The organism is Streptomyces sp. NPDC019531 (genome assembly GCF_044903305.1).
In the GTDB taxonomy this organism is placed as follows: Bacteria; Actinomycetota; Actinomycetes; order Streptomycetales; family Streptomycetaceae; genus Streptomyces.
Genome location: NZ_JBJDQL010000011.1, coordinates 54,800 through 167,195, shown reverse-complemented (window position 1 = coordinate 167,195; position 112,396 = coordinate 54,800). Strand labels below are relative to the sequence as shown.

Annotated in this window: 108 protein-coding genes, 1 tRNA gene, 1 pseudogene and 1 riboswitch (1 of these 111 only partly in view); of the genes and pseudogenes, 81 read left to right on the top strand and 29 right to left on the bottom strand. The window is 70.3% G+C overall.

The window, feature by feature from the left end; all coding sequences use genetic code 11:
* A protein-coding gene (locus ACI2L1_RS16525) for an aminotransferase class I/II-fold pyridoxal phosphate-dependent enzyme (RefSeq protein WP_404740017.1) crosses the window boundary here: on the top strand, window positions 1-985 show its 3' portion. It extends 347 nt beyond the left edge of the window; only the last 985 of its 1,332 coding nucleotides appear in the window; its start codon lies off the left edge, out of view; it ends in the stop codon at window positions 983-985.
* A 114-nt stretch (window positions 986-1,099) separates the two neighbouring features.
* On the opposite strand, the gene ACI2L1_RS16520 is transcribed toward ACI2L1_RS16525, so the two are convergent.
* Window positions 1,100-2,023, bottom strand: a complete 924-nt coding sequence (locus ACI2L1_RS16520; RefSeq protein WP_404740016.1) for a DMT family transporter — start codon at window positions 2,021-2,023, stop codon at window positions 1,100-1,102.
* A gap of 74 nt (window positions 2,024-2,097) precedes the next feature.
* On the opposite strand from ACI2L1_RS16520, the gene ACI2L1_RS16515 reads away from it, so the two are divergent.
* Window positions 2,098-3,000 (top strand): LysR family transcriptional regulator, encoded by a 903-nt coding sequence (locus ACI2L1_RS16515; protein ID WP_404740015.1) that lies wholly within the window; start codon window positions 2,098-2,100, stop codon window positions 2,998-3,000.
* A 1-nt stretch (window position 3,001) separates the two neighbouring features.
* Here ACI2L1_RS16515 and ACI2L1_RS16510 read toward each other — a convergent pair whose 3' ends face one another.
* Window positions 3,002-3,469: a pyridoxamine 5'-phosphate oxidase family protein gene (locus tag ACI2L1_RS16510; RefSeq protein ID WP_404740014.1), complete on the bottom strand. Its 468-nt coding sequence runs from the start codon at window positions 3,467-3,469 to the stop codon at window positions 3,002-3,004.
* Between the two features lie 136 nt (window positions 3,470-3,605).
* Between ACI2L1_RS16510 and ACI2L1_RS16505 the strand changes: the two genes are divergently transcribed.
* Window positions 3,606-4,262, top strand: a complete 657-nt coding sequence (locus tag ACI2L1_RS16505; protein WP_404740013.1) for a cysteine hydrolase — start codon at window positions 3,606-3,608, stop codon at window positions 4,260-4,262.
* Here ACI2L1_RS16505 and ACI2L1_RS16500 read toward each other — a convergent pair.
* A complete protein-coding gene (locus ACI2L1_RS16500; RefSeq protein ID WP_404740012.1) occupies window positions 4,249-4,734 on the bottom strand; it encodes a Rieske (2Fe-2S) protein in 486 nt (161 codons plus the stop codon). The two genes, ACI2L1_RS16505 and ACI2L1_RS16500, sit on opposite strands and share 14 nt — an antisense overlap.
* Before the next feature lie 168 nt (window positions 4,735-4,902).
* Here ACI2L1_RS16500 and ACI2L1_RS16495 point away from each other — a divergent pair, with 168 nt between their 5' ends.
* The 7 genes from ACI2L1_RS16495 to ACI2L1_RS16465 all read left to right on the top strand — a co-directional run bounded on the left by ACI2L1_RS16495 (window position 4,903) and on the right by ACI2L1_RS16465 (window position 10,961).
* Window positions 4,903-5,658, top strand: coding sequence for a HipA family kinase (locus ACI2L1_RS16495; RefSeq protein WP_404740011.1), 756 nt, complete (start codon window positions 4,903-4,905; stop codon window positions 5,656-5,658).
* Window positions 5,655-6,071 carry a DUF3037 domain-containing protein gene (locus tag ACI2L1_RS16490; protein WP_404740010.1) on the top strand — a complete coding sequence of 139 codons (417 nt, stop codon included), beginning with the start codon at window positions 5,655-5,657 and terminating at the stop codon, window positions 6,069-6,071. Before ACI2L1_RS16495 ends, ACI2L1_RS16490 begins: the two co-directional genes overlap by 4 nt.
* Before the next feature lie 166 nt (window positions 6,072-6,237).
* Window positions 6,238-6,999, top strand: coding sequence for a 3-oxoacyl-ACP reductase FabG (fabG, locus tag ACI2L1_RS16485; RefSeq protein WP_404740009.1), 762 nt, complete (start codon window positions 6,238-6,240; stop codon window positions 6,997-6,999).
* 21 nt (window positions 7,000-7,020) lie between these two features.
* Window positions 7,021-7,773 carry an SDR family oxidoreductase gene (locus ACI2L1_RS16480; RefSeq protein WP_362657952.1) on the top strand — a complete coding sequence of 251 codons (753 nt, stop codon included), beginning with the start codon at window positions 7,021-7,023 and terminating at the stop codon, window positions 7,771-7,773.
* A 190-nt stretch (window positions 7,774-7,963) separates the two neighbouring features.
* Complete coding sequence (locus ACI2L1_RS16475; RefSeq protein WP_404740008.1) at window positions 7,964-9,544, top strand: ABC transporter substrate-binding protein; 1,581 nt, start codon at window positions 7,964-7,966, stop codon at window positions 9,542-9,544.
* Between the two features lie 90 nt (window positions 9,545-9,634).
* Window positions 9,635-10,318, top strand: a complete 684-nt coding sequence (locus tag ACI2L1_RS16470; RefSeq protein WP_404740007.1) for a uracil-DNA glycosylase — start codon at window positions 9,635-9,637, stop codon at window positions 10,316-10,318.
* A 121-nt stretch (window positions 10,319-10,439) separates the two neighbouring features.
* Window positions 10,440-10,961 (top strand): hypothetical protein, encoded by a 522-nt coding sequence (locus tag ACI2L1_RS16465; protein WP_404740006.1) that lies wholly within the window; start codon window positions 10,440-10,442, stop codon window positions 10,959-10,961.
* Window positions 10,962-10,973: 12 nt separating this feature from the next.
* Here ACI2L1_RS16465 and ACI2L1_RS16460 read toward each other — a convergent pair whose 3' ends face one another.
* The gene (locus ACI2L1_RS16460; RefSeq protein ID WP_404740005.1) at window positions 10,974-11,477 is read right to left on the bottom strand and encodes a hypothetical protein; all 504 of its coding nucleotides are present in this window, start codon (window positions 11,475-11,477) and stop codon (window positions 10,974-10,976) included.
* Between the two features lie 173 nt (window positions 11,478-11,650).
* On the bottom strand, window positions 11,651-12,163 hold the full coding sequence (locus ACI2L1_RS16455) for a DinB family protein (protein ID WP_404740004.1): 513 nt from the start codon (window positions 12,161-12,163) through the stop codon (window positions 11,651-11,653).
* 133 nt (window positions 12,164-12,296) lie between these two features.
* On the opposite strand from ACI2L1_RS16455, the gene ACI2L1_RS16450 reads away from it, so the two are divergent.
* Window positions 12,297-13,202 (top strand): Gfo/Idh/MocA family protein, encoded by a 906-nt coding sequence (locus ACI2L1_RS16450; protein ID WP_404740003.1) that lies wholly within the window; start codon window positions 12,297-12,299, stop codon window positions 13,200-13,202.
* Here ACI2L1_RS16450 and lnt read toward each other — a convergent pair.
* From lnt to ACI2L1_RS16420, 6 genes are all read right to left on the bottom strand, one after another.
* Window positions 13,126-14,691, bottom strand: a complete 1,566-nt coding sequence (gene lnt, locus ACI2L1_RS16445; RefSeq protein ID WP_404740002.1) for an apolipoprotein N-acyltransferase — start codon at window positions 14,689-14,691, stop codon at window positions 13,126-13,128. The two genes, ACI2L1_RS16450 and lnt, sit on opposite strands and share 77 nt — an antisense overlap.
* Before the next feature lie 65 nt (window positions 14,692-14,756).
* A complete protein-coding gene (locus ACI2L1_RS16440) occupies window positions 14,757-15,239 on the bottom strand; it encodes a nuclear transport factor 2 family protein (protein ID WP_404740001.1) in 483 nt (160 codons plus the stop codon).
* An 87-nt stretch (window positions 15,240-15,326) separates the two neighbouring features.
* Window positions 15,327-16,499, bottom strand: coding sequence for an FAD-dependent monooxygenase (locus tag ACI2L1_RS16435; RefSeq protein WP_404740000.1), 1,173 nt, complete (start codon window positions 16,497-16,499; stop codon window positions 15,327-15,329).
* Window positions 16,500-16,599: 100 nt separating this feature from the next.
* Window positions 16,600-16,779, bottom strand: coding sequence for a hypothetical protein (locus tag ACI2L1_RS16430; protein WP_362657980.1), 180 nt, complete (start codon window positions 16,777-16,779; stop codon window positions 16,600-16,602).
* Between the two features lie 183 nt (window positions 16,780-16,962).
* Window positions 16,963-17,838 (bottom strand): undecaprenyl-diphosphate phosphatase, encoded by an 876-nt coding sequence (locus ACI2L1_RS16425; RefSeq protein ID WP_404739999.1) that lies wholly within the window; start codon window positions 17,836-17,838, stop codon window positions 16,963-16,965.
* Window positions 17,839-17,962: 124 nt separating this feature from the next.
* Window positions 17,963-18,433, bottom strand: coding sequence for a winged helix-turn-helix transcriptional regulator (locus tag ACI2L1_RS16420; protein WP_404739998.1), 471 nt, complete (start codon window positions 18,431-18,433; stop codon window positions 17,963-17,965).
* Window positions 18,434-18,536: 103 nt separating this feature from the next.
* Between ACI2L1_RS16420 and ACI2L1_RS16415 the strand changes: the two genes are divergently transcribed.
* Complete coding sequence (locus ACI2L1_RS16415) at window positions 18,537-19,706, top strand: thiolase family protein (RefSeq protein ID WP_404739997.1); 1,170 nt, start codon at window positions 18,537-18,539, stop codon at window positions 19,704-19,706.
* A gap of 81 nt (window positions 19,707-19,787) precedes the next feature.
* On the opposite strand, the gene ACI2L1_RS16410 is transcribed toward ACI2L1_RS16415, so the two are convergent.
* Complete coding sequence (locus ACI2L1_RS16410) at window positions 19,788-20,552, bottom strand: TVP38/TMEM64 family protein (protein WP_404739996.1); 765 nt, start codon at window positions 20,550-20,552, stop codon at window positions 19,788-19,790.
* A gap of 318 nt (window positions 20,553-20,870) precedes the next feature.
* On the opposite strand from ACI2L1_RS16410, the gene tuf reads away from it, so the two are divergent.
* Together tuf and ACI2L1_RS16400 are read left to right on the top strand one after the other, a co-directional pair.
* Window positions 20,871-22,040, top strand: coding sequence for an elongation factor Tu (gene tuf, locus ACI2L1_RS16405; RefSeq protein ID WP_404739995.1), 1,170 nt, complete (start codon window positions 20,871-20,873; stop codon window positions 22,038-22,040).
* A 96-nt stretch (window positions 22,041-22,136) separates the two neighbouring features.
* Entirely contained in the window at window positions 22,137-22,982 is an 846-nt protein-coding gene (locus tag ACI2L1_RS16400) for a spermidine synthase (protein ID WP_404739994.1), read from the top strand.
* On the opposite strand, the gene ACI2L1_RS16395 is transcribed toward ACI2L1_RS16400, so the two are convergent.
* Window positions 22,944-24,245 carry an MFS transporter gene (locus ACI2L1_RS16395; RefSeq protein ID WP_404739993.1) on the bottom strand — a complete coding sequence of 434 codons (1,302 nt, stop codon included), beginning with the start codon at window positions 24,243-24,245 and terminating at the stop codon, window positions 22,944-22,946. The genes ACI2L1_RS16400 and ACI2L1_RS16395 overlap by 39 nt on opposite strands.
* A 399-nt stretch (window positions 24,246-24,644) precedes the next feature.
* On the opposite strand from ACI2L1_RS16395, the gene ACI2L1_RS16390 reads away from it, so the two are divergent.
* Entirely contained in the window at window positions 24,645-25,082 is a 438-nt protein-coding gene (locus tag ACI2L1_RS16390) for a DUF4442 domain-containing protein (RefSeq protein ID WP_404740066.1), read from the top strand.
* A 768-nt stretch (window positions 25,083-25,850) separates the two neighbouring features.
* On the opposite strand, the gene galU is transcribed toward ACI2L1_RS16390, so the two are convergent.
* Window positions 25,851-26,801: a UTP--glucose-1-phosphate uridylyltransferase GalU gene (gene galU, locus ACI2L1_RS16385; RefSeq protein WP_404739992.1), complete on the bottom strand. Its 951-nt coding sequence runs from the start codon at window positions 26,799-26,801 to the stop codon at window positions 25,851-25,853.
* Between the two features lie 463 nt (window positions 26,802-27,264).
* Between galU and ACI2L1_RS16380 the strand changes: the two genes are divergently transcribed.
* Both ACI2L1_RS16380 and ACI2L1_RS16375 read left to right on the top strand, forming a co-directional pair.
* Entirely contained in the window at window positions 27,265-29,058 is a 1,794-nt protein-coding gene (locus ACI2L1_RS16380; RefSeq protein WP_404739991.1) for an RICIN domain-containing protein, read from the top strand.
* Window positions 29,059-29,261: 203 nt separating this feature from the next.
* Window positions 29,262-29,912 (top strand): DedA family protein, encoded by a 651-nt coding sequence (locus ACI2L1_RS16375; protein WP_404740065.1) that lies wholly within the window; start codon window positions 29,262-29,264, stop codon window positions 29,910-29,912.
* 3 nt (window positions 29,913-29,915) lie between these two features.
* On the opposite strand, the gene ACI2L1_RS16370 is transcribed toward ACI2L1_RS16375, so the two are convergent.
* Window positions 29,916-30,449: a gamma carbonic anhydrase family protein gene (locus tag ACI2L1_RS16370; RefSeq protein WP_404739990.1), complete on the bottom strand. Its 534-nt coding sequence runs from the start codon at window positions 30,447-30,449 to the stop codon at window positions 29,916-29,918.
* A gap of 105 nt (window positions 30,450-30,554) precedes the next feature.
* Between ACI2L1_RS16370 and ACI2L1_RS16365 the strand changes: the two genes are divergently transcribed.
* Window positions 30,555-31,310, top strand: a complete 756-nt coding sequence (locus tag ACI2L1_RS16365) for an acyltransferase (RefSeq protein ID WP_404739989.1) — start codon at window positions 30,555-30,557, stop codon at window positions 31,308-31,310.
* 95 nt (window positions 31,311-31,405) lie between these two features.
* Here the strand turns inward: ACI2L1_RS16365 and ACI2L1_RS16360 are convergent.
* A pseudogene (locus ACI2L1_RS16360) lies at window positions 31,406-32,276 on the bottom strand (M1 family aminopeptidase); the annotation flags it as partial.
* Between the two features lie 209 nt (window positions 32,277-32,485).
* Between ACI2L1_RS16360 and ACI2L1_RS16355 the strand changes: the two are divergent.
* From ACI2L1_RS16355 to ACI2L1_RS16335, 5 genes are all read left to right on the top strand, one after another.
* Entirely contained in the window at window positions 32,486-34,459 is a 1,974-nt protein-coding gene (locus ACI2L1_RS16355; protein WP_404739988.1) for a Xaa-Pro dipeptidyl-peptidase, read from the top strand.
* 157 nt (window positions 34,460-34,616) lie between these two features.
* Window positions 34,617-36,317, top strand: coding sequence for a BCCT family transporter (locus tag ACI2L1_RS16350; protein WP_404739987.1), 1,701 nt, complete (start codon window positions 34,617-34,619; stop codon window positions 36,315-36,317).
* Between the two features lie 9 nt (window positions 36,318-36,326).
* A complete protein-coding gene (locus tag ACI2L1_RS16345) occupies window positions 36,327-36,485 on the top strand; it encodes a hypothetical protein (RefSeq protein WP_404739986.1) in 159 nt (52 codons plus the stop codon).
* A 45-nt stretch (window positions 36,486-36,530) separates the two neighbouring features.
* Window positions 36,531-37,559: an oxidoreductase gene (locus ACI2L1_RS16340; RefSeq protein WP_404739985.1), complete on the top strand. Its 1,029-nt coding sequence runs from the start codon at window positions 36,531-36,533 to the stop codon at window positions 37,557-37,559.
* A 48-nt stretch (window positions 37,560-37,607) separates the two neighbouring features.
* Window positions 37,608-39,251, top strand: a complete 1,644-nt coding sequence (locus tag ACI2L1_RS16335; RefSeq protein WP_404739984.1) for an ABC-F family ATP-binding cassette domain-containing protein — start codon at window positions 37,608-37,610, stop codon at window positions 39,249-39,251.
* Window positions 39,252-39,307: 56 nt separating this feature from the next.
* Here the strand turns inward: ACI2L1_RS16335 and ACI2L1_RS16330 are convergent, their stop codons facing one another.
* The 3 genes from ACI2L1_RS16330 to ACI2L1_RS16320 form a co-directional block, all read right to left on the bottom strand.
* Entirely contained in the window at window positions 39,308-41,689 is a 2,382-nt protein-coding gene (locus ACI2L1_RS16330; RefSeq protein WP_404739983.1) for a Tex family protein, read from the bottom strand.
* Between the two features lie 80 nt (window positions 41,690-41,769).
* Window positions 41,770-41,901 (bottom strand): LPFR motif small protein, encoded by a 132-nt coding sequence (locus ACI2L1_RS16325; RefSeq protein WP_252100478.1) that lies wholly within the window; start codon window positions 41,899-41,901, stop codon window positions 41,770-41,772.
* Between the two features lie 93 nt (window positions 41,902-41,994).
* On the bottom strand, window positions 41,995-42,864 hold the full coding sequence (locus ACI2L1_RS16320; protein WP_404739982.1) for a hypothetical protein: 870 nt from the start codon (window positions 42,862-42,864) through the stop codon (window positions 41,995-41,997).
* A 113-nt stretch (window positions 42,865-42,977) separates the two neighbouring features.
* Between ACI2L1_RS16320 and ACI2L1_RS16315 the strand changes: the two genes are divergently transcribed.
* Both ACI2L1_RS16315 and ACI2L1_RS16310 read left to right on the top strand, forming a co-directional pair.
* Window positions 42,978-43,937, top strand: a complete 960-nt coding sequence (locus tag ACI2L1_RS16315) for a GlxA family transcriptional regulator (RefSeq protein WP_404739981.1) — start codon at window positions 42,978-42,980, stop codon at window positions 43,935-43,937.
* 28 nt (window positions 43,938-43,965) lie between these two features.
* Complete coding sequence (locus ACI2L1_RS16310; RefSeq protein WP_404739980.1) at window positions 43,966-44,616, top strand: DJ-1/PfpI family protein; 651 nt, start codon at window positions 43,966-43,968, stop codon at window positions 44,614-44,616.
* Here the strand turns inward: ACI2L1_RS16310 and ACI2L1_RS16305 are convergent.
* Window positions 44,588-45,352 (bottom strand): enoyl-CoA hydratase/isomerase family protein, encoded by a 765-nt coding sequence (locus ACI2L1_RS16305; RefSeq protein ID WP_404739979.1) that lies wholly within the window; start codon window positions 45,350-45,352, stop codon window positions 44,588-44,590. The two genes, ACI2L1_RS16310 and ACI2L1_RS16305, sit on opposite strands and share 29 nt — an antisense overlap.
* A 69-nt stretch (window positions 45,353-45,421) precedes the next feature.
* Here ACI2L1_RS16305 and ACI2L1_RS16300 point away from each other — a divergent pair, with 69 nt between their 5' ends.
* Window positions 45,422-46,030, top strand: a complete 609-nt coding sequence (locus tag ACI2L1_RS16300) for an HdeD family acid-resistance protein (RefSeq protein WP_404739978.1) — start codon at window positions 45,422-45,424, stop codon at window positions 46,028-46,030.
* Window positions 46,031-46,166: 136 nt separating this feature from the next.
* Window positions 46,167-46,781 carry an ATP-binding protein gene (locus ACI2L1_RS16295; RefSeq protein WP_404739977.1) on the top strand — a complete coding sequence of 205 codons (615 nt, stop codon included), beginning with the start codon at window positions 46,167-46,169 and terminating at the stop codon, window positions 46,779-46,781.
* A 6-nt stretch (window positions 46,782-46,787) separates the two neighbouring features.
* Here ACI2L1_RS16295 and idi read toward each other — a convergent pair whose 3' ends face one another.
* The 3 genes from idi to galE all read right to left on the bottom strand — a co-directional run bounded on the left by idi (window position 46,788) and on the right by galE (window position 49,623).
* Complete coding sequence (gene idi, locus ACI2L1_RS16290) at window positions 46,788-47,381, bottom strand: isopentenyl-diphosphate Delta-isomerase (protein WP_404739976.1); 594 nt, start codon at window positions 47,379-47,381, stop codon at window positions 46,788-46,790.
* 188 nt (window positions 47,382-47,569) lie between these two features.
* On the bottom strand, window positions 47,570-48,511 hold the full coding sequence (locus tag ACI2L1_RS16285) for a cation diffusion facilitator family transporter (protein ID WP_404739975.1): 942 nt from the start codon (window positions 48,509-48,511) through the stop codon (window positions 47,570-47,572).
* A gap of 143 nt (window positions 48,512-48,654) precedes the next feature.
* Complete coding sequence (galE, locus tag ACI2L1_RS16280) at window positions 48,655-49,623, bottom strand: UDP-glucose 4-epimerase GalE (protein ID WP_404739974.1); 969 nt, start codon at window positions 49,621-49,623, stop codon at window positions 48,655-48,657.
* Window positions 49,624-49,901: 278 nt separating this feature from the next.
* Here galE and ACI2L1_RS16275 point away from each other — a divergent pair, with 278 nt between their 5' ends.
* The 20 genes from ACI2L1_RS16275 to ACI2L1_RS16180 all read left to right on the top strand — a co-directional run bounded on the left by ACI2L1_RS16275 (window position 49,902) and on the right by ACI2L1_RS16180 (window position 70,911).
* The gene (locus tag ACI2L1_RS16275; RefSeq protein ID WP_404739973.1) at window positions 49,902-51,689 is read left to right on the top strand and encodes a DUF5941 domain-containing protein; all 1,788 of its coding nucleotides are present in this window, start codon (window positions 49,902-49,904) and stop codon (window positions 51,687-51,689) included.
* Window positions 51,686-52,438 carry a sugar phosphate nucleotidyltransferase gene (locus ACI2L1_RS16270; protein WP_404739972.1) on the top strand — a complete coding sequence of 251 codons (753 nt, stop codon included), beginning with the start codon at window positions 51,686-51,688 and terminating at the stop codon, window positions 52,436-52,438. Before ACI2L1_RS16275 ends, ACI2L1_RS16270 begins: the two co-directional genes overlap by 4 nt.
* On the top strand, window positions 52,426-53,487 hold the full coding sequence (locus ACI2L1_RS16265) for an iron-containing alcohol dehydrogenase family protein (RefSeq protein WP_404739971.1): 1,062 nt from the start codon (window positions 52,426-52,428) through the stop codon (window positions 53,485-53,487). Before ACI2L1_RS16270 ends, ACI2L1_RS16265 begins: the two co-directional genes overlap by 13 nt.
* The gene (locus ACI2L1_RS16260; protein WP_404739970.1) at window positions 53,465-54,244 is read left to right on the top strand and encodes a CDP-alcohol phosphatidyltransferase family protein; all 780 of its coding nucleotides are present in this window, start codon (window positions 53,465-53,467) and stop codon (window positions 54,242-54,244) included. The genes ACI2L1_RS16265 and ACI2L1_RS16260 overlap by 23 nt, the downstream gene beginning before the upstream one ends.
* 8 nt (window positions 54,245-54,252) lie before the next feature.
* Complete coding sequence (locus ACI2L1_RS16255) at window positions 54,253-55,125, top strand: glycosyltransferase family 2 protein (protein ID WP_404740064.1); 873 nt, start codon at window positions 54,253-54,255, stop codon at window positions 55,123-55,125.
* A 97-nt stretch (window positions 55,126-55,222) separates the two neighbouring features.
* Window positions 55,223-56,152 carry an ABC transporter permease gene (locus ACI2L1_RS16250; protein ID WP_404739969.1) on the top strand — a complete coding sequence of 310 codons (930 nt, stop codon included), beginning with the start codon at window positions 55,223-55,225 and terminating at the stop codon, window positions 56,150-56,152.
* Window positions 56,145-56,924 carry an ABC transporter ATP-binding protein gene (locus tag ACI2L1_RS16245; RefSeq protein ID WP_404739968.1) on the top strand — a complete coding sequence of 260 codons (780 nt, stop codon included), beginning with the start codon at window positions 56,145-56,147 and terminating at the stop codon, window positions 56,922-56,924. Before ACI2L1_RS16250 ends, ACI2L1_RS16245 begins: the two co-directional genes overlap by 8 nt.
* 386 nt (window positions 56,925-57,310) lie before the next feature.
* Entirely contained in the window at window positions 57,311-58,213 is a 903-nt protein-coding gene (hpnC, locus tag ACI2L1_RS16240) for a squalene synthase HpnC (protein ID WP_404739967.1), read from the top strand.
* Entirely contained in the window at window positions 58,210-59,160 is a 951-nt protein-coding gene (hpnD, locus tag ACI2L1_RS16235; RefSeq protein ID WP_404739966.1) for a presqualene diphosphate synthase HpnD, read from the top strand. The genes hpnC and hpnD overlap by 4 nt, the downstream gene beginning before the upstream one ends.
* Window positions 59,160-59,309, top strand: a complete 150-nt coding sequence (locus ACI2L1_RS16230) for a DUF6380 family protein (protein ID WP_404739965.1) — start codon at window positions 59,160-59,162, stop codon at window positions 59,307-59,309. The genes hpnD and ACI2L1_RS16230 overlap by 1 nt, the downstream gene beginning before the upstream one ends.
* Entirely contained in the window at window positions 59,306-60,700 is a 1,395-nt protein-coding gene (gene hpnE, locus ACI2L1_RS16225) for a hydroxysqualene dehydroxylase HpnE (protein ID WP_404739964.1), read from the top strand. The genes ACI2L1_RS16230 and hpnE overlap by 4 nt, the downstream gene beginning before the upstream one ends.
* A gap of 71 nt (window positions 60,701-60,771) precedes the next feature.
* The gene (locus ACI2L1_RS16220) at window positions 60,772-61,836 is read left to right on the top strand and encodes a polyprenyl synthetase family protein (protein WP_404740063.1); all 1,065 of its coding nucleotides are present in this window, start codon (window positions 60,772-60,774) and stop codon (window positions 61,834-61,836) included.
* A gap of 121 nt (window positions 61,837-61,957) precedes the next feature.
* Window positions 61,958-63,949 carry a squalene--hopene cyclase gene (shc, locus tag ACI2L1_RS16215; RefSeq protein WP_404739963.1) on the top strand — a complete coding sequence of 664 codons (1,992 nt, stop codon included), beginning with the start codon at window positions 61,958-61,960 and terminating at the stop codon, window positions 63,947-63,949.
* Window positions 63,949-64,590, top strand: coding sequence for a 1-hydroxy-2-methyl-2-butenyl 4-diphosphate reductase (locus ACI2L1_RS16210; protein WP_404739962.1), 642 nt, complete (start codon window positions 63,949-63,951; stop codon window positions 64,588-64,590). Before shc ends, ACI2L1_RS16210 begins: the two co-directional genes overlap by 1 nt.
* A gap of 5 nt (window positions 64,591-64,595) precedes the next feature.
* Window positions 64,596-65,618 carry an adenosyl-hopene transferase HpnH gene (gene hpnH, locus ACI2L1_RS16205; RefSeq protein ID WP_404739961.1) on the top strand — a complete coding sequence of 341 codons (1,023 nt, stop codon included), beginning with the start codon at window positions 64,596-64,598 and terminating at the stop codon, window positions 65,616-65,618.
* Between the two features lie 4 nt (window positions 65,619-65,622).
* Window positions 65,623-66,780, top strand: coding sequence for a flavodoxin-dependent (E)-4-hydroxy-3-methylbut-2-enyl-diphosphate synthase (ispG, locus tag ACI2L1_RS16200; RefSeq protein WP_404739960.1), 1,158 nt, complete (start codon window positions 65,623-65,625; stop codon window positions 66,778-66,780).
* A 27-nt stretch (window positions 66,781-66,807) separates the two neighbouring features.
* Window positions 66,808-68,706: a 1-deoxy-D-xylulose-5-phosphate synthase gene (gene dxs, locus ACI2L1_RS16195; RefSeq protein ID WP_404739959.1), complete on the top strand. Its 1,899-nt coding sequence runs from the start codon at window positions 66,808-66,810 to the stop codon at window positions 68,704-68,706.
* Window positions 68,703-70,088, top strand: coding sequence for an aspartate aminotransferase family protein (locus tag ACI2L1_RS16190; protein ID WP_404739958.1), 1,386 nt, complete (start codon window positions 68,703-68,705; stop codon window positions 70,086-70,088). The genes dxs and ACI2L1_RS16190 overlap by 4 nt, the downstream gene beginning before the upstream one ends.
* A gap of 98 nt (window positions 70,089-70,186) precedes the next feature.
* Window positions 70,187-70,792 (top strand): helix-turn-helix domain-containing protein, encoded by a 606-nt coding sequence (locus tag ACI2L1_RS16185; RefSeq protein ID WP_404739957.1) that lies wholly within the window; start codon window positions 70,187-70,189, stop codon window positions 70,790-70,792.
* Window positions 70,789-70,911, top strand: a complete 123-nt coding sequence (locus tag ACI2L1_RS16180) for a DUF6126 family protein (RefSeq protein ID WP_404739956.1) — start codon at window positions 70,789-70,791, stop codon at window positions 70,909-70,911. The genes ACI2L1_RS16185 and ACI2L1_RS16180 overlap by 4 nt, the downstream gene beginning before the upstream one ends.
* A gap of 12 nt (window positions 70,912-70,923) precedes the next feature.
* Here ACI2L1_RS16180 and ACI2L1_RS16175 read toward each other — a convergent pair whose 3' ends face one another.
* Complete coding sequence (locus tag ACI2L1_RS16175) at window positions 70,924-71,724, bottom strand: tyrosine-protein phosphatase (protein ID WP_404739955.1); 801 nt, start codon at window positions 71,722-71,724, stop codon at window positions 70,924-70,926.
* Between the two features lie 215 nt (window positions 71,725-71,939).
* Here ACI2L1_RS16175 and ACI2L1_RS16170 point away from each other — a divergent pair, with 215 nt between their 5' ends.
* From ACI2L1_RS16170 to ACI2L1_RS16160, 3 genes are all read left to right on the top strand, one after another.
* Window positions 71,940-74,015: an alpha-galactosidase gene (locus ACI2L1_RS16170; protein ID WP_404740062.1), complete on the top strand. Its 2,076-nt coding sequence runs from the start codon at window positions 71,940-71,942 to the stop codon at window positions 74,013-74,015.
* 303 nt (window positions 74,016-74,318) lie between these two features.
* A riboswitch (cyclic di-AMP (ydaO/yuaA leader) is annotated at window positions 74,319-74,480 on the top strand.
* 4 nt (window positions 74,481-74,484) lie between these two features.
* Window positions 74,485-75,405 (top strand): peptidoglycan DD-metalloendopeptidase family protein, encoded by a 921-nt coding sequence (locus ACI2L1_RS16165; protein WP_404739954.1) that lies wholly within the window; start codon window positions 74,485-74,487, stop codon window positions 75,403-75,405.
* 250 nt (window positions 75,406-75,655) lie between these two features.
* Window positions 75,656-76,441, top strand: a complete 786-nt coding sequence (locus tag ACI2L1_RS16160; protein WP_404739953.1) for an SGNH/GDSL hydrolase family protein — start codon at window positions 75,656-75,658, stop codon at window positions 76,439-76,441.
* Between the two features lie 39 nt (window positions 76,442-76,480).
* Here ACI2L1_RS16160 and ACI2L1_RS16155 read toward each other — a convergent pair whose 3' ends face one another.
* Entirely contained in the window at window positions 76,481-77,092 is a 612-nt protein-coding gene (locus ACI2L1_RS16155; protein WP_404739952.1) for a TetR/AcrR family transcriptional regulator, read from the bottom strand.
* Window positions 77,093-77,147: 55 nt separating this feature from the next.
* Window positions 77,148-78,326 (bottom strand): Glu/Leu/Phe/Val dehydrogenase dimerization domain-containing protein, encoded by a 1,179-nt coding sequence (locus ACI2L1_RS16150; protein ID WP_404739951.1) that lies wholly within the window; start codon window positions 78,324-78,326, stop codon window positions 77,148-77,150.
* Between the two features lie 176 nt (window positions 78,327-78,502).
* Here ACI2L1_RS16150 and ACI2L1_RS16145 point away from each other — a divergent pair, with 176 nt between their 5' ends.
* From ACI2L1_RS16145 to ACI2L1_RS16115, 7 genes are all read left to right on the top strand, one after another.
* Window positions 78,503-79,681 (top strand): MBL fold metallo-hydrolase, encoded by a 1,179-nt coding sequence (locus ACI2L1_RS16145; RefSeq protein WP_404739950.1) that lies wholly within the window; start codon window positions 78,503-78,505, stop codon window positions 79,679-79,681.
* A 902-nt stretch (window positions 79,682-80,583) separates the two neighbouring features.
* Window positions 80,584-83,310 (top strand): sensor histidine kinase, encoded by a 2,727-nt coding sequence (locus tag ACI2L1_RS16140; protein WP_404739949.1) that lies wholly within the window; start codon window positions 80,584-80,586, stop codon window positions 83,308-83,310.
* Between the two features lie 68 nt (window positions 83,311-83,378).
* A complete protein-coding gene (locus ACI2L1_RS16135) occupies window positions 83,379-83,813 on the top strand; it encodes a roadblock/LC7 domain-containing protein (RefSeq protein ID WP_404739948.1) in 435 nt (144 codons plus the stop codon).
* A 2-nt stretch (window positions 83,814-83,815) separates the two neighbouring features.
* Window positions 83,816-84,187, top strand: coding sequence for a DUF742 domain-containing protein (locus tag ACI2L1_RS16130; protein ID WP_404739947.1), 372 nt, complete (start codon window positions 83,816-83,818; stop codon window positions 84,185-84,187).
* Entirely contained in the window at window positions 84,165-84,764 is a 600-nt protein-coding gene (locus tag ACI2L1_RS16125) for a GTP-binding protein (protein WP_404739946.1), read from the top strand. Before ACI2L1_RS16130 ends, ACI2L1_RS16125 begins: the two co-directional genes overlap by 23 nt.
* A gap of 60 nt (window positions 84,765-84,824) precedes the next feature.
* A complete protein-coding gene (locus ACI2L1_RS16120; protein WP_404739945.1) occupies window positions 84,825-85,409 on the top strand; it encodes a GAF domain-containing protein in 585 nt (194 codons plus the stop codon).
* 216 nt (window positions 85,410-85,625) lie between these two features.
* Window positions 85,626-85,766, top strand: a complete 141-nt coding sequence (locus ACI2L1_RS16115) for a hypothetical protein (protein WP_404739944.1) — start codon at window positions 85,626-85,628, stop codon at window positions 85,764-85,766.
* Between the two features lie 82 nt (window positions 85,767-85,848).
* Here the strand turns inward: ACI2L1_RS16115 and ACI2L1_RS16110 are convergent, their stop codons facing one another.
* A complete protein-coding gene (locus ACI2L1_RS16110) occupies window positions 85,849-86,442 on the bottom strand; it encodes a GPP34 family phosphoprotein (RefSeq protein ID WP_404739943.1) in 594 nt (197 codons plus the stop codon).
* 25 nt (window positions 86,443-86,467) lie between these two features.
* On the opposite strand from ACI2L1_RS16110, the gene ACI2L1_RS16105 reads away from it, so the two are divergent.
* The 8 genes from ACI2L1_RS16105 to ACI2L1_RS16070 all read left to right on the top strand — a co-directional run bounded on the left by ACI2L1_RS16105 (window position 86,468) and on the right by ACI2L1_RS16070 (window position 92,070).
* Window positions 86,468-86,701, top strand: a complete 234-nt coding sequence (locus ACI2L1_RS16105; RefSeq protein ID WP_404739942.1) for a hypothetical protein — start codon at window positions 86,468-86,470, stop codon at window positions 86,699-86,701.
* A gap of 161 nt (window positions 86,702-86,862) precedes the next feature.
* Complete coding sequence (gene tdh / locus ACI2L1_RS16100; RefSeq protein WP_404739941.1) at window positions 86,863-87,891, top strand: L-threonine 3-dehydrogenase; 1,029 nt, start codon at window positions 86,863-86,865, stop codon at window positions 87,889-87,891.
* Window positions 87,892-87,906: 15 nt separating this feature from the next.
* Window positions 87,907-89,100 carry a glycine C-acetyltransferase gene (locus ACI2L1_RS16095; RefSeq protein ID WP_404739940.1) on the top strand — a complete coding sequence of 398 codons (1,194 nt, stop codon included), beginning with the start codon at window positions 87,907-87,909 and terminating at the stop codon, window positions 89,098-89,100.
* Between the two features lie 27 nt (window positions 89,101-89,127).
* Window positions 89,128-90,030, top strand: a complete 903-nt coding sequence (locus ACI2L1_RS16090) for a LysR substrate-binding domain-containing protein (RefSeq protein WP_404739939.1) — start codon at window positions 89,128-89,130, stop codon at window positions 90,028-90,030.
* Window positions 90,031-90,095: 65 nt separating this feature from the next.
* Window positions 90,096-90,674 (top strand): helix-turn-helix domain-containing protein, encoded by a 579-nt coding sequence (locus tag ACI2L1_RS16085; RefSeq protein WP_404739938.1) that lies wholly within the window; start codon window positions 90,096-90,098, stop codon window positions 90,672-90,674.
* Window positions 90,671-91,210 carry a GNAT family N-acetyltransferase gene (locus ACI2L1_RS16080; protein ID WP_404739937.1) on the top strand — a complete coding sequence of 180 codons (540 nt, stop codon included), beginning with the start codon at window positions 90,671-90,673 and terminating at the stop codon, window positions 91,208-91,210. Before ACI2L1_RS16085 ends, ACI2L1_RS16080 begins: the two co-directional genes overlap by 4 nt.
* A 30-nt stretch (window positions 91,211-91,240) precedes the next feature.
* Window positions 91,241-91,609 (top strand): MmcQ/YjbR family DNA-binding protein, encoded by a 369-nt coding sequence (locus tag ACI2L1_RS16075; RefSeq protein ID WP_404739936.1) that lies wholly within the window; start codon window positions 91,241-91,243, stop codon window positions 91,607-91,609.
* A gap of 387 nt (window positions 91,610-91,996) precedes the next feature.
* Window positions 91,997-92,070 (top strand) — tRNA-Pro (locus tag ACI2L1_RS16070).
* A 63-nt stretch (window positions 92,071-92,133) separates the two neighbouring features.
* Here the strand turns inward: ACI2L1_RS16070 and ACI2L1_RS16065 are convergent.
* Together ACI2L1_RS16065 and ACI2L1_RS16060 are read right to left on the bottom strand one after the other, a co-directional pair.
* Window positions 92,134-93,876: a carboxylesterase/lipase family protein gene (locus tag ACI2L1_RS16065; RefSeq protein WP_404739935.1), complete on the bottom strand. Its 1,743-nt coding sequence runs from the start codon at window positions 93,874-93,876 to the stop codon at window positions 92,134-92,136.
* A gap of 66 nt (window positions 93,877-93,942) precedes the next feature.
* Window positions 93,943-95,307: an alpha/beta hydrolase-fold protein gene (locus ACI2L1_RS16060; RefSeq protein WP_404739934.1), complete on the bottom strand. Its 1,365-nt coding sequence runs from the start codon at window positions 95,305-95,307 to the stop codon at window positions 93,943-93,945.
* A gap of 680 nt (window positions 95,308-95,987) precedes the next feature.
* On the opposite strand from ACI2L1_RS16060, the gene ACI2L1_RS16055 reads away from it, so the two are divergent.
* The 16 genes from ACI2L1_RS16055 (at window position 95,988) to ACI2L1_RS15980 (ending at window position 112,272) form a co-directional block, all read left to right on the top strand.
* The gene (locus tag ACI2L1_RS16055; protein WP_404739933.1) at window positions 95,988-96,797 is read left to right on the top strand and encodes an ABC transporter ATP-binding protein; all 810 of its coding nucleotides are present in this window, start codon (window positions 95,988-95,990) and stop codon (window positions 96,795-96,797) included.
* On the top strand, window positions 96,787-97,494 hold the full coding sequence (locus ACI2L1_RS16050) for an SRPBCC family protein (RefSeq protein ID WP_404739932.1): 708 nt from the start codon (window positions 96,787-96,789) through the stop codon (window positions 97,492-97,494). Before ACI2L1_RS16055 ends, ACI2L1_RS16050 begins: the two co-directional genes overlap by 11 nt.
* A complete protein-coding gene (locus ACI2L1_RS16045) occupies window positions 97,472-98,332 on the top strand; it encodes an HpcH/HpaI aldolase/citrate lyase family protein (RefSeq protein WP_404739931.1) in 861 nt (286 codons plus the stop codon). The genes ACI2L1_RS16050 and ACI2L1_RS16045 overlap by 23 nt, the downstream gene beginning before the upstream one ends.
* Before the next feature lie 29 nt (window positions 98,333-98,361).
* Window positions 98,362-99,402, top strand: coding sequence for an amidohydrolase family protein (locus ACI2L1_RS16040; protein ID WP_404739930.1), 1,041 nt, complete (start codon window positions 98,362-98,364; stop codon window positions 99,400-99,402).
* Window positions 99,399-101,060, top strand: a complete 1,662-nt coding sequence (locus ACI2L1_RS16035) for a thiamine pyrophosphate-binding protein (RefSeq protein WP_404739929.1) — start codon at window positions 99,399-99,401, stop codon at window positions 101,058-101,060. Before ACI2L1_RS16040 ends, ACI2L1_RS16035 begins: the two co-directional genes overlap by 4 nt.
* Before the next feature lie 13 nt (window positions 101,061-101,073).
* On the top strand, window positions 101,074-101,967 hold the full coding sequence (locus tag ACI2L1_RS16030) for a hypothetical protein (protein ID WP_404739928.1): 894 nt from the start codon (window positions 101,074-101,076) through the stop codon (window positions 101,965-101,967).
* A gap of 28 nt (window positions 101,968-101,995) precedes the next feature.
* The gene (locus tag ACI2L1_RS16025) at window positions 101,996-103,147 is read left to right on the top strand and encodes a DUF3500 domain-containing protein (RefSeq protein WP_404739927.1); all 1,152 of its coding nucleotides are present in this window, start codon (window positions 101,996-101,998) and stop codon (window positions 103,145-103,147) included.
* The gene (locus tag ACI2L1_RS16020) at window positions 103,144-104,004 is read left to right on the top strand and encodes a hypothetical protein (protein ID WP_404739926.1); all 861 of its coding nucleotides are present in this window, start codon (window positions 103,144-103,146) and stop codon (window positions 104,002-104,004) included. Before ACI2L1_RS16025 ends, ACI2L1_RS16020 begins: the two co-directional genes overlap by 4 nt.
* Before the next feature lie 43 nt (window positions 104,005-104,047).
* Entirely contained in the window at window positions 104,048-105,037 is a 990-nt protein-coding gene (locus tag ACI2L1_RS16015) for a 4,5-dihydroxyphthalate decarboxylase (RefSeq protein ID WP_404739925.1), read from the top strand.
* A 14-nt stretch (window positions 105,038-105,051) separates the two neighbouring features.
* Window positions 105,052-105,903, top strand: coding sequence for an amidohydrolase family protein (locus ACI2L1_RS16010; protein WP_404739924.1), 852 nt, complete (start codon window positions 105,052-105,054; stop codon window positions 105,901-105,903).
* A 62-nt stretch (window positions 105,904-105,965) separates the two neighbouring features.
* Window positions 105,966-106,670, top strand: coding sequence for a GntR family transcriptional regulator (locus tag ACI2L1_RS16005; RefSeq protein WP_404739923.1), 705 nt, complete (start codon window positions 105,966-105,968; stop codon window positions 106,668-106,670).
* Window positions 106,671-106,698: 28 nt separating this feature from the next.
* Entirely contained in the window at window positions 106,699-108,315 is a 1,617-nt protein-coding gene (locus ACI2L1_RS16000; protein ID WP_404739922.1) for a carboxylesterase/lipase family protein, read from the top strand.
* Between the two features lie 14 nt (window positions 108,316-108,329).
* Window positions 108,330-109,358, top strand: a complete 1,029-nt coding sequence (locus ACI2L1_RS15995; RefSeq protein WP_404739921.1) for an ABC transporter substrate-binding protein — start codon at window positions 108,330-108,332, stop codon at window positions 109,356-109,358.
* A 27-nt stretch (window positions 109,359-109,385) separates the two neighbouring features.
* Window positions 109,386-110,255: an ABC transporter permease gene (locus ACI2L1_RS15990; RefSeq protein ID WP_404739920.1), complete on the top strand. Its 870-nt coding sequence runs from the start codon at window positions 109,386-109,388 to the stop codon at window positions 110,253-110,255.
* Between the two features lie 29 nt (window positions 110,256-110,284).
* A complete protein-coding gene (locus ACI2L1_RS15985) occupies window positions 110,285-111,466 on the top strand; it encodes a lactonase family protein (protein WP_404739919.1) in 1,182 nt (393 codons plus the stop codon).
* Window positions 111,467-111,690: 224 nt separating this feature from the next.
* Window positions 111,691-112,272 carry a carboxymuconolactone decarboxylase family protein gene (locus tag ACI2L1_RS15980; protein ID WP_404739918.1) on the top strand — a complete coding sequence of 194 codons (582 nt, stop codon included), beginning with the start codon at window positions 111,691-111,693 and terminating at the stop codon, window positions 112,270-112,272.
* The last annotated feature ends 124 nt before the right edge of the window (window positions 112,273-112,396 follow it).

The following is a 112,396-nucleotide window of genomic DNA, read 5'->3' as shown; positions in this document are numbered from 1 at the left end:
GGCCGCCGAGCGCGGCGACCGGGAACCCGTGCTGTACGGAGAGGCGACGGTGGACCCGGAGCTCGCGCGTCTCGCGCGACAGGCCCTGGCCGCGGGCGGCGTTCCGGACGGCCCTCTCGCCGTCGCCTCCGGTTCGCTCGACGTGATAGAGCGGGTACTGGCGGCCCACCTCAAGCCGGGCGACACGGTCGCCGTGGAGGACCCCGGCTGGGGCAGCCTCCTCGACCTGGTCCCGGCGCTGGGTCTGCGCACGGCTCCGGTGGGCGTGGACGACGAGGGCCCGCGCGCCGAAGACGTACGTCGCGCGCTGGAATCGGGCGCCCGAGCCCTGATCGTCACCGACCGGGCCCAGAACCCGACCGGCGCCTCGGTGACCGCCACGCGCGCGCGTGCCCTGCGCGCAGTCCTCAAGGGTCACCCGGACACCCTCCTGATCGAGGACGACCACGGCCACGGCATCGTGGACCTTCCCCTGCATCCCCTGGCCGGAGTCACCCGTCACTGGGCCTTCGTCCGCTCCGTGGCCAAGGCCTACGGCCCCGATCTGCGCCTGGCCGTCCTGACCGGCGACGAGACGACGGTCGACCGCGTCCACGGCCGCCACCGTCTGGGCCCCGGCTGGGTCAGCCGGATCACGCAGCGGGCGGTGGCGCAGCTATGGGCGGACGGCGTGCTGAACACAGCGGAAGTGGCCGCGGCGTACCGCGCGCGCCGGGACCGGCTGATCGACGCGCTGGCGGAGAGAGGAGTGGAGGCCCATGGCCGCAGCGGCCTCAACGTTTGGATCCCGGTCCCGGACGAGACGGCCGCCGTGTCCCGCCTGCTCCATGCGGGTTGGGCGGTGGCCCCGGGTGCCCGCTTCAGGATGAGCGCCCCGCAGGGGATCAGGGTGACCGTGGCGACCTTGGCGGCCGACGAGGTCGCACCCTTGGCGGACGCGATCTCCGGAGCCCTCGGGTCGGCGCCAACCAGGAATTATGTATAGGGGCGAGGCGAGTTGCTTTGGGGGCGCGGGACTGTACCGATCTGCGGCTTCGCCGCGGGGCGCGACCAGCCACGTTCCACCCGCAGCCGCCCACAATGCGCGCAACCCACCCGACTAGGCACCCCGCCGCACCTGAGTGAGCGCAGCCCCCGCAAGAACGACCACCGCCCCTACCGGCGTCGACCAACTCAACGACTCGCCCAGCACCACAACCCCCGCCCCCATGGCAATGACCGGAATGAAGTACGTGACCATCTGCGCGGTCGTCGGCCCCACCTCGGCGACCAGCCCGTACTGAAGGAGAACGGCCACCCCGGTACCGAGCGCACCCAGCGTCGCGACGGCAAGCAGGGGCAGCGCGGAGACATGCGTCGGCACCCCGCTGAACAGCAAGGTGGCGACCGTCAGTTGCACCGTGGCCAACAGCAACTGCGCTCCCGTCAGGGATATGTGCGAGTACCCCACGCCCGCCAGCGTCCGACGAACATAGATCCATCCGATCGGATAGCTGAGCGAGGCCAAGAGGGCCATCGTGGTGCCGGTGAAGTCCAGCCTGCTGAACCCCTGCCATGCACCGAGAACCGTCAGTACCCCCAGAAAGCCGAGCCCGAGACCGGCGACACGCACACGCGTGGGCCGGTCCTCGGACAGCGCGACCATGGACAGCGCCATCCCCCACAGGGGCGAGGTCGCGTTGCAGATCCCTGCCAGCGTGGACGGAATCGTCAGCTCCGAGTAGGCGAAGAGCGAGAACGGCAGCGCGTTCAACAAGAACGCGGCGACCGCCAGATGCCCCCACGTGCGCAGCCCGCGAGGGAGCCGCTCCCGCTTCACCGCCATCGCCGCCGCCAGCACGAGCGTCCCGAAGAGCAGCCGCCCGAGCGTGACCTGGAAGGGTGCGTAGCCCTCGGTGCCCACCTTGATGAGCAGAAAGCTGAACCCCCAGATCAGCGAGAGCACGCCGAAGCGCAGACGCCAGTCGAGGGCGGGGCGGCGGGAGGCCCGAACCGGGGCTTCGGATGCGGTCGCGGTGGTCATGCCGACCACGATCCGACACATGACGTCGTAGCGCAAGCGAGTTTTTCCGCGAGATATCTCGTAGTATTGCTTACATGTTGAACCTGGAGCGCCTGCGCACCCTCGACGCCCTCGCCCGGCACGGCTCGGTCAGCGCCGCCGCCGAGGGCCTGCACATCACGACCTCGGCCGTCTCGCAGCAGATGTCCAAGCTGGAGCGCGAGGTGGGCCAGCAACTGCTCGCCAAGAACGGCCGGGGTGTCCGCCTCACCGACGCCGGCCGTCTGCTGGCCGACCACGCGGCCCGCATCCTGTCCCAGGTCGAGCTCGCCCAGTCCGACCTGGAGGCCCAACGCGGGCAGGTGGTGGGCGAGTTGCGGCTGGCCGCCTTCCCGACGGCCGCGCGCGGACTGTTCCCGGCCGCGCTCGCCGGACTGCGCTCGGCGCACCCGGAGCTGCGGATGACCTCGGAGGAGCTGGCGCCCGAGCCGGCCGTCCTCGCCGTGGTCCGTGGTGACTTCGACCTCGCGGTCGTCCTGGACTGGTACAACAAGCCGCTGCCGGTACCCGATGGGCTGACCAAGGCGCCGATCGTCGACGACACGGCCGACGTGGTGATGCCGGCCGGCCACCGGCACGCCCACCGCACCGAGGTCGACCTGGAGGACTTCGCCGACGACGACTGGGTCAGCTGGGGGGAGAGCGAGTTCTGCCACGAGTGGCTGCTGCACACACTGCGCCCCAAGGGCATCGAGCCGCGCGTGACCCACCGGGCGGCGGAGCACCCCACCCAACTCGCCCTGGTCGCCGCGGGACTCGGAGTGTGCGTGGCACCGCGACTGGGACGCGGACCGCTCCCGGACGGAGTGCGGGCCGTGCCCGTACGGCAGTCGGTCCGCCGCCACATCTACGCCGTGTGGCGGGCGGACGCGGACCGCCGCCCGTCGATCCGGGCGGCCGTCGAGGCGCTGAAGTCCGCGGCGGAGCAAGCGGTTTGAGCTACGCGGACCCCAGCTTGCGGAAGTCCCACGAGACGATCTTCTCCGGTGTCAGTCGTATCCAGGCGTGCCTCCCGTCGTGCGGCATCTCCTCCAGATGGAAGTTCTTGCGCGCGAACAGCGTCTCCGGCACGTCGAGTTCGGCGCGCAGCTCGCCGGTGCGCGGCGCCTCGCCCACGAACTCCACGGCCCCGGACAGCTCGACGCCGCGCAGTTCGTCGTACTCCTCGCCCGTGTCGACCACGATCGCGACCCGCGGATCGCGCCGCAGGTCCGTCCAGCGCTTGCTGCGCACGACGGAGTACAGCCACATCGAGGCGCCGTCCCAGGCGAACCAGAGCGTGCTGACGTGCGGGGCGCCGTCGGTGGACACGGTGGCGACCCGGCAGGTGCGCTGGCTGGTGAGGAACTCGTCCAGCTCGCCCGGCGTCATCATGATCTTCCGGCCCCGACGCTGAGTGACGGTCATACGTCCCCCTCTTTCTCTCGCGTCGTGTCAGAGGAGATCCTCTGACATCACGTCAGAAAAGGATGGGTCGTCTTCCGTCCCCACACAATGGTGGCTACTGTCACCGGCTCCGGGCCACCGGCGAGGAGGGGGAACAGTGCCGTCGTACGAACGACTCCGCGAACTGCTCGATCCCGAGACCACCGTCCTGCTCACCGTCGAGTGTCAGCAGGGCGTGGTCGGGCCGGACAGCGCGCTGCCCGAACTCGCCCGCGAGGCAAGGACCTCGGGCGCCCTCGCCAACGTCGCCCGGCTGGTCGCGGCCGCCCACGAGAGCGGAGTCCAGGTGATCCACGCGATCGCCGAACGCCGCCCGGACGGCCGCGGCGCCAGCCGCAACGCCCGGCTCTTCCGGGCCGCCGAGCGGCTGCCCGTCCAGCAGCTGGCCGGTACGGCGGCGGTTCGGGTGGCCGCCCCGATCGAGGTCGCCGAGCAGGACTTCGTCGTACGACGGCTCCACGGTCTGTCCCCGATCCAGGGCACCGAAGTCGACGCGCTGCTGCGCAACCTCGGCTGCCGCACGCTGGTCGTGACCGGGGTCTCGGCCAACGTGGCGATCCCGAACGCCGTCTTCGACGCCGTGAACCGCGGCCACACCGTCGTCGTGCCGAGCGACGCCATCGCGGGGGTGCCCTCCGACTACACCCCCGCGATGATCCGCCACACCCTCGCATTGGTCGCCACGGTCGCGACCACGGACGAGGTGCTGGGCGGCCTCGCACGGCCCCGGCGGGCACGGGTCACGCCAACGTGATCGAGTCCCCGCTCACGGTGATCTGCTGGGCCGGCAGCGCCTGGGTCGCGGGACCCTTCTTGACGCTGCCGTCCTCGACCGAGAACTCGCTGTTGTGGCACGGACAGAGGATCACGCCGTTGGCGACGCTGCCCACCGCGCAGCCCGCGTGCGTGCACTTCGACGAGAAGGCCTTGTAGGTGCCCGCCGTCGGCTGGGTGACCACCACGCCCTGGTCCTTGAAGATCGTGCCGCCGCCCTCCGGGATGTCGGAGGTCTTCGCCAGGGCGGTGCCGCCGGAGCCGCTGTCGGAGCTGGAGCTCGAACCTCCGCCGCTCGCGTTGGCGTCCGCCTGGGTGCTGGAGGAGGAGTCGGACGAGTCGTCGCCCGATCCGCACGCGGTCAGCGCGACGGCGAGTCCGGCCGCGCCCACCGCCGCCACGACGGTACGACGGGCAGGAGCCGGAACGGGATGGGGCAGTTCGCTGGTCATGCTGACATTCCTTCCAACGCGGAACTAGATGGAGCTGCTCAGGGGTACGGTCGTCCGACACCGGTTGTTCAGACGATGTCGAGATCTAAACGTGTTCGAGATCAGAGTCGGGTAAAGCAGAGCTGTCGCTTCGCTGTCGACCTCCAAGTCGGCCAGTAACCTGGGGCGATGCTCAAGGAAGCCATCGCGACCCGCTACATCACGCCCCTGCGTGAGGGCGGCTCGCTGCCGGGGCTCGTCGAGGCCGACGACCACGGGACGTACGTCCTCAAGTTCACCGGCGCGGGGCAGGGCCGTAAGACGCTGGTCGCCGAGGTGGTGGCCGGGGAGCTCGCCCGCAGGCTCGGCTTCCGGGTGCCGCGGCTCGTGACGCTGGACCTCGACCCGGACCTGGGGCTCGGCGAGCCCGACGAGCGGGTGCAGGAGCTGCTGAAGTCCAGCGGCGGCACCAACCTCGGCATGGACTTCCTCTCCGGAGCGCTCGGCTTCGACCCGCTCGCCTTCGCGGTCGGCCCCGAGGAGGCCGGCCGGATCGTCTGGTTCGACGCGCTGGTCAACAACGTCGACCGTTCCTGGCGCAATCCCAACCTGCTGTGGTGGCAGGGCGAGGTGTGGCTCATCGACCACGGCGCGACCATGATCTGGCAGCACAACTGGCCCGGCGCCGAGAAGTCCGCCGCCCGTCCCTACGACGCCTCGGACCACGTCCTGAAGCCCTTCGCGCCGGATGTCGCCGCGGCCGCCGCCGACCTGGCCCCCCGGGTCACCGAGGACCTGCTCGCCGAGGTCACCGCCGCGATCCCGGACGTCTGGCTGGCCGAGGAACCCGGCTTCGAGTCGTCGGACGAACTCCGGCGCACCTACGCACGACCGCTGCTCGCGCGTGCGGCCGTCGTCCACGAGCGGATCGAGGGCATCAAGTGAACGAACGCCACATCATCAGGGGCGGCCGCACCGACGACCGCGAGGTCTTCGAGTACGCCCTGCTGCGGATCGTGCCCCGGATCGAGCGCGGCGAGTGCATCAACGCCGGAGTGCTCGTCTACTGCCGCGCCAAGGCCTACGTCGGTGTGCGCACCCACCTCGACGAGGCCCGGCTGCGCGCGCTCGACCCGGACGCGGACGTCGCCGGTGTCCGGGCCGCGCTGGAGGCCGTCGAAGGGGTCTGCGCCGGTGGCGAGGCGGCCGGACAGGCGGCCCGCGACGAGGCGGGCCGGCGCTTCCGCTGGCTGATCGCACCCCGCTCGACCGTCGTCCAGCCGGGACCTGTGCACACCGGGCTCACCACCGATCCGGCCGCCGAGCCCGAGCGCCTGCTCGACCTGCTGGTGAGGTAATGGATCACACCCGGCTCGTGTGACGTTGACACCGCGTGCCAGGGCTTCTAGCGTCACCTCTACCGAAGGTACTAAGCGGTCGCTCACCGAAGGGGCCGCACCTTCGCAGGGCGATTCCCAGCAGGGTGATTCCCAGGGTGAACTCTCAAGGGCGAGGAGAACCAGAATGTCCAGCACAGAGCAGCGCGTAGCCGTCGTCACCGGTGCCGCGCGCGGCATCGGCGCCGCCACCGCCGTACGACTGGCGACCGAGGGCCGCGCGGTCGCCGTGATCGACCTCGACGAGGCCGCCTGCAAGGACACCGTGGAGAAGATCACCGGGGTCGGCGGCCGGGCGATCGCGGTCGGCGCGGACGTCTCCGACGAGGCCCAGGTGCAGGCCGCCATCGCGCGCGTGGTCGAGGAGCTCGGGGCCCCGACGATCCTCGTCAACAACGCGGGCGTGCTCCGCGACAACCTGCTGTTCAAGATGAGCGTCTCCGACTGGGACACCGTCCTGAACGTGCACCTCAAGGGTTCGTTCCTGGTCACCAAGGCCATCCAGAAGCACATGGTGGACGCGGGCTTCGGCCGGATCGTCAACCTGTCCTCCTCCTCCGCGCTGGGCAACCGCGGCCAGGCCAACTACTCCGCCGCCAAGGCCGGTCTGCAGGGCTTCACCAAGACCCTCGCCATCGAACTCGGCAAGTTCGGCATCACCGCCAACGCCGTCGCCCCCGGCTTCATCGCCACCGACATGACCGCCGCGACCGCCGAGCGCGTCGGCATGGGCTTCGAGGAGTTCAAGGCCGCGGCCGCCACCCAGATCCCGGTCGCGCGCGTGGGCGACCCCGACGACATCGCCAACGCGATCGCCTTCTTCACGGGCGAGGCGGCCGGATTCGTCTCCGGCCAGGTGCTGTACGTCGCCGGCGGACCGCTCGACTAGGGAACACGGAGAACCACGAACATGACTGAACTCTCCGGCAAGGTCGCGCTCATCACGGGCGCCAGCCGCGGTATCGGCTACGGAGTCGCCGAGGCGCTCGTCGCGCGCGGCGACCGGGTGGTCATCACCGGCCGCAACGAGGACGCCCTCAAGGAGGCCGTCGAGCAGCTCGGCGCCGACCGGGCCATCGGTGTAGCCGGCAAGGCGCACGACGAGGCCCACCAGGCCGTCGCCGTCGAGCGCGCCATGGAGGCCTTCGGCCGCGTCGACTACCTGGTCAACAACGCCGGTACCAACCCCGTGTTCGGGCCGATCGCCGACCTCGACCTGAACGTGGCCCGCAAGGTCTTCGAGACCAACGTGATCTCCGCGCTCGGCTTCGCGCAGAAGACCTGGCACGCCTGGCAGAAGGACAACGGCGGCGCGATCGTCAACATCGCCTCCGTCGCGGGCATCGCGCCCTCGCCCTTCATCGCCGCGTACGGCGTCAGCAAGGCCGCGCTGATCAACCTCACCCAGCAGCTGGCGCACGAGTTCGCGCCGGGAGTGCGGGTCAACGCGATCGCCCCGGCCGTCGTGAAGACCAAGTTCGCCTCCGCCCTGTACGAGGGGCGCGAGGCCGAGGCCGCCGCGTCCTACCCGCTGGCCCGGCTCGGCGTGCCCTCCGACATCGGCGGCGCCGCGGCCTTCCTGACCTCGGCGCAGTCCGACTGGGTCACCGGCCAGACGCTCGTCGTCGACGGCGGCATCTTCCTCAACGCCGGCGTGGGCTGATCCTCTGCGCATCGGCACGGGCACCGTTGACACCGACGGCGCCCGTGTCCACGCACAAAAGCCGCACAGCGGCATTACAGGGTCATCACCATCGCGGTGATCAAGGCGCCCGTGACCGAAGCGGTTGAGCATGCGTGGTGCTGCGGTATGTTTTGCCGACCCTTGGTACGGCATTTCGAGGAGCAAGCGCGTGTTCAAGCGGAACCGATACCTGCCGCCACTCGCGGCCCTCGTGTCCATATCCACCGTGGCCGGATGCGGCGTGTTCTCCTCGGACTCCTCCGACGGCGGCAAGGCGATCGTCGTGGGAACCACCAGTGCCCCCGCCACGCTGGACCCCGCGGCCTCCTGGGACAACTCCTGGGAGCTGTTCCGCAACGTCTACCAGACGCTCCTCAACTACAGCCCCGGTGGCTCCGACCCCGAACCCGACGCCGCCGAGAGCTGCGAGTTCACGGACACGTCGAGCACCGTGTACAGCTGCACGCTGCGCGAGGGCCTGAAGTTCTCCGACGGGGACCCGCTGGACGCCAACGCCGTCAAGCACTCGTTCGACCGGATCAAGAAGATCAACGTCAACGGCGGCCCCGCCGGCCTGCTGGGAACTCTCTCCCGGGTGCAGGTGAAGGGCGACCGCGAGGTCGTCTTCCATCTGACCCAGCCCGACGCCACCTTCCCCCTGGTGCTCACCACGCCCGCCATGTCGATCGTGGACCCCAAGGAGTACCCCGCGAACGCGCTCCGCAAGGACGGGAAGGTCACCGGCTCGGGGCCCTACAGTCTCGACTCCTACGAGGAGGGCGAGAAGGCCGAGCTCGTCCGCAACGACAACTACAAGGGCATAGCGGACCTCAAGAACAACGCCGTCACCATCCGCTACTTCCAGCAGTCGGACGACATGGTCAAGGCCCTCAAGAACAAGGAGATCTCGGTCGTCTACCGCGGCCTCGGTGCCTCCGACACCGTGGACATCGAGGTCAACCAGCAGAAGGAGGGGCTCCAGCTCGTGGAGAACCCCACCACCGAGATCAGTTACCTCGTGTTCAACCCCAGCGACCCGTGGGCCGCCAAGCCCGCGGTCCGCAAGGCGATCGCCCAGATCGTCGACCGACCGGCGCTCGTGCACTACGTCTACAAGGACACCGTCGAGCCGCTGTACTCGATGGTCCCGGCCGGACTCACCGGCCACACCACGGGCTTCTTCGACGACTTCGGAGATCCCAGTGTGTCCAAGGCCAAGCAGTATCTCAGGGCGGCGGGGATCACCGAACGCGTCCCGCTGACCCTCTGGTACACCAGCGACCGCTACGGCTCGACGACCAAGCCCGCCTTCGAGGAGCTGAAGAAGCAGCTGGAGGACTCCGGCCTCTTCACGATCACCCTGAAGAGCCGCCCGTGGAAGACCTACGTCGAGGGCTATCAGAAAGGCGAGTACCCGGTGTTCGGGCGCGGTTGGTTCCCCGACTTCCACGACGCCGACAACTTCATCGCGCCCTTCGTCGGCGAGCAGAACGCGCTCGGCACCCCGTACGACGCCCCCGAGATCACCGGCAAGCTGCTGCCGGAGTCACGCGCGGAGAGCGACCGCGGGGCCGTGGGCCCGCAGATCGAGGACGCCCAGCAGGTCTTCGTGGACGACGCACGGCTGCTGCCGCTGTGGCAGGGCAAGCAGTACGTGGCCGCGAACGAGGAGATCGCCGGTCTTGAGAAGGTCATCGATCCGGCGACCATGATGACGATGTGGGAGCTGTACTGGAAGACCAGCTGGTAGGTCCCGTGCCCGGCCCTTCCGGCACGCGTTGTCAGTGGTCGCCTGTAGGTTCAGAAGCCTGAAGTGACCGCACATCGTGAGGACGTTGACGTGACCGACATCGCCATGCTGCCCGAGTCCTGGCGCGGGGTTCTGGGCGACGAACTCCAGCAGCCCTACTTCAAGGAGCTGACGGAGTTCGTGGAGGACGAGCGGGCGAAGGGTCCCGTCTACCCGCCGCGCGAGGAGGTCTTCGCCGCGCTCGACGCGACGCCCTACGACCAGGTGAAGGTCCTGATCCTCGGTCAGGACCCGTACCACGGCGAGGGCCAGGGGCACGGCCTGTGCTTCTCGGTCCGCCCCGGCGTCAAGACCCCACCCTCCCTCCGGAACATCTACAAGGAGATGAAGGAGGAGCTGGACACCCGGATCCCCGACAACGGCTACCTCATGCCGTGGGCCCAGCAGGGCGTCCTGCTGCTCAACGCGGTGCTCACGGTCCGCTCCGGCGAGGCCAACTCGCACAAGGGCAAGGGCTGGGAGAAGTTCACCGACGCGGTGATCCGCGCGGTGGCCGAGCGGCCCGACCCGGCGGTCTTCGTGCTGTGGGGCAACTACGCGCAGAAGAAGCTCCCCCTGATCGACGAGACCCGCCATGTGGTGGTCAAGGGCGCGCACCCGTCCCCGCTTTCGGCGAAGAAGTTCTTCGGCTCCCGCCCCTTCACGCAGATCAACGAGGCGGTCGCCCAGCAGGGCCACGAGCCGATCGACTGGACGATCCCGAACCTCGGCTGACGCCTCCCTCGGGCCTGGGCCGCGGGGACCCGGCCCGGTGCGGCCTGACCGGGATTGTCAGTGGCTGCGGCTAGCGTCGGGAGGGACAGCGACGACAGCCGACGAAGGCTCGGAGGACGCTTTGACGGAGCGACAGGAGCAGGCGGTGCCGGATGCCGTGATGACGCGCATCGGGCAGGTCGTCATGCTGTGTCACGCGGGGGACCGCGAGGAGGCCCGGCACCGCTTCCTGGACCTGTGGGCGGAGATCGGCGAGGACGGCGACCCACTGCACCGGTGCACCCTCGCGCACTACATGGCCGACGCCCAGGACGATCCCTGCGACGAACTCGCCTGGGACCTCAGGGCGTTGACGGCCGCCGAGGAACTCACCGACGACCGGCTGGGCCGGCACGAGGGCGCGCTCGCCGTACGCGCCCTGTACCCCTCCCTGCATCTGAATCTGGCCGCCGACTATGTGCGGCTCGGCCGCACGGACGCCGCCCGCACCCATGTGCGCCGGGCCCGCAGAGCGTCGGACGCCCTCGGGGAGGACCCTTACAGCGACGGAGTGCGGGCCGCGATCAGCAGGCTGGAACTGCGGCTCGGCCAAGGGGGAACCGGCGGCGACGCCGGGTGGGGGCCGCCGCGGCAGCGGCCCTGACACCCCGGTGTCTCAACGGCCGTATGCCTGGTCGCAGATGACCGCCTCCGGGCTGTCCGCCCGCCAGCGACCGTACTTCTTGCCCAGCGCGCACACGTCCCGCGCGTCCTTGGGCACCGACTTGGGGACCGACTTGGCCACGTCCGGAATCTCGACGCGTGGCTGCCGGGGGTGGCGTACGTCCGGGTGCCGCTGCTCGGGAGGCGCCGGGTGCGCGGGGTGTTCCGGGTGCGCTGGACGCGTGTGTGCCGGTTGTCCGTTCTGCTGTTGCCCCGGGGCCGCCGAGGCTCCGGAGCCCGTACCGCGCGGCGCCGTGCCGCTCGGCTTCGAGGACCTGGACGGGTCGATCATGGACAGCGCCTCCTGGGCCGGGGCCTGCACGATCTCGGGCTCCGCCTGACCGTCCGGACGGGCGTCCCGCGGTCCCGGCAGCTGGGAAGGCGCCGTCGACGGCGGTGGCCCGGACAGAGGTGGACGCTGGATCGTCACACAGCCGGAGAGGGCCGAGACAGCCACGGTGACCAGGAGCGTTGCGGTAGTCGTGGTTCGATGCACCCGCGTCACTCTGCTGGGTCGGCCGCCCCGGGCGACAGTGGACAGGCGGACGTTGCCCCGCATGGGTGATCTCCGCCCCATACGGAGTGCTCATGCCTCCCTGTGCTGACGTCACCCGTCTCGGGGCGTCGGCGTCACTCCCCGGTGGCGCCGTCGATGCGCTCGCGGATCAGGTCGGCGTGACCGTTGTGGCGGGCGTACTCCTCGATCATGTGGGTGTAGATCCAGCGGAGGTTGAACCGCTCGCCGGTCCTGCGGTGCTTGCCCACGCTGATGTCGTCCAGGGCGAAGCGGGCCGCGTGGCTCCGGGCCGTCTCGATCTCGGCCTGCCAGGTGGCGTAGGCCTCCTCCCAGGAGTCGGCCTCGGTGAGGTGGAACTCGCCGTCCGGGTCGGCCTCGCTGTAGTAGATCGGCCCCGCGTCGTCGTTGGCCATGACCCTGCGGAACCAGCTCCGCTCCACTTCCGCCATATGCCGGACCAGGCCCATCAGAGACAGCGGCGACGGTTCCACCGAGGCGGTCCTGAGCTGGGCGTCGGTGAGGCCCTCGCACTTCCTGGCGAGGGTCTGCCGGTGGTAGTCCAGCCAGCCGTCCAGCATGGTGCGTTCGTCGGCGGTGGTCGCGGGTTCGGTGCGTTCGGTCGTCATGTCCGCATCCTTTCCCGGATCACCTGCGGCCACCATCGATTTCGCAGGCGCTCCCGGCGCCCTTACCGACGGCCGCGGACCCCGCCGTATGCTTCCGGCAAGGCCCTGGCAGACAACCGTTGGAGGAGTCCACGTGAAGGTCGGCTGCATCGGACTCGGTGACATCGCGCAGAAGGCATATCTGCCGGTGCTCGGCGGTCGGCCCGGGGTCGAACTGCATCTGCAGACGCGAACCCCTGCGACGCTGGCCCGGGTCGCCGACAGCCTGCGCCTTCCCGACGCGCAGCGCCATGCCGACCTGGACGACCTGCTGGCCCAGGACCTCGACGCGGCCTTCGTGCACGCGCCGACGAACGTACACCCCGACATAGTCGCGCGGCTCCTGGAGGCGGGCGTACCGACCTACGTCGACAAGCCGCTCGCCTACGAACTCGCCGACTCCGCACGGCTGGTGGCGCTCGCCGAGGAGCGGAACGTGAGTCTCGCCGTCGGCTTCAACCGGCGTTTCGCGCCCGGGTACACGCAGTGCGCCGAGCATCCGCGCGAGCTGATCCTCATGCAGAAGAACCGGATCGGGCTCCCGGAGGAGCCGCGCACGATGATCCTCGACGACTTCATCCACGTCGTCGACACCCTCCGGTTCCTGGTGCCGGGCCCGGTCGACGACGTGACCGTGCGGGCCCGTGTCGAGGACGGTCTGCTGCACCACGTCGTGCTGCAGCTCGCCGGAGACGGCTTCACCGCGCTCGGGGTGATGAACCGGCTCAGCGGCTCGGCCGAGGAGATCCTGGAGGTGTCCGGGCAGGACACCAAGCGCCAGGTGCTCAATCTCGCCGAGGTGATCGACCACAAAGGCCAGCCGACCGTGCGGCGGCGCGGCGACTGGGTGCCGGTGGCCCGGCAGCGCGGCATCGAGCAGGCGGTCCTCGCCTTCCTCGACGCCGTGCGTGCGGGAAAGGTGCTCAGCGCCCGGGACGCGCTGGCGACCCATGAGCTGTGCGAGCGGGTGGTACACGCGGTTGTGGAGCGGTCCGCCTGAGCCGGAGCGCGCGCAGGCCGTCGGTGGCGCACCACGCCAGCAGGACCAGCAGCGCCGCCTGCACGGTCCAGTCGCCGAAGCGGACGTACACCGTCGTGCCGGTCGCCAGCGGTACGTCGTACACGCGCGCGGTGCTGGCATCGGTGCCGACCCACTGCCCGACCCGCTGTCCGCTCGCGTCGTAGATTGCTGAGACGCCGGTCAGGGTCGCGTGGACCATCGGCCGGCCGGTCTCGGCGGCGCGCAGGGCGGCGAGCGAGGCGTGCTGCTCGGGGGCCCAGCTCTGCTGGAACGTGGAGGTCGCCGACTGGGCGATCAGCAGCTGGGCGCCGTCCTCGGCGAGATGACGGCTCATGTCGGGGAACGCCGACTCGAAGCACACCATCGGGCCGACCTTCAGCCCGTGCCCGACGTCCATCACGACCTGCTCGGAACCGTGCCTGCGGTTCTCGCCGGCCGCCTTGCCGACCGAGGTGACCCAGCCGAGCAGGGAGCGGGCCGGGATGTACTCGCCGAACGGAACGAGCCGCATCTTGTCGTAGCGGTCGCCGGTGAGACCGTCGGGGCCGACGAGCACCGAGCTCTTGTAGATGCCGGGCTTGTCGGAGCGACGGGCGTCCACGTTGACCAGGACGTCGGCGCCGGTCTCCGCCGACAGCGCCGCGATCCGCTTCGCCAGGTCGGGCCGGTCACCGAGGTCGAAACCGACACTGCTCTCGCCCCAGACGATCAGGTCGACGTCCTGCCCGGCGAGGTCACGGGTCAGCTGCTCCTCGCGCGCGAAGCGCTTGTCGGGGCCGTCGACGACACCAGGCTGGACGACCGCGATCCGAGTCGTGCCCCTGGTGTCGGGGCGCGGCGACCACATCCAGGCCGCGGAGGTCACGGCTGCCGTGGCGACCAGGCCCGCCACCGCGGGGACGCGGGACGCTCGGACTGTCACCAGCACGGCGATCGCGACGTTGACGGCCACGATCAGGAAGCTGATCAGCCACACCCCGCCGACCGAGGCCAGCCGCAGCGCCGGCTCCACATCCCACTGGCTGGAGCCGAGCACACCCCACGGGCCGCCGAGCCCCTGCCAGGAGCGGACGAGTTCGATGCCGAGCCAGCCCGACGGGAGTACGGTCAGAGCGGCCGCGATCCGGCCGCGCGAGGGCGTCCCTGCCAGGAAGTGCCGTACCAGCGCGCCCCACGGGGCCCACAGCGCGCCGAGCAGGGCGCCGATGACGAAGATGAACACGCTCAGGCTCGGCAGCAGCCAGTGGTGCATCCCCACCATGAACCCGAAACCGCCGGCCCAGCCGTCGTACGCCGCCCGTTTCGCCGTCGGAGCCGAGCGGATCAGCGCGATCCACGGGACGAGGGCGACGTAGGCGAACCACCACAGGTCCGGGGCGGGGAACGCGAGTACGGGGAGGGCGCCTGCCAGCGTGGCGACGGTGGAGCGCCGCCACGGGGAGGCGAGCCAGTGGCCGAACGTCTTCATACGGCGCCTCCTACCCCGTGGGTGTCTCCAGTGTGCGTGTGGTTGACCACCCCGAGGGCGCCGGCTCAGTTGATCACAGGTGTCGGCCGCGGGTCGGGCAGATGCCGCCACTTCTCCTGTACGACGACCTCGCGCAGCCGCCACCCGTCGTCGGTGCGCAGCAGGGAGAAGGTGTAACGGCCGCCGCAGACGAAGTCGGGGGCGGTGGAAGTGGCGTCGTCGGCGAGGCGCATGGGGTTGATGTAGTCGGCCTGGACACGGGCGGTGTCACCGGTGTCCTGGTCCAGAGTCTCGAACCGGACGCGGCGGTTCACGATCAGATGCTGGCGCATCGAGAACAGCCTCAGGCTCTCCGAGAGCCAGGCCGCGACCTTGTGCGCGTCTCCCTCGACCCCTCCCGCCGAGCGGTAGTCGGCCCGCCCGTCCGAGGCGAACAGCCTTCGGTAGGCCTCCCAGTCGCCGTCGTCCACGGCCACGGCGTAGTCGGTGACGAGTGCGTCCACGGCCAGCCGGTCCATCACGGTCGCGAGTTCCACACGCTGCGTCATCGGCTCAGTGTTGGGCATGGGGCGGGCCTCGCCAAGGGGCGTGCGGGGACATTCGGCGGGCGGGACGGTGTTGGGCAGGCGAACAGATCATCCGTCCGCGAGCACGTCCACCGGCCAGGCGGCCGAGTGCGGGCCGAACCTGTTCTCGGCGGCAAGCGCGACCATACGGGCGTTGCGGGCCTCGGCCTCGGGTCCGTCCGGCAGGTGGTAGTCATGGCCCGCGCGCGCCGAACTCGCCTGTACGGCGGTGGCGGCCGGGACCCGTCGGCGCACATACCGGTCGAGCGCGGCGGGCGCCTCGTCCGGTGCCGCGTCGGTGAGGCAGTCGCCGAGCACCGCCGCGTCCATGATGGCCTGGGCCGCGCCCTGCGCCTGGAACGGCACCATCGCGTGGGCGCTGTCGCCGAGCAGGGTGACCCGGCCGGTGTTCCAGCGGGTGAGCGGGGCGCGGGTGTGGATGCCGAAGTGGAGGACCTGGCCCGCGCGTTCGAGGACGGTCAGCGGGCGGGAGTCCCAGCCGGCGAACGTGCGCAGCTGCTCTCCCGGTTCCGCCTGCGCGGTCCACGACTCCTGGGACGTGCGGTCCGTCACGAACACGGCCACGACGTTGAGGAGTTCACCGCGGCGCAGCCAGTAGTGGACGAAGTGGCGGTCCGGGCCGAGCCAGACTCCGGTGTCCGGAAGGGCCAGATCGGCCACCTGGTCGGTAGGGAGAAGCGCGCGGTAGGCGGCCGTACGGGAGAAGACGGCCTCGTCCGCGCCGAACAGCCACTGGCGTGCCGCGGAACGCACACCGTCCGCCGCCACGACCAGGTCCGCCTCCCAGCGCTCGCCGCTCGCCGTCGTCACGGAGGCCGACTTGTCGTCCTGGTCGATGCCCACGACCGTGGTGTTCAGACGCACCGACTCCGAGGGGACGGCGCTCGCCAGGGCGTGGTGCAGATCGGCTCGGTGGATCTGGAGATACGGCGCCCCGAACGCGTCCTCGGCCTCGCGGCCCAGGGCGTAGCGGACGATCTCGGTGCCGTCGGACCAGGTGCGGAAGCTGATGTGGGACGGCCGGTAGGACTGCGCGGCGACCGAGTCGAGGAGGCCGAGTCGGCGCAGTACGCGGGTGGCGTTGGGCGCGAGTTGGATTCCGGCGCCGATCTCGGTGAACCGCCGCGACTGCTCGACGAGCGTCACCGCATGGCCGGCCTGACGCAGGCTCAGCGTCGCGGTCAGTCCTCCGATGCCCGCGCCCACGACGATCGCTCGCATGGCGTGACCTCACTTCGAGGGAGACTCGACGGTGGGTCCGGGCAGGCTATCGAAGGGAACTGCGGGGCCGTACAAGGCGTTTCGGCCTACGTGGGGCGGCTCAGGCGGCCTCGATGACGTCGGCGCGGATCGCCGCCGCCCACTCGACCACCAACAGCTCGTACTCCGCGCGCTCCTGTGACGACAGCGTGCCGCCGGCGCGCATCCAGAGCGCCCGGATCTGCTCGTTCACCTCGGCAGCTGACCGCACGGAACCAGAGGTCACGGAATCGGGGAACATGCGCACAAGCCTAGGCGCAAGAACTGACAGTCCGCTACCGGACGGCTACGCACAACGTATGTGATTGGTCACGGATCGGGGCGGGCGCCCCGTGGAGGAGTCCGCGGTCCGACGGGCGCGCGGCAGTGTTCCACGTACTCCGGGGTGACTCGCGCGAACTGCTGGGTGAGGGCCACCGGGGTGTCAGCCCGCCGACTCCGCCGCGTGGGGGCTCAGGGCGCCTGTCGTGACCAGGGCGATGATGACGATGCCGAGGGCGATGCGGTACCAGACGAAGGGCATGAAGCTCTTGGTCGAGATGAACTTCATGAACCAGGCGATGACCGCGTAGCCGACGCCGAAGGCGATCACCGTGGCGAAGATCGTGGGGCCCCAGGAGACGTGGTCGCTCTCCATCGCGTCCTTCAACTCGAAGAGACCGGAGGCGAGTACGGCCGGGACGGCGAGGAGGAACGAGTAGCGGGCCGCCGACTCGCGCTTGTAGCCCATGAAGAGGCCGCCGCTGATGGTGGCGCCGGAGCGGGAGACACCGGGGATGAGGGCCATCGACTGGCAGAAGCCGTATATCAGGCCGTCCTTGATGCCCAGGTCCTCAAGTCCCTTGCGCTGCTTGGGCGCCCGGTGCTTACCGCCGGTTTCGTCGCGTGCCGCCAGCCGGTCGGCGATACCGATGACGATTCCCACGACGATCAACATCGTGGCGGTGATGCGCAGATCGCGGAACGGCCCCTCGATCTGGTCCTTGAACAGCAGGCCCAGCACACCGATCGGGATCGAGCCGACGATCACCAGCCAGCCCATCTGCGCGTCGTGGTCGCTCCGCAGTTCCTTCTTGACGAGGGAGCGGCTCCATGTCGAGATGATCCGCCCGATGTCCTTGCGGAAGTAGATCAGCACGGCGGCCTCGGTGCCGATCTGCGTGATCGCGGTGAAGGCCGCCCCGGGGTCCTTCCAGCCGGAAAAGGCCGCGGTCAGGCGCAGATGCGCGCTGGACGAGACGGGAAGGAACTCGGTCAGCCCCTGGACGAGTCCGAGGATGAGTGATTCAAACCAAGACATGAAGTTACGGCGTCCAAGTGCTGATCGTCTGAGGGGAGTCGGGCGCGCCACATCACCGGGCGCGGTGATCGGGGTGCTCCGGGCAGCGTAGCGCCCCGCGGTGACAGCCCCGGCACAGGGGCGGTCAGGCGGCCGTCGGTCCCGTCACCGTCCAGCCCGGGGCCTGGGGGTGGGCTGTCAGGTCCTCGTGTGCCACCGTGCCACCGCAGGCGGAGCAGGAGACGACCGGCAGGAGCTCGTTGCCGCAGCTGTGCTCGATGACCATGGGCCGGTCGTCGTCCTTGCGCAGGTGCCGGTCGCCCCACGCCATGAGCGTCAGCAGCACCGGCTCCAGTTCAAGGCCCGCCTGCGTCGGCCGGTACTCGAAGCGCTGCGGGCGCTCGCTGTAGGCCCGCTTCGTGAGGATCCCGGCGTCCACGAGCCGGCGCAGCCGGGTGGCCAGGACGTCGCGCGGTGCCCCGATGTTGCGCACGAGCTGGTCGAAGCGGCCGTTGCCCAGGCAGACCTCCCGCAGGACGAGCAGGGAGTGCTTCTCGCCGACGAGTGCCAGGGCGTCGGCGATCGAGCAGGGGCGCGGGTCCTTGGTGACGGCCATGCGCCCAGTCTAGGTGAGGGTTTGCTTTTCCAACTTACGGAGCTATGGTGAGTTTGGATTTCCTACTGACTAGTAGCCGTCCTCACTCACGGAGGCCCGCACCATGCGTGACGCAGTCATCGTCAAAGCCGTACGCACCCCCATCGGCAAGGGCAAGCCGAACGGCGCCCTCGCGCACGTGCACCCCGTCGAACTCCTCGCCCACACCCTGCGCACCCTCATGGAGCGCTCCGGCATCGACCCGGAGCTCATCGACGACGTCATCGGCGGCACCGTCGACCAGGTCGGCGAGCAGGCCATGAACACCACCCGTTACGCGGCCCTGTCGGCCGGCCTCCCGGAGACGGTTCCGGCGACCACAGTGGACCGTCAGTGCGGTTCCTCGCAGCAGGCCGTGCACTTCGCCGCGCAGGGCGTGATCGCGGGCGCGTACGACCTCGTCGTGGCCTGCGGCGTCGAGTCGATGAGCCGGGTGCCGATGTGGTCCAACGTCCCCGAGGGCAAGGACCCGTTCGGTCCCGGTGTCGCCGAACGCTACAAGGACGGCCTCGTCCCCCAGGGCGTCAGCGCCGAACTCATCGCCGCCAAGTGGTCCATCACCCGCGAGCAGATGGACGCGTTCGCCGTCTCCTCCCACCACAAGGCCGCCGAGGCATGGGAGCAAGGCCTGTTCGACGCCGAGGTCGTACCCCTGGACGGCGTCTCGCGCGACGAGTGCGTACGGCCGGGCAGCACCCCCGAGATCCTCGCCGGCCTCAAGTCCGCCTACTACGACCCGAACTTCGCCGAACGCTTCCCGCAGATCGAGTGGAACGTCACCGCGGGCAACGCCAGCCCGATCAACGACGGCGCCTCGGCCGTCCTCATCACGTCGAGCGAGACCGCCCAACGCCTGGGCCTGCGGCCCCTGGCCCGCCTCCACAGCTTCGCCGTCACCGGGTCCGATCCGATCCTCATGCTCACGGGAGTCGTCCCGGCGACGGAAAGGGTCCTGCGCCGGGCGCACCTGACCCTCGACGACATCGACCTGTTCGAGGTCAACGAGGCGTTCTCCAGCGTGGTCCTGGCCTGGCGTCAGGAGACGGGCGCGGATCCGACCAAGGTCAACGTCCACGGGGGAGCGATAGCGCTGGGGCATCCGCTCGGCGCGAGTGGCGCCCGCCTGACCACGACACTGGTGCACGCGATGCAAGAACGAGGAGCCCGCTACGCACTACAGACCATGTGCGAGGCGGGAGGCCTGGCCAACGCCATGATCTTGGAAAGGCTCTAGCCGCAGCCCACCCAGGGGCGCGGGGAACTGCGCGACCAGCCACAACGGCGCCGCACACGCCGGACGGCCCGGGGCGGCAGCTCAGCCGCGCAACGAATGCCGCTTACGCCACGCCACCACAACCCCCGCCACCCCCGGCAGGGCAATCGCGGCCATGGCGATCAGAAACGCGGGCGACGTCGGCGCGGAAGCCCGCGCCCCGGCGACCACATACGCGGCGGTGTTCGGTATCGACCCGAGCGCCGTCGCGACCAGAAACGGGACGTACCCCATACGGGAGACCGCGGCGCAGTAGTTCGCCGCCCAGAACGGCACGCCGGGAAACAGCCGTGCCGCCAGCATCGACCGGAACCCGTGCCGGCTCAGCTGCCCGTCCGCCGCCTTCAGCCACCGCCCCCGCAGCAGCGGCCGCAGCGCGTCCTGCCCGAGCATCCGGCCCAGACCGAAGGCGATCCCGGCCCCGAGGACGGTGCCCCCGAGGGCCGAGACGAGCCCCAGCTGTGAGCCGAAGAGGGCGCCGGCCGCGAGATTCAGCAGCGGTCGCGGGACGAAGGCCACCGTGCACAGGCCGTACGCGATCCCGAAGACGACGGCCGCCGCGACCCCGCCGAGCTCGGGGGGCCAGCCGTCCGCGAGCAGTCGCTGTGGCTCGAAGAGCAGGACCATGGACGCGGCGCCCGCGAGCAGCGCGACGAGCAGGGAGAGCCGGGACCACGGCGACAGCAGCACTCTCGTGCAACGGGTGGTGAGACCCACCGGAGCGGGGACGGGGAGAGCGAGCTCCGTGGCGATGGCCGGGGGAGTGGCCGTGGCGGTGCCCCCAGAGCGGGTGGTGGCATCGAGCATCCAGTGACGGTAACCGACCCGGATGTGTGATCGCCGTACGGATGCTGTCCGTTGTCCGGACGGGAGGCGACAGAAAACCGTTCGACGTGGGACGACGCGTCGGACATGATCTGCGTCATGTTCCGGTACGCCTTCGCTCTCGCAGCATCCGCAGTCGCGGATGCGCCGAAGGCTGCCGTTCCCGTTTTCCCGGCCGCCGCAGACGGCGCCCGAAGCTGACCCTTCCCGGATCGTCCGGCGGACCCCGCAGGGGGAGGGTCGGCGAGTCCTTGGGGTCCCCGTTCTTCCACGAACACGAAGAGGCTTCGAGGTACAGCCATGTCGAAAACCGCTTACGTGCGCACCAAGCCGCACCTGAACATCGGCACGATGGGTCACGTCGACCACGGAAAGACGACCCTGACCGCCGCCATCACCAAGGTCCTCGCCGAGCGCGGCAACGGCACGTTCGTGCCGTTCGACCGCATCGACCGCGCCCCGGAGGAGGCCGCGCGCGGGATCACCATCAACATCGCGCACGTCGAGTACGAGACCGACACCCGGCACTACGCCCATGTGGACATGCCGGGCCACGCCGACTACGTCAAGAACATGGTCACCGGGGCCGCGCAGCTCGACGGGGCGATCCTCGTCGTCTCCGCGCTCGACGGGATCATGCCGCAGACCGCGGAGCATGTGCTCCTCGCCCGGCAGGTGGGCGTGGACCATGTCGTGGTCGCGCTGAACAAGGCGGACTCGGCCGACGAGGAGCTGGTGGAACTCGTCGAACTGGAGGTCCGTGAGCTGCTCACCGCGCACGGCTACGGCGGCGACGCCGTGCCCGTCGTACGGGTCTCCGGGCTGAAGGCCCTGGAGGGGGACCCGCGGTGGACCGCGTCGATCGAGGCGCTGCTCGACGCGGTGGACACATATGTGCCCATGCCGGAGCGGTACCTGGACGCGCCGTTCCTGATGCCCGTCGAGAACGTGCTGACCATCACCGGTCGGGGGACCGTGGTGACCGGTGCGGTCGAGCGCGGGACCGTGCGGGTGGGCGACCGGATCGAGGTGCTCGGGGCCGCCGTGGACACGGTGGTGACCGGGGTCGAGACCTTCGGCAAGCCGATGGAGGAGGCGCAGGCCGGGGACAACGTGGCGTTGCTGCTGCGGGGGGTTCCACGGGATGCCGTACGGCGTGGGCATGTCGTGGCCGCGCCCGGCAGTGTGGTGCCGAGTCGTCGGTTCACCGCGCAGGTGTATGTGCTGTCGGCGCGGGAGGGTGGGCGTACGACGCCTGTCTCGAGCGGGTACCGGCCGCAGTTCTACATCCGTACGGCGGATGTCGTGGGGGATGTGGACCTCGGTGAGGTCGCTGTCGCGCGGCCGGGGGAGCGGGTTGTCATGACCGTGGAATTGGGTCGGGACGTGCCGCTTGAGGCCGGGCTCGGGTTTGCCATCCGTGAGGGTGGGCGGACCGTGGGGGCGGGGACCGTGACGGCCGTTGTGTGAGGGTGGTTGCGGTGTGCGGGGGACTGCGGGGCCGTTGTGGCTGGTCGCGCAGTTCCCCGCGCCCCCAGGTCAGTGCCGACGGCCCACAATAGGAGAGTGACCGACCTGATACCCGTGACCAGGACCGTCGACCACGGAGTCGCCAAGCTCATGCCCGACGTCGACCGGGAGCGGGCCTGGCTGCTCACCGTCGACGGGGCTCCGCAGTCCTACGTCGATCTCGACGAGCCGACGCATCTGGAGTTCGAGTACGCGCGGCGGCTCGGGCATGTCCTGGACGGTGTCGGGGAGCCGGGGCGGGCGCTGGACGTCGTACATCTCGGTGGAGGTGCTCTGACGTTGCCGCGGTATCTGGCCGCCACCCGGCCGGGGACGCGGCAGGACGTCGTGGAAGCCGATCGGGCTCTGCTGGAGCTGGTCGTCGAGCATCTGCCGCTTCCGGACGGGGCGGGGATCGCGTTGCACGCCGCCGATGCCCGGCGGTGGCTGGAAAAGGCACCGGAGGGCTCTGCCGATGTGCTCGTCGCCGATGTCTTCGGAGGATCAAGGGTTCCCGCGCATCTGGCGTCCGTGGAGTACGCCCGTGAAGCCGCGCGCGTCCTCCGGGGCGGCGGAATCTATCTCGCGAACCTCGCCGATGCCGCGCCCTTCGCGTTTCTGCGGTCCCAACTGGCCAATTTCGCCGAGGTCTTCGAGGAGCTCGTGCTGATCGCCGAGCCGGGAGTGCTGCGTGGGCGGCGGTTCGGGAACGCGGTGCTCGTCGCCGGGCAGCTGCCTGTCGATACGGCGTTCCTGGCACGGCGTACCGCGGCTGACGCCTTTCCCGCGCGCGTGGAACACGGCGCCGGGCTGCGGGAGTTCATCGGTGCGGCGCGGCCGGTGCGGGACGAGGACGCCGTGGCCTCACCCGAGCCCCCCGACGGGGCGTTCGGTATCGGCTGAGTCGTTCGCGGTGACCTGGGTGACCTGCTTGGTGTTACGGCGCAGGTTGCGGACGTCCGGTACGCACAGGACGGTCGCCGTGACCGCCGCGATCAGCGCCGAGCAGCCCCACAGGGCCGCGGTGCGTCCGAACGCCGACTCCGCCGGGCCCGCCAGCGCCGCCGCGAGGGGCATCAGGGCGACCGAGCCGAACCAGTCGTAGGCCGAGACGCGGGAGAGCTTCTCCTCCGGTATCTCCTGGTGCAGGGCGGTCATCCAGGAGATGCCGAACACCTCGACGGTCGCGCCCGCCACGAACATCGCCGTGCACAGGAGGGGCACCGACACCGGTACGGCGAGTGCGGCCGACGGCAGGGCCATCGGGAACACGCACAGGATGCCCACGAACAGCAGGCGGTTCGGCTTCCAGCGGGTCATGAGGAGGGCGCCCACGACTGTGCCTGCGCCGAAGAAGCCGAGGGCCACGCCCCAGGGGCCCGCGCCGCCCAGGTCGTCCCGGGCGACGAGCGGGCCGTAGACCGCGTCGGCGGCGCCCAGGACCGCGTTGGCTATGGAGAACTGGACGACGATGCCCCACAGCCACGGCCGCCCAGCGACCTCCCGCCAGCCGTCGCGGAGGTCGGCCAGCATGCCGGCGCCCGGTTCGCGGGTCGGTATGTGGCCGACGTCGAGGAAGGACCGCAGCGAGCCGGCGACCGCGAAGGCCACCGCGTCCGCCGCGAGCACCCAGCCGGGGCCGACCGCGGCGACCATCGCACCACCGAGCGCGGCACCGCCCAGCGCCGCGCCCTGCATCGCCATCCGGAACACCGCGAAGGCCCGGCCCGCCTGTTCGCCGCTCACCGAGGACAGCAGCATGCCCTCGGCCGCCGGGCTGAAGAACGCCTGCCCCGTGCCGCCCAGCGCGGTCAGCAGCATCATCTGCCACAGCCGCGGCTCGCCGGCCAGGACCAAGAGGGCGAACAGGCCCTGGGAGAGACAGTTGAGCGTGTTGGCCGCGACCATCACGCGGTGCCGGGGCAGGCGGTCCGCCACCGCCCCGCCGATCAGCAGGAACACCACCAGCGGCAGTGTGCGCGCGGTTGCCACAAGACCCACGTCGCCGCTGTCGCCGCCCGCCTCCAGCACGGCGAACGCGGCGGCGATCATGGCGCCGTTGCTGCCGAGGCTCGTCACGAAGGCGGCGACGGTCAGCAGGCTGTAGTTGCGGCTCGCCCAGGCGGGTCTTCGGGCGTGGCGGGAGGAGTCGGCGGCGGGGGTCACCGGCCGACTATCGCCGCCGGGGTACCGCCTTGCCAAACCTTTTGCAGGCCAGATCGCGTGTCGGTGGAGGCCCTCGGTGGGGGCCCTCGGTGGGGTGCCTCGGTGGGTCCGCCGAAAGGGCCAATGATCTTTGACGCCGTGTGCGCCACTTGTTCATTTTGGTCCGGTGAAGAACATCTCCCCTTGGGACTGCACGAACGGTTCGGGGCAGTCGTGGGTCTGTACCGGGGGTGCCGGGTCGACGACGAGGTGATCGAGGGGCGGTGAGTGTATCGGGGGCACCTGCGGTAGGTCGGGGACGTCGGGGCAACTGCGCCGATGGAGACGGCCATCACTGGCACCGGGCCTGGTCAGCGCGTGCTACTCGTGGGTAACGTCGCGGTCATGAGCGCAGACCAGATGTCCATCGGCGAGATGCTCGCCGCCACCGTGCCCATGGCCCGGACCCTGAACCTGGAGTTCCTGGAGACCAGCCAGGAGAGGGCCGTGGTCGCCCTGCCCGACCAGGGCGAGTTCCACAACCACGTGGGCGGACCGCACGCCGGCGCGATGTTCACGCTCGGCGAGTCGGCGAGCGGGGCGATCGTCCTGGCCGCGTTCGGCGACCAGCTCTCGCGTGCGGTACCGCTGGCCGTCGGCGCGGAGATCGCCTACCGCAAGCTCGCGATGGGCCCGGTGACCGCCACGGCGACCCTGGGCCGCCCGGCCACCGAGGTCGTCGCCCAACTGGACGCCGGAGAGCGCCCGGAGTTCCCGGTCACGATCGAGATCCGCCGGGCCGACGGGGCGGTCACGGGTGAGATGACGGTGGTGTGGACATTGCGGCCGAACGGCTGAGTCAGGCCGGCCCTGGTGCGGGCGGCTCACGCGGTCGGGCCATGGGCCCGGGGCGGCGCCAGGCGGGTGTGACACGCGCGCGGGCGGCCGGGCCTTTCTTCTGCGCGCTTCGGACGGCGTGGAGTGAGCCGCACGTCTCCATAGGAGCCGACGGGGCCCATGTCCCGGATGTGTGCACGCTCTTGTCGGCCGGTCCGGGCCGTCGGCCCCGGGTGTGCGTAACACGCGCGTGCGGGTGAGTCGGGGAGAGTTCCTCTGAGGGTGCGATCCCGCGAGGGGCTCCCGTCCGAGGAGATGTGGTGCCCGGTGCCGCCCCGAGCCGGAGTCCCGCGCGCGTGAACCCGGGGGCGTGGCTGCGGCCGGCGTCCCCCGGGGGAGTTGTGGCCGCGGGTCTGTGTGACTGGGCTTGGGCGGGGGCTCGGATTCTGGCCGGGCCCTGCCTTGAGTGTGAGGCCCTGCGCGGGTGATCCCCGGGGGCGTGGCTGCGGTCGGCGTCCCGCCGGGGGAGTTGTGGCCGCGGGCCTGAGCAACCGAGCCCGGACCGGACCAGGACCAGGACCCGGACCCAGACCCAGACCCAGACCCAGACCCAGACCCAGACCCAGACCAGGACCCGGACCCGGGTCCTGCCCCCTCCCGTTCGGCCGTGGGCCGCTCATGAGGGGCCGCGCCCTGTCCGTGACACCCGGTCGGGACGGTGCCTGGTCCCCGAGGCGCTCGCACCACGTGGTCGCGGCCCCCAACCCCCGTCGCCCCGGCGGCAGCCGTTCAGGCCGCCAACCGCCCCCGCCCAAGCCCTTCGCCGCTCTCCAGCCCCGCCACGAACTCCTTGAGCCAGTCGATGAACTCGGGGCCCAGGTCGTCGCGGTCGCAGGCCAGGCGGACCACCGTGCGAAGGTAGTCCGCCTTGTCGCCGGTGTCGTAGCGCAGGCCGTCGAAGACGACACCGTGGACCGTGCCGTCGGCCGCGAGGTCCTGGAGGGCGTCGGTGAGCTGGATCTCGCCGCCGCGGCCGGGCGGGGTGCGGTCCAGGACGTCGAACACCGCGGGGTCGAGGACGTAGCGGCCGATGACCGCGTAGGCGCTCGGGGCCTTCTCGGGCGAGGGCTTCTCGACCAGGCCGGTGACGCGGACCACGCCCTCGTCCTCCGTCGGCTCCACGGCCGCGCAGCCGTAGAGGTGGATCTGCTCGCGCGGTACCTCCATGAGGGCGACCACGCTGCCGGCGTAGCGCTCGCGGACGTCGAGCATCGTGCTGAGCAGGGTCTCGCGCGGGTCGATCAGATCGTCGCCGAGGAGGACGGCGAAGGGCTGGTCGCCGACATGGCGGCGGGCGCACAGCACCGCATGGCCGAGGCCGAGCGGCTCGCCCTGGCGGATGTGGTGGATGTTGGCGAGGCGGGCCGGGTCGCGTACCGCATCGAGGCGTACCGCGTCACCCTTGGCCACGAGGGCCTGCTCCAGCTCGAAGGCGTGGTCGAAGTGGTCCTCGATGGCCCGCTTGTGCCGGCCGGTGACCATCAGTACGTCGTCGAGCCCGGCAGCGGCGGCCTCCTCGACGACGTACTGGATGGCCGGCTTGTCGACGACCGGGAGCATCTCCTTCGGTGTCGCCTTGGTCGCCGGCAGGAACCGGGTGCCGAGTCCGGCGGCCGGAACGACCGCCTTGCGGACCGTGCGGGTGGGGACGGGGGTGTCTGTCGGGTGGGGGACGATCATGCGGATCATGCTGAGGGACCGCGATGAGAGCCCACCGGGAGGTACCTGGGAGCTTCCTGTGGACCCGGTCGCAAGTTGGAGATTTCGTGTGCCGAGCATCCTGCGGCGTACACAACTTGAAGCCGACGCCCCGCTTATTTCGAATGCGGGTGCGGATACCCGCGGTAACTTTTCTGAAGTCGTTCCTTTTTGAACGTCAGTCACTCGAACTTCTTGTTTGCTGTGCGGCAATTGTGCGAAGGTGAGCGCCCCCGATAGCCGAGTCGGAACTGACGCGGCATAGGTATGCACCAATCAGGCACCTGCTTTCCGAGGGCGCGTATTCCCCATGCCGCCCTGCGGCCTGGAAGGAATTGGTCCCGTGCAATCCGCTTACCCTCCACGACCCCCATACCCCCCACGGCCCGGATCGAGTCCGGGGGAGTCCGACCGCAATCTCCTGGCCCGGCTCGGGGAGAACCGTGTGGACGGCCATGCCGTAGCCCTGTTGATGGCGCGGCACTGGCAGGCGACGTACGAATACTCCGTCATCTGCCTCGCGTCTTGGTCGGGTTCGGCGTCGATGGCGGCCGCCGCGGCTTTCCACCGGGTGTTCGGACGGGCGGGTGACGGAGCGCTGCGACCGCAACTTCTCATAGCCGTGAGGGAGTTCGTCAAGGAGTGGGCCGCCGATGACAGCGTATCCGCGGTACTTCCGGAACTCCGCAAGACGATCGGTGGTCGTGGTCTACGCGCGGCGAGGTCCGTCACCCCCGAAAGGCGACTGCTTGCCGAGCGCGCATTCCGGGCCCTTCCGGGGGCCTCGCAATGCCTGCTGTGGCATGTGGAGGTCGAGGCCGAGCCCGTTTCCGTTCCGGCCGGCCTGTTGGGTGTCGACACCGCCCGCGCGGCCGCCGCACTGGAGCAGGCCCGCGAGCAATTCCGCACCGGCTGTGTACGCGCCCATCGAGAACTCGCGCCGACCAGCGAATGCCGTTTCTACAACCGTCTCCTCGATGTCCCGATTCGCCGGGGCGGAGGCCTGCTGCCCGATGTGCGGAAACATCTGACGGAATGCCGGTACTGCCGGCACGCGGCCGAACAGCTCAGCCATTTCGAGGGCGGCCTTGAGGTGTTGCTCGCCGAGACGGTGCTCGGCTGGGGCGCCCACCGTTATCTGGACTCGCGGCCCGCGCGCGCCGCCGGCCGACCGGCGGCGGAGCTGCACGGGACCGCCCGGCCCCGGCCCGGCGGACGCCACCGGCCCGTACCGGCCGGCCTTCTCGCCCAGTCCCGCAAGCACCCCCGGGCCGTCCTCCTGGGTGCCGGACTGACGTCCCTCGCCCTGCTCGCCACGGTGCTCGTCGCCAAGGGCTGGACCGATGACGGCATGCCCACGACCGGTGCCACCTGGGGCGCGGTCAGCGGCAACACCCTACGGCCGAGCCCGTCGGAGGTCTCTCAGGAGGCCGGGTCCCCGTCCGCTGCCTCCATGGGCAACCCCGTCGAGGTCGGCCACGGCAGGCTCCGCAACGCCGGCGACGGACTGTGCCTCGACACGCGCGAGGGCCTAACCGGCGACGCCACGAAGGCCGTTCTGGCGCAGTGCTCCTCCGCCGGGTCACAGCAGTGGGCGTACCAGGACGACGGGCTGCTGCGCAGCGCCGTCGACCCCGGCCTCTGCCTCGACTCGGACGCCGAGAGGCGGACCGTCGTGGTCGCCGACTGTCTGGCGCACACGGGCGAGGTCCGCTACGACCTCACCGTGCGCGGCGAACTCCTGCTGCGCCGCGGCAAGGGACTGCTGGTCGCACCCGGCAACGGGAACACCGTGGTCGTCACCGAGCGGAACGGCTCTCAGGGGCAGCGGTGGTACCTGGAGTCCGCCGACGAGAGCGCGCCGGCCCAGCAGGGCACGCGGCAGCCCGGGGACACGGAGACGAGCAGCCCCTCCGGGAGCCCTTCCGGGGAACCGGACGAGGAGCCCGACCCACTCCACCTCGCCCCGGCCTCGCCTCCCGGAGCCGACGGCCACTCAGACCAGGGAGACCAGGGAGACCAGGGAGACCAGGGACCGGACCAGAGCCCCGGCCGGCCCTCGGATCAGCAAGGGACCCCGCCGGAGCGGTACGAGACCAGGGTCGCCCAGGTCGACCACGGCGATTCCGAGCCGGCCACGCCGGTCGAGGAGGCGGGAGCGGTGGTGGACGCGGTCGCGCACACCGTGACGTCGATGACGGATGCCGTCACGTCGACCCCTCGGACCGCGCTGCCGTAGCCGGTGGCGCGGACGCGGCCGGGGTCGCACCGAGGGGGGTGACCCCGGCCGCCCTTCTTTCCCTCTTTCCGGCACGACGACATGGGGGCGCCTCGGCGGGGTGAGCCGGTGCTCGGGACGTCGGTTCTCGTGACCCGGTAGGCTGCCTCGGCGTGCGCCGGTACGTGGCGCACGCCGGGAACGCGACTCAGGAGGAACCGGCGTTGCACGTCCAGGAATGGCTCGACACCGTGCCCCCGGCCGCCGTCTACGCCCTGGTGGGCCTGGTCATCGGCCTGGAGAGCCTGGGCATCCCGCTGCCCGGCGAGATCATCCTGGTGTCGGCCGCGCTGCTGTCCTCGCAGCACGCGGGGATCAACCCCGTGGTGCTCGGTGCGTGCGCCAGCATCGGAGCGGTCGTCGGTGACTCCATCGGCTATGCAATCGGACGCAAGGGCGGACGGCCGCTACTGGCCTGGCTGGCAGGCAAGTTCCCCAAGCACTTCAGCAAAGGCCATGTCGCCACGGCGGAGCGGTCCTTCGAGAAGTGGGGCATGTGGGCGGTGTTCTTCGGCCGCTTCGTCGCGTTGCTGAGGATCTTCGCCGGACCTCTCGCCGGTGTGCTGCGGATGCCGTACTGGAAGTTCCTGATCGCCAACGTGCTGGGCGGGATCGTCTGGGCCGGCGGGACCACCGCCGTCATCTACTACGTGGGCATCGTCGCGGAGTCCTGGCTGAAGCGGTTCTCGTGGCTGGGGCTGGTGCTCGCGGTGCTCATCGGGCTCACCTCGATGCTCGTGCTCAAGCGCAGGGCGGCGAAGGCGACGGCCCAGATGCAGGCGGCCGAGCCGGAGACCGTCCCGGCCGCCGACTGACGCTCACGGAGTCTCGTGCACCTTGTCGTGGGCCTTGGCCAGGTCGGCGTAGAGCGTGCCGTTCAGGGTGACCCCCTGCCGTTCCTCCTCCGTCAGTTCCCGCCGCACCTTCGCGGGTACGCCCGCCACCAGTGAACCCGGCGGTACCCGCATGCCCTGCGGTACCAGTGCCTGGGCCGCGACCAGGGAACCCGCGCCGATCACCGCGCCGTTCAGGACCGTCGCGCCCATGCCGATCAGGCAGTCGTCCTCGACCGTCGCACCGTGCACGACCGCGTTGTGGCCTACCGAGACGCGCTCGCCGATCGTCAACGGGAAGCCGGGGTCGGCGTGCAGTGTGCAGTTGTCCTGGATATTGCTCTGGGCGCCGACTGAGATGCGTTCTACGTCGCCGCGGGCCACTGCCCCGTACCAGAGGCTCGCCCCAGCCCCCAGCGTCACGTCTCCGATCACGGACGCGGTGGGCGCCACGAAGGCATCCCCGTCGATCTTCGGTTCCTTGCCGCCGATGCCCGTGATCAACGCCCTGTGCGCCATTTCGCCTCCTGGTTCCGGATATCCCGAACCGTACGCCACCCGGTGGGGCGAAGATCACAAGGCCTCGGACGCGTGCGGACGGCGTGTGCTCAGTACGGTGAGCTCGTGCCGAAGAGCAAGAACACGTTCTCATCCTGGCGGGGCCGTCTCGTCCAGCGTGCCGTCCACGCGGGCTGGGCCTGGGTGCAGCGCACGGGCTCCGTCACCGCCGAGCGCCCCGGCCGCCTCCGCTTCGGCGCGCTGGGCGCGCACAGCCGGCTGGCCTTTCCGCTCGGCACGGTGTTCGGTGAGCCGTGGATCCATGTCGGTTCCCACTGCATCGTCGGCGAACAGGTCACCCTCACGGCCGGCTTGATGCCCGACCTCGACCTCGGCCCGGATCCGATCCTGCGCATCGGCGACGGGGTCGTGCTGGGGCGCGGCAGCCATGTCATCGCCGACACCACGGTCACCATCGGCAATGACTGCTACTTCGGGCCGTACGTCTATGTCACGTCCACCAATCACTCCTACGACGATCCCCACGAGCCCATCGGCAAGCAGTGGCCGCGGATGGAGCCGGTGGAGATCGGGCCGGGGTGCTGGATCGGGACCGGGGCGGTGATCCTCCCCGGCGCGCGGATCGGACGGAACGTCGTCGTGGCCGCCGGGGCCGTGGTCCGGGGTGTGGTGCCGGACCACGCCGTGGTCGCGGGGGCGCCCGCCCGTGTCGTACGGCGATGGACGGCCGAGGAGGGCTGGCAGCCACCGCTGAGAACACCGGCTCCGGTTCCGATACCGGAGGGGGCCACGGCGGAGCAGCTCAACGCGCTGGCCGGCCTGGACGAGAAGACGGCGGCGAAACTCGCGGAGCTGGACTGAGGTGACGGGGAGTCGGGCGAGCCGGCCTGGTTGAGGGGTGCGAGTCAGCTCGCGGGGCCGGCCGGGATGAGAGCTGAGGCGGCTCAGACGAGGGCCTCCTCGGCGTACCGCTGGAAGTCGGCGACCGACGCGTTGCCGTACGCATACCTCTGCGGACACCTCTTCAGCACCGCGAAGAACACCTCGTCCCCGATCGGAACGCGTCGTCGGCGAGGCGTACACGTAGTCGGCGAGTTCCTGTGCTGTGCCCTCGCCCTCGTGCTCGGACCGCAGCCACTGTGCGTACCGCGCGAACCCCTCGTTGATCCAGATGTCCTTTCAGCGCCGCACGGACACGAGGTCGCCGTACCACTGGTGGGCCGGCCCGAAGTACCCGCTCAGCCAGTCGGCGATCTCCCCGGTCCGCTCGACGCTCGTCCGCGCCGCCCCGTAGTCGGCGCCGAGATCCTTGCTGTAGGCGTTGACGACCGGAATGCCGCTGTCGGTCTTCCCGGTGATGAGGTCGAACCGACCGACGGCCAGGGTCGCCAGACACGTGGCCTGCGGCTTGTCGGAGCGCCAGTTCCAGCGGGTCCGGCCGAGGCGTGAACTCGTCGGCTGGAGCGTGCCGTTGGAGATGGCCAGGTTGCCGTCGGGCACCAGAACCGACACGTCGTAGGTCGCCTTGTCGAGCGGGTGGTCGTTGCTCGGGAACCACCACAGGGCCGCTTCGGGTCCGTTGGCCCCGACCCCGCCGTCCGGAGTGCGGTGCAAACTGGTGAAGCCGTACGCCTGCTTCGACGACGGCAGTGCGCTGTGGCGGACCACCAACGTGACCGAAGTGCCCCTGGCCAGCGGTGCCTTCGGAGTGATCTCCAGCTCACTGGGAGACGTCGTATCCGCCGTTGCCATAGGCCGGGTAGTAGGGGTCGCCGAGACCCGGAGCGCCGGGAGACGGGCTCGCCGCCGACGCCGGGATCGCGGCATCAGGGAGGCCGCCGCGAGTGCGCCCCGTGCGATGAGTCCGCGGTGCGCGAAAGCTCCAAGTCGTAGGGACACGAGATCTGTTCGCGGCCTATTCGCCACCTGTGAGCTGGATGTGTCCACGGTCGCCCCCGTCACACGATCGCCATTCGGCCGTCATGGCCCCAAGAGGCCCTCTTTTGTACGGGAGTTGACCGCAGTACCGTCCGCGCATGTCGATACGCACGCGCTTCACGATCTGGAGACCGCTCGCGACAGCCGCCGCGGCCACCGCCGCCCTGCTGGCCACCTTTCTCACGCCCGCGACCGCACAGGCGCAGCCCCAGGCCGCCCCGGGGGAGAGCCAGCCCGTCTACTCGTACGAGAACGCCGTCCGTGAGGCCGTCTGGGTGGACACCCGGCTCGACGGCGACGGTGACGGCAGGACCGACCGAGTCGCCGTCGACATCGTCCGGCCCCGCGAACCGGCCCAGAAGGGCCGCAAGGTGCCGGTCATCATGGACGCCAGCCCCTACTACTCCTGCTGCGGGCGCGGCAACGAGAGCCAGCTGAAGACGTACGACGCGAACGGCGACGTCGTCCAGATGCCGCTGTTCTACGACAACTACTTCGTGCCCCGCGGCTACGCCTTCGTCGGCGTCGACCTCGCCGGCACCAACCGCTCCGACGGCTGTGTGGACGTCGGCGGACGCTCCGACATCCAGTCCGCCAAGGCGGTGGTCGACTGGCTCAATGGCCGAGCCACCGCCTACACGACCCGCACGGGCACCGCGAAGACCAAGGCCACCTGGACCAACGGCAAGACCGGCATGATCGGCAAGAGCTGGGACGGCACCATCGCCAACGGTGTCGCCGCCACCGGAGTCGAGGGTCTGAAGACCATCGTCCCGATCAGCGCCATCTCCACCTGGTACGACTACTACTTCTCCGAGGGCGCCCCGCTCTACGACTCAGGACCCGACTGGCTCTCCGACTACGTCGACAGCCCCGACGCCCGTGCCAAGTGCGCCGCCGTCCAGCAGAAACTCGTCGACCAGGCGCCCCGCACCGGCGACTGGACCCCGCTGTGGACTGAGCGCGACTACGTGAAGGACGCGAAGAAGGTCAAGGCCAGCGTCTTCCTCGTCCACGGCATGCAGGACCTCAACGTCCGTCTCCAGCACGTCGGTCCGTGGTGGGACGCCCTCGCGAAGAACGGCGTCGAGCGCAAGATCTGGCTCTCCCAGACCGGTCACGTCGACCCCTTCGACTTCCGTCGCGCGGAATGGGTCGACACCCTGCACCGCTGGTTCGACCACGAGCTCCTCGGCTACGACAACGGCATCGACCGCGAGCCCATGGCCGACATCGAACGCCACCCCGACCAGTGGGTCACCTCGAAGTCCTGGCCCCCGCGCGGCACTTCGGCGGTCACTCTGCGCCCTGCCCAGGGCACCCAGCAGGGCGTCGGCACCCTCGGCCTCACCAAGGCCAGGGGCACCGAGACCTTCACCGACAATCCGGCGCTGAGCGAGACCGACTGGGCCGCCCAGATCGACACCTCGACCCCCGACAAGGCGGGCTTCACCACCGGCACGCTCACCAGGGACCTCCGCCTGTCCGGTCCCTCCAAGGTCACCGTGACGGCGACCCCGACCACCTCCACGGCCCACCTCTCCGCCGTGCTCGTGGACCTCGGTCCCGACACCATCCGCGACTACGCGGCGTCGGGTGAAGGCATCACCACGCTTGCCGACCGCACCTGCTGGGGCGTCAGCACCGCCGGTGACAGCGCCTGCTTCAAGGAGACACAGGCGAAGACCACCGCCGTCGACCACACGGTCGTCAGCCGTGGCTGGGCCGACCTCGGCAACTACGCCGACCCCGGAAAGGGCGTCCCGCTCATCCCGGGCAAGGCCTACACCATCACCCTCGACCTGGGCGCCACGGACCACGTCGTCCCGGCGGGCCACCGTCTCGCCCTGATCGTCGCGGGAACCGACAAGGACCTCATCGACCCGCCGTCCACCAAGCCCACTCTCACCATCGACCTGTCCCGCACCTCGGCCCGCGTCCCGCTGGTCGGCGGCGCTTCCGCCTTCGCGCACACCACAAAGGGCGCCGAGACGGCCGTACCGCATGAGGCCGGGGCCCTCGACGGTGTCCGGGCTCCGCACACCGCCCACCGCGTCCCGGACGGAGGCTGACACCCGTTGCCTCTCGACGAACGCGCTCCGTACCACCCCACGGCCGGTGAGCCCGAAACCGGTTGTTGAATCGGTCGAGATCTGCGGCACCTGTGGTAGGTCCTGGGGAATCGTGTGAAAACCGGCGTATCCACCGCTCCAGGGGAAGGTGCCGCAGATGACTGAAGACCTGAAGAAGAGAGGCAGCCGGGAAGGGCCCGCGGGCATTCTCGGCCACGAGACCGACCGGGTGGTGTTCGGGGTCACCGCCGCCATCACCGTGGCCTTCGTCGTCTGGGGCTGGGCGGCGACGGACTCCCTGGAGGACGTCTCCACCACGATGCTCAACGGGCTGATCCACAACGGCGGCTGGGCCTTCATGCTGGCCGCCTCGTGTTTCGTGGTCTTCGCCCTCTGGCTCGCCATGAGCCGCTACGGCCGCATCCACCTCGGCGCCGAGGGCGAGGAACCCGAGTTCAAGACGGTGTCCTGGGTCGCGATGATGTTCAGCGCCGGCATGGGCATCGGCCTGATGTTCTACGGCGTCAGCGAGCCGCTCTCGCACTACACGACCCCGCCCCCGGGCACGAACCCCGCCAACTCCGGTGAGCGCATGGAGACGGCGATGGCCACCACCCTCTTCCACTGGACCCTGCACCCCTGGGCGATCTACGCGGTGGTCGGACTCGGCATCGCCTACAGCACCTTCCGCAAGCGCAGGCGCCAGACCATCAGCGCCGTCTTCACCCCGCTCATCGGGGAGAGGCACGCGAACGGCACCGCGGGCCGGGTGATCGACATCCTCGCGATCATCGCCACCGTCTTCGGCTCCGCGGCCTCCCTCGGCCTCGGCGCCCTCCAGATCGGCTCCGGCTTCCAGGAACTGGACTGGATGGACGACGTGAGCACCGGACTGCTCGTCGCGATCATCGCCGTGCTGACCCTGGCCTTCGTCGCCTCGGCGGTCTCCGGCATCGAGCGCGGCATCCAGTGGCTGTCCAACACCAACATGGTGCTCGCCCTGATCCTCGCCGTGTTCGTGTTCATCGCGGGCCCCACGATCATCGTGCTCGACCTGATGCCCACCTCGATTTTCTCCTACCTCGGCGACCTGCCCCAGCTCGCCGGACGCACCGAGGCCAGCGGTGGCAAGGGCGTCGCGGACTGGCTCGGCAGCTGGACCGTCTTCTACTGGGCCTGGTGGATCTCCTGGACGCCGTTCGTCGGCATGTTCATCGCCCGTATCAGCCGGGGCCGCACCATCCGGCAGTTCGTCGGCGGTGTCATCCTCGTGCCGAGCACGGTCAGTCTGGTGTGGTTCGCGATCTTCGGCGGTACGGCCATGAAGCTGAAGGAGGGCGGCGCCCTCGGCGGCGAGGACACCCCCGAGGGTCAACTCTTCGGCGTTCTCCAGGAGTTCCCCATCGCCACCGCCACCAGCCTGCTGGTGATGATCCTGGTCGGCATCTTCTTCGTCTCGGGCGCCGACGCCGCGTCCATCGTGATGGGCACGCTGTCCCAGAAGGGCGCCCTCGAACCCGGCCGTTTCGTCGTCGTGTTCTGGGGCGTGGTCACCGGAGCGGTCGCCGCCATCATGCTGCTCGTCGGCAGCGGCCAGGGCGACGCGCTCACCGGCCTGCAGAACCTCACGATCCTGGCCGCCGCGCCCTTCGTCCTCGTGATGATCGGCATGTGCGTCGCCCTCATGCGCGACCTGCGCCGCGACCCGGTCATCGTGCGCGGCGAGATGGGCTCCGAGGCGGTCGAACGCGCCGTGATCGAGGGCCACAGGAAGTACGACGGCGACTTCGGGATCCAGGTCGGCCCGGGCCCCGGCACCGAGACGGAGGGCGATCCGCTGGGCCACGACCACGGCTGAGCACGGCGCATGTCCGAAGGAGGCGAGCCGTCCGCCTCCTCCGTGCCGCTCGTCCAGGCACCCCTCGTCCGCTGCCCCTTCGACCACGCGTACGCCGACGACGCGGAGCCACACGGCCACCCACTGGTCCGCCTCCGGCGAACCCGCCGCCCCGTGTCGGCGGAATGACCCATGCCGTGCTCAGAACGCCCCAAAGGCGGGAATACTCACACCATGTCTGCCGCATACGCGACCTTCGGCCTGGCACCGGCGATGCGTGCCGGTGGAGTTCTCGCCAACGGTGACCTCCAGATCCACCGGGACTTCGTGGACTTCATCGTCGACGGCCGCCCTCTCCTCTTCCAGCTCTCCGACCTCGACGCCGTCTCCCCACTGGCCTCCGACGTCCCACCCGCGATCTTCACCGCCCAGGTCCGCAGCCTCCTGGGCGAGGCGGACGCCCCGCTTCCGGGCGGCCGTTACGTCATCTATGGCTGCCCCGAGTGCGAGGACCTCGCCTGCGGAGCCGTCACCGCCGTCATCGAGCGGGACGGCGACGACTTCATCTGGCGGGACTTCGCCTGGCAGACCGAGGACGCCGTGGACCTCGAACTCAACGGCTACCACGGCATAGGGCCCTTCCGTTTCCAGGGCGCCGAGTACCGGGCCGCCCTCGACTCCCTGCTCCAGGGCGGCGGTGACGCGGAGGGCACGCGCCGCCGCGTCCTGCTCATCGGCGCCCGCGTCGCCGTCCTCGCCAAACTCGCCGCCGCCCTGCGCACCATCGGCATCGGCGCCGACATCACCCGCGAAGTGGGCGACGTGCACGCCGACGAACTCCGTGGCTACGGCGCCGTCGCCTTCGGACGCGCGGTCACCGAGGAGGAACGTGCCGCCGTACGCCACTCCTTCGAACGCGCGGGCGTCGACGTGGCCTACGTCGACGGTCTCGCCCCGATCATCCCGCTGCTCGTGGCCCAGATAGAGCACGCCCTGGACCGCAGCCCGGCCGAACAGCGCCGTCTGACCGGCCTGGTCGCCGCCGACGGCGAGGCCGGCGTCGAGGTCACCTCACCATGCCGGGTCCGCCTCACGGCGTACCGCATCGACCGGCTCTACCGCAGTCACGCCCAGGAGGTCTTCGACGGTGTCCTGGAAGCGGGCCGGCACCGGATCGCCCTGGATGCCAAGGCGGTGAAAGGAGAATCGTTCGTGGTGGCGCGGACCTCGGGAAGTGTCCTGGTGGAGGCCATGGCCCGCTGAAAACCCAGGCGCTGCGCACCGGCGGCGGCCATTAGGATCGACAGTCTGATGACTGCCACCCTCGTCGCCAAGAACCTCGCCGCCGGCCACGGCGACCGTTCCCTGTTCAGCGGGCTCGACCTCGTCGTCGCGCCCGGAGATGTGATCGGCCTGGTCGGAGCCAACGGCGCGGGCAAGTCCACGCTGCTCAGAATGCTCGCCGGGCTGATCGCACCCGAGGAGGGGGAGCTCAGGCTCTCTCCGCCGACGGCCACCGTCGGGCATCTCCCGCAGGAGCCCGAGCGGCGCCCGGGCGAGACCGTCCGGGACTTCCTCGCCCGCCGCACCGGGGTCGCCGAGGCCCAGCGCGTGATGGACGACGCGACCCAGGCCCTGGTCGACGGGGCACCGGGCGCGGACGACGCGTACGCCACGAGCCTGGAGCGCTGGCTCGACCTCGGCGGCGCCGACCTCGACGAACGGGCCGAGGAGGTCGCCGACTCACTGGGCCTGGCGGTCGACCTGGACCAGCCCATGACGTCCCTGTCGGGCGGCCAGGCGGCGCGAGCCGGCCTCGCCTCCCTCCTGCTCTCCCGCTACGACGTCTTCCTCCTCGACGAGCCGACCAACGACCTCGACCTGGACGGCCTGGAGCGCCTGGAGCGGTTCGTGAAGGGCCTCCGCGCCGGCACGGTCGTCGTCAGCCATGACCGCGAGTTCCTCACCCGCACCGTCACCAAGGTCCTCGAACTCGACCTCGCCCAGCAGCAGATCACCCTCTACGGCGGCGGCTACGAGGCCTACCTGGAGGAGCGTGAGGTCGCCCGCCGGCACGCCCGGGACGACTACGAGGAGTACGCCGACAAGAGGACCGCCCTCCAGGACCGGGCGCAGATGCAGCGCTCCTGGATGGACAAGGGCGTGAAGAACGCCCGCCGCAAGGCGAGCAACGACAACGACAAGATCGGCCGCAAGTTCCGCAGCGAGGCCAGCGAGAAGCAGGCCGCGAAGGCACGCCAGACCCAGCGCATGATCGAACGCCTGGACGTCGTCGAGGAACCGCGCAAGGAGTGGGACCTGCGGATGGAGATCGCGTCGGCACCCCGCTCGGGCGCGGTCGTCGCGACCCTGAGGGACGCCGAGGTACGTCAGGGTGACTTCGTTCTCGGCCCGGTGTCCCTCCAGATCGACTGGGCGGACCGGGTGGCGGTCACGGGCGCGAACGGCGCGGGCAAGTCGACGCTGCTCGGCGCCCTGCTGGGCCGGGTGCCGGTGACCTCCGGCCAGGCCTCCCTGGGCTCAGGCGTCCTGATCGGCGAGGTCGACCAGGCCCGCAAGCTCTTCCACGGAGAGGAGTCCCTCCTGGACGCCTTCTGCGCGGCGGTCCCCGACACGGAACCGGCCGAAGTCCGCACCCTCCTCGCCAAGTTCGGCCTGAAGGCGGACCACGTCCTGCGCTCGGCGGCGACGCTGTCGCCGGGAGAGCGGACGAGGTCCGCGCTCGCCTTGTTGCAGGGCCGGGGCGTGAATCTCCTGGTCCTGGACGAACCGACGAACCACCTGGACCTCCCGGCGATCGAACAGCTGGAATCGGCCCTGGACGCCTACGAAGGCACCCTGCTCCTGGTCACCCACGACCGCAGAATGCTGGACGCGGTGAGGGTGACCCGCCGCCTGGAGGTCTCAGCAGGCAAGGTGACGGAAGCGCCCTGAAGGGGCGCGGGGAACTGCGCGACCAGCCACAACTGACCCGCAGTTCCCCACAACCGCTACCGCCCCTTTTTCTTGGAATCCAGCAGCCCGGCCTTGCGCAGAGCATCAGCCATCGCACTGTTGCCCGGAGCAGGCGCCGACCGCTGCTGCTGCCGCGGTTGCTGCTGCCGCTGCTGAGGCGGCCGCCCACCCCGCTGCGGCTGACGGCGCTCCCCACCGGAGGGCTTCGCCGCCGCCTCGTCGTCGAGCCGCAGCGTCAACGAGATCCGCTTGCGCGGAATATCGACCTCCAGCACCTTCACCTTGACGATGTCACCCGGCTTCACCACATCCCGCGGGTCCTTGACGAACGTCTTGGACAGCGCGGAGACATGCGCCAGACCGTCCTGGTGGACGCCGATGTCGATGAACGCCCCGAACGCCGCCACGTTCGTCACGACTCCCTCAAGGACCATCCCGGCGACCAGGTCGGCGATCTTCTCGACGCCCTCCTTGAAGGTCGCCGTCTTGAAGGCGGGCCGAGGGTCACGCCCCGGCTTCTCCAGCTCCTTGAGGATGTCGGTCACGGTGGGCAGACCGAACGTCTCGTCCACGAACTCCTGCGGCTTCAATGACCGCAGCACACCCGTGTTGCCGATGAGGGAGGCGACTTCCTGCCCCGCCGTCTTCACCATGCGCCGCACCACCGGATACGCCTCGGGGTGCACGCTGGAGGAGTCCAGCGGGTCGACACCGTCGCGGATCCGCAGGAACCCCGCGCACTGCTCGTACGCCTTGGGCCCCAGCCTGGCCACCTTCTTCAGCTCGGTACGGGATGTGAAGGGGCCGTTGGCATCGCGGTGCGACACGATGTTCTCGGCCAGCCCCGAGGTGATCCCGGAAACCCGGGAGAGCAGGGGAGCGGACGCGGTGTTGACGTCGACCCCCACGCCGTTCACACAGTCCTCCACCACCGCGTCCAGCGAACGCGACAGCTTCACCTCGGACAGGTCGTGCTGGTACTGGCCGACGCCGATCGACTTCGGGTCGATCTTCACCAGCTCCGCGAGCGGGTCCTGGAGGCGGCGAGCGATGGAGACCGCGCCGCGCAGCGACACGTCCATGTCGGGCAGTTCCTGCGAGGCGAAGGCGGAGGCCGAGTACACGGACGCGCCCGCCTCGGACACCATCACCTTGGTGAGCTTCAGCTCCGGGTGCTTGGTGATGAGTTCACCGGCGAGCTTGTCGGTCTCGCGGGACGCCGTGCCGTTGCCGATCGCGACCAGCTCGACCGCGTGCTGCTTGGCCAGCCGGGCCAGCTTGGCGATCGCCTCGTCCCACTTGTTGGCCGGGACGTGCGGGTAGATGACGTCGGTGGCGACCACTTTGCCGGTCGCGTCGACCACGGCGACCTTCACGCCGGTACGGAAACCGGGGTCCAGGCCCAGCGTCGCGCGCGTGCCGGCCGGGGCGGCGAGCAGCAGGTCGCGGAGGTTCGCCGCGAACACGTTGACCGCCTCGTCCTCGGCGGCCGTCCGCAGCCGCAGCCGCAGGTCGATGCCGAGGTGAACCAGGATCCGGGTCCGCCAGGCCCAGCGGACGGTGTCCGTCAGCCACTTGTCGCCGGGGCGGCCACGGTCGGCGATCCCGAACTTCGAGGCGACGATTGCCTCGTACGAGGAAGGACCGGGCTGCTCGGAAGGCTCCTCGGGCTCCAGGACGAGGTCGAGGACCTCCTCCTTCTCGCCGCGCAGCATCGCCAGGATCCGGTGCGAGGGCAGGTCGGTGAAGGGCTCGGCGAAGTCGAAGTAGTCGGAGAACTTGGCGCCTGCCTCCTCCTTGCCGTCCCGCACCTTGGCGGCCAGCCGGCCGCGCACCCACATGCGCTCACGCAGCTCGCCGATCAGATCGGCGTCCTCCGAGAAGCGCTCGGTCAGGATGGCCCGGGCGCCGTCGAGGGCGGCCTGCGGATCGGGCACGCCCTTGTCGGCGTCGACGAACGCGGCGGCCGCGGCGAGCGGAGCGACACCCGGGTCCCCGAGCAGTCCCTCGGCGAGCGGCTCAAGCCCTGCCTCGCGGGCGATCTGCGCCTTGGTGCGCCGCTTGGGCTTGAACGGCAGATAGATGTCCTCCAGGCGCGCCTTGGTCTCCGCGCCCCGGATCTGCGCCTCGAGCTGCTCGGTGAGCTTGCCCTGCTCGCGCACCGAGTCGAGGATCGCCGTCCGGCGCTCCTCCAGCTCCCGCAGATACCGCAGCCGCTCCTCGAGCGTGCGCAGCTGCGCATCGTCGAGCATCTCGGTCGCTTCCTTGCGGTAGCGGGCGATGAAGGGAACCGTGGAACCGCCGTCGAGCAGTTCCACGGCAGCCTTGACCTGCCGCTCCCTTACGCCGAGTTCCTCGGCGATCCTGCCTTCGATCGACCCTGCGCTGGTGGACCCGCTGGACCCGGCTGTCGTCACGATCCCGTACCGCCTTCTCACTGAGGTTGCGCGGCAATTGTGGCAGGCGGCACAGACAGTCGGGGATCAGGGCGCGGTCATCAGGCCCTCCGGCTCCTCGTGGAGCTGGACGCACCGCCGAAGAGCCGGGCCAGTGCCCGGAAGGGCAGCGTCACCACGGTGGCTATGGCGCCGCCGATCTGTCGCAGTACGTCTGCGATCGCACGGAACATGTGCATCTCCTTTCCTCTCCCGGCCACGCCGACCAGGAGAGGAACGGGTACCTCTGTGACGGCCCGGCAATCTTCGCGACGGAAGCCGGCGGATCAGCGCCTGCCGATCAGGTCCGCGGGATAGGCCCCCGTGGTCACCGCGGCCCGAGCGAACCCCGCCGCGAGTTCCGTCAGCCGCCGCACCCCCTCGGCCCCGAGGTGCTCGTACGGGGCCCGGTCCAGCCGGTCCGTCTCCTCCTCGATCTCCTCGCGCAGGGCGACACCTCGTTCGGTCAGCTCCCCGTCGGCGTCCAGCAGCCCGCGCTCCCGGAGCCGTCCGGCGGCCGCGTCCCACTCCTCCCGGGTCCAGCCGCGCGTGGTGAACACCCAGGACGGTGTCATGCCCCGACCCGTCGCGGTGTGGGTGACCAGGGCCTCCAGGCCGTCGAGTTCCGCGGACATCAGGATGGCGAGATGTCCGTCGCCCCGGTGCTCGCGCAGCAGCGTCGCGGCGTGCCAGAGCGCGAGGTGGGGTTCCTGGGGCACCGGCAGATCGGCGTGCGCGGAGTACAGCGGGCGCGCGGAGCGCGAGCAGGCCTCGGTGGCGCGGAGCGCGAGCCGCGCCGCCTCGGCCATCTCCTCGGACGCCACGGCCCCGTCACCGAGCAGGCGGCGCAGTGTCGCGTCGACGGCACGCGCGCGTGCGGCCAGGACCTGTTCGGGGGTGGCGGTCCGCCACACCGCGGGAACGTGCTCGGCGACCAGCTCGTGCTTGTAGTTGTAGAACACCGCCGTCACCGCCCCAGGGCCGACCGGTCCCAGCGCGGCCGCCCGCACCGCGAAGTTGACGGCCCTGGGGTGGGTGATGCCGACCGCGGCCAGCTCCTTGCCCAGGTCGGGAGAGAAGTAGTGCGTGGCGTGCAGGGTGTTGAGGGGGTTCTGACAGCGGCGGCCGGCGCGCGATTCCAGGGCGTCAGTAGTCATGGCGTCAGGTTACCGACCGCTTGGTATCCCCTCGGGGCGGGAGCCCTTCATGGCAGGAAAGGTGGGGAACTCGTCGTTGCCGCCATCGCGTCCCTGCCACAAGAATCGGACCCATGGCGCAGCGCACCGTTCTCTTCGTCCTCTTCGACGGCATGCAGAGCCTCGACGTCACCGGCCCGCTGGAGGTCTTCGCCGGTGCCGAGCAGCACACCCCGGGCACCTACCGCATCCGTACGGCCTCGCTCGACGGCGCTCCCGTACGCGCCTCCAGCGGCCTGACCGTCGTACCGGACGAAGCGCTAGCCCAGGCCGACGCCGCGCACACCCTCCTGGTGCCCGGCGGCCGGGGCACCCGGCGCCCCGACGAACTCCTCACCGACTGGCTGCGCGAGCACGGGCCGGCGGCCGAGCGCCTGGTCTCGGTGTGCACCGGAGCGATCCTGCTCGCCGAGGCGGGCCTGCTGGACGGCCGCCGGGTCACCACGCACTGGGCGTACAGCGACAAGCTCGCCCATGACCACCCGGCCGTCGCGGTGGACCCCGACCCGATCTATGTGCGCGACGGACGGGTGTCGACGTCCGCGGGCGTCACCTCAGGCATCGACCTCGCGCTCGCCCTGGTCGAGGAGGACCTGGGCCGGGAGGCAGCCCTCGCCATCGCCCGCCACCTGGTCGTCTTCCTGCGCAGGCCCGGCAACCAGGCCCAGTTCAGCGCCCAGTTGGCCGCCCAGACGGCTCAGCGGGAACCGCTGCGCGAGGTTCAGCACTGGATCACCGAGCACCCCGCCGACGACCTGAGCGTCGAGGCCCTGGCCGCCCGCGCCCGGCTCTCGACCCGCCACTTCGCCCGCGCCTTCCGGACCGAGACCGGCATGACACCCGGCCGGTACGTCGACCGGGTCCGCCTCGAACACGCCCGCCGACTGCTGGAGGACACCTCCGACGGCATCGAGGAGATCTCCCGAACCAGCGGCTACGGCACCCCGGAGGCCATGCGCCGCGCCTTCGTCAGAACACTCGGCGCGGCACCGGCCGAGTACCGCCGCCGGTTCCGCCCGGCGCCCGCCCACTGAACACCCGCAACCGTTCCCAGGGGGAACCATGCAGTTCGCGATCGTCCTCTACGACCGCTTCACGGCCCTCGACGCGGTCGGCCCGTACGAGACGCTCGGCCGGCTCCCGGACTCCGAGGTCGTCTTCGTCGCCGAGGAGACGGGCCCCGTCCGCGCCGACAGCGGGAACCTCGCACTGATCGCCGACCGGACCCTGGCCGAGGTGCCGAACCCCGATGTCGTGGTCGTCCCTGGCGGCCCCGGGCAGACCCTGCAGATGGAGAACAGTGCCCTCCTCGACTGGATCCGCGCCGCCGACGCCACCAGTGCCTGGACGACGTCCGTGTGTACCGGCTCCCTGCTGCTGGCCGCAGCGGGCCTCCTCGAAGGGCGCCGCGCCACCTCGCACTGGCTGGCACTGGACGAGCTGAGGAAGTTCGGGGTCGAGCCGACGGGGGAGCGGGTGGTGACCGACGGCAAGTACGTGACCGCGGCCGGAGTCTCCTCCGGCATCGACATGGGGCTCGCCCTGCTCGGCCGGATCGCCGGCGACTTCGTCGCCCAGGCCGTACAACTCGGCATCGAGTACGACCCGCAGCCGCCCTACGACGCCGGAGCCCCGCAGAAGGCGCCCGCCGAGGTCGTCGAGCTGATCCGGTCGAGGAGCCGTTTCATCCTCGGCGGGGAACCGACCACGTGAACCGCGGCTGACGGCGCTCCAGGAACGCGGCGACGCCCTCCGCGGTGTCGCCGCTGCCCTGCGCCTGCCCGGCCCAGTGCGCGTCCCGGTCTGTGCACCCGTTCGCGAACTCCTTCGCCGCGGCCTGCGTCAGCTGTGAGCGGGAGACCAGAATCCGGGTGAACTCCCCTACTCGCTTGGCGAGTTCACCCTCGGGCAGCGCCTCGTCGACCAGACCGGTGCGCAGTGCCCGCTCCGCGTCGATCAACTCGCCCGAGAACAGCAGGTACTTGGTGGTGGCCGGCCCGACCAGCGACACCAACCGCCGCGTGGAGGACGCCGGATACACGATCCCGAGCTTCGCCGGAGTCACCCCGAACAGCGCACCCTCCTCGGCGAACCGCAGATCACAGGCCGCCGCGAGCTGAGACCCGCCGCCCACACAGTGCCCCCGGATCGCCGCCAGCGTCGGCTTGGGAAACGCGGCGAGGGCGTCCTCGGCGTCCACCGCGAGCCCTTGCGCCTCCTCGGGCGACCCCTGCAGCGTGGAGATGTCGGCACCCGCGCAGAACGTCCCGCCCTCCCCGGTCAGCACCAGAGCCCGTACGTCCGGATCGGCGGCCAGCGAGTCCAGGAGCGGCGGCAGCGCCCGCCACATCGCGGCCGTCATTGCATTGCGCTTGGCCGGGTGGTGCACTACGACGGTAGCGACCGAGTCGGTGACGGTGTGCAGCAGCTGCGGCTCCGGGAGCTCCATGCGCCGGATGCTAGCCGTACCCCCCGACCGTACGATCAGGAAGGGGGCCGCAGCGCGGGGAGGCCCCTCATGGCAGTCAAAAAGGCGGAGAACATCGAGACCGCCAAGCTGAGCCGAAGCTTCGGCTGGTTGGCCGCGCTCGGGGTGATTCTGGTGATCGCCGGAGTCGTCGGGCTGATCTACACCGGCGTGGCCACGCTGACCTCCATGCTCCTGTTCGGCTGGCTCCTGCTGATCGGCGGCACGGTCGGACTGCTGCACGCGATCCAGGCCCGGGGCTCCAACTTCTTCTGGCTCGGTGTCGTGGTCGCCGCCCTGAACATCGCGGCCGGCATCGTCGTGATCGGGCGCCCGGAAGCGGCCGCCGCGGCCCTGACCATGTTCGCCGCGCTGCTCTTCCTGACCGGCGGGGTGTTCCGGCTGGCCGGCAGTCTGGTGGTGCGCGGACCGCAGTTCGGCTGGACGCTCGTGCAGGGTGCCTTCGGTCTGCTCCTTGGCATCCTCGTACTGGCCTCCTGGCCGAGCAGCAGCAAGTACGTGATCGGCTGCTTCTTCTCGCTCGGCTTGCTCTTCGACGGCCTCGGTCTCATCGCGACCGGCTTCGGCGGGCGCAAGATCGTCGACCTGGTCACCGAACAGCAACAAGAGGCCGCCACCAAACCGACGGAAGCCGAGTAGCTCCATACGGAAACAGACGGAAACAGTCGGAGACGCTCGATATTCGCTGACTTCTGTTCAGGTCTGCGGAGTGGGGTGACCCGCTGCCAACACTCGACGTGTGGTGACAATCGAGCGCAAGGGTGGCGACCGAAGAATGGACGACCATGGGCGCGGGTACGGCCCTCGCCCACCAGGCGGCGGAGAGGAACCTCCCGGACCGGAACCACTCGGACCGGAACCACTCGGACCGGAACCACTCGGACCGGAACCACTCGGACCGGAACCACTCGGACCGGAACCACTCGAACCGAACCTTCTTGATCCGGGGGCACCGGACCCGCTGCCGTACGAGGGAGTGTGGCGGTTCACCGCTCCCGCCGTCGAAGCGTCGGTCCCACAGGCGCGCCACGCCGTACGGGACCTGCTGCACCGCCAGGGGGTGCCGGTCTCGGACGACCTCGTCCAGGGCCTTCTGCTGATCGTGTCGGAACTGGTCACGAACGCCGTCCGGCACGCGGCCCTGCTCTCGCCGATGCTCGCCGTGGAGGTCGCCGTGGGCCGGGAGTGGGTGCGGGTGTCCGTCGAGGACAACCACCCTTACCGTCCGACCGCACTGGACCATCCCCACAGTGAGACCGGCGGACGGGGGCTGCTGCTGGTACGCGAGGTCACCCGGGAGGCGGGTGGCGTGTGCGACGTCGAGCACACGTCCGGCGGGGGCAAGGTGATCTGGTCCGCCCTGCCGCTCAAGCCCGTGCGCGTGGCCTGAGGGCGGTCACCAGCCGGCGGACGGGCCTGTCAGCTCCCTGACCGCGGGACGGGCCGCGTCCAGCACCGTCATGAACCAGGACGAGAAGGTGTCCTTCGCGTGCCGCTCCGACAGCTCGCCGGGGGTCACGAACGCGGTTGCGCCGACCTCCTCCGGGTCCGGACCGGGCGGGGACTGCACCAGACCGACGAACAGGTGGTTGTACTCCTGCTCGACCAGGCCCGAGTCCGGGTCCGGGTGGTTGTAGCGGACCGTGCCGGCCTCGGCGAGCAGCGACGGGGAGACGCCCAGCTCCTCGTATGTCCGCCGGGCCGCCGCCGCGAAGGGCGCCTCGCCGGGGTAGGGGTGACCGCAGCAGGTGTTGGACCACACACCGGGGGAGTGGTACTTGCCCAGCGCCCGCTGCTGGAGGAGCAGCCGGCCCCGCTCGTCGAAGAGGAACACCGAGAAGGCACGGTGCAGCTGTCCCGGCGGCTGGTGGGCGGCGAGCTTCTCCGCGGTGCCGATCGTCACACCGTGCTCGTCGACCAGTTCCAGCAGGATCGCGTTCGCGGCGCCGTTCGACGGAGAGTGCGTCGTGGTGGCAGGTGTGGTCGGCATACCCATCCTTCACATCGGTCTTCGCGCCCCAAGTGTGCCGCACCGATCGGGCACTCCCGGCAGTTGATCGTGCCCGGCGCGGCGGACCCGGAACCGCCCCGGGGCGGGGCTGTGGGGTGGAGGACGCAAAGGTGTGCCGGATCGCTGCATTCCGTCAGAACGGGCGTTTCATGCACCGTACACGCGTGTCAGTGGCAGAGCCGCGCCTCGTGCTCCGCGTGGCCGCTCGGCTCCAGCTGGAAGGTGCAGTGCTCCACGTCGAAATGGTCGCCGAGGCAGCCCTGGAGCTCGTGCAGCAGCTTCTCGTGGCCGATCGCGCTGAGCACGTCGGAGCGGACCACCACGTGCGCGGAGAGCACCGGCATGCCCGAGGTGATCGTCCAAGCGTGCAGATCGTGGACGTCCTCCACCCCGTCGAGGGCCAGGATGTGCGTGCGTACCTCCGCCATGTCGACGTCCTTGGGCGCCGCCTCCAGCAGCACGTCGAGGGTCTCGCGCAGCAGCTTGAAGGTGCGCGGCACGATCATCAGACCGATGACCAGGGAGGCGATCGGGTCGGCGGCCTGCCAGCCCGTGGTCAGGATCACCGCGGCCGAGACGATCACCGCGAGCGAGCCCAGCGCGTCCGCCGCGACCTCAAGGAACGCTCCGCGGACGTTCAGGCTCTCCTTCTGGCCGCGCATCAGCAGGGTCAGCGAGATCATGTTCGCGACCAGACCGATCGCGCCGAACACGATGGTCAGCCCGCCCTCGGTGTCCGCGGGCGTGACGAACCGCTGGATCGCCTCGTAGAGGACGTACCCGCCGACCACGAGCAGCAGCAGACAGTTCGCGAGGGCCGCGAGGATCTCGGCGCGGGCGTACCCGAAGGTGCGATTGCCCGTCGGCGGGCGGTTCGCGAAGTGGACCGCGAGGAGGGCCATACCGAGACCCAGCGCGTCCGTCGCCATGTGCGCCGCGTCGGCCACCAGGGCGAGGGAGTCCGCGACGACGCCGCCGATGATCTCGACAACCATGACGGTGAGCGTGATCGACAGCGCCACGCGCAGCCTGCCGACGTACGCCGCGGTCGCCGTACCGCCGACCGGGGCGTGCGAGTGCGCGTGCCCGTGATCGTGCCCAGCCCCCATGGAAGCCGCCTCCTACGCGTTGATCCGGAACAGCCCGTCCGGGATCACAGTCAACTACGGGTGGGGGGTATCGGGCAACGCGGCACTGAACACCGTTGTCATGTGCCCTGACCTGCGGAAACGAATCGCAGGTCAGGGCACCCTCAGTTGTGGTGGAGCAACCAACCCCGCCAGGCGGAGTCGATCATCTCGCGCACCCCTCGCCGTGCGCGCCAGCCGAGCGTCTCAGCGGCCAGGGCGGCCGAGGCCACCGACACGGGGGCGTCTCCCGGACGCCTGGGCTCCACGACGGCAGGCCGCCGGTCTCCGGTCACCTCCCCGATCACCGTGACCATCTCGCGCACGGAAACGCCCTCGCCGCGACCGATGTTGACGGTCAGGTCACCGCTTCGGTCGCCTTCGGACAGCCGCCGGGCCGCCGCGAGATGAGCCTCGGCCAGGTCGGACACATGGATGTAGTCACGGACGCAGGTGCCGTCCGGCGTCGGATAGTCGTCGCCGAAGATCCGTGGCGCCTCGTCCCGGGTGAGCCGGTCGAAGACCATGGGCACGATGTTGAAGACACCGGTGTCCGCGAGCTCCGGCGCGGCGGCCCCGGCGACGTTGAAATAGCGCAGGCAGACGGTGGAGATCCCGTGGGCATGCCCGGCCGCCCGCACCAGCCACTCCCCGGCCAGCTTCGTCTCGCCGTACGGGTTCACCGGGGCGCAGGGGGTCTCTTCCGTGATCAGTTCCACGTCGGGGTTGCCGTAGACGGCGGCCGAAGAGGAGAAGAGGAAGCGCTCGATCCGGGCCTCCGCGACCGCCTCCAGCAGGGTCGCGAGACCGCCGACGTTCTCCTGGTAGTAGCGGGTCGGCTGCGCCACCGACTCGGCGACCTGCTTGCGCGCCGCGAGATGCACCACACCCGTCACCGCGTGCTCGGCGAGCACCCGCTTCAGCAGGCCACCGTCGAGCGAGGAACCCCGGATCAGCGGCACCTCGGAGGGAAGCCGGGCGGGCACGCCCGCCGACAGGTCGTCCAGGACGAGCACCCGCTCCCCGGCCCCTGTCATGGCCCGCGCCACATGCGCCCCTATGTACCCGGCACCGCCGGTGATCAGCCACGTCATGGTCGTCCACCCTATGCCGACGCTCCGGAAGCACTCACGATGTCCTGGATGTCCGCTCTGCGGGCCGCGGTTTGTGGGCGGAGGCCAGGATCACCGATGATGATCGTGGCAAAGGCCGGGGGAGGCGGTGTTGATCGGCCCGTTAACGGGCGGTGAACGCAGTCTTCTTGGCATCCGATAGCCTCTGCCGACATGCCGCCCGCCTGGTGCAGCCAAGGGGCGCCCCCATCGTGCACATGACCGGCGCCAGCGCGTCGGCACCCAGGGAGTGAGTTCGGTTGTCGACCGCCATCCTCACCGGTCAGCCGGTCCCCGGATCGTCGATCGAGGGTGATCTGCGGTCCCTCGGCTTCGACGTGCGGGTCGCCGCGGACGCCGCCGATGCCGAGCGGCTGGTCGCCGAGGCGCCCTGTGACCAGCGGGTCGCCCTCGTCGACGCCCGCTTCGTCGGCCACGTGCACGCCCTGCGCCTCGGTCTCACCGACCCCCGCTTCTCCCTCGCCGCGCTGCCCGGCGCCATCACCGCGCAGCCCGACGGCCGAGTGACACTGACCCGGGCGCTGGCCCGCGAGAACTCCGCGGGCGGCGGTACCGCTGTCGCCGTCGACAGCCTCCCCGACCGCCTTGTCACCGCGCTGGCCGACGACGGCGCCGATGTCCACCAGCCCGAGCTCGGCAGCCTGGTCGCCGCCGTGCCCGTCGATCCCCAGGCCCGCAACGAGGCACGGCAGGCCGTCGCGGAGGTCGACGACGAGGCCGTACGCCTGAAGTCCGCCGTGAAGTCCCGCGACGGCTTCTTCACCACCCACTTCATCAGCCCGTACTCCCGCTACGTCGCCCGCTGGTGCGCCCGCCGCGGCCTGACCCCGAACCAGGTCACCACCGCGTCCCTGCTCATCGCTCTGATCGCGGCGGCCTGCGCGGCCACGGGTACGCGCGGCGGCTTCATCGCGGCGGGAGTCCTGCTGATCGCGTCGTTCGTCCTGGACTGCACCGACGGCCAACTCGCCCGCTACTCCCTCCAGTACTCCACGCTCGGCGCCTGGCTCGACGCCACCTTCGACCGGGCCAAGGAGTACGCGTACTACGCGGGCCTCGCTCTGGGAGCGGCCCGGGGCGGCGACGACGTATGGGCCCTCGCCCTCGGCGCGATGGTCGTCCAGACCTGCCGGCACGTCGTCGACTTCTCCTTCAACGAGGCCAACCACGACGCGACCGCCAACACCAGCCCCACGGCCGCCCTTTCGGACAAGCTCGACAGCGTCGGCTGGACGGTCTGGGTACGGCGGATGATCGTCCTGCCGATCGGCGAGCGCTGGGCGATGATCGCGGTGCTCACGGCGGCCACGACTCCGCGGATCACCTTCTACGTCCTTCTCGTCGGGTGCGCCTTCGCGGCGACCTACACCACGGCGGGCCGGGTGCTGCGGTCGCTGACGCGGAAGGCGCAGCGGACGGACCGGGCGGCGCAGGCGCTGGCGGACCTCGCGGACAACGGACCGCTCGCCTCATTCGTGGCACGCGCCACACGCGTCCGCCTCGGAGCGCCGCTGCTGGTGGCGTCGGCCGGTACCGCCGTCCTCGCCGTGGCCGTCTTCTCCGGGGTGACCTGGGCGCCCGTCGCGGGTGCGGTCGTCTACACCGTCACCGCCGGTCAGGCCCTGTACCGCCCCCTGAAGGGCGCCCTCGACTGGCTCGTCCCCCCGCTCTTCCGCGCCGCCGAATACGGCACTGTCCTGGTCCTGGCAGCCGAAGCGGACGTGAACGGAGCCCTTCCCGCGGCTTTCGGCCTGGTGGCGGCCGTCGCCTACCATCACTACGACACGGTGTACCGCATCCGCGGCAACGCCGGAGCGCCCCCGGCCTGGCTGGTGCGCGCCGTCGGGGGGCACGAAGGACGGACGCTGCTCGTCACCGTCCTGGCCGCCGCGCTCACCGCTTCGCAGTTCACGGTCGCGCTCACGGTCCTGGCCGTGGCCGTGGCCCTGGTGGTGCTCGTCGAGAGCGTCCGCTTCTGGGTGTCCGCAGGGGCTCCCGCCGTACACGACGAAGGAGAACCCGCATGATCGGCCTCGTGCTGGCGGCCGGCGCCGGCCGGCGTCTGCGCCCCTACACCGACAGCCTTCCCAAGGCTCTGGTGCCGGTGGGCCCCGCGGGAATAGAGGGCGAACCCACGGTCCTGGACCTGACGCTCGCCAACTTCGCCGAGATCGGCCTGACCGAGGTCGCGGTCATCGTCGGCTACCGCAAGGAGGCCGTGTACGAGCGCAAGGCGGCCCTTGAGGACAAGTACGGCCTCAAGCTCACCCTCATCGACAACGACAAGGCCGAGGAGTGGAACAACGCCTACTCCCTGTGGTGCGGCCGTGACGCCCTCAAGGACGGCGTGATCCTCGCCAACGGCGACACCGTGCACCCGGTCTCCGTCGAGAGGACACTGCTCGCCGCGCGTGGCGAGGGCAAGCGGATCATCCTCGCCCTGGACACCGTGAAGTCGCTGGCCGACGAGGAGATGAAGGTCGTCGTCGACGCCGGGAAGGGCATGACGAAGATCACCAAGCTGATGGACCCGGCCGAGGCGACCGGCGAGTACATCGGCGTCACGCTCATCGAGGGCGACGCCGCCCCCGAACTCGCCGACGCGCTCAAGGCGGTCTGGGAGACCGACCCGCAGCAGTTCTACGAGCACGGGTACCAGGAACTCGTGAACCGGGGCTTCCGGATCGATGTCGCGCCGATCGGCGACGTGCAGTGGGTGGAGATCGACAACCACGACGATCTCGCCCGTGGACGGGAGATCGCATGCCAGTACTGACCCGGCTGATCCCCTCGCCGCTGGTCGTGGACATCCGCCCCGGTGCCCTCGACGATCTGGCGTGCGTGCTCGCCGACGAGCGCATCTCGACCTCGGGCCGGCTCGCCGTCGCCGTCAGCGGTGGCTCGGGCGTCAAGCTGCGCGAGCGTCTGGAGCCGACGCTGCCCGGCGCCACCTGGTACGAGGTCGACGGCGGCACCCTCGACGACGCCGTGCGGTTGGCGAGCGACATAAAGGCCGGCCACTACGACGCCGTCGTGGGCCTCGGCGGCGGCAAGATCATCGACTGTGCCAAGTTCGCCGCTGCCCGCGTCGGCCTGCCCCTGGTCGCGGTACCGACGAACCTCGCGCACGACGGGCTGTGCTCGCCGGTCGCCACGCTCGACAACGACGCCGGGCGCGGCTCGTACGGTGTGCCGAACCCGATCGCCGCGGTCATCGACCTCGACGTCATCCGGGAGGCTCCGGTGCGCTTCGTGCGCGCGGGCATCGGCGACGCTATCTCCAACATCAACTCGATCGCGGACTGGGAGCTCGCGAACCGGGTCAAGGGCGAGAAGATCGACGGTCTCGCGGCGGCCATGGCCCGCCAGGCAGGCGAGGCGGTGCTACGGCACCCCGGCGGCGTCGGCGACAACGACTTTCTCCAGGTCCTGGCCGAGGCGCTGGTCCTCACCGGCATCGCGATGTCGATCTCCGGCGACTCGCGCCCCGCCTCGGGCTCGTGCCACGAGATCAACCACGCCTTCGACCTGCTCTTCCCCAAGCGTGCCGCCGCCCACGGCGAACAGTGCGGCCTGGGCGCGGCCTTCGCGATGTACCTGCGCGGAGCCCACGAAGAGGCGGCGTACATGGCCGAGGTACTGCGTCGGCACGGACTGCCGGTGCTGCCGGAGGAGATCGGCTTCACACCCGCGGAGTTCGTCCGCGCCGTGGAGTTCGCCCCGGAGACACGCCCCGGCCGCTACACCATCCTCGAACACCTCGACCTCAAGACCGACCAGATCAAGGACATCTACACCGACTATGTCAAGGCCATCGGTAGCTGAACTCCGTCCGGTCGTCCACCCCGCTGGGGTCAAGGACCGGCGCAGCGGTGAGCACTGGATGGGACGCCTCTACATGCGTGAGGTGTCCCTGCGGGTGGACCGCTACCTGGTGAACACCAGGGTCACGCCCAACCAGCTCACGTACCTGATGACCGTCTTCGGTGTCCTCGCGGCCCCGGCGCTGCTGGTACCGGGGATCCCGGGCGCCGTGCTCGGAGTGGTGTGCGTCCAGATGTACCTGCTCCTTGACTGCGTCGACGGCGAGATCGCGCGCTGGAAGAAGCAGTACTCGCTGAACGGCGTGTACCTCGACCGGGTCGGCGCCTATCTGACCGACGCGGCCGTGCTCGTCGGGTTCGGCCTGCGCGCCGCCGACCTGTTCGGCAGCGGCCGTATCGACTGGCTGTGGGCCTTTCTCGGCACCCTGGCCGCGCTCGGCGCGATCCTGATCAAGGCCGAGACCGACCTCGTCGGTGTCGCCCGGCACCAGGCCGGCAAGCCGCCCGTGCAGGAGGCGGCCGCCGAGATGCGCTCCTCCGGCATGGCGCTGGCCCGCCGGGCCGCCGCGGCGTTCAAGTTCCACCGGCTGATCCTCGGCATCGAGGCGTCCCTGCTGATCCTCGTCCTCGCGATCGTGGACCATGTGCGCGACGACCTGTTCTTCTCGCGGCTCGGCGTCGCGGTGCTGGCCGGCATCGCCCTGCTCCAGACCCTGCTGCACCTCGTGTCGATCCTCGCCTCCAGCAGGCTGAAGTGAGTGCCGGCATGAAGGTCGGCGCGGTCATCATCACGATGGGCAACCGTCCCGAGGAGCTCCGCGCCCTGCTCGACTCGGTCGCCAAGCAGGACGGCGACCCGGTCGAGGTGGTCGTCGTCGGCAACGGCTCGCCCGTCCCGGACGTCCCCGACGGCGTCCGGACGATCGAGCTCCCCGAGAACCTCGGCATCCCCGGCGGCCGCAATGTCGGCATCGAGGCCTTCGGCCCCAGCGGTCGCGATGTCGACCTATTGATGTTCCTCGACGACGACGGCCTTCTCGCTGGCCACGACACCGCCGAACTGTGCCGCAAGGCCTTCACCGAGGATCCGAAGCTCGGCATCGTCAGCTTCCGCATCGCCGACCCGGACACCGGGGTCACCCAGCGCCGGCACGTCCCGCGGCTGCGCGCCGCCGACCCGATGCGCTCCTCCCGGGTCACCACCTTCCTGGGCGGCGCCAACGCCGTACGCACCCAGGTCCTCGCCGAAGTCGGCGGCCTCCCGGACGAATTCTTCTACGCCCACGAGGAAACCGACCTGGCATGGCGGGCCCTCGACGCGGGCTGGATGATCGACTACCGGTCCGACATGGTGCTGTACCACCCCACGACCGCGCCCTCGCGGCACGCGGTCTACCACCGCATGGTCGCCCGCAACCGCGTCTGGCTCGCCCGCCGCAACCTGCCCGCGCCCCTGGTCCCGGTGTACCTCGGCGTCTGGCTGCTGCTCACTCTCGTACGCCGCCCCTCGCGGCCGGCCCTCAAGGCCTGGTTCGGCGGCTTCCGGGAAGGCTGGAGCACACCCTGCGGTCCGCGTCGGCCCATGAAATGGCGTACGGTGTGGCGGCTCACCCGACTGGGCCGCCCCCCGGTCATCTGACAAGCTCGTCCCTGAGAGCACCCGGGCCGCACCGCGGTCCCACACTCGTGCCCTGCCTGCACAGGCCGCGCATCTCGAAGACGAAAGTTATCCACCATTGAGTGAGACAACGCATGACGGCCCGGTCGTGACCAGCGCGCCCGCGTCGCCCGACGAGGGCCTCACGGCGGTACAGCTCGCCGCGAAGTACGGACTGTCCGTGAGCGGCGCCCGCCCCTCGCTCGTCGAGTACGTCCGTCAGCTCTGGGACCGGCGTCACTTCATCATCGCGTTCTCGCGGGCCAAGCTGACCGCCCAGTACAGCCAGGCCAAGCTCGGCCAGCTGTGGCAGGTGGCCACCCCGCTGCTGAATGCCGCCGTGTACTTCTTCATCTTCGGCGTCATCCTCAACGCCAGCCGGGGCATGTCGAAGGACGTGTACATCCCGTTCCTGGTCACGGGTGTCTTCGTGTTCACCTTCACGCAGAGCTCGGTCATGGCGGGCGTGCGTGCCATCTCCGGCAACCTCGGCCTCGTCCGCGCGCTGCACTTCCCGCGCGCCTCGCTGCCGGTGTCCTTCGCGCTCCAGCAGCTCCAGCAGCTGCTGTTCTCGATGATCGTGCTGTTCGCCGTGGCGGTCGGCTTCGGCCACTACCCGGACCTGTCCTGGGTGCTGATCGTCCCGGTACTGGCCCTGCAGTTCCTCTTCAACACCGGCCTGGCGCTGATCATGGCCCGCGCCGGCGCCAAGACCCCCGACCTGGCACAGCTCATGCCGTTCGTGATGCGCACCTGGATGTACGCGTCCGGGGTGATGTTCTCGATCCCGATCATGCTGGCCGACAAGCCACAGTGGGTCGCCACGGTGCTCCAGTGGAACCCGGCGGCCCTCTACATGGACCTGATGCGTTTCGCCCTGATCGACGACTACGGCTCGGAGAACCTGCCCGACCACGTCTGGGCGGTCGCGGGTGGCTGGGCCGTGCTCTTCGCGCTCGGTGGCTTCGTGTACTTCTGGAAGGCTGAGGAGAGGTACGGCCGTGGCTGAGGACATCAGGGACGAGCAGATCCCGACGGTCATCGCGGACGAGCTGCACATCGTCTACCGCGTCAACGGCGCCAAGACCGGCAAGGGCAGCGCGACCGCCGCACTGAGCCGCATCTTGAAGCGCGGCGAGGAGCGGGGTGTGCGCAAGGTGCACGCTGTGCGGGGCGTCTCCTTCGTCGCGTACAAGGGCGAGGCGATCGGCCTGATCGGCTCCAACGGTTCCGGCAAGTCAACCCTGCTGCGTGCCATCGCCGGTCTCCTGCCCGCGGAGAGCGGTCGTGTCTACACGCACGGCCAGCCCTCCCTGCTCGGCGTCAACGCGGCGTTGATGAACGACCTCACGGGCGAGCGGAACGTCATATTGGGCGGGCTCGCCATGGGCATGTCCCGGGAGCAGATCAGGGAGCGTTACCAGGAGATCGTCGACTTCTCCGGGATCAACGAGAAGGGTGACTTCATCACCCTTCCGATGCGCACCTACTCCTCCGGCATGGCGGCCCGGCTGCGCTTCTCCATCGCCGCTGCCAAGGACCATGACGTCCTCATGATCGACGAGGCCCTGGCCACCGGTGACCGCAAGTTCCAGAAGCGCTCCGAGGAACGCATCCGCGAACTGCGCAAGCAGGCCGGCACGGTGTTTCTCGTCAGCCACAACAACAAGTCGATCCGTGACACCTGCGATCGCGTCCTGTGGCTGGAGCGCGGCGAGCTGCGCATGGACGGCCCGACCGACGAGGTCATCAAGGAGTACGAGAAGTTCACGGGCAAGTAGTCCACGCGGGCCGGACGAAAAAGCCCCCTGCGCTCGACCGGGCCCCGCCGGAACTGCTCCGGCGGGGCCCCGCGTCTGCAAAGGAAACGTCAACTTCGGCCCCCCTTAGGAATCTTGGGGCCAATCGGTGTGTTGTTGTGATGTGCAGGACACCCCGACGATCCAAGCGGCGTTGTACAACGTAAGCTGTACCGGTGCCGAATCGCGGCAAGTGGGGCGATAATGCGCGACACCCGATCTCGGGGAAGCCGCGCGGACGGCCGGGCGGCGTGTCCGAAATAGTCCGTATTGGGTCTGCGGTGTAGAACGGGAGATGTGACGGCAATGGCGACCGAAGATCCCCAGCTCCACCCGGCTCGTGCCGTCCTCGCCGCGGGCAGTGAGCGGTGACGGGAACCGGTACGGCGCGCATCGGTGATCCGGAGCGCGGTACGCTCGACAAGGCCGCGGGGGAGAACTTCCCCGTGGCTCCGTTCTTCCTGCCCAAGGACTGGCGCACCGACCTCATGGCCGTCTACGGCTTCGCCCGCCTGGTCGACGACATCGGCGACGGAGATCTCGCCCCCGGTGGCGAGGACGCCCGGCTCCTCGGTGTGTCGCCCTCGGACGCCTCGGACCGGCTGCTGCTTCTCGACGCTTTCGAGGCCGATCTGAACCGGGTCTTCTCCGGGGAGCCCCACCACCCCCTGCTGCGCCGCCTCCAGCCGACCGTCCGCCGCCGTGCCCTGACCCCCGAGCCCTTCCTCGGTCTGATCGCCGCCAATCGCCAGGACCAGCTCGTCAAGCGCTACGAGACCTACGACGACCTCCTCGCCTACTGCGAGCTGTCCGCCAACCCCGTCGGCCGTCTGGTGCTCGCCGTCACCGGCACCTCGACCTCCGAGCGGGTCCGGCTCTCCGACGCGATCTGCACCGCCCTCCAGATCGTCGAACACCTCCAGGACGTCGCCGAGGATCTCGGCCGCGACCGGATCTACCTCCCGGCCCAGGACATGAAGCGCTTTCACGTCCAGGAGACGGATCTCGCCACGAAAACCGCGGGCGCATCGGTGCGCGCACTGGTTGCATATGAAGCACAACGCGCCCGCGACCTCCTGAATGAAGGCGCCCCCTTGGTGGGTAGCGTCCACGGCAGGCTCAGACTGCTGCTCGCAGGTTTCGTGGCGGGGGGAAGGGCGGCGATCCATGCGATCGCCGCCGCCGAATACGACGTACTTCCCGGCCCGCCCAAGCCCGGCAAGCTGCGGCTGCTGCGCGAGGTGGGCGTCACTCTGCGAGGAGAGGGGTGATCCGGACCGTGGAGTCATCACCGCACGTCTCCCCACCGGTGCTCGCCGCCTACAGCTACTGCGAGGCAGTCACCGGACAGCAGGCCCGTAACTTCGCGTACGGCATCAGACTGCTGCCCACGTCGAAGCGGCGCGCGATGTCCGCGCTCTACGCGTTCTCGCGCCGCGTCGACGACATCGGTGACGGCGCGCTGGCGGACGACGTCAAGACCGCGAGACTCGAGGACACCCGGGCGATGCTGACCCGGGTGCGGGAGGGCTCGGTCGACGAGGACGACACCGATCCGGTGGCCGTCGCCCTCGCCCATGCCGCCGAGACCTTCCCGATCCCGCTGGGCGGCCTGGACGAGCTGATCGACGGCGTCCTGATGGACGTACGCGGCGAGACCTACGAGACCTGGGACGACCTGAAGGTGTACTGCCGCTGTGTGGCGGGCGCCATCGGGCGGCTCTCGCTCGGCGTGTTCGGTCCCGAACCGGGGGCGCGCGCCGCCGAACGCGCGCCGGAGTACGCCGACACGCTCGGTCTTGCGCTCCAGCTCACCAACATTCTCAGAGACGTCCGTGAGGACGCCGAGGGCGGGCGCACCTATCTGCCCGCCGACGACCTCGCGAAGTTCGGCTGCTCGGCCGGCTTCAAGGGGGCGAAACCGCCGGAGGGCGCCGACTTCGCGGGCCTCGTGCACTTCGAAGTGCGACGGGCCCGCGCCCTTTTCGCCGAGGGCTACCGGCTGCTCCCCATGCTCGACCGGCGCAGCGGCGCCTGTGTCGCTGCCATGGCCGGCATCTACCGCCGACTGCTCGACCGCATCGAGCGCGACCCCGAGGCGGTGCTGCGCGGCCGGGTCTCGCTGCCCGGACGTGAGAAGGCCTACGTCGCCGTCCGTGGCCTGTCCGGCCTGGACGCGCGGCATGTGACGCGGCGGACCGTCAGGAGGCGTGCCTGATGGGGAGCGTGGACAATTCGGTCCAAGGTGATGCCGTCGGAGAAGAGTGGCACGCAACCCTCCGCTCGGGGACGACGTCCCTGACTGCAACGGCCTACCGGGCATGGCTCGAACACCACGGCGGCCGCACCGGGGAGGGTGTGCGATGAGCGACGGGCATCAGTCCGCGCGGGACGCCGTCGTGATCGGCGGCGGGCTCGCCGGCATCACCGCCGCGCTCGCGCTCGCCGACGCCGGAGTGCGCGTCACCCTGCTGGAGGGCAGGCCACGCCTGGGCGGGCTCGCCTTCTCCTTCCAGCGCGGCGAACTGACCGTCGACAACGGACAGCACGTCTACCTGCGCTGCTGCACCGCCTACCGCTGGTTCCTCGACCGCGTCGAGGGGACGGCGTTGGCACCGCTGCAGGATCGTCTCGACGTGCCCGTGCTCGACGTGGCCCGGCCCGAGGGCCGACGGCTCGGCAGACTGCGGCGCGACGCGCTGCCGGTGCCCCTGCATCTGGGGCGCAGCCTCGCGACCTATCCGCATCTCTCGCTCGCCGAGCGTGCCAAGGTCGGGCGTGCGGCGCTCGCGCTCAAGGGGCTCGACCTCGCCGATCCGAGCTTGGACGCACAGGACTTCGGCAGCTGGCTGACCGCGCACGGTCAGTCGGCGCGTGCCGTCGAGGCCCTGTGGGACCTGGTCGGGGTCGCCACCCTCAACGCGGTCGCGGGCGACGCCTCGCTGGGGCTCGCCGCGATGGTGTTCAAGACCGGTCTGCTGTCCGACCCGGGCGCGGCCGACATCGGCTGGGCGCACGTCCCGCTGGGTGAACTGCATGACCGGCTCGCCCGCAAGGCGCTCGACTCCGCGGGCGTGCGTACCGAGGTCCGTACACGCGTCACCTCCATCTCTACTGACGAGAACGGCACTTGGAGCGTTCAGGTTCCCGGGGAGACGCTCCGGGCCGATGCGGTGGTCCTCGCCGTGGCCCAGAACGAGGCGTGTGACCTGCTGCCCGAGGGTGCGCTCGACGCGCCGGAAAATCTCAGGGAGATCGGTACAGCGCCGATCCTCAATGTGCATGTGGTCTACGAGCGCAAGGTGCTCGACAAGCCGTTCTTCGCGGCCCTCGGCAGCCCCGTGCAGTGGGTCTTCGACCGCACCGACGCCTCCGGGCTGCGTGAGGGCCAGTACCTCGCCCTGTCCCAGTCTGCCGCCCACGACGAGATCGACGAGCCGGTGGCCGAACTGCGCGAGCGGTATCTGCCCGAGCTGGAGCGGCTGCTGCCGCTCGCGCGTGGCGCCGAGGTGAAGGACTTCTTCGTGACCAGGGAGCGTACGGCGACGTTCGCTCCGACCCCCGGCGTCGGACGGCTGCGGCCCGGCGCTCGTACGAAAGCCCCCGGCCTCTACCTGGCCGGCGCGTGGACCGCCACAGGGTGGCCCGCGACCATGGAGAGTGCGGTCCGCAGTGGTGTGAGCGCGGCGGACGCCGTGTTGAACGCCCTGGGCCGGCCCCGCCCCAGCCACCTCTTCGAGTTCGAGGAGGCGGCGTGATGCTCGACCAGCACGGCGCGACAGGCCCCAGCACCTCCGGTACCGCAACAAGAGGAGAGACTGTGCCCACTGTGCCCCCGGCCGAGACGGCCGCTGCGAGGTCCGCGGTGGACGTGACCGCGCTCCTGGAGCGCGGCCGGACCCTGGCCACTCCGGTGCTGAAGGCGGCCGTCGACCGCCTCGCATCCCCCATGGACACCGTGTCCGCCTACCACTTCGGATGGATCGACGCCCAGGGCAACCCCGCCGACGGAGACGGCGGCAAGGCCGTGCGCCCCGCCCTCGCCGTGCTCTCGGCCGAGGTCACCGGCGCCGCGCCGGAGACCGGCATTCCCGGCGCGGTCGCCGTCGAACTGGTCCACAACTTCTCGCTGCTGCACGACGACCTGATGGACGGCGACGAGCAGCGCCGCCACCGCGACACCGTGTGGAAGGTGCACGGCCCCGCCCAGGCCATCCTGGTCGGCGACGCCCTGTTCGCCCTGGCCAACGAGGTCCTGCTGGAACTCGGCACCGTCGAGGCCGGCCGCGCCACCCGACGGCTGACCACCGCCACCCGTGCCCTGATCGACGGCCAGGCGCAGGACATCTCCTACGAGCACCGCGACCGCGTCAGCATCGAGGAGTGCCTGGAGATGGAGGGCAACAAGACCGGCGCCCTGCTCGCCTGCGCCTCCTCCATCGGCGCGGTGCTCGGCGGCGCGGACGACCGAACCGCCGACACCCTGGAGAAGTACGGCTACCACCTGGGCCTTGCCTTCCAGGCCGTCGACGACCTCCTCGGCATCTGGGGCGACCCGGTCTCCACCGGCAAGCAGACCTGGAGCGACCTGCGCCAGCGCAAGAAGTCCCTGCCGGTCGTGGCCGCGCTCGCGGCGGGCGGACCCGCCTCCGAGCGGCTCGGCGAGATCCTCGCCGCCGACGCCAAGGCCAGCGACTTCGCGAACTTCTCCGAGGAGGAGTTCGCGTCCCGTGCCGCCCTGATCGAGAAGGCGGGCGGCCGCGAGTGGACGGCCGCCGAGGCACGCCGTCAGCACACCATCGCCGTCGAGGCCCTCGACGCCATCGGCATGCCCGACCGGGTACGGGCGCAGTTCACGGCGCTCGCGGACTTCGTCGTCGTACGAAAGAGATGATCACTATCGGTCGAATAGCCCTCGCGTAGTCGCCGGCCGGTGCTGCGAGGAAAGGAAAAGTACCGGCCGACGGCGGACCCACAGCAGAGCACCACATTGCACACTGCACGAAGGGGAAGCCATGACAGCGACGACCGACGGAAGCACCGGGGCCCTGCCGCCCCGCGCTGCCGCGGCCAGCGAAACCCACATCGACACCCCCGTGGCGGCCGGGGTACAAGAAGCCGCCGTACGTGCCGTACAACGCGCCACCGACCACCTGCTCGCACGGCAGGACGCCCAGGGCTGGTGGAAGGGCGACCTCGAGACCAACGTCACGATGGACGCCGAGGACCTGCTGCTCCGTCAGTTCATCGGCATCCGCGACGAGTCGACCACCCGGGCCGCCGCCCTGTTCATCCGCGGTGAGCAGCGCGAGGACGGCACCTGGGCCGGCTTCTACGGCGGGCCCGGCGAACTCTCCACGACCATCGAGGCGTACGTCGCCCTCCGCCTGGACGGCGACGCGCCTGGCGCCCCGCACATGGCCAAGGCCTCCGCCTGGATCCGCGCGCAGGGCGGTATCGCCGCCGCCCGGGTGTTCACCAGGATCTGGCTCGCCCTGTTCGGCTGGTGGAAGTGGGAGGACCTGCCCGAACTCCCGCCCGAGCTCATCTACTTCCCCAAGTGGGTCCCGCTCAACATCTACGACTTCGGGTGCTGGGCCCGCCAGACCATCGTCCCGCTGACGATCGTCTCCGCGAAGCGTCCGGTGCGGCCCGCGCCCTTCCCGCTCGACGAACTGCACGCCGACCCGGCCGATCCGAACCCGGCCAAGCCCCTTGCTCCGGTGGCGAGTTGGGACGGCGCCTTCCAGCGTCTCGACAAGGCGCTGCACCAGCTGCGCAAGGTCGCCCCGCGCAGACTGCGCAGAGCCGCGATGAACAGCGCGGCCCGCTGGATCATCGAGCGGCAGGAGAACGACGGCTGCTGGGGCGGCATCCAGCCCCCGGCCGTCTACTCGGTGATCGCGCTGCACCTGCTCGGCTACGACCTCGAACACCCGGTCATGCGGGCCGGGTTGGAGTCCCTGGACCGCTTCGCCATCTGGCGTGAGGACGGGGCCCGGATGATCGAGGCCTGCCAGTCGCCGGTGTGGGACACCTGCCTCGCGACCATCGCGCTCGCCGACGCGGGCGTGGCCGCCGACCATCCGCAGCTCGTCAAGGCGGCGGACTGGATGCTCGGCGAGGAGATCGTGCGGCCCGGCGACTGGGCGGTGAAGCGGCCCCAACTCCCGCCGGGCGGCTGGGCGTTCGAGTTCCACAACGACAACTACCCCGACATCGACGACACCGCCGAGGTCGTCCTCGCGCTGCGCCGCGTCAAGCACCACGACCCGGAGCGGGTCGAGAAGGCCATCGGTCGTGGCATCCGCTGGAACCTCGGGATGCAGTCGAAGAACGGCGCCTGGGCCGCCTTCGACGTCGACAACACCAGCCCCTTCCCCAACCGGCTGCCGTTCTGCGACTTCGGCGAGGTCATCGACCCGCCGTCCGCCGACGTCACGGCGCACGTGGTGGAGATGCTGGCCGTCGAGGGGCTCTCGCACGACCCGCGGACCCGGCGCGGCATCGAGTGGCTGCTCGCCGAACAGGAGCCGGACGGCTCGTGGTTCGGACGCTGGGGCGTCAACTACGTCTACGGCACCGGCTCCGTGGTGCCCGCCCTCACCGCCGCCGGACTGCCCGCCTCGCACCCTGCGATCCGGCGGGCCGTGGCCTGGCTGGAGAAGGTGCAGAACGACGACGGCGGCTGGGGCGAGGACCTGCGCTCCTACAAGTACGCCAAGGAGTGGAGCGGCCGCGGCGCCTCCACCGCCTCGCAGACGGCCTGGGCGCTGATGGCGCTGCTGGCCGCGGGGGAGAAGGACTCCAAAGCCGTCGAGCGCGGCGTCGAGTGGCTGGCGAGCACCCAGCGCGAGGACGGCTCCTGGGACGAGCCCTACTTCACCGGCACCGGCTTTCCCTGGGACTTCTCGATCAACTACCACCTCTATCGGCAGGTCTTCCCGCTCACCGCGCTCGGCCGGTACGTCCATGGAGAACCGTTCTCCCGGACCGAGGCGGTCTGATGAGCACCCAGCCCGCCACCGCCCCGCTGCTCATCGCCTGCGCGCTCGGCATCGAGCACCTCGCCCTGCGCACGGGCGAGCGCGGCGGGGCCGGCGGGCCGGTCACCCTGCTCCGGACGGGCATGGGCCCCAAGGCGGCGGAACGGTCCGTCACCCGTCGCCTGGCCGATCCCGAACTCGCCGGAGCCGCCGTCCTGGCCACCGGCTTCTGCGCGGGGCTCGCCCCCGGGATGCACCCCGGCGATCTGGTGGTCGCCGAGGAGACCCGGGATCCGGACGGAACCGTTCCCTGTGTGGAGACCGACCTACTCGTCAAGGAGCTCGTACGGGCCGTACCGGGACGTACCGTGCACACCGGACCCCTCACCGGCTCCGATCACGTCGTACGTGGTCACGAGCGGTCGGATCTGCTCGCGACCGGCGCGATCGCGGTCGACATGGAGTCCGCGGCCACGCTCCTGAGCGCCGTGCGCGCGGGCGAACGCCCCGTTGCGGCCGTCCGGGTGGTCGTGGACGCTCCACAACATGAACTCGTCCGGATCGGCACGGTACGCGGTGGAATATCAGCCTTCCGCGTTCTTCGTTCCGTCCTTCCCGCTTTCTATGAATGGCACCGTTCCTTGCTGCTCCCCAGGAGGTGAGCCAGATGGCCATGCCGCTGCGTCAGTCCATCAAGGTCGCTACATACTTGGCCGAACAGAAGCTCCGCAAGCGGGACAAGTTCCCGCTGATCGTGGAGCTGGAACCCCTCTTCGCATGCAACCTGAAGTGCGAGGGCTGCGGCAAGATCCAGCATCCGGCGGGCGTGCTCAAGCAGCGCATGCCGGTGGCGCAGGCCGTCGGGGCGGTGCTTGAGTCCGGTGCGCCGATGGTGTCCATCGCCGGCGGTGAGCCGCTGATGCACCCTCAGATCGACGAGATCGTGCGGCAGTTGGTGGCGAAGAGGAAGTACGTCTTCCTCTGCACCAACGCCATGCTGCTGCGCAAGAAGATGGACAAGTTCAAGCCCTCTCCCTACTTCGCCTTCGCCGTGCACATCGACGGACTGCGCGAACGGCACGACGAGTCGGTGGCGAAGGAGGGCGTGTTCGACGAGGCCGTGGAGGCGATCAAGGAGGCCAAGAAGCGCGGCTTCCGGGTCACCACCAACTCGACCTTCTTCAACACCGACACCCCGCAGACCATCATCGAGGTGCTCAACTTCCTCAACGACGACCTCAAGGTCGACGAGATGATGATCTCGCCCGCCTACGCCTACGAGAAGGCGCCCGACCAGGAGCACTTCCTGGGCGTGGAGCAGACCCGTGAGCTGTTCAAGAAGGCCTTCGCGGGCGGCAACCGCAAGAAGTGGCGCCTCAACCACTCCCCGCTCTTCCTGGACTTCCTGGAGGGCAAGGTCGACTTCCCGTGCACGGCCTGGGCGATCCCGAACTACTCCCTGTTCGGCTGGCAGCGCCCCTGCTACCTGATGAGCGACGGGTACGTGCCGACGTACCGCGAACTCATCGAGGAGACCGACTGGGACAAGTACGGCCGCGGCAAGGACCCGCGCTGCGCCAACTGCATGGCGCACTGCGGCTACGAGCCGACCGCCGTCCTCGCCACCATGGGCTCGCTCAAGGAGTCCCTGCGCGCCATGCGCGAGACCGTCAACGGAAACCGCGAGTAGTGCCATGACCGCCATTTCCTTGGGCGTCCCAGAGGTACCGGTCCGGCCGATCGCCGAGCGGCGTGTGTCGCGGCAGATCATGGTCGGACCGGTGGCAGTCGGGGGCGGGGCCCCGGTGTCGGTGCAGTCGATGACGACGACCCGTACGTCCGACATCGGCGCCACCCTCCAGCAGATCGCGGAACTCACCGCGTCCGGCTGCCAGATCGTCCGCGTCGCCTGTCCCACGCAGGACGATGCGGACGCCCTCGCGACCATCGCCCGCAAATCGCAGATCCCGGTGATCGCGGACATCCACTTCCAGCCGAAGTACGTGTTCGCGGCGATCGAGGCCGGCTGTGCGGCCGTACGCGTCAATCCCGGGAACATCAAGCAGTTCGACGACAAGGTGAAGGAGATCGCGCGGGCCGCGAAGGACCATGGCACGCCGATCCGGATCGGGGTCAACGCGGGTTCCCTGGACCGGCGGTTGCTCCAGAAGTACGGGAAGGCGACCCCGGAGGCGCTCGTCGAATCGGCGCTGTGGGAGGCGTCGTTGTTCGAGGAGCACGGCTTCCGGGACATCAAGATCTCGGTGAAGCACAACGACCCCGTGGTGATGGTGGGCGCCTACGCACTGCTCGCCGAGCAGTGCGACTACCCGCTGCACCTGGGGGTCACGGAGGCCGGGCCCGCCTTCCAGGGGACGATCAAGTCGGCGGTGGCCTTCGGGGCGCTGCTGTCGAGGGGGATCGGCGACACCATCCGGGTGTCCCTGTCCGCCCCGCCCTCCGAGGAGGTCAAGGTCGGCATCCAGATCCTGGAGTCGCTCAATCTGCGGCAACGGCGACTGGAGATCGTGTCGTGTCCCTCCTGCGGGCGCGCGCAGGTCGACGTCTACAAGCTGGCCGACGAGGTCACGGCGGGTCTTGAGGGCATGGAAGTGCCCCTGCGGGTCGCGGTGATGGGGTGTGTGGTCAACGGTCCCGGCGAGGCCCGGGAGGCGGACCTGGGGGTCGCCTCCGGCAACGGCAAGGGGCAGATCTTCGTGAAGGGCGAGGTCATCAAGACCGTACCGGAGTCGAAGATCGTGGAGACCCTCATCGAGGAGGCGATGAAGATCGCCGAACAGATGGAACAGGACGGCGTCACGGCGGGGGAGCCGGCCGTCACCGTGAGTTGATCAGCACGGACCGAAGGGGGCCCGAGCGTGACCATTCTGGAGAACATCCGGGGACCACGCGACCTGAAGGCGCTGTCCGAGTCGAATCTCGGTGAACTGTCCGAGGAAATCAGGGAGTTCCTGGTGCACGCGGTGGCCAGGACCGGTGGACACCTCGGGCCCAACCTGGGGGTGGTGGAACTCTCCATCGCGCTCCACCGGGTCTTCGAGTCGCCGGTCGACCGCATCGTGTGGGACACCGGCCATCAGAGTTATGTGCACAAGATCCTGACAGGGCGTCAGGACTTCTCCAAGCTGCGTGGCAAGGGCGGTCTGTCCGGCTACCCCTCTCGCGAGGAGTCCGAGCACGACATCGTCGAGAACAGCCACGCGTCCACCGCGCTCGGCTGGGCCGACGGGCTCGCCAAGGCCCGCCAGGTACAGGGGGACAAGGGGCATGTCGTCGCGGTCATCGGTGACGGCGCGCTCACCGGAGGCATGGCCTGGGAGGCGCTGAACAACATCGCGGCCGCCAAGGACCGGCCGCTGATCATCGTCGTCAACGACAACGAGCGCTCGTACTCGCCGACCATCGGCGGCCTCGCCAACCACCTGGCCACCCTGCGCACGACCGACGGCTACGAGAAGATGCTGGCCTGGGGGAAGGACGTACTCCTGAAGACCCCGATCGTCGGCAACACCCTCTACGAGTCCCTGCACGGCGCGAAGAAGGGCTTCAAGGACGCCTTCGCACCCCAGGGCATGTTCGAGGACCTGGGGCTGAAGTACGTCGGCCCGATCGACGGACACGACATCGGGGCCGTCGAGTCCGCTCTGCGGCGCGCGAAACGCTTCCACGGGCCGGTGCTCATCCACTGCCTCACCGAGAAGGGGCGTGGTTACGAGCCCGCCCTCGCGCACGAGGAGGACCACTTCCACACCGTCGGTGTGATGGACCCCCTCACCTGCGAGCCGCTGGCGCCCTCCAACGGGCCGTCCTGGACCTCGGTGTTCGGTGACGAGATCGTCGCGATCGGGGAGGAGCGCGAGGACGTCGTGGCGATCACGGCGGCCATGCTGCATCCGGTGGGGCTCGGGAAGTTCGCTCAGCGGTTCCCGGACCGGGTGTGGGACGTCGGGATCGCCGAGCAGCACGCGGCGGTCTCCGCGGCCGGTCTGGCGACGGGCGGGCTGCACCCCGTCGTCGCCGTCTACGCCACCTTCCTGAACCGTGCCTTCGACCAGCTGCTGATGGATGTCGCTCTGCACCGCTGCGGGGTGACGTTCGTGCTGGACCGGGCCGGCGTCACAGGCGTGGACGGGGCCTCCCACAACGGCATGTGGGACATGTCGATCCTGCAGGTCGTGCCCGGGTTGAGGATCGCCGCGCCTCGGGACGCCGACCAGCTCCGGGCGCAGTTGCGGGAGGCGGTCGCCGTGGACGACGCGCCGACGCTGGTGCGGTTCCCGAAGGAGTCGGTGGGACCCGTGATCGCGGCCGTGGACCACGTCGGTGGCATGGACGTGCTCCACCGTGGGGAGCGGCCCGAGGTGCTTCTCGTCGCCGTCGGTGTGATGGCGCCCGTCTGCCTCCAGGCCGCCGACCTGTTGGCGGCCCGTGGCATCAACTGCACGGTCCTGGACCCCCGTTGGGTCAAGCCTGTCGACCCCGCGCTGCCGGGTCTGGCCGCGGAACACCGGTTGGTGGCCGTCGTCGAGGACAACAGCCGGGCAGGCGGGGTCGGGGCCGCGGTGGCGCTGGCTCTCGGGGACGCCGAAGTCGACGTGCCCGTACGGCGGTTCGGGATTCCGGAGCAGTTCCTCGCGCACGCCAAGCGGGGCGAGGTGCTCGCCGACATCGGTCTGACGCCGATCGAGGTGGCGGGGCGGATCAGCGCGAGCCTGGCCGTCAAGGACCAGGTCGAAGTCAAGGAGAAGGCTGAATGACCACGGAGTTCGACCTCGGCAGACTCCTGGCCGAGCGCGGAGCCGAACGCTACGAGCTGCACGGGAAGTACCTGAACCACCAGCTCCCGCGCATGCTGCACACCATCGGCTTCGACAAGGTCTACGAGCGTGGCGAGGGCGCCTACTTCTGGGACGCGGACGGCAACGACTACCTGGACATGCTCGCCGGGTTCGGGGTGATGGGCCTGGGGCGCCACCATCCCGTCGTCCGCAAGGCGCTGCACGACGTGCTCGACGCCCAGCTCGCCGACCTCACCCGCTTCGACTGCCAGCCGCTGCCCGGGCTGCTGGCCGAGAAGCTCCTCGCGTACAGCCCGCACCTGGACCGGGTGTTCTTCGGCAACAGCGGCACGGAGGCGGTGGAGACCGCGCTGAAGTTCGCCCGGTACGCCACCGGGAAGCCCCGTGTTCTGTACTGCGACCACGCCTTCCACGGACTGACCACCGGGTCGCTGTCGGTCAACGGTGAGTCCGGTTTCCGGGACGGGTTCGCGCCCCTGCTGCCCGACACCGCCGTACCCCTGGGCGATCTGGACGCCCTGGCAAGGGAGTTGAAGAAGGGCGACGTCGCCGCGCTCGTGGTCGAGCCGATCCAGGGCAAGGGCGTGCACGAGGCCCCGCCCGGCTATCTGCGGGCCGCACAGGAGCTGCTGCGCAGGCACAAGGCGCTGCTCATCGCCGACGAGGTGCAGACCGGGCTCGGCCGTACCGGGGACTTCTACGCCTACCAGCACGAGGACGGGGTCGAGCCGGACCTGGTGTGCGTGGCCAAGGCGCTCTCCGGCGGCTATGTCCCGGTCGGCGCCACGCTCGGAAAGGACTGGATCTTCAAGAAGGTCTACTCGTCGATGGACCGGGTGCTGGTGCACTCGGCGAGCTTCGGCTCCAACGCCCAGGCCATGGCGGCCGGGCTCGCCGTCCTGTCGGTCATGGAGAACGAGCAGATCGTCGCGAACGCCCGCGCCACCGGTGACCTGCTGAGGTCCCGGCTCGCGGCGCTGACCGACAAGTACGAACTGCTCGCCGACGTACGCGGCCGGGGCCTGATGATCGGCATCGAGTTCGGGAAGCCCAAGTCGCTGAAGCTGCGCGGCCGCTGGACCATGCTGCAGGCCGCGCGCAAGGGACTGTTCGCACAGATGGTGGTCGTCCCGCTGCTGCAGCGGCACCGGATCCTCACCCAGGTCTCCGGCGACCACCTGGAGGTGATCAAGCTGATCCCGCCGCTGGTCGTCGGGGAGAAGGAGGTGGACCGGTTCGTGGACGCCTTCACCGCCGTCATGGACGACGCGCACAGCGGCAGCGGGCTGATGTGGGACTTCAGCAAGACGCTGGTGAAGCAGGCGGTGGCCAACCGGTAGCCGTTCACACCGGGCCGACCGAAGGCGTCCGGTACCGAGGGATTTGCCTCTGAGGCAAGAAAATTGCCGCGGAGGCAAGTCTCCGGCTCAATGGAGGCATGAGCTCCCCGGAAACCTTCACGGAGCTGCCCTCGGTGGCTCCCCAGCTGCGCGCACTGCGCCGCCGCGCCTCCCTCACCCTGGAGGCCGCGGCCGGTGCCGCGGGGCTTTCACCGGCCCACCTCTCCCGGCTGGAGACGGGGCAGCGCCAGCCCTCACTGCCGATGCTGCTCGCGCTGGCCCGTGTCTACGGTACGACGGTCTCCGAACTCCTCGGTGAGACGGTCGCCGAGCGCGCCGCCGTGCTGCGTGCCGCGGAGACGGAACCGACCGCGGCAGGTGGTTGGACGTACTACCAGGCGGGTGCGCCCGGCCGCGGCATGCAGGCCCTGCGCGTGCACGTGCCGCACGGCTCCCAGGGCGACATCGTGCGGGTGCATCCCGGCGAGGAATGGCTCTACGTCCTCAAGGGGCGGCTCAGACTGCGCCTCGGTGACACCGCGCACCGGCTCGGTCCGGGCGACAGTGCGCACTTCGACTCGCTGACCCCGCACCGCATCGCCGCCCAGGACCCCGACGGCGTCGAGCTCCTGTTCGTCCACACCCTGCTGCAGAGTCCCACGGCCACGCTGTGCCTGGGCCCCACCCCTGGAGAGACGCCATGAGCGACATGGAGGAGAAGTTCCCCCGCGCCCTGTGGGTGCGCCTCGTCATCTATTTGGCGATCGGCCACGTCTTCGCGGCCTTCATCTACCTGCTCTTCGAGGTGGGGGCCGGGCAGTGACGGCCGTACTGCTCAGTCGAGCAGCCGCGTCCGCAGCCCTTCGCGGATCTCCGGTGTGATGCCGAGGCCCCGCTCCAGGTACGGGTCGACGCCGCCCCAGGTCTCCTCGATGGTCTCGAAGGCCGCCGTCAGGTACTCGACGCGCGCGTCGAAGAGCGGACTGAGCAGCTCCATGACCTCGGGGGAGTAGGCCGTGGCGGCGTCGTCGCCGCTGCGGCGCACCTTGTAGCGCCGGTGCTTGGCGTTCGACTCCAGATAGTCGGCGACGATGGCCTCGCGCTCGACGCCCACGGCGAGCAGGGTCACTGCTATCGACAGGCCCGCGCGGTCCTTGCCGGCCGCGCAGTGCATCAGGGCGGGCACGCTGTCCTCGGAGAGGGAGCGCAGCACCTGGGAGTGCTCCGCGGTGCGTTCCTTGATGATCTTGCGGTAGGCGGTGATCATCCGGTTCGAGCCCTTGCCGTCGCTGAGGATCTCGCGCAGCTCGTCGAGTTCGCCGTCGCGGACCATCTTCCAGAACTCGACGCCGTCGGCCGGGTCGCTCAGCGGGAGGTTCACATTGCGCACTCCCGGCAGCTCTACGTCCAGACCCTCCAGCTTCTGGTCCGCGGCGTTGCGGAAGTCGAAGATCGTGTGCAGACCCAGGGAGGACAGGAAAGCGGCGTCGTCCTCCGTCGCGTGCGCGAGGTGGCCGCTGCGGAACAGCACTCCGTGCCGCACCCGCCGTCCGTCCACCGTCGGCAGTCCGCCTACGTCACGGAAGTTGCGGACACCGGCCAGTTCGGGTTCGGTCGACGGGATCTGCTGCGTCACGGGGGCTCCTCCCAGCCGAGCTCCGTCGGCGCTGCTCGTCGACGGGCACGCTCTCGACGATACGACATGGATTCCTGGGGCAATGAGTTGTCCACAGGGCTTGCCATGACTTGTCCACAGGCGTTGCAGACGGGGCTCACGTCCGTTGATGATGTTGGTGCCTGAGCGCACCTGCGCGCACCTGTTGGCACCTGTTCGAATCTGTGAGGGGCATGATGCTGGAGATCGCCGAGAACGGCCGTACGTGGATTCTGTCCGGGCCGGCCAGCAGTTACGCCCTGCACCTCACCGCCGAGGATGAGCTGCTGCACCTGCACTGGGGGGCGCGGATCGCCCTCGCCGACGCCGAGGCCCTCGCCGTACGTCCGCTGCCGGACTACCACGCCTTCGAGTCCCCCCTCGACGGCCGCGAGGAGTACCCGGTCGAAGGCGGCCCCCGCTTCACGCGTCCCGCTCTGTCCGTGCGGACCGACGAGCGGCGTGGCACCGAGTGGAGCTTCGACGCGTACGACACCGAGGGTGACGAACTGCGGCTGCGGTTCCGTGACGCAGGGCTGGTGGTCACGCTGCACTACCGGATGCGCCACGACGTCCTGGAGCGCTGGGTGACCCTGGACAACCACGGCCCGGCGCCCGTCGAGCTGCTGCGCGCCGACTCCGCCACCTGGACGCTGCCCGACCGCGAGGACGGCTGGCGGCTCTCCCAGCTGCACGGCCGCTGGGCCGCCGAGTCCCGGCTCACGCAGGCCCCCCTCACCTACGGCGAGAAGGTCATCGGCAGCCGCCGAGGCCACACCGGGCACCAGCACCTGCCCTGGGTCGCGCTGGACACCGACGCGACCGAGGAGCGCGGCGAGGTCTACGGCTGCGCCCTCGGCTGGTCGGGGTCCTGGCGGATCTGTGTGGCCCAACTCCCCGACGCGCGCGTGCAGATCACCGGCGGCGCCGGCTACGACGACTCGGGTCTGCTCCGGCTGGAGGCGGCGGAGACCTTCACCACGCCCGTCTTCGCCGGGCTGTGGAGCGACGGCGGCTTCGGCGGGGCGAGCCGGGCCTGGCACGCCTACCAGCGGGCGTACGTGATCCCGGACGCGGACCGGGACCGGCCCGTGCTGTTCAACTCATGGGAAGCCACCTACTTCGACATCTCCGAGGAGCAGCAGGGCACCCTCGCCAGCCGGGCCGCGGCGGCCGGTGTCGAGCTGTTCGTGGTCGACGACGGCTGGTTCGGCACCCGGACCAGCGACCGGGCCGGGCTCGGCGACTGGGCCCCCAACCCCGACCGCTTCCCCGCCGGGCTCAAGCCGCTCGGCGACCGCGTGCACGCGCTCGGCATGCAGTTCGGTATCTGGGTCGAGCCGGAGATGGTCAATCCGGACAGCGAGCTGTACCGCGCCCACCCGGACTGGGTGCAGTACCAAGCGGGACGAAAGCGGACGGAGTTCCGCAATCAGCTCGTACTGAACCTCGCGCGCGAGGATGTCCAGGAGTATCTGTGGGAGCAGCTCGACGTACTGCTCTCCTCGGCCCCGATCGACTATGTGAAGTGGGACTTCAACCGCTGCTTCACGGACGCGGGCTGGCCCGGCGACGCCTATCCGCAGCGCCTGTGGGTTGACCATGTACGCGGCTTTTATGCACTGTTGGACCGTTTGCGGGCGGCTCACCCGGGCGTCGCCTTCGAGTCCTGCTCGGGTGGCGGCGGCCGGATCGACCTCGGGGTGCTCAGTCGCACCGACCAGGTGTGGACCTCCGACAACACCGATCCGCTCGACCGCCTCGCCATCCAGCACGGCTTCAGCCAGATCCACCCCGCGCGCGTGATGGCCGCCTGGGTCACCGACAGTCCCAACACCCAGCTCAACGACCGGGTGAGCTCCTTGCGGTTCCGCTTCGTGAGCGCGATGGCCGGGGTGCTCGGGGTCGGCGGGGACCTCGCTGAGTGGACCGAGGAGGAGCTCGCCGAAGCCCGCGAGTGGGTGGACCTCTACAAGGAGATCCGTCCGCTGGTGCAGCGTGGCGACCTCTACCGGCTGCGGCCTCCGCGGGGCGGACTCAGTGCGGTGCAGTACGTCCTGGGGGAGGAGGCCGTCGTTCTCGCCTGGCTCCAGGCGCAGCACTACGGCGAGCCCGTGCCGGCGGTGCGGCTGCGCGGACTCGACCCGACGGCGTCGTACGAATGCCTCGAAACGGGAGAAGTTCACCGAGGGGCCGTATTGCTGCATCACGGACTTCGCACCGGTTTGCGCGGCGACTTGGATGCGACGGTTCTCCGGCTGCGTCGCATCTAGGGCTTCTGTCCGAATTGTTGGCTTCTTTCCAACTCCTGCCGGGATAGGGGTTCCTGTGAATTCATGACGTGAGGAGCGTCATATCCGTAACGGTGTGTCGCCCGTCATGTTCACGTAATTCGCGGGGTTTTCAAGGGGATTTGGGTTCGGTGGCGGGCGTCCGATTCACGCAGGGTGACCGTTAATTCTCATAAGGGATCAACAGGAACGCATTCACAGGGAACCTCTCACTTGTCCCTTTGTGTCTTGCTCGTTTACGTTCGCCACCGATCCGGACGGACGCCCAATCCTGCCGCCGCCCGGATTCCGCACACACTCACCCGTGCACGGCAGGAGCGGGGGACCCACAGGTAGTAACGCCTGTTCCGGTCTCCGGAACGGCTTGGGGTAAAGCCGCGTTTCGGCGCGGCCGGGCATCTCCAGCCCGCACCCGACAGCTCACCTCGCAGGCGCCGGAGAGGAATTCGCCATGCCCGCCAAGGGTAAGCACCGCCGCCCGAAGCCCAAGCGCTTCACCCGCTCGATCGCCATCGCCGGTACCGGGGGTGCCGCGCTCGCCCTTCCGCTCATGGGGGCAACCGGCGCTCACGCGGCGACCTCGCAGTCCGTGTCGGAAAAGGCCGTTCAGGCGCTTCCGGTCACGCAGAAAGTCGCCGAGAAGTCGACTGCGAAGAAGGACGCCAAGAAGACCTCGGCCGTGCGCACCTATTCGGTGCGGGCCGGTGACTATCTCTCGAAGATCGCCGATGAGCAGAACGTCAGCGGTGGCTGGAAAAAGCTCTACGCCGACAACCGCGAGGCCATTGGTGACGACCCGTCGCTGATACATCCCGGCCTGAAGCTCTCGATCGGCAAGAAGGCCACCACGAGCACGGCGAAGACCAAGTCCTCCTCCTCGTCGTCCTCGTCGAAGGCCGAGAAGGCAAAGTCGAAGTCCTCCTCCAACTCGACGGCCGCCACGCAGAGCTCCAGCAGCTCCAGTGGCTACACGCTCCCGGTCAGCGGTGCCACCATCGGCACCGGCTACCGCGTCGCGGGCAGCATGTGGTCCAGCGGCTACCACACGGGCGTCGACTTCGTCGTTCCGACGGGGACCTCGCTCAAGGCCGTGGCCGCGGGCACGGTCGTCTCCGCGGGCTGGGGCGGCGCCTACGGCAACCAGGTCGTCATCAAGCTCAACGACGGCTACTACGCGCAGTACGCCCACCTCTCCCAGCTCTCCGTCTCGGCCGGCCAGACCGTGACCGAGGGCCAGCAGATCGGGCTCTCCGGCGCGACCGGCAATGTGACCGGTCCGCACCTGCACTTCGAGATCCGCACCACGCCGGACTACGGCTCGGACGTGGACCCGGTCTCCTACCTCCGCTCGAAGGGCGTCGCCGTCGGCTGACGACACCCCCTGCGCCACCGAAGGCCGGACCCCGATCCCCGGGTCCGGCCTTCGGTGTGTCCGCGCGACTTCCGGGTGTGGCTGTCGCAGCGTCAACAGTCCTGGTGAGAAAGCTATTCCTGGTTTGGTGAACACTTTAGGAGTGGCTTATCTCACCGCCCGTCAAGTCTTTCCTACGGTCGCGTAGGTCACATTCGAAGGTGAATCATGAACTGCTGTGGCAGACGATTCGAAGAATGACAGCAGATCAGTGATCGGGTCGTACGTGGCGGTGGGGGACAGCTTCACCGAGGGCGTCGGCGACCCCGGCCCCGACGGGGCGTTCGTCGGATGGGCCGACCGGTTCGCGGTACTTCTCGCGGACCGGCGGCCCGAGGGCGACTTCAGGTACAGCAATCTCGCCGTGCGCGGGAAGCTGCTCGACCAGATCGTCGAGGACCAGCTTCCGCAGGCCGTCGAACTGGCACCGGACCTGGTGTCGTTCTGCGCCGGCGGCAACGACATCATCCGGCCCGGCACCGACCCCGACGAGGTCGCCGAGCGCTTCGAGCGGGCGATCGCCAGGCTCACCGAGGCGTGCGGCACCGTCATGGTGACGACCGGCTGCGACACCCGCGGGGTGCCCGTGCTCAAGCACCTGCGCGGCAAGATCGCCACCTACAACGGGCATGTGAGGGCCGTCGCCGACCGGTACGGGTGCCCGGTGCTCGACCTGTGGTCCCTGAAGACCGTCCAGGACCGGCGGGCCTGGGACGGCGACCGGCTGCATCTGTCTCCGGAGGGCCACACGCGTGTGGCGCTTCGAGCGGGGCAGGTACTGGGCCTTGAGGTACCCGCGGATCCGGATCAGCCGTGGCCGCCGTTGCCGCCGCGCGGGCCGCTGGATGTGCGGCGTGACGACGTGCACTGGGCACGCGAGTACCTGGTGCCGTGGATCGGGCGTCGGTTGCGCGGAGAGTCCTCCGGGGACCATGTGACGGCCAAGGGTGTGCTGTCGCCGGACGACATCAAGACGCGGATCGCTTCGGTGGCCTGAGAGGGCACCCGGGGACCGCGGTCGGACCGGCCTGAGTGGTCAGCGCATCAGCGCTGTCCGTTCCAGGCCCAGTTCCCGGGCCAGCGCCTCGTCCACCCACGCCTGAGCGCGGGATCTGGGCACCGCGCCCGCATAGGACGTCAGTTGGACTGCCAGGCCGTCCAGGAGGGCGGTGAGGCGAAGGGCTGTCGCTTCCGGGTCCGGGCAGTGGAACTCGCCCGCCGTGACGCCCTCGACGATGACCTCCGCCAGCGCCGCCTTCCAGCGCTTGTCGAGGTTGCGTGCGACCTCCTGGAGCGTGGGCTCGCGCAGGGCCACCGCCCAGCCCTCGATCCACAGGCGCCAGCCCTTGGCCTGGCCCGTCGGGGCGTACCAGCGCACGGCCGCCCGCAGCCGGCGCAGTGCGCTGGTCCGGCGCCCCAGCAGCTTGCGCAGATGGGCCAGGTCCTCCTCGGCGGCGTGGGTGAACGCGGCCGCGACCAGCTTCTCCTTCGTCGAGAAGTGATAGAGCACCAGGGCGTTGCTCACCCCGAGCGTCGAGGCCACGTCGGCGATCCTGACGGCCGCCACGCCCCGCGCCTCGATCTGCTCTATAGCGGCCCGCAGCAGCTCCTCGCGCCGCTCGGCCACCGTCAACCGCACTCTCGCCACGGGATCACCCTAATCCGTCACGCTGTGCGGCACCGCCCGCCCGGGTCCGCGCTGGTCAGCGGTACCAGCCGAATCGATCGGCGATCAACGGCAGCCGGTCCGCGACCAGCGCGTGGGCGGCGGCGCGCGGCGAGGTGCCGTCCGCCTCCGCGCGGGTCAGCAACTGTTCGACGAGGGCGCGCATGGAATGCCGTAGGTGGGTGAAGGCCTCGTCCGCGTCCGCGCCGATGTCGCCGAACAAGGTCCACCACCACCAGGCGTTCGTCCCGGAGTTGACCACCACGTCGGGCAGTACGGTGATCCCGCGCGCGGCCAGCAGGGTCTCCGCGGCCGGCAGGACGGGCATGTTGGCCGCCTCGACGATCCAACGGGCCCGGATCCGCCTTTGGTTGCCGGTGTCGATCGTGTGCGAGACCGCCGCGGGGACGAGGATCTCCGCGTCGAGCGACAGCCAGGCGTCACCGGGCAGTTCGCGGTCGGCGGGGCGAAGAGCGGCGCGGTCCACGGTGCCGTAGGTGTCCCGGGCGGCCAGGAGCGCCTCGATGTCGAGTCCGGCGGGGTTGAAGATCGTGCCCTTGATGTCGGCGGCGGCCACCACGGTCAGCCCCGCGCGGGTGAGGAAGCGCGCCGTCGCCCCTCCCATGGTGCCAAGACCCTGTACGGCCACGTGCGTGCCCGCGTACGGCACCGAGGCCCGGTCCAGGGCCACGAGCACCGCCTCGGCCACCCCGCAGCCGCCCGCCAGCTCGTCCAGCCCGGTGCCGTCCACCTCGACGGCGAACGCGTCCGCGAGCCGCCGCCGGGCTGCGCTCTCGTCGTCGAGGAGCGGATAGACCGCCTGGATCGAGGAGACGAGACCGGCCTCAGCGGCCGCGCGGTCCAGCAGGTCCCGGCTGAGGCCGAGGTCCTCGCCGGTCGTCCAGAAACTCTCGATGTACGGCCGCATGGCGCGCAGGTAGCGGACGAGGAGCCCGTACGCCTCCGGATCCCGGGGGTCGCAGTCGATGCCGCCCTTCGCGCCGCCCAGCGGGACGTACCGCGCGGCGGGGTCGTAGTGCAGGACCTCCTTCATGGTCATGCCGCGGGCGAGCCCGGCGACCTCGTCCAGCGTGCACCCCGGGCGCATCCGCAGCCCGCCGCTGGCAACGCCCCGTACCAGCCGGTCGACGACCAGGAAGCCGTGGCGGCCGGTGACGTGGTCGGTCCAGGTGAGCGACAGCAAGGGGGTGGTCACGCGGACTCCGGGGTGGCTGGACGGCTACTGAACGGGGAGTCAGTATTGGCAGCGGGGTGCGCGCTGTCAACGTGATCGGCCCGGGCTGCGTCCTTCCCCGTGTGACCGGGCGGACCCCGGCACTGTCAGAGGGGCGGACCATAATGGATGCCTCAGCGACTCCACCTGGAGGTACCGTGATCGGCTTCCGTTCCCTGAGTTCCGGGCTCCGCGCGCTGCAGCCCGCGGCCTTCGGTGCGGACCCGAGCGGTGAGCGCATGGCGCGTATCCGCAGATCCCCCCACTTCAAGGACGGCGTCTTCCAGAACCCCGGCGGAAACCCCGCGCGAACCCGGCCCGACGGGTCGGCGCTGGACTTCGCCAAGGTCTTCTTCGACAGCGACACCCGGCCCCAGCGGGCTCCCGAGGGTCGCATCCCGGTGCACCCCACGACCCTCGCCGACCTCTCCAAGCCGCCCGCCACCGGGCTCCGGCTGACCTGGATGGGGCACTCCAGCGTGCTCGCCGAGATCGACGGGCGGCGAGTGCTGTTCGATCCCGTATGGGGGGAGCGGTGTTCTCCGTTCCCCTTCGCCGGACCGAAGCGGCTGCACCCCGTGCCGTTGCCCCTCGCCGCGCTCGGACCGGTCGACGTGGTCGTCATCTCGCACGATCACTACGACCACCTGGACATGCCCACGATCAAGGAACTGGCCGGGACGGACACCGTCTTCGCCGTGCCGCTCGGGGTGGGCGCCCATCTTGAGCACTGGGGCGTGTCCGCGGACCGGCTGCGCGAGCTGGACTGGCACGAGTCGACCCAGGTCGCGGGCCTCACCCTGACGGCCACGCCGGCCCGGCACTTCTGCGGGCGGGGGCTGCGGAACACCCAGCACACACTCTGGGCGTCCTGGGTGGTCTCCGGCGGGGAACACCGGGTGTACCACAGTGGTGACACCGGGTACTTCGACGGGTTCAAGGACATCGGTGCGTCCTTCGGGCCCTTCGACGCCACGATGATCCAGCTCGGGGCCTACTCCGACTTCTGGCCGGACATCCACATGACGCCGGAGGAGGCTCTGCAGTCGCACCTGGATCTGCAGGGCGGGGACGCCACGGAGGGGGTGCTGTTGCCGATTCACTGGGGGACGTTCAATCTCGCGACGCACCCTTGGGTGGAGCCTGCCGAGCGGACGATGTTGCTCGCCCACAAGGCGGGGGTCGCGATGGCTTCGCCTCGGCCGGGGGAGCCGTTCGAGCCGGGGGCGGTGCCGGTGGTCGATCCTTGGTGGCGGGGGGTGGCGAGGGCACCGGTCGGGGGGTGGGCTGCGCTGCCGACGGCTGCGGTCGAGCGGGAGCCCGTGGCCGAGCGCTGAGTGGTGGTGCCGTATATCGACCTGGCCCCGCGCCCCTGAGTGGTTGCAGTCCCGCGCGCTCAACTGAACCAACCTGGGGGCGCGGGGAACTGCGCGACCAGCCACGACGAACGCGCGGCCGCAGATGGACCCAGGGGTGCGGGCGGGGTCGGTCAGGGGGACGTGAACTCCTTCGTCACATGCGAACGGCAGTAGCTGGTCCTGATCGCGTTTCCGGACAAGGCCGCCCTGCACGACTTCGTCACGCGCTCCTCCTGGCTGCGCGATGTGACGTCGGTGGACGTGTCGATGATCCTCGGTCCTCTCAGGCGCGGCGAGGTGCCCGCGCCGTGGCCCGGTGAACGAGGCGGGCCGATACGCTCAGTTACGTTCAGGCAGGTTCGGGCCAACGCTCCGAGGGGCCGTCGGTGGGGCTGCCGCACCCGACGAACCGCCCGCCGGGCGACCAGTGTGTGCGTACCACCCTGTACTCGCGCCGACCGTTCGGGATCGCTCCTGACCTGGCCTGATCGGTATTCACTCGTTCGGGGGAGCCTGCTCGGTGGGCTTGTCGGTCTGCCGTGCAAGGCCTCATACCAGAGTGGGACGCTGCGCGGGGGACTTTGTCAACTGCCGCTCGCACATGATGCGTTGGCGACTACTGTGAGTGTCCGCCGGGCGACGAGGGGGTTGAACTCTGCGGTTCTCTCGACCGGTACGCCATGACGCATGCCCACGGCGGACAGCCGCGGGGCGGGGAGGAGGGAGGCGCCGCGCCGGTGACCGACGACCACGCCGCCGCGCAACCCGCCCGGCAACCCACCCGACAGCCCGCCGGGGCACACGCCGGAGCCCGCCCACCCGGACGGCTCGGCCCGGGACCCTCCGGCCATCAGGACCGACGGACCACTACAAGGACACCGATGTCTCACCTCCGTGCACCGGCCACACGCGCAGACCGCCGTGAGGGCGGGCGGCACGGGCGGCCGGTCGCCCGCCCCGCCCCCGCGCTGCCGGAGACACACATACGGCCCCAGTTGCTGCGGCTGGCCGTGCTCCCGCCGATCGCGGTCGCCCTCAGCGGCTGCGCGGCCGTCCTGTTCACCGTCCGATCCACCGACGCACAGCCCGGCCTCGTCCTGTGGGGCGTCCTGGCCGGCGCGGTCTCGGTGGCCCTCGCGGGCATCCTGATCGCCGCGGTGGCCGCCGACCGCGCCGCCAAGTCGGTGAGCGACCGGGTCGGCGCACTGCGCCGCAGCAGCGCGCGGCGCGAGGCCGATCTGCGGGCCCTCGTCGAGGGGTTGCGGCGCGGGGAGGTCCCGCCCGGACGCGGCCCCCGCAGCGGTCCGGCCGACGACGCCGACGACTTCGAACTGCTCGCCGCCGATCTGGCCCGCGCCCACGACGGGGCCGTGACCGCCGTCGTCCAGGCCGCCCAGCTCTCCAGCCAGGCGGGCAGCGAACAGAAGCTGGAGGTCTTCGTCAACCTCGCGCGGCGGCTTCAATCCCTGGTGCACCGGGAGATCTCCATCCTCGACGAGCTGGAGAACGAGATCGAGGACCCCGACCTGTTGAAGGGGCTCTTCCACGTCGACCACCTCGCGACCAGGATTCGTCGGCACGCCGAGAACCTCGCCGTGCTGGGCGGGGCCGTCTCGCGCCGGCAGTGGAGCAACCCCGTCTCCATGACCGAGGTGCTGCGCTCCGCCATCGCCGAGGTCGAGCAGTACTCCCGGGTCAAACTCGTGCCGCCGATCGACGGCACCCTGCGCGGACACGCCGTCGCCGACGTGATCCATCTGCTGGCCGAACTCGTCGAGAACGCCACGGTGTTCTCGGCGCCGCACACCCAGGTCCTGCTCCGCGCCAACCTCGTCACCTCGGGCCTCGCCGTCGAGGTCGAGGACCGCGGACTCGGCATGCCGGTCGCCGAACAGCACCGGATGAACGCCCTGTTGGCGGACCCGGATCAGGTCAATGTCGCCAGCCTGCTGGCAGACGGCCGCATCGGACTGTTCGTGGTCTCACAGCTGGCCAAGCGGCACGGGATCCATGTCCGGCTCCAGACCAATATCTACGGCGGCGTCCAGGCCGTTCTCGTCGTGCCGCAGGCGCTGCTGGGATCGGCTCCGGGAGCGGTCGGCGCGCAGCAGCCGGAGGCCACGGGGGCCGTCGGGGCGCTGGGGGCGGGCGTGCCCCCGCAGGGCCCGGAGCAACCGCGAAGCGGTCACGAGGCCCGGCACCGGGGGGCACCGGCGGAAGCGCGTCCCGAGGCGGACCCGCGCCGACGGGAGTCGTCGAGCCGTGAGCCTTCGAGCCGTGAGCCTTCCAGCCGTGAGTCCGCGCGGCTGACGGACTCGGGGCGCGACGGCGGACGGACGCCGGGGGCGAACGGGGGCGCAGCGGTGCCGCGCGGCGGTGGGCAGGGGACGAACGGGCGGGGGGTGGTGTCGGCCGGCAGTGGTTCCCTCCCGGGCGGAACGGCCGTACGAGGCGATGGGGGGCGTGGGCACGGCGGCACCGACTCCCTGCCGGGGGGCGGTAGGGGCGCGTCCGGTGGCGGTGGGTCTCTGCCGGGCGGTGGGCGTGCGCACGGCGAGTCCCTGCCGGGCGGCGATTCCTTGCCGAACGACGGTTCGGGAGTGCCGGGTGGGAGCGTGTCGAACGGGAGGGGGCATCTGCCGGGTGGCGGGGCTGTCGCACCGGACGGCGGCGGGCGTCTGTCCGGCGGTGCTGGTGGGGCCGTACCGCAGGGGAGTGGGGTGTCGAGAGGTGGTGCGCTGTCCTATGGCAGGGGGGCGGCTTCCGACGGTGCGCGGCCCACACCGCTGCCGGTGCGCGGAGCCCGGGCGGGGCGGTCCAATCCCGCCGATGCCGTGCCCGGCATCAGGGCCGATGACCGGCGGCTGGTCGCGGAGCACGTCGCGGTGCCGCCCACCCCGCGCACCGGGACCGTGCGCGGCACCATGGGCAAGCCCCAACTGCCCCGACGCCGCGCCCAGGAGCACATCGCACCCCAACTGCGCGGGGGGCCCGCGCCACGGCAGGACGCCGAGTACCTGGCCGGCCACGACCCGGGACTGATGGCCGCCTTCCAGCGCGGGATCAGCCTCGCGGAGGCTCAGCAGCACCTGGAACCCACCCATGGAGAAGCGGACGCGCCGATGGTGACTGCCCGCCTGGGGGCCGACCCCACGGACTCCACACACATGGCGTCGCCCCACGGGGACTTGGCCCATATGGAGCCCGGACATGTGAGCTCAGAACCTGTGGAGTCCGAGCGCATGGCCTCCGAGCGCATGGGATCAGAACACATCGACTCCCTGCATATGGGGTCCTCCCACGCCGACCCCGTGACCATGGAGCCGGCCCACACGGACTCCGCTCATATCCCTACTGCCCGCGCACACACCACCCCGCTCCAGTCCCGCCCGGCCCCGTCCCCCGAACCGTCCGCCTCCTTCGACTTCGGCGCGAGCCACACGGACGCCGCATCCACGATCGAGTCGGCCGCCCTGGACGTAACCCCCATGGAGCGGCCGCACATATCCGAGGTGCACGGCGGACGGGACGGAGTCCCCGCGCCCGGCCTCGACCTCGATCTCGACCGCAACACCCACCGGCACGACGGGAGCGCACCCGCCGGATGACCACCCCCGCGTTCACCCCACCCCCCAGCGCTCCCGCAGACCTTCGTACCTCAAGGAGTCGATCCACCATGGCGAGCGAAGCGCCGACCGGCCATGCATCCGATCTCGACTGGCTGATGAGCGGCCTCGTGCAGCGCGTACCGCACACCACCAGCGCGGTCCTCCTGTCCTGCGACGGGCTCGTGAAGTCGGTCCACGGTCTCGACGGGGACAGCGCCGACCACATGGCCGCCCTGGCCTCCGGCCTGTACTCCCTGGGCCGCAGCGCGGGCGTCCGCTTCGGCGACGGCGGAGAGGTCCGCCAGGTCGTCGTCGAACTCGACTCGACGCTGCTGTTCGTGACCACCGCGGGCTCCGGCACCTGTCTCGCCGTCCTGGCGGGGCGGGAGGCCGATGCCGCCGTGCTCGGCTACGAGATGGCGATGCTGGTCAAGAGCGTCCGCCCCTACCTGGTGACCGCGCCCCGTCAGCACGCCGTCGAACCCTCGGCGATGAGGCCTTGAGCGTGGCGGCGGCCGGCGACGGGCCCTGGCTCGACGACGCGGCCGGACGGCTGGTGCGGCCCTTCACGGTCAGCAACGGCCGCACCCGGCCGACCATCGCGCTCGACCTCCTGTCGCACGTGATGGCCACCGGTGCCACCCCCCTCGGCTACCTCGGCCCCGAACACGCGCAGGCCCTCGACCTGTGCCGCGCGCCCGTCTCGGTCGCCGAGGTCGCCGCGCATCTGAAGCTGCCGGCGGTGGTCACCAAGGTGCTGCTGTCCGACCTCGTGGACTGCGGGGCGCTGACCACCAAGCCCCCCGAGTTCACCCACAACCCGACTGACCGGGCTCTTCTGGAGGCAGTGCTCGATGGACTACGACGACAACTCTGACCCGTTCCCCACCGCACTCAAGATCCTTGTGGCGGGCGGGTTCGGAGTCGGCAAGACGACCCTCGTGGGCGCGGTCAGCGAGATCGCCCCCCTCAGCACGGAGGAGCTGCTCACCACGGTCAGCGCGGCGACCGACAGTCTCGACGGTATCGAGAACAAGGTCGAGACGACGGTGGCCATGGACTTCGGCCGTATCACCCTCGATCCGGAACACGTTCTGTACCTGTTCGGCACGCCCGGTCAGGAGCGGTTCTGGTTCATGTGGGACGAGCTCTCCGAGGGCGCGCTCGGGGCGGTGATCCTCGCCGACACCCGCCGCTTGGAGGACTGCTTCGCGGCCGTGGACTTCTTCGAGCAGCGCGGCCTCGGATTCATCGTCGCGATCAACGAGTTCGACGGAGGGTACCGCTACGACCCCGAGGAGGTCCGCGCCGCCATCGACCTCCCGCCGGAGATCCCCATCGTGCGCTGCGACGCCCGGATCTCCAGTTCCGGCGTACAGACCCTGCTCACCCTCGTACGGCATCTCATCGCCCACAGCCCGGCGCCCGCGCCGAGCCACGGCGCCCACATGTGACCCCCGCACACCGCCACGGAGCCCGTATATGACCCGCGTCCACAGTGACGGAGCCCGCCCATGAGGTATGACCCGTCGCGGCCGACCGGTCGTCTGCTGCTCACCCCCGAGGACAAGGAGGCCCCCGCCCGGGCCAGACGTCTGGGTCAACTCGGTCTGGGAGCACTGGTGGACCCCGCCCTCGACGCCTACGCAGACCACCTCGCGGAGCTCACCGGGACGCCGTACGCGATGGTCAACTTCGTGGACGAGCAACGGCAGTTCTTCGCGGGCCTGCACCTGCCGGAGGTGGCGCCGGCCGTCGTGGTCAAGGCTGACGGCAGTACGCCGGTGCTGGGTCGTGAGCTGGCCCGTGACCATGGCTTCTGCCCCCATGTGGTGGTCCGGCGCAAGGCGCTGGTCCTGGAGGACGTGTGCGACTACCCGCGGTTCGCGGGCAATCCGGTCGTCGACGCGTTCGGCATCCGCAGCTATCTGGGCGCACCGCTCATCGACAGCACCGGCATGGTGCTCGGCACCGTGTGCGTCGTCGACGTGGAACCGCGCCCCTGGGGCAGGCCCGGCCTGGAGACGATCAAGGCATCGGCGGCGGAACTGGTCACGCGCCTGGAGCGACGGGAGACCGACGGGCTCCCGGTGCTGTGACGAGCGAGACGGCCACTTCGCCGGCCGACCCGTCCAGTACTCACGTCCACCCGCTGTGTGGGACGCACCCGTGATGTCAGGGAGAGGATTCCCGGTGCCGCACGCTCGCTCATCGAGGGGCGCGGCCACTCGACGCCGGGCGTGGGTGGCCGAGATCTGCAAGGGGGCTCTTCGAGCAGACCGGCGCCGGTCAGCGCAGCCGGCCATGCCGAGCCCGTGCGGTCGCAGCAGATCTTCGACGCGCAGGTCGACATGGCCGAGGCGGGCGTCGCCGAGGCGCGCGACCGCGGCGACGCCACCGTGTCCGACGCCCGGGAGGCGGCGCGGGCGGTGATGGCCAGCCGGAGGGCCAGGTGATGTTCGCCAGGCGCTACAACAGTCCCCGGCGACTGAGTCCTCCGCGGGGCAACTGCCGGGCCTGGCCCGGTGTCGCAGCCTCCTAGTAACCACGCCAGACATTGTCGAACGCGGCGTCCTCGATGACCTTCCGCTGACGTACGGCCTCCAGCTCCATCACCGCGTCCCCGACGGCGGCCAGCACGGTGACCGCCTCGTCGGTGAGCTCCTCGGCCGGTTCGTCACCGATCCCGGCGGCGGCCGCCAGAGCGGTGAGGACGGGTTCGCCCGCAGCCCGGCGCTCCTCGGCCCGCTGCCTGGCCGCCGAGTCCACCAGCTCCGTCCGCCCGGTCCGCAGCGGGATCCGGCGGCCCCGCGAGCGGGTCGTCAGCCCGATCCGCTCCAGGTCGTCGACGTAGGCCGCGGACAGCCCGCGACCCCGGCGCCACAGCCAGTCCTCGACCGACTCGTACGGCTCCTGCCGTACGAGTGACGCGGCGGCCTCGTCCAACAGGCGGTCGCCCGTGGGGGATGGGGCGTTGGGCAGGATGCGGTCGCCGTCCAGTACGAGGGCGTGGGCGTCGAGGAGGTCGAGCACCTCGGCTCCCGCGAGCGTGAGCGACAGATCGCCCTGCTCCACCGGCTTGTCGGTCGCCTCGTCGAGGGCGACGATCGCGAGGTCCCGTGCGGTGGTCATCAGCGGCTCCACGTCAGTTGGGCGAATGCGTCGGGTCCGCCGCGGCGGGCCGGGCGTCCTCGGTCGATTCTCGCTGCTGCTCGGGGACCGTGTGTCCTGGTACGACCATCTGGTGCGGGAAGCCGACCCGCCGGACGGCCGCGGCCGCCGCAAGGGCTCCCTGATGCGCGACATCGGCACGGTCAAGTCGGTCCGGGTCCGCCACCGGCCTGTTGCTACAGATGAGCGCCCGCGCCGTCGACGGCGGGGCCGTACCTGAAGTCCCGGCACCGGCCGCCGAGTTGATCGGGTACTTCGAGCGCCGGCAACGGGCGTGAAGCCCAGCTGTGGCACCGCTTAAGAAATCCTCGATGGACCGGGACGGTGCCGTACGGCAGATTGCAGGGCGTTTCCACCCCTCGCACCCACAGGAGCCGTAGCGTGAAGGCGCTGGTCAAGGAGAAGGCGGAGCCCGGGCTGTGGCTCGTGGACGTCCCGGAGCCCGCCGTCGGGCCCGGCGACGTACTGATCAAGGTGCTGCGCACCGGCATCTGCGGCACCGATCTGCACATCCGGTCCTGGGACGGGTGGGCGCGGCGGGCGATCCACACGCCCCTCGTCCTGGGGCACGAGTTCGTCGGCGTGGTCGTGGAGACCGGGCGCGATGTCACCGAGATCAAGCTCGGCGACCGGGTGAGCGGCGAGGGACACCTCGTGTGCGGCAAGTGCCGTAACTGCCTCGCCGGGCGGCGGCACCTGTGCCGGGCCACGGTCGGGCTGGGCGTCGGAAGGGACGGGGCCTTCGCGGAGTACGTCGCCCTGCCCGCAGCCAACGTGTGGGTGCACCGCGTTCCCGTGGAGCTCGACGTGGCCGCGATCTTCGACCCGTTCGGCAACGCGGTGCACACCGCGCTGTCCTTCCCGCTGGTCGGCGAGGACGTGCTGATCACCGGCGCCGGACCGATCGGTCTGATGGCGGCGGCGGTCGCACGGCACGCGGGAGCCCGCAACGTCGTGATCACCGATGTCAGCGAGGAGCGCCTGGAGCTGGCCCGCAAGATCGGCGTGAGTCTCGCACTCAATGTGTCGGGGGCTCAGATCGTCGAGGGACAGAGGGAGTTGGGGCTGCGCGAGGGCTTCGACATCGGTCTGGAGATGTCCGGGCGGCCCGAGGCCCTGCGCGACATGATCGCCAACATGACGCACGGCGGCCGGATCGCGATGCTGGGGCTGCCGACCGCGGAGTTCCCGGTCGACTGGGCGCGGATCGTCACCTCGATGATCACCATCAAGGGCATCTACGGCCGTGAGATGTTCGAGACCTGGTACGCGATGTCGGTCCTCCTGGAGGGCGGCCTCGACCTCGCCCCCGTGATCACCGGCCGCTACGGCCACCGCGACTTCGAGGCGGCGTTCGCCGACGCGGCGAGCGGCCGCGGCGGCAAGGTCATTCTCGACTGGACCAACTGACCAAGGGACTTGACGATGTTCGACTCCGTGCGCGACGACCTGCGCGCCACCCTCGACGAGATCCGCGCCGCCGGTCTGCACAAGCCCGAGCGGGTGATCGACACCCCGCAGTCCGCGACCGTGAACGTCTCCGCGGGCGGCCGTCCCGGTGAGGTCCTCAACTTCTGCGCCAACAACTACCTCGGCCTCGCCGACCACCCCGAGGTGATCGCCGCCGCGCACGAGGCCCTGGACCGCTGGGGCTACGGCATGGCCTCGGTGCGCTTCATCTGCGGCACGCAGGAGGTGCACAAGCAGCTGGAGGCACGCCTTTCCGCCTTCCTCGGCCAGGAGGACACGATCCTGTACTCCTCCTGCTTCGACGCCAACGGCGGAGTCTTCGAGACTCTGCTGGGACCCGAGGACGCCGTCATCTCCGACGCGCTCAACCACGCGTCGATCATCGACGGCATCCGGCTGTCGAAGGCCCGTCGCTTCCGGTACGCCAACCGTGATCTGGCCGACCTGGAACGGCAGTTGAAGGAGGCCGCGGGCGCCCGCCGCAAGCTGATCGTCACCGACGGAGTGTTCTCCATGGACGGTTACGTCGCGCCGCTGAAGGACATCTGCGACCTCGCCGACCGCCACGACGCCATGGTCATGGTCGACGACTCCCATGCGGTCGGCTTCGTCGGCCCCGGCGGCCGCGGCACCCCCGAACTGCACGGCGTCATGGACCGCGTCGACATCGTCACCGGCACCCTCGGCAAGGCACTCGGCGGTGCCTCCGGCGGCTACGTCGCCGCCCGCGCCGAGATCGTCGCCCTGCTGCGCCAGCGCTCACGGCCGTACCTCTTCTCGAACACGCTCGCCCCGGTGATCGCCGCGGCCTCCCTCAAGGTCCTCGACCTGCTGGAGTCGGCGGACGACCTGAGGGTGCGGCTGCGCGAGAACACCGCCCTGTTCCGCCGCCGGATGACCGAGGAGGGCTTCGACGTCCTGCCCGGCGATCACGCCATCGCCCCGGTGATGATCGGGGACGCCTCGAAGGCGGGCCGGCTGGCGGAGCTGCTTCTGGAGCGGGGCGTGTACGTGATCGGCTTCTCGTACCCGGTGGTTCCACAGGGGCAGGCGCGCATCAGGGTGCAGCTCTCGGCGGCCCACTCCACCGAGGACGTGAACCGCGCGGTCGACGCCTTCGTCGCGGCCCGTGCCGAGCTGGCGGGCTAGTCCGGACGTATTGCGATAATCGATCCCATGATCGAAGCTCGGCGGCTCCACATCCTTCGTGCGGTGGCCGACCACGGCACGGTGACGGCGGCTGCCGCCGCGCTGTATCTCACCCCCTCGGCGGTCTCCCAGCAGCTCGCGGCCTTGGAGCAGGAGACCGGCCACCGGCTCGTCGAGCGTGGCGCCAAGGGCGTACGGCTGACTCCGGCCGGCGAGATCCTGCTCAGTCACACCAACGCGGTCCTCGCCCAGCTGGAGCGGGCGGAGGCCGAGCTTGCGGCGTACGGATCGGGGGAGGCCGGGACGGTCACCGTCGCCTCCTTCGCGACCGGTATCGCCCTCGTCGTGGCGCCCGCGGTGGTCCGGCTCGCCGCGACGGCGCCCGGCATCCACCTCCGCGTCCAGGACGCCGAGGGTGACGCCAGCGTGCCGATGGTGCTCGACCGGCAGGTCGACGTGGCGGTCGCGGTGGAGTACCGCGGGGCCCCGCCGGCCGACGACCCCCGCCTCGCGCACGTGCCGCTGTACGCCGAGCCCTTCGACGCGGTCGTACCGGTGAGCCACCGACTGGCCGACGCGGGCGAGGTGCCGCTGGCCGAGCTCGCCAAGGACCCGTGGATCGGCCCCTACCCCGGCAACCCCTGCCACGACGTGGTGGTCCTCGCCTGCGAGAACGCCGGTTTCCAGCCACGCCTGGAGCACTCCTCGGACGACTTCCGCGCGGTGGTGGCACTGGCGTCGGCGGGTGCGGGCGTGGCGTTGGTGCCGCGGTCGGCGCTGATCGGGATGGACCTCGCCGGGGTGGTCGTACGGCCCGTGGACGGGACCGCTCCGACCCGCCGGGTCTTCGCGGCGGTACGGCGGGGAGCCGAGGAGCACCCCCTGATCCGTCCCGTCCTCGACGCGCTGGAAGCCGTCGCCCAGGAGTAGGGGAGCGGCCACGCATACGCGGGTGGCGGTCAGGCGTGTTTCATATCCGGGATAGAATCCCGGATGTGAAACAAGCTGAGGTCGGACCGGACCCAGTCGACACCCGGCTCGGTGCCCGGCTCGCCGAGCTGCGGGCCGACCGCGGGTGGTCCCTGGGGGAGCTCGCCGAGCGCAGCGGCGTCAGCAAGTCCACCCTTTCCCGGGCCGAGCGGGCCGAGATCAGCCCCACCGCCTCGCTGCTGAACCGGCTGTGCGGGGTGTACGGGCGGACCATGTCCCAGCTGCTCAGCGAGGTCGAGGCCGAGCCCGCGCCGCTGGTGCGGGATGCCGAGCAGGTGGTGTGGGAGGACCCGGCCTCCGGGTTCGTACGGCGGTCCGTGTCGCCCCCGCACCCCGGGCTGCGCGGTGAACTGGTCGAGGGACGGCTCGCTGTCGGTGCCGACATCGCCTACGACCGGCCGCCCGTGCCCGGTCTGGAGCAGCACATCTGGGTGCTGGAGGGTGCGCTCGACGTCACCGCCCAGGACGTCGAGCACCGTCTCGGCATCGGGGACTGTCTGCGGCTGCGGGTGTGGGGGCCGACGCGGTTCCGATGTGCCGGTTCCGACGAGGCGCGGTACGTGCTGGCGGTGGTGCTGCCGTGATCGTCACCCGCTTGGACGAGGCCCAACTCATGGACCGTATTGATGAGTTGGCGGAGCTGTTGGTCGACACCGTGGACGGTGGGGCCTCCATCGGATTCCTCGCGTCCATGGACCGCGCGGCGGCCGTCGCCTGGTGGAAGGAGCGGGCGGGCGCCGTCGCCGCCGGGCGGTGGGCGGTGTGGGCCGCGCATGACGGACGCCGGCTCGTCGGGACCGTCAGCCTGGTCTTCCCGTTCCCCGACAAACCCAACAGCCGTCATCGCGCCGAACTCGTCAAGCTGATGGTGCACCGGGAGGCCCGTGGCCAAGGACTCGGGCGCCGACTCCTCCAACTCGCGGAGGAGGCCGCCGCCGGTGCAGGTATCACCCTCCTCCACCTCGACACCGAGACCGGCAGCCCCGCCGAACGCCTCTACGTCTCCGCCCGCTGGACCCGAGCCGGCGTCATCCCCGACTACGCGGCGGACCCCGCCGGGGTGCTGCGGCCGACCACGCTGTACTACAAGCAGCTCGGTGTGGCCGCTCCCACCAGGTGATTGTCAGTGCGGACGGCTACGGTGCCTGTCATGCCGGACGCCGAAGACGTACGCCGTATCGCCCTGTCCCTGCCGGACACGACGGAGAAGATCGCCTGGAGCATGCCCACGTTCCGGGTCGCGGGGAAGATGTTCGCCACGCTGCCCGAGGACGAGACCTCCATCGCCGTGCGCTGCCCCAAGGAGGAGCGCGACGAACTGGTGCTGGCCGAGCCGGGGAAGTTCTGGATCGCCGACCACGAGGCGCAGTTCGCATGGGTGCGCGCTCGCCTGGCCTCGATCGAGGACGAAGATGAACTGCGGGACATCCTCGCCGACTCCTGGCGGCAGGCGGCACCGCCCCGGCTGCTCGACGCGTATCCCGGGCTGGGGCTGCCGGGCGCGGACGGGGGTTCCTAGGCTCTGTTCGTCGCGCTCCCGCTCGTCGCGCGACTCCTGGCGGCCGAGGAAGCCGCGCAGACCGCTCTCGTAGCGAGCGCGTGCCCCCACGTCACCGGGGGCCAGGTGCGGGTACCCGCCGGTCGGCCAGTCGAAGGACGCGGCCGCGCTCGCCAGGGGTGCGCAGGACGGGCCGCAGTCCGGTCAGTGCCGGGGCGGACTTCGGTTGGACCCGGGCCGCGACCACATGCGACCGGCCCGGACGCGAGGTCGTAGATCATGCGGAGGATCGAGTTGCCTCGACCAAACCTGAGGTCCGGCCCGGAAAGGAGTGCGCGACCACCGACCCGAGTGCGGTATGGTTTCCCTGCACGTTCGGCCAGGGGAAACCCCAGGTCAGATGGGCACCGGGACGTGGCGCAGCTTGGTAGCGCACTTGACTGGGGGTCAAGGGGTCGCAGGTTCAAATCCTGTCGTCCCGACGGTGCGAAGGGTCTTCGCGGGCGACAGCCTGTGAGGGCCCTTCTTGTGTGGGGGCGCCGGTGTCACCAGGCGTCCTGGGTCGCGAAGTACCGCTTCCAGAAGTCGACCTTTTCGGCGGACGCCACGCGCATGGGGCCGTAGTGCTCACCGACCTCCATCACCGTGGGGGAGTCCGGGCGGTGGGCGGGCCAGCGGGGCAGGCCGTGACCGTTCGGGTCGCCCTTGGTGACGTAGTTCGCCAGGTAGGAGGACATCGTGTCGGCGATCTCACGGTCCTGGTCGGTCCATCCCTGGGTGGCCGGGTAGAGGTTGCCGAAGAAGTAGACGATCTCGGAGCCGTGGTACGCGCCCCGGATGTCGTGGTCGGGGCCCGGCGGGCGGTGTGTCCAGAAGTAGGTGTACATCGGCCGGTCGGCGCCCTGGGCCCACTCGATGCCCCACAGGTAGGTGGAGACCCGGGAGTTGTCGCGGATCGCGTCGTTGCTTGCGAGGGCCGCCTCGTCGTCCGTGCCGGCAGGGTAGAGCGCGAGGAACTCGTCGGCCATCGTGCCGAACTTCTGCTGTGCCGCGCTCCGGTAGCCGTCCAGGGTGACGTGGACGGGCGGGGCGCCGGGGCGGTCCGGGTAGCCCGCTTCGCGCCAGTACGCGAAGGCGGTCTCGGGCACGGCTCCGCTCTCGTCGAGATTGTTGCCGGCCATGTACCAGACGTCGTTCTGGGCGTGGGCCTGGTAGGTCGCCAGGTATCCGTCCGGCAGCACCCAGCCGTCGACGACCGGCCGGAACAGCGGCGGCTTCGCGACGGACTTGGTGTCGATCGTCTCGTCCTTGAGTGAGGCGCCGTCCGTCAAGTCCTGCCAGGGCAGCGCGCGCAGTTCCGCCAGGGTGGTCGCGCCCTTCCCCGTACCGTAGGCGACGCCCTGCTGGAGGGCAGTGTCCATGTGCCGCAGTGACACGCCCAGATAGCGCAGTTCGGGGTCGCGCGGGTGGCGGACCTGACTCTCGGCGAGGGAGCGCTGGAAGAGCCCGGTGGCGAGCGGGGACATCGAGAGCATGTCCGTGGAACCCGCTCCCGCGGACTGGCCGCCTACGGTGACCTGGCGCGGATCACCGCCGAACGCGGCGATGTTGTGCCGTACCCACTTCAGGGCAGCGAGCTGGTCGAGCAGGCCGTAGTTGCCCGAGACGCCGTGGATGTCCTCCGCGCTCAGCTCGGGTGTGGCCAGGAAACCCAGAGCGCCGAGGCGGTAGTTGAAGGTCACCACGACGATGCCCTTGCTCGCGAGGACCGATCCGTCGAAGCCGGGGTCCGAGCCGGTGCCGGCGGAGAAGCCGCCGCCGTAGATCCACACATATACCGGGCGGCGGTCCTTCGAACTCGTCGCGCCCGTCCAGATGTTGAGGTTGAGGCAGTCCTCGCTCATCGTGAGGGTGGTCGACGCCTGCGGGGGAGCGTCGCCGAACGTGCCGGCCTCGCGGACCCCCTTCCAGGACCGCGCGGGCTGCGGGGGCCGCCACCGGTTCTCGCCGGCGGTGGACGCGGCGTAGGGAATCCCCTTGAAGACGGTCACACCCGGCGTCGCGGTGGGCACCCCGGAGACCATGCCGGACTCGGTCCGCACCGGCCTGCCTCCGAGTGGCCGGGCGGCCGGTGACGGGGCCGCCGAGGCGGGCTGCGCGCCGAGGGCGTCGACTACTGCACCGCCCGCGGCGAGGCCGGCGGTGATGCCCGCGGTGCGGCCGAGGAAGTCCCGTCGGGGCAACCCCGGGACGGGCGGAGTGGGGTGGTGGCTGTCGGGCACGGTCATGCGGATCTCCCGGTCACTGAGGGATGAGTGGTGCGCGGGGCGGTCGTACGAAGCGGACAGGCCTGTTCAACCCGCCACGGAGGGGAAGAAGGCGGTGCGGGTGAGGAACTCTTCGAGGTTGAGGCGCCACGCGAACCAGCTGTGGCCGCCGTTGACGAAGCCCGGTGTGACTGGGACGCGCAGGCCGGTCAGCAGGGCGACCTCGCCCGCGTGGTAGTTGTGACTCGGGTCCTGCCACCCGCCGCCGACATAGGTCCGGGCCTGCCGGAGCGCGGCGACCTGGGTGTCGGAGAGCGACGAGGCCTCGGGCAGCGTGTAGTTGCCGCGCCTGCCGGGGCTGAAGACCCCGTACGAGCCGAACTCGGCGGTGTGCCCGAACAGCAGGGAGTTGGTGAGGGACGCCCCGTAGCCGAGGCCCGCGGCGGCGCGCCCGGTGGCCGCGGTGGAGACGTGGTAGTGGGACTCCACGTACGGGATGAGCGTGTCGGTGAGGTTCCGGTCGAAGGACGCGTAGCCGGTGGAGTCGGGGAAGCCGGCCGTGTTGGGCATGACGACGACCATCGGGGCGATCCGTCCGGTGGCGATGAGGTTGTCGAGGATGTTCACCGCGTCGCCCTGGGTGCTCCAGTCCATCTCGGTGGCGTCGCCGCTGAAGAGGTACAGGGTGGGGTACGCCTTCGCGCGGCGGGCGTCGTAGCCCGGCGGGGTGTAGACGGCGAGGTAGTTCTCGCCGGACGGGGTGACGGAAGTCGGAGCCGGATAGGTGACGTGGGCGAGCCTGCCGCGTGCCCCCGGGGAACTGGGGCCCTGCCATGCGTAGTCGACGGTGCCGAACTCAGGGTCGGAGGGAACGTACACCTGGCTGGTGCGCTCGATGGTCCCGGAGACCTTGCCGCCGTGCTCGTTCCACGGCGGGTTCGCCGGGTCGGAGACGGCGGTGCAGGTGGCCTGGGTGTCGTCGGCGCAGTCGGCGTAGAAGGAGTAGGTGAACGTCCCGGACGGCAGTGGGGTGGTGTACGTCCACACGCCGTCGGGGCCCTTCTTCATGTCGACGACGGGCCAGTTGGCGGCGGGCGAGTTGGGATAGGCGATCGGGATGTCGCCGGGCCGCCATCGGGCGGGCGGTGTTCCGGGGGTTTCGAGGGCGGTGCCGTCGTCGGTGGTGAGTGCGGACAGTTCGTAGGGGTTGGCGAAGTACCACTCGCCCTTGATCTGGACGCGGGCGGCGCCCGGGGCTCGGTAGCGGAAGGTGACGCGGTAGCCGGTGGGACCGGTGCCGGTGTGGACGACCTGCGGGGCGAGGCGGGCGGCGCCGCCGGTTCTCCCGTCGGCGTGCGTCGCGCCGGCGCCTGCCGTGAGGACGAGCGCGGCGGCCAGGGCCGCGAGGCCGCGCAGCGCCGCCGTTGCTCTACGTCTGATGGATGAGGGCATGGCGAAGGAGGACATGGCGGGTTGACTCCCGGAGCGTGGAGGGGAGTTGGGGAGGAGACGCCGGCCGAGGAGAAGTGCGCTGGGTCGTGGGGAGGGCGACCTCGGGGGAGATCGTGCCGACGCCGCGGCCGAGCACCGGCGGTACGAAAACGTAGTGCCCAGCAATATTGTGAGCAATATGCGTGACAGGATTTCCTACAACCTCTGAAGAGGGTCGCGGCTCAGCGGACCCCCAGCCTTCAGGCGTCGAGGATGAACGTCGGACCGCCGCATGCGCCAACGTGCCTGGTCGTCCCAGTGGTCACGCCGACTTGCCCGGTCGATCGTGCCGTCGGCTTCACCTCATGAGCTGTCGAGCATTGTCCAACAATGTTGCGCTGCCCTGGCCTTCAACTCTCTGAGATTCCCATCTACTTCCTGCGCGCATCTTGCAGGCGTGCGTCGGCAGCGTTACGTTCCCTGCAGTTCTTGTCGGACAATCCAGGTGCCGGCCTTGTGTGCCGGCCTTTCCAGCGGGCCATCCCGTCCGCCTCACCGGATGCGTACGCCACATCGCGCGGCCTTCGCGCGGACCAAACGGACTACCTGTACGGCGCATTCGACCGCTGTACAGACAACAGCTGTACAGACACGAGCGCAGGACCGTGCTGCCCGCCGGCGGAGCGGTCAAGGAGACAATGATGTCGACCAAGCAGCGCGTCCCCCAGACCCCTCAGCCAGAAGCCCTACGCTTCGAAAACGTCACGCTGGAGTTCCCGGGCAGTCACCGACCGGCGATCGAGGACGTGTCGTTCCAGATCGACCGCGGAAAGTTCGTCGCCGTCATCGGGCCCAGTGGCTGCGGAAAGAGCACCCTGCTCAACCTGGCCGCCGGCCTGCTCACCCCGTCCGAGGGACGGGTGTTCTTCGGCGGTGAACCGATCACCGCCGTCAACTCCGAAGCGGCGTACGTGACTCAGCAGGCCAACCTGCTTCCGTGGCTGAGCGTGAAGGCCAACATCGGCCTGGCGCTGAAGTTTCGGAAGGTGCCGAAGCAGGAGCGCGAGGAACGCATCGCCCACTGGGTCGGGCTCGTCGGCCTCAACGGGTTCGAGGACCACTTCCCCCGGGAGCTCTCCGGCGGTATGCGCAAGCGTTGCGCGATCGCCCGGGCCCTGATCTACGACCCCTCCATCGTGCTGATGGACGAGCCGTTCGGGCCGCTGGACGCCATCACCCGGCTCAAGCTCCAACAGGAACTGCTCAACCTGTGGGAGGAGCAGCACGGCACGCTCGTCTTCGTCACCCACGATCTCAACGAGGCCATCTACCTGGCCGACGAGGTCATCGTGATGTCCGACGGCCCCGGAACCATCCGGCGCGTCCTCTCCGTCCCCTTCGAACGCCCCCGCACCATCGGCTCCCTCATCGAGTCGCGTGAGTTCTCCGAGATCTACAACGACCTCTGGGGCCTGTTCAAGTCCGACCTTCGATCGTCGGATGCCGCCTAGCAGTGTGCGAAGCGAGGTCCAACCCTTGATATCAATCGCGGAAGAGATCAGTGTGCCCAGCCCGTCGGAACGGGTCTGGCAAGTCGTCTCCGACCCCTCCGACGTGGTGTCCTGCATACGCGGCGCCGAAGTCGGCCAGGCACACGACGATGGCTCCTTCGACGGGTCCCTGGTCGTCCGGTTCGGCGGGATCCGGGTCAGGTTTGCCGCCCGGGTCACCCTGGAGCTGGACGAGTCCGAGCGCTCGGGCCGCCTCATGGCCCGCGGCCGGGACGGACAGGGCGCCACCCGCTTTGCCAGCACCGCCGACTTCCAGGTCATCGACGAGCCGGCGACGGGCGGTTCGCGGGTGACGTTGCGGGGCGAGGTGACCCTCTCCGGCAAGCTCGCCCCGCTCATCGAGTCGGGCGCCGGGGCCGTGGTCGCGCGGATGGCGAAGGACTTCGCGGCCGAACTGGTCCAGCGCTGCGCCGAGCCCACGGCAGCACGCTCCGAACATCAGCAGACCGACGCTCCGCCAGCACCCCCCGGCCTGCTGCGCCGTCTCAAGGCGTGGTTGTCCCGGCTGCTGCACCGACGGAGCACCGCTCCGCAGCCGGCCGACCCGCGACCGGCCCAGCACGTTCAACGCGCCCAGTCCGCCCCGTCCCACGCACCGAGTGAGGAGGCCGCCCATGACAGCACAACGGCTCAATAACGTCATCGCCGGTCTGGCGGCCGGGCAGCACGTCTTCGCGTCCTTCGCCCCGGCCGAACCCGCCGCCGCGATCGAGTTCTCCACCACCCGCTACGACGCCCTGGTCATCGAGATGGAGCACAAACCCTGGGACGTCGTCGCCCTCCGCGACAGCCTGCAGTACCTGCTGAACCGCCGTCAGATCGCCGAGGGCGACGGCCTGGCCCCGGCTCTCACCCCGCTGGTCCGCATCCCCGCCAACGGCGCCGAGAAGGCCCAGTGGCACGCCAAGCAGGTCCTCGACCTCGGCGCGTACGGCGTCGTCTGGCCGCACATCTCCACAGTGGAGGAGGCGCGCAACGCCGTAGCCGCGTGCCGCTACCCCTCACTGCCCGGCGAACCCCGCCACGACCCGCCCGGTCTGCGCGGCGACAGCCCTGCCGCCGCGGCACGCTACTGGGGCCTGACCAACCAGCAGTACTACGCCAAGAGCGATGTGTGGCCGCTCGACCCCGACGGCGAGATCCTCGTCGCCCTCATGATCGAGGACCAGCTCGGTGTCGCGAACCTGCCGCGCATCCTCGACGAGGTGCCGGGCATCGGCCTCGTCATCGTCGGCGAGGGCGACATGAGCCAGGAGCTCGGCATTCCCCGCCAGTACGACCACCCCCTCATGGTCGAGAGCAAGCGCCGCGTCCTGGACACCTGCCAGGCGCGAGGCGTCGCCGTGGGCCACCCCCACGTCACCGCCGACAACGTCAAGCAAGTGCTCGACGACGGCTACCGCTTCCTGATGTCGGCCCCCGTGCGCAGCTACCCGGGCCTCGACCTGGGCCGCACGCTGACCGGCCGCTCCTGATCGCCCAACCCCCTTTCCTAAGGACACCCATGCTCATCGACTGCCACGGCCACTTCACCACGGCCCCTGCCGCGCTCGGCAGATGGCGAGAACGGCAGATCAAGGCGTTCGAGGAATCCGGTGCACGCGTCTCGCCCGACGAACTGCACATCGAGGACGACGAGATCAGGGCCGCCATCACACAGGGCCAGCTGAAGCTCCAGAACGAACGCGGTGTCGACGTGGCGCTGTTCTCCCCGGGCGCCGGGAAGATGGCCCACCACCACGGCGACGAGCAGACCAGTCTGGCCTGGTCCCAGGTCAGCAACGACCTGATCGCCCGTGTCTGCGGCCTCTTTCCCGGCCGCTTCGTCGGCGTCTGCCAGCTGCCCCAGTCGCCCGGCGACGCGCTCGCGTCCTCCGTGCGCAACAGCGTCGCCGAACTGGAGCGCTGTGTCAGCGAGTTGGGCTTTGTGGGCTGCCTGCTCAACCCCGACCCGTCCGACGGCTACTGGCAGTCCCCGCCCCTCACCGACAAGGTCTACTACCCGCTCTACGAGAAGATGGCCGAGCTCGACGTCCCCGCGATGCTCCACGTGGCGATGTCACGGAACCCCGCCCTCCAGGGCACCTGCGCCCACTATCTGGCCGGCGACACCGCGGTGTTCATGCAGCTGTGCCAGTCGGACCTGTTCACCGACTTCCCGACGCTGAAGTTCATCATCCCGCACGGCGGCGGCGCCGTCCCCTACCACTGGGGCCGCTACCGGGGCGTGATGCAGGACCAGGGCCGCCCGCCGCTCGACGAACTCGTCCTGAACAACGTCTTCTTCGACACCTGCGTGTACCACAAGCGCGGCATGGAACTGCTGGTGGACGTCATCCCGGCCCGCAACGTCCTCTTCGCCTCCGAGATGATCGGCGCCGTCCGCGGCATCGACCCGGAGACCGGCCACCGCTTCGACGACACCAAGCACCTGCTCGACTCCGTCGACACCCTCACCGACGAGGACCGCAGGCTCATCGAGGGCGGCAACGCGCTGCGGGTCTACCCCCGACTGAAGAACACCCTGGAAGGGAGCCGGAGTTGAAGGTCTACGAAGCGCTCGCCGAGGCGTTCGTCCAGGAAGGCACCAGCGATGTCTTCGGCATGATGGGCGACGCCAACATGCACTGGATGAACGCGCTGGCCCAGCGCGGAGTGCGGCTGTACGAGGTGCGCCACGAGGGCTCCGGGCTCGGCATGGCCGACGGCTGGGCGCGGGCCGCGGGACGCCCCGGTGTCCTCACCACCACCAGCGGTCCCGGCGTCTCCCAGCTCGCCACCTCGATGATCGTCGCCGCCCGCGCAGGTACCCCGCTGGTCGCCTTCTGCGGTGAGACCGCCTGGGGCGACCGGGCCGCCGCCCAGTACCTGGACCAGGGCCGCTTCGCCGCCGCGATCGAGTGCGGGTTCGTCCACCTCTCGCGAGCGGACCAGGCGGAGGAGGCCGTCCAGAAGGCCTTCTACCTCGCCCGCACCGAGTCCCGCCCGGTGATGCTCAGCGCGCCCATCGATCTCCAGCAGCACGAGTACGGCGACGGCGTGGACGCCATCCCCTACACGTCGTCCACCGAACTCATCGACCAGCAGCGGCCGTTGCCGGACCCGGCCCGCATCGCCCGCGCCGCCGACATCGTGCAGACGAGCAAGCGTGTCGTGATCATCGTGGGACGCGGCGCACGGCAGGCGGATGCCGGGGAGCACATCCTGCGCCTCCAGGAGCGCACCGGAGCCCTCCTCGCCACCACCCTCCAGGCGAAGAACTGGCTGTACGACCGCACCGAGCACCACGTCGGCATCTCCGGCCTGTACGGCAACCGGACCGCGATGGACCTCCTCCAGGAGGCCGACTGCGTGATCGCCGTCGGAGCCAGCCTCAACCACTACACCACCGAACACGGCTACCTCTTCCCCGAGGCCCGGTACGTGCAGATCGACACCGCCGAACACCTGGTCATGGGCAACGGCGTCACCGCCGACTGCTACCTCCGCGCGGACGCGGTCACCGCGCTCACCGAGCTGGAACGAGAGCTCGCCCGGCGTTCCGTCAGGACCGAAGGCTTCCACACCGACGAGGTACGCCGCCGTCTGGCCGTTCCGCCGGAGGAGCCCGACGGCTATGTGAACGAGCCGGACCGCATCGACCCGCGCGAGGCGATCCGCGTCATCGACGCCGAACTCCCCGGCGAGATCGGCCTCGTCCTCGGCAGCGGCCACCAGACCGATTTCGGCACCATGCTCTTCCAGCGGTCCCGCGAGGTCGTCTCCAACTACGGCATGTTCGGCGCCATCGGCCAGGCCCCGCTGCTCACCATCGGGAAGATCGTCGCGGACGGCGGGCGGCCCTCGTTCGTCGTCGAGGGCGATGCCAGCTTCCTGATGCATCTGCCCGAGTTCGAGACGGCCTGCCGCTACGGCATCCCGGTGCTCGTCGTCGTCATGAACGACGAGGGCCTCGGAGCCGAGTACCACAAGTCGGCCGCCAAGGGACTTGATCCGCAGCTTGCCGTGATCCCGACACCCGAGCTGGGGCCGGTCGCCGTCACCCTCGGCGGCGCCGGAGCCACGGTCCGCACCACCGGCGAACTGCGTGCCGCCCTCGCCGAGTATGTGCGCGACCCCCGCCCCACCGTCGTCGACGTCCGCATCACCCGCAGTGTGCTCAGCGTCCCCTACCGCCGCCTCTGGTTCGGCGAGGACGTGTGAGGAGGGAACCGATATGACACTGTCGGTGCTGCTCGGGGACTACCCGCACACCCGCCCGCTCAAGGACGGCACCATCCCGGTCGAGGGGGTCGACTGCCGCTTCGAGTCGGTCACCCCGCTGTACTCGGCCTTCGCCCGGATGGTCCGCCAACTGGACTACGACGTCTGCGAGATGGCCCTCGCCACCTACCTCCAGGCGCGCGAAGCCGGCGTACCCGTGACGCTCCTCCCGGTCGTCATGATCGGCTCCACCCACCACCGCTCGCTCACCCGCCTGCCGGACGGCCCCGCCCTCGACCCGCGACGGCTGGCCGGACAGCGGATCGGTGTGCGCTCCTACAGCCAGACCACGGGTCTGTGGGTGCGTGGCATCCTGCGCGAGGACTACGGCGTCGACGCCTCGGACATCACCTGGGTCACCACCGAGGAACCGCACGTGGCGCAGTACCGGGAGCCACCGTACGTCGAACGCTCGACGAGGGCGGGCAGCGTCGCTCAGCTGCTGCGCGGCGGCGATGTGACGGCGGCCGTGCTCGGCCCCCGCGCGATCGGTGTCCAGGGCACACCGCTGGTCCCCGTCATCGAGGACGCCGAGGCCGCGGGCCGCGCCTGGACCGAACGGCATGGCACCGTCCCCGCGAACCACCTCCTCGTGGTGCGCGACGACGTCCTGAAGTCCGCGCCGGACGCGATGATCGCGCTGTATGACGCCCTCGCGCGAGCCATCACTCAGACGGCGGGGGAGCGGGACGACACCCCGGCGGGCCGCGCGGTCGCCGCCGGCTGGAGCGATGCCCTCGCCAACTGCCTGGAGACCGCCGCCCGTTACGCCCTCGAACAGCAGGTCGTCCGTACGCCCGTCGACCTCGCCCGCATCGAGAAGGACACGTCGTTCCTGAGTCAGTGAGCCAGTGAGTCAGCGAAAGGAGGCAGACATGGGCCTACGTCAACGCGGGGCGGCACCCACGCGCCAACCGGCCGAGTGGACACCGGAGTTGCTCGCCAAGGTCGAGTGGCGACGCAAGGCGGCCGACGAACCGTTCCGCGGGGTGGCCACGCCGAGCGGCCCACGACCCGGGCTCTTCCCGTTGACCGGCACCGGCGCCGACACCACTGGCATCCGCCGGGCGGCCGAGAACTACCTCGCCGCGCTCTCGCCGAAGGAACTCAGCGAGGGCCGCTTCCCGATCGACGACGTCTCGTGGCGCCACTGGGCCAACGGGGCCCGCTACTTCCTGCGCCACGGCTTGTGCCTGGAGGACCTCGACGACACCCGACGCCACCTCGCCCTCGACCTCGTCCGCGAGAGCCTGAGCGCAGCCGGATATGCGCAGGTCGTCGACCTGATGCACCTCAACCTGACCATCGGTGAACTGCGCGGCGAGACCGACCTGCTCAACGAGTGGCTGTACTGGTTCAGCGTCTACGGAGACCCCGAGAAGGGCCGCCCCTTCGGCTGGCAGCTCGACGGTCACCACGTGAACGTCAACTGCGTGCTCGTCGGCGACCACATGGTCCTCACCCCGAGTTTCCTCGGCGCCGAACCCGTCACCGCCGAGTCCGGGAAGTACGCCGGGACGACCGTCTTCCGCCGGGAAGAGGCCCTGGGGCAGGAGCTGTTCGCCGGACTGGCCGCAGGCCAGCGCGAACGAGCCGTGATCGCTGATGAGTTGCCCCCCGACCTCTTTGTCGGAGCCTTCCGCGACAACTACGAACTCAACTATGAGGGCCTGCCGTTCGCCGCGATGACCATCGAACAGCGCGCGGCGGCAAGGGAGTTGATCTCTCGCTACACCAGTCGTGCGAACCCGTACCACGCGCGCGTCCACCTGGACGAGGTCCTCGCCCATGAACCCGACACCCACTTCGCCTGGATCGGCGACCCCGAAGGCGTCTTCTACTACCGCATCCACAGCCCCGTCCTGCTCATCGAGTTCGAGCACCAGGCCGGCGTGATGTTCGACAACGACATACCGACGCGGCGCCACATCCACACCGTGGTCCGCACCCCCAACGGCAACGACTACGGCGCCGACCTGCTGCGCCAGCACCATGAGCGCCACCACTCCAGGAGGACTGAGACATGAAGGTGGTCCTGGGCCGCGACGACCTCGCGGCCGCGGCCGAAACCGCCGTACGCCAGACCGGGACGCCGTTCGAACGGCTCGATGTGCGGCCGGTGCACAAGGCATCACGCGGCTTCGTCAACGACGCGGCCGTCGACCTGTGCGAACTGGCCATCGTCACCCTGCTCCAGGCGATCGCCGCCGAGAAGCCCTTACTGCTGCTCCCCGTCACCACACTCGGCCGCCCGCAGCACCAAACCCTCGTCACCCTGGGCGAGTTGACTGTGGGCGACGTCGAGGGCCGCAGCGTCGGCGTCCGCTCCTGGAGCCAGACCACCGGAGTCTGGGTGCGCGGATTCCTCGCCGAGGACTACGGCGTCGACCTGGCCAAGGTCGAATGGTGGACGTACGAGGACGCGCACGTCGACGGGTACCGGGACCCGACCTGGGTGAACCGCGCTCCCGAAGGCTCGCGGCTCCCGGCCGACTTCCTCGACGGCCGCGTCGACTTCGGGATCATGGGCAACGAACTGCCGGACGACGACCGTATCCGCACCGCCATCGCCAACGCCCGTGAGGCGGCCGGCGAGTGGTCCGCCCGAAGGGGCTTCACCCCCGTCAACCACGTCGTCGGTGTCACCGAAGCGGCCGCCCGCGAGCACTCCGCCGCGATCCTCGCCGCATACGACGCGATGCGCGCCGCCGCAGGGCCCGCCGACCTCGACCCCGTGGGCTTCACCGCGCTGCGCGGCCCGGTCGCCCAGGCCGCCGCCTACGCGCTGGACCAGGAGGTACTGCCCCGCCCCGTCGACTTCGACGAGCTGGTCGAGCGGACCTGCGCGGCCCTGGGCGTCCCCCCGTCCCGTCTCGGCGGCTGAGCGGCCGTGGCGGACGTACCCGAAACCGAGCGAAAGGCAGGAGATGGACAAGCTCTCGATGGTCCTCGGTGACTACCCCCACGCGCGGGCGCTGCTCGACGGCACGGTCGCCGTGGACGGCCACCTCGTCGAGGAGGTCGAGGTCAGGCCGGTCATCGGCGCCTACCGGCGGATGATCCGAGACCTGGAGTTCGACGTGTGCGAGCTGGCCCCCGTGTCGTATCTGATGGCCCGCCAGGCAGGCGTTCCCCTCACCGCGATACCCGTCTTCCTCAACCGCCGCTTCCACCACGGCGACATCCAGTGCGGCGCCGCTTCCGGTATCCGCGTCCCGGGTGATCTCGAAGGCCGCCGGGTGGGCGTGCGGGCGTACTCGGTGAGCACCGGTGTGTGGGTGCGCGGCGTCCTGGCCGACGAGTACGGCGTCGAGCTCGACAAGATCACGTGGGTCGTGGACGACGACGACCACGTCGAGGGCCGCGTCCCGCCGAACGTCGAGCGCGTCACCGACGGGCGCTCCCTGAGCGAGCTGCTGCGCGCCGGGGAGATCGACGCCGCGTTCACCGGCAACGCCGGCACCGGCCGTGCGGGTGCGCCCCGCGCCGGCTGGACGGCGACGGCGACGGCCGACCCCGAGGCGGCCGAGGGAGACACCCCGTACCCGCTGTTCCCGCAGGCCGACGTGATCGCCTCCGACTGGTATCTGCGCACGGGCGTCTACCCGCTGCACTCCGTCATCGCCCTCCGCACGGAGCTGGTCGAGCGCGAACCCGGCCTGCCGACCGCCCTGTACTCGGCGTTCGCCGAGGCCAAGCGGCGGCAGCTGGCGGCCGACCCGGAGTGGACGGCGTTGCCGCGGTTCGCCCGGCAGGCCGAGCAGATCGCCGGCGACCCCGTCCCCTACGGCCTCACCGCCAACGAGCCGAGCCTCGCCGCCCTCGTCCGCAACTCCCGCGACCAAGGGCTGCTCGACACGGGCTTCCCGGGCGAGTCGCAAGCCTTGTTCGCCGCGGGCGACTACCCGGACGCCTGAGAGGAGCCGTCGCCATGGACATCGTCGACACGCACTGCCACATCATCTCCGAGGACCGCGACCGGTACCCCTGGTCGCCGATCGGCGGCAAGGCGTCCGCCTGGGCCGAGAGCCGCCCGGTGACCGCCGAGGACATGGCCGCCCGCATGGACGAGGCGGGCATCGCCCAGGCCGTCCTCGTGCAGGCCACCACCGCCTACGGCTACGACAACTCCTACGTCCTCGACAGCCGCCGCGACCGCTTCATCGCCGTCGGCACCTTCGATCCTCTCGCCCCGGACGCCGGCGCACGGCTGACCTCCGCCGTCGCGAACCAAGGCCTGGCCGGGGTACGGCTGTTCACCAGCGGCAGCACCGTGGCCGTCCAGGGCGAGTGGTTCGCCGCGCCCGAGACGTACGACTTCTGGCAGGTCGCGGGTGAGCTGGGCGTCACCGTCTGCCTCCAGATGCGGCTCGGTCCGGCGACCCGGCAGCTCGTGGACGTACTGGAGCGGTTCCCCTCCGTGCGGGTGCTCCTCGACCACATCGGCTACCCCGACATCGCCTCCTCGCCGGGGCGGGCCGCCAAGGAGGTCGCCGAACTGGCTCCGCACCCGGGCCTGCACCTCAAGCTCACCCACCGCAACCTCGAACCGCTGCACGCCGCGGGAGAGGAGGCCGTCGAGTTCCTCACGCCCGTCGTCGAGGCGTTCGGCGCCCACCGCATCGCCTGGGGCTCGAACTGCCCGGCCGCCGAACAGTCGTTGACGGAACTCCTCGACCTCGCCCGGAGCGTCCTCGCACCACTGCCCACCACGGCGCGGGAGGCGATCTTCGCGGGAACGGCCCGGCGCCTGTATCCGGCGCTCGACTCGTCGAGGGCCTGACGTGCGGTGGGCTAGGGTTCCGGCCGCGGATCTCATCTCCAAGGCACACAGAGGCGGTCACATTGGACCACGGCGACGGCAACGAGCCCGCGGGTACGGCGAAGGCGTCGGCCACCCGCTACAGCCAGGCGTACGAAGGGCTTCGCTCGCTGCTGCTGTCGGGCAGCATCGCCCCCGGCACACGGCTGACCGAAGCGGACCTGACCAGGATGTTCAACGTGTCGCGGAGCACCATGCGCTCCGTCCTGGTGCGCCTGGCCCAGGAGGGCTACATCACCAGCGAGGTCAATCGCGGGGTGCGGACCAGGAGCTTCTCCGTGGAGGAGGCGGCGGACATCCTGGAGGCCCGAGAGACCCTGGAGTCCGCCCTCGCGGGGAAGGCGGCGGAGCGGGCGACCGACGAGGAGATCGCCGCCCTGCGGCAGACCCTCGCGGAGATGGAGGAGGCGCAGTCCCGCGGCGACCAGGACGCCTACTCGCGGGGCAACCGGCGTTTCCACCAGCAGATCAAAGAGGCCTCCCACCAGAAGACCCTGGCCCATGCCTACGACACGCTGCTCTACCCGCTGGTGATGCGGCAGTACCGCAATCTCGCGGTGCCGCATCCGAGATCCGGCTCCCTGGAGGAGCACCAGGCCATCTTCCTGGCCGTCCTCACCCGCAACCCGGAGGCGGCCGTCGCCGCCATGCGCCACCACGTCGGTTCCGCCCGCCGTGCGCTGCTGCTGGACCAACCGGACAAGTCCCCTGGGCCGTCGGCTACTTGACGGTTTCGCATGGGGCGGGAAGGACCCCATGAACCCCGAGGCACCCCTGCGTCGCGCCGTGCACACCGAAGCGGGCCCGGTCGAGGGACTGCCGGGCCGGGACCGCTCGCTGACCGTCTTCCGCGGGATCCCCTACGCCGCCCCGCCCGTCGGCGAACTGCGCTGGCGCCCACCCCGCCCGCCGCTGCGCTGGGAAGGGGTGCGGCAGGCCGGCAGCTTCGGCCCGATGTGCCCGCAGGCACCCAGGGACGCGGCCGCGACCGGAGTCGACGTCCCCATGAGCGAGGACTGCCTCAACCTCAACATCTGGACGGGCGCGACCGCACCCGACGAGCGCCGCCCGGTCCTCGTCTGGATCTACGGCGGCGGCTTCCGCGAGGGCACCGGCGCGCACCCTCGTTACGACGGCGAGAACCTGGCCCGCAAGGGCGTCGTCGTGGTCACCTTCAACTACCGCCTGGGCGCCTTCGGTTTCCTCGCCACCCCCGCCCTCAGCCACGAGTCCGGAACCGATGCGAGCGCGGCCTCCGGCAACTACGGACTGCTCGACTGCATCGCCGCCCTGCGCTGGGTGCGCGACAACATCGCGCACTTCGGCGGCGACCCCGGCCGGGTCACCATCGCCGGCCAGTCCGCCGGCGCGGGCACCGTCAACTTCCTCGCCATGTCCCCGCTCGCCAGAGGCCTCTTCCACCGCGCCGTCGCACAGAGCCACGCCCGCTACTCGCGCGACCCCGAACTCCGCTACCTCGCCACCTCCTACCGGCTCCCGGCCGACGCCGAGGCCGCCGGCGACCAGTACGCGCGAGAACACGGCGCCCGCACCCCCGAGGAACTGCGGTCCCTGCCCTGGCGGAAACTGGTCGACGGCCACCATCCGGTCGACGACACCGTGGAGACCGGCTCCACCGCCAGACCGCCGCTGTTCCGCCCGGTCGTGGACGGCTGGGTGATCCCCGCCGGATACGACGAGACGTACACCAAGGGCCTGCAGAACGACGTCGACTACCTCGCCGGCAACAACCTCGACGAGAGCGGCGCCGTACCCGAGACAGCCTTCGCCGCGCTGCGCGCCGCTCGCGGCAGGACCCGCCCGGGCGCCCCGCCCGTCCACGTCACACTCGACTCCCATCTCGCCGCGGCCCAGCGGAAGTTCGGCCCGATGACGGACGAGTTCCTACGCCTGTACCCGTCCGCCACGGACGACGGGGCGGCCCGGGCCAGCAGCGCCGCTGTGCGCGACAACTCCCGTGTCTCCACCCACCTCTGGGGCACGGACTGGGTCCGCCACACCACTCGCCCGGTCCGCACCTACTTCTGGACCCACCGCGCCCCGACCGAGGGGCCCGGCCCGCGCCGCGCCTCACACGGCTCCGAGATCGACTACATCTTCGGCAACCCCGCACCCGGCACCGCGCCATGGACCGACGAGGACCACGAGATCGCGGCGACCGTCTCCTCGTACTGGACCAACTTCGCCGCCACCGGCGACCCCAATGGCCCGGGCCTGCCCCACTGGCCCGCCTACGCCCCGGACGAGGCAACCGTCATGGAAATCGGCGGCCACTTCGGACCGATCCCGGTGGCGGACCCGATCCGGAGCGACTTCTGGATCCGTTTCTTCGGCACCCAACAGGCTTGGTGAACAAAGGAGTCCCCATGAGAAACCACACCGGCGTGCGGATCCTCGCGCTGACGTCCGCCGCGGCGCTCGGCGCCGCGCTGCTCACCGCCTGCGGCGACGACTCCTCCTCGGTCGGCGCCGACGGGAAGACCACCGTCTCGGTGGGCATCAGCGGCAACATCTTCGACCTGTCCCTCCGGGTGGCGGAGGAGAACGGCTACTTCGACAAGCAGGGCATCAAGGTCAAGTACGTGACCCTGACGGCCTCGACCGGCACCTCGGCCCTGGAGTCGGGCTCGGTGCAGTTCCTCAACGACAGCCCGACCAATTTCCTCACCGCGCTCTCCAAGGGCCTGCCCGAACTCGCGGTCGGCTGGAACGGCGGCGGCAACCCGCTCGGCCTGGTCGTCAGCGACGACTTCGCCAAGAAGCACGACCTGACCGCGGACACCCCGGCGGCACAGGTGGCCAAGGCCCTCGCCGACTCGACGGCCGGCGCCAGCTCCGCCAACACCAAGGCCGAGGCGGGGCTCTTCCTCAAGGCCCACGGCGTCGACCCGACCAAGCTGAAGTGGGTGTCCCTGCCCAGCCCGGCCGCCGACAAGGCCTCCCTCACCAAGGGCGAGATCGACTGGTTCGTCACCTCCGAGCCGATCCCGCTGCAGGTCCAGCACGACGGCGACGGGGTGGTCGTGGCCGACCCGCTGAAGGTGCCGCAGTGGGCGTACGAGGACGCCGGGTACGGCCAGGTCGTCGCCGTGAAGAAGAGCTACGCGAACTCGAACGCCGCCACTGTGAAGGGCTTCGCCACGGCCGTCCAGCAGGCCACGGCCTACATCGCCGCGCACCCGGACGACGAGACGGTGCTGAGCGTGGCCCGCAAGACGATGACGGGCGCGTCCGACGACGTACTCAAGAGCAGCATCCAGCAGGTCGAGTGGCCGAAGACCGACGATCTGACCGACGCCGGCTGGAAGAAGACCGTGGCGTTCGTCAAGAGCATCGGAGCGGTCCCGGACGCGAAGGTCTCCTCGGACGACTGGACCAACAAGTACCTGCCGTGACCCGGCCGCAGACCGTAAGGAGCAGACATGGCGACCGCTACGGACAACGCCGTGACCACATCCGAACCCGACACCGCGGCCGGAACACCGGCCCGGCGGAACAACGAGCGGTGGCGGGGCACGGCCACCGTGGTGGCTCTGCGTATCGCGGTGATGGCGATCGCCCTCGTCCTGTGGCAGGTGATGAGCGGCCCCGTCGTCCCGGAATACGCGGTGAGCAAGCCCACCGACGTGGCACACGCGCTGAGCACGATCCTCGGCTCGGCCTCCGGCTGGACCGACATCAAGGTGACGGCCATCGAGGTGCTGGCCGGCTTCGGCCTGGGCGTGGCCGCCGGAACGGTGATGGGCCTGGTCCTCGGCTCCTTCCCGCTCGCGGGCCGGGTCCTCGAACCGCTGGTCGCGGCGCTCAACGGCATCCCGAAGATCGCGCTCGCGCCGCTGTTCCTGCTGTTCTTCGGCATCGGACAGTGGTCGAAGATCACCATCGCCATGACCGGCGTGGCCTTCGTCGTCTTCTACAACGTCTACCTCGGCCTGCGGCTGCGAGAACGTGAACTCGTCGAGGTCGTCCAGGTGATGGGCGGGCGCAGGCACCACGTGCTCGGCTATGTGACCATCCCGACGCTCGCCGCACCGTTCTTCGCCGCGCTCAAGACGGGCGGGCCGCTGGCCATCCTCGGAGTCATCGGCGGTGAGTTCATCGCCTCCTCCGAGGGGGTGGGCCACCAACTGTTCACCGCCGCCCAGAACCTCGACGCGGCGAGCGAGTTCGCCGGCCTGATCATTCTCGTGGCCATGACGCTCATCCTGAACGGTGCCCTCACGGCCCTCGACACCTATGCCCTCAAGCGCCTGGGCCTCGCGACCCGACGCCGGGCACCACGCCAGTCCTGAACTCACGGAAGTGAAAGGGAAGTTTCCCGATGAGTGATTCCAACCAAGCCCAGCCCTCCCGCAGAGCCGTGCTGGGCGCGGCAGCCGTGGCGGCGGTCCCGCTCCTCGCCGCCACCCCCGCGAGCGCGGCGACGTCGCACCGCGAGGAGGACCTGCTCTACATCGGCACCTGGGGCGTGGGCCAGGTGTACGCGCTCCGGTTCGACCCCGTCCGCGGGACCATGACGCCGCTCGGGCCCGTGGCGCCGGTCAGCTCGAACTGGGTGGCCGCGCATCCGACCCGCCCGGTCCTGTACGTCGCCGGCCGCGAACAGGGCGGGATCATCCGGTACTTCCACATCGACGACACCACCGGAGGCCTCCGGCAACTCGGCGAGATCCAGACGGAGCCCGTACCGACCGGCAGCGGCGGACTGTCGTACATCGGCGTGGACGACCGCTCCGACACCCTGCTCGTCGCGGACTTCGCGGCGGGCAGCGCGTCGGCCGTGTCCATCGGCAGGGACGGTCGGCTCGGCGCCGTGGCCTCGCAGGTGCAGGACACCGGCTCCGGCCCCAACCCACGGCAGCTGGGACCCCACCCCCACCATGTGGTCGTCGACCCGGGCGAACGGTACGCACTGGTCGCGGACTTCGGCGCCGACCGCGTCTTCGTGTATGCCTACGACCGTGCCACCCGCACGCTGTCCGCCGGTACGCCGGACGGCACCCCGCGCGCGTACGCGACGGCGCCCGGATCGGGACCGCGCCGCCTGGCCTTCCACCCCGGTGGCCGAACCGTCTACCTCCTGAACGAACTGACCGCGGACATCCAGACCCTGGACTGGAACGCCACGCACGGCCTGCTGACACTCCGCCAGAGCCTGTCCACCAACGCGCCCGGCCACACCGGGACCACCAGCGCGGCCGAACTGGCCATCAGCGGCGACGGCCGCCACGTCTACACCTCCAACCGCGGGGAGAACACCCTGGTCGCCTACTCGACGGACCGGAGGACCGGCACGCTCACGGAGATCCAGCGCATTCCCTGTGCGGGACAAACGCCATGGAGCTTCTCGCTGCACCGCGGCGGACGGTGGCTGTTCGTCGCGAACGAGGTGAGCAGCACGGTGAATCTGTTCGGCGTCGACCCGCGATCCGGCGCCCTGACGGACACCGGAACCTCGGTGCCGGTGCCCAATCCGGACAGCTTCACCTTCCGCTACCACTGACGTTCACAAGGCGGTCTGCGACTCCAGGATGACTTCACAAAGCAAACGCACAGACGGATCTTGGGAGGCGGAGCGTTCAACATCACGTATCAGACTGCGTTGCCTACCGTGCAAGGTATGCATTCCTGCTGGGTTGCGTTCACTTCATAGACACGCGTGCCGGGTTGCGGCCATGTTTTTCAGGGGCCGCTCACGGCCCCCGTCATCACCAGCAGGAGGATCTCGTGCGTCTGACACCCCTCCATGAAGCGAACGCCGAGCAGGCCGAACTCCGTGACCGGATCACGCGACGCCGCGGTGGAGTCCACGGCCCGTTCGACGCGTTGCTGCGCAGCCCTCGCCCAGGTGCACTCGTCGAGGCGCTGAGTACGTACTGCACACAGGAGTCCGCGCTGCCGGAACGGCTGCGTGAACTCGCCCTGCTCGTCACCGCACGCCACTTCGATGCCCAGCACTCGTGGAACGCCCACGTCGGCAAGGCGGAGGCGGCGGGCGTCGAGGGTGCTGCGCTGAGACGGCTGGCCCGCGGTGAGGAACCGCGGTACACGGCTGCCGACGAGGAACTGCTCCACCGGTTCGCGACCCAGGCACTGGTGGAGCACTTCGTCGACGACGACACCTACACCGCCGCGCTCCAGGAGTTCGGCGAGGCCGCTCTCGTCGACCTGGTGATCGCGCTCGGGAACTTCGCCACGCTGGCCCTGATCCTCAACACCTTCCAGGTGGACCTGCGGCCCGACAGCGAACCTCCCTTCCCGGACGTGCGCGGCTTCCGGCGCGTCCGCGCCGAGCACAGCCCCTCCTGACTGCCCGGAGCCGATCCCGCGCGCTCCCACGCGGTCCCGCTCTCCCCAGACCGCTCCCGCGCGGCCCGCCGACCACTCATATGCCCCCTCCACACGAGTGCGTCGAGGCCGCCCGCTCAACTCC

Excerpts from the sequence above, each read along its gene's own strand:
- ACI2L1_RS16520 (WP_404740016.1), bottom strand. The coding sequence starts at position 2,023 with ATGACCACCGCGACCGCATCCGAAGCCCCGGTTCGGGCCTCCCGCCGC.
- ACI2L1_RS16515 (WP_404740015.1), top strand. The coding sequence starts at position 2,098 with ATGTTGAACCTGGAGCGCCTGCGCACCCTCGACGCCCTCGCCCGGCAC.
- ACI2L1_RS16510 (WP_404740014.1), bottom strand. The coding sequence starts at position 3,469 with ATGACCGTCACTCAGCGTCGGGGCCGGAAGATCATGATGACGCCGGGC.
- ACI2L1_RS16500 (WP_404740012.1), bottom strand. The coding sequence starts at position 4,734 with ATGACCAGCGAACTGCCCCATCCCGTTCCGGCTCCTGCCCGTCGTACC.
- ACI2L1_RS16495 (WP_404740011.1), top strand. The coding sequence starts at position 4,903 with ATGCTCAAGGAAGCCATCGCGACCCGCTACATCACGCCCCTGCGTGAG.
- fabG (WP_404740009.1), top strand. The coding sequence starts at position 6,238 with ATGTCCAGCACAGAGCAGCGCGTAGCCGTCGTCACCGGTGCCGCGCGC.
- ACI2L1_RS16480 (WP_362657952.1), top strand. The coding sequence starts at position 7,021 with ATGACTGAACTCTCCGGCAAGGTCGCGCTCATCACGGGCGCCAGCCGC.
- ACI2L1_RS16455 (WP_404740004.1), bottom strand. The coding sequence starts at position 12,163 with ATGACGACCGAACGCACCGAACCCGCGACCACCGCCGACGAACGCACC.
- lnt (WP_404740002.1), bottom strand. The coding sequence starts at position 14,691 with ATGAAGACGTTCGGCCACTGGCTCGCCTCCCCGTGGCGGCGCTCCACC.
- ACI2L1_RS16440 (WP_404740001.1), bottom strand. The coding sequence starts at position 15,239 with ATGACGCAGCGTGTGGAACTCGCGACCGTGATGGACCGGCTGGCCGTG.
- ACI2L1_RS16435 (WP_404740000.1), bottom strand. The coding sequence starts at position 16,499 with ATGCGAGCGATCGTCGTGGGCGCGGGCATCGGAGGACTGACCGCGACG.
- ACI2L1_RS16430 (WP_362657980.1), bottom strand. The coding sequence starts at position 16,779 with ATGTTCCCCGATTCCGTGACCTCTGGTTCCGTGCGGTCAGCTGCCGAG.
- ACI2L1_RS16425 (WP_404739999.1), bottom strand. The coding sequence starts at position 17,838 with ATGTCTTGGTTTGAATCACTCATCCTCGGACTCGTCCAGGGGCTGACC.
- ACI2L1_RS16420 (WP_404739998.1), bottom strand. The coding sequence starts at position 18,433 with ATGGCCGTCACCAAGGACCCGCGCCCCTGCTCGATCGCCGACGCCCTG.
- ACI2L1_RS16415 (WP_404739997.1), top strand. The coding sequence starts at position 18,537 with ATGCGTGACGCAGTCATCGTCAAAGCCGTACGCACCCCCATCGGCAAG.
- ACI2L1_RS16410 (WP_404739996.1), bottom strand. The coding sequence starts at position 20,552 with ATGCTCGATGCCACCACCCGCTCTGGGGGCACCGCCACGGCCACTCCC.
- tuf (WP_404739995.1), top strand. The coding sequence starts at position 20,871 with ATGTCGAAAACCGCTTACGTGCGCACCAAGCCGCACCTGAACATCGGC.
- ACI2L1_RS16390 (WP_404740066.1), top strand. The coding sequence starts at position 24,645 with ATGTCCATCGGCGAGATGCTCGCCGCCACCGTGCCCATGGCCCGGACC.
- galU (WP_404739992.1), bottom strand. The coding sequence starts at position 26,801 with ATGATCGTCCCCCACCCGACAGACACCCCCGTCCCCACCCGCACGGTC.
- ACI2L1_RS16370 (WP_404739990.1), bottom strand. The coding sequence starts at position 30,449 with ATGGCGCACAGGGCGTTGATCACGGGCATCGGCGGCAAGGAACCGAAG.
- ACI2L1_RS16355 (WP_404739988.1), top strand. The coding sequence starts at position 32,486 with ATGTCGATACGCACGCGCTTCACGATCTGGAGACCGCTCGCGACAGCC.
- ACI2L1_RS16350 (WP_404739987.1), top strand. The coding sequence starts at position 34,617 with ATGACTGAAGACCTGAAGAAGAGAGGCAGCCGGGAAGGGCCCGCGGGC.
- ACI2L1_RS16345 (WP_404739986.1), top strand. The coding sequence starts at position 36,327 with ATGTCCGAAGGAGGCGAGCCGTCCGCCTCCTCCGTGCCGCTCGTCCAG.
- ACI2L1_RS16340 (WP_404739985.1), top strand. The coding sequence starts at position 36,531 with ATGTCTGCCGCATACGCGACCTTCGGCCTGGCACCGGCGATGCGTGCC.
- ACI2L1_RS16335 (WP_404739984.1), top strand. The coding sequence starts at position 37,608 with ATGACTGCCACCCTCGTCGCCAAGAACCTCGCCGCCGGCCACGGCGAC.
- ACI2L1_RS16325 (WP_252100478.1), bottom strand. The coding sequence starts at position 41,901 with ATGTTCCGTGCGATCGCAGACGTACTGCGACAGATCGGCGGCGCCATA.
- ACI2L1_RS16320 (WP_404739982.1), bottom strand. The coding sequence starts at position 42,864 with ATGACTACTGACGCCCTGGAATCGCGCGCCGGCCGCCGCTGTCAGAAC.
- ACI2L1_RS16315 (WP_404739981.1), top strand. The coding sequence starts at position 42,978 with ATGGCGCAGCGCACCGTTCTCTTCGTCCTCTTCGACGGCATGCAGAGC.
- ACI2L1_RS16310 (WP_404739980.1), top strand. The coding sequence starts at position 43,966 with ATGCAGTTCGCGATCGTCCTCTACGACCGCTTCACGGCCCTCGACGCG.
- ACI2L1_RS16305 (WP_404739979.1), bottom strand. The coding sequence starts at position 45,352 with ATGGAGCTCCCGGAGCCGCAGCTGCTGCACACCGTCACCGACTCGGTC.
- ACI2L1_RS16300 (WP_404739978.1), top strand. The coding sequence starts at position 45,422 with ATGGCAGTCAAAAAGGCGGAGAACATCGAGACCGCCAAGCTGAGCCGA.
- ACI2L1_RS16295 (WP_404739977.1), top strand. The coding sequence starts at position 46,167 with ATGGACGACCATGGGCGCGGGTACGGCCCTCGCCCACCAGGCGGCGGA.
- idi (WP_404739976.1), bottom strand. The coding sequence starts at position 47,381 with ATGCCGACCACACCTGCCACCACGACGCACTCTCCGTCGAACGGCGCC.
- ACI2L1_RS16285 (WP_404739975.1), bottom strand. The coding sequence starts at position 48,511 with ATGGGGGCTGGGCACGATCACGGGCACGCGCACTCGCACGCCCCGGTC.
- galE (WP_404739974.1), bottom strand. The coding sequence starts at position 49,623 with ATGACGTGGCTGATCACCGGCGGTGCCGGGTACATAGGGGCGCATGTG.
- ACI2L1_RS16270 (WP_404739972.1), top strand. The coding sequence starts at position 51,686 with ATGATCGGCCTCGTGCTGGCGGCCGGCGCCGGCCGGCGTCTGCGCCCC.
- ACI2L1_RS16265 (WP_404739971.1), top strand. The coding sequence starts at position 52,426 with ATGCCAGTACTGACCCGGCTGATCCCCTCGCCGCTGGTCGTGGACATC.
- ACI2L1_RS16260 (WP_404739970.1), top strand. The coding sequence starts at position 53,465 with ATGTCAAGGCCATCGGTAGCTGAACTCCGTCCGGTCGTCCACCCCGCT.
- ACI2L1_RS16255 (WP_404740064.1), top strand. The coding sequence starts at position 54,253 with ATGAAGGTCGGCGCGGTCATCATCACGATGGGCAACCGTCCCGAGGAG.
- ACI2L1_RS16230 (WP_404739965.1), top strand. The coding sequence starts at position 59,160 with ATGGGGAGCGTGGACAATTCGGTCCAAGGTGATGCCGTCGGAGAAGAG.
- hpnE (WP_404739964.1), top strand. The coding sequence starts at position 59,306 with ATGAGCGACGGGCATCAGTCCGCGCGGGACGCCGTCGTGATCGGCGGC.
- shc (WP_404739963.1), top strand. The coding sequence starts at position 61,958 with ATGACAGCGACGACCGACGGAAGCACCGGGGCCCTGCCGCCCCGCGCT.
- ACI2L1_RS16210 (WP_404739962.1), top strand. The coding sequence starts at position 63,949 with ATGAGCACCCAGCCCGCCACCGCCCCGCTGCTCATCGCCTGCGCGCTC.
- hpnH (WP_404739961.1), top strand. The coding sequence starts at position 64,596 with ATGGCCATGCCGCTGCGTCAGTCCATCAAGGTCGCTACATACTTGGCC.
- ispG (WP_404739960.1), top strand. The coding sequence starts at position 65,623 with ATGACCGCCATTTCCTTGGGCGTCCCAGAGGTACCGGTCCGGCCGATC.
- ACI2L1_RS16190 (WP_404739958.1), top strand. The coding sequence starts at position 68,703 with ATGACCACGGAGTTCGACCTCGGCAGACTCCTGGCCGAGCGCGGAGCC.
- ACI2L1_RS16185 (WP_404739957.1), top strand. The coding sequence starts at position 70,187 with ATGAGCTCCCCGGAAACCTTCACGGAGCTGCCCTCGGTGGCTCCCCAG.
- ACI2L1_RS16180 (WP_404739956.1), top strand. The coding sequence starts at position 70,789 with ATGAGCGACATGGAGGAGAAGTTCCCCCGCGCCCTGTGGGTGCGCCTC.
- ACI2L1_RS16170 (WP_404740062.1), top strand. The coding sequence starts at position 71,940 with ATGCTGGAGATCGCCGAGAACGGCCGTACGTGGATTCTGTCCGGGCCG.
- ACI2L1_RS16165 (WP_404739954.1), top strand. The coding sequence starts at position 74,485 with ATGCCCGCCAAGGGTAAGCACCGCCGCCCGAAGCCCAAGCGCTTCACC.
- ACI2L1_RS16140 (WP_404739949.1), top strand. The coding sequence starts at position 80,584 with ATGTCTCACCTCCGTGCACCGGCCACACGCGCAGACCGCCGTGAGGGC.
- ACI2L1_RS16135 (WP_404739948.1), top strand. The coding sequence starts at position 83,379 with ATGGCGAGCGAAGCGCCGACCGGCCATGCATCCGATCTCGACTGGCTG.
- ACI2L1_RS16125 (WP_404739946.1), top strand. The coding sequence starts at position 84,165 with ATGGACTACGACGACAACTCTGACCCGTTCCCCACCGCACTCAAGATC.
- ACI2L1_RS16120 (WP_404739945.1), top strand. The coding sequence starts at position 84,825 with ATGAGGTATGACCCGTCGCGGCCGACCGGTCGTCTGCTGCTCACCCCC.
- ACI2L1_RS16110 (WP_404739943.1), bottom strand. The coding sequence starts at position 86,442 with ATGACCACCGCACGGGACCTCGCGATCGTCGCCCTCGACGAGGCGACC.
- ACI2L1_RS16105 (WP_404739942.1), top strand. The coding sequence starts at position 86,468 with ATGCGTCGGGTCCGCCGCGGCGGGCCGGGCGTCCTCGGTCGATTCTCG.
- ACI2L1_RS16095 (WP_404739940.1), top strand. The coding sequence starts at position 87,907 with ATGTTCGACTCCGTGCGCGACGACCTGCGCGCCACCCTCGACGAGATC.
- ACI2L1_RS16090 (WP_404739939.1), top strand. The coding sequence starts at position 89,128 with ATGATCGAAGCTCGGCGGCTCCACATCCTTCGTGCGGTGGCCGACCAC.
- ACI2L1_RS16075 (WP_404739936.1), top strand. The coding sequence starts at position 91,241 with ATGCCGGACGCCGAAGACGTACGCCGTATCGCCCTGTCCCTGCCGGAC.
- ACI2L1_RS16065 (WP_404739935.1), bottom strand. The coding sequence starts at position 93,876 with ATGACCGTGCCCGACAGCCACCACCCCACTCCGCCCGTCCCGGGGTTG.
- ACI2L1_RS16060 (WP_404739934.1), bottom strand. The coding sequence starts at position 95,307 with ATGCCCTCATCCATCAGACGTAGAGCAACGGCGGCGCTGCGCGGCCTC.
- ACI2L1_RS16055 (WP_404739933.1), top strand. The coding sequence starts at position 95,988 with ATGTCGACCAAGCAGCGCGTCCCCCAGACCCCTCAGCCAGAAGCCCTA.
- ACI2L1_RS16050 (WP_404739932.1), top strand. The coding sequence starts at position 96,787 with ATGCCGCCTAGCAGTGTGCGAAGCGAGGTCCAACCCTTGATATCAATC.
- ACI2L1_RS16045 (WP_404739931.1), top strand. The coding sequence starts at position 97,472 with ATGACAGCACAACGGCTCAATAACGTCATCGCCGGTCTGGCGGCCGGG.
- ACI2L1_RS16040 (WP_404739930.1), top strand. The coding sequence starts at position 98,362 with ATGCTCATCGACTGCCACGGCCACTTCACCACGGCCCCTGCCGCGCTC.
- ACI2L1_RS16030 (WP_404739928.1), top strand. The coding sequence starts at position 101,074 with ATGACACTGTCGGTGCTGCTCGGGGACTACCCGCACACCCGCCCGCTC.
- ACI2L1_RS16025 (WP_404739927.1), top strand. The coding sequence starts at position 101,996 with ATGGGCCTACGTCAACGCGGGGCGGCACCCACGCGCCAACCGGCCGAG.
- ACI2L1_RS16020 (WP_404739926.1), top strand. The coding sequence starts at position 103,144 with ATGAAGGTGGTCCTGGGCCGCGACGACCTCGCGGCCGCGGCCGAAACC.
- ACI2L1_RS16015 (WP_404739925.1), top strand. The coding sequence starts at position 104,048 with ATGGACAAGCTCTCGATGGTCCTCGGTGACTACCCCCACGCGCGGGCG.
- ACI2L1_RS16010 (WP_404739924.1), top strand. The coding sequence starts at position 105,052 with ATGGACATCGTCGACACGCACTGCCACATCATCTCCGAGGACCGCGAC.
- ACI2L1_RS16000 (WP_404739922.1), top strand. The coding sequence starts at position 106,699 with ATGAACCCCGAGGCACCCCTGCGTCGCGCCGTGCACACCGAAGCGGGC.
- ACI2L1_RS15995 (WP_404739921.1), top strand. The coding sequence starts at position 108,330 with ATGAGAAACCACACCGGCGTGCGGATCCTCGCGCTGACGTCCGCCGCG.
- ACI2L1_RS15990 (WP_404739920.1), top strand. The coding sequence starts at position 109,386 with ATGGCGACCGCTACGGACAACGCCGTGACCACATCCGAACCCGACACC.
- ACI2L1_RS15985 (WP_404739919.1), top strand. The coding sequence starts at position 110,285 with ATGAGTGATTCCAACCAAGCCCAGCCCTCCCGCAGAGCCGTGCTGGGC.